Here is a 115,343-nt window from a genome sequence, read left to right on the forward strand (position 1 = left end):
TTCTGGTTTAAAAATATCAAACACCAATTCATCATGCACCTGTAACAACATTTTAGACTTGTAATTGCCTTCTTTTAATTTTTGATGAATATTTATCATGGCAAGTTTTATAATGTCGGCAGCGCTACCTTGTATAGGTGCATTAACCGCATTACGCTCTGCAGCGCCACGAACGACTGCATTACGAGAATTAATATCTTTTAAATAACGACGTCGTCCTAAAACGGTTTGCACATAACCGTTATCCCGAGCAAAATCTACTAGCTCGCTCATATAGGCTTTTAATTTTGGATAGGTTTCGTAATAGGTATCTATTAAATCTTTAGCTTCACCTCGGGATAAGTTGGTTTGGTTACTTAAACCAAAAGCAGAAACGCCATAGACAATTCCAAAATTAACGGTTTTGGCATTACTACGCTGCTCACGAGTCACTTCAGCTAAAGGCACATTAAATACTTTTGCTGCGGTAGAAGCGTGAATGTCTTCACCATTCTTAAACGCTTCAATCATGTTGGTTTCTTTACTTAAAGCAGCAATAATTCGTAATTCAATTTGCGAATAATCGGCAGCCAATAAAATATAGTCTTCATTTCTTGGAATAAAGGCTTTTCGCACTTGTCGGCCAAGCTCTGTACGAATAGGAATATTTTGTAAATTAGGATTGTTACTGCTTAATCGACCTGTAGCGGCTACGGTTTGCATATAATCGGTATGGACGCGTTTGGTAGCTGGTTCTACCTGTGTTGGTAAAGCATCAACATAGGTGCTTTTTAATTTACTTAGTCCACGATAGTCTAAAATGTTTTGTACTATGTTATGGTCTTTAGCCAGATAACTCAATACATCTTCTGCTGTAGAATATTGTCCGGTTTTGGTTTTTTTAGGTTTATCGACCAGTTTTAGTTTTTCAAATAAAATAACTCCTAATTGTTTTGGAGAGGCAATATTAAATTCTTCTCCAGCCACCTCGTAAATTTTCGCTTCTAAAGTGGCAATATCTCTGGTTAAATCTTCAGACAAGCTATTTAAAAAGGCTTCATCTAGATTAATTCCTTCCAATTCCATATCTGCCAAAACACGTAATAATGGTATTTCTATATCATTAAATAGCTTTTGTGTATTGGCATCGGTTAATTCCTTAGAAAAATGCTCTTTTAATTGTAAGGTAATGTCTGCATCTTCCACCGCATATTCGGTTTGTTGCTCCACAGGAACATCACGCATAGATAATTGGTTTTTTCCTTTTTTACCAATTAATTCTGAAATCGCTACTGGAGTATAATTTAAATAGGTTTCTGCCAGAACATCCATATTATGTCGCATATCTGGATTAATTAAATAATGTGCTAACATGGTATCGAAAAGCGGACCTTTAACTTCAATATTATATTTGGCTAAAACCTTTATGTCGTATTTTAAATTCTGACCAATTTTCTCGATATGTTCCGCTTCAAAAAATGGACGTAATACTTCTATAAGGTTTTGAGCTTCATTTTGGTCTTCTGGAAATGGCAAATAAAAGCCTTTACCTGTTTCCCATGAAAAGGCAATTCCAAACAGTTCTGCGGTTAGCGGATTTAAGCCAGTGGTTTCTGTGTCAAAACAAACCGAAGTTTGTTTAAGCACATTGGCCATAAACAATTTTGTCGCCATGCCCGGCGCGACACTTTGGTATAAGTGAGACGTGTTTTTTATAGTTTTACGTTCAAAACCTGTTGTACTTTCTTCTGTTGAAGTTGAGCCGCCAAATAATGAAAATTGTCCTTCTCCTGCAGCAGCAGTTTCTTTTGGTGTGGCTTTATTTTCAGATGAAGCCGAAGTGTTTGATGCTTCACTTACTGCTTCAGCAGAAAAGGTTTTAACAAAATTATCGGTTAAACGTCTAAATTCTAATTCCTGAAAAATTTCTGTCACTTTTGGTATGTCTGGTTCCGACATTTCAAAATCTTCAGCATTAAAAGTTACAGGAACATCTAGCATTATGGTTGCCAGTTTTTTAGATAATAAACCAAGCTCTGCATTTGCTTCAATTTTCTCTTTCATTTTTCCTTTAAGCTGGTCTGTATTGGCTAATAAATTTTCCATACTGCCAAACTGAGCTAAAAACTTTTTAGCCGTTTTTTCTCCAACACCTGGTAGTCCGGGAATATTATCACTAGAATCGCCCATCATTCCAAGAAAGTCTATCACCTGTAAGGGATCTTTAACTTCAAATTTTTTCTGAACTTCTGGAATACCCCAAGTTTCATAACCACCACCAAAAACCGGTCGGTACATAAAAATATTTTCGCTAACCAGTTGAGCAAAATCTTTGTCTGGTGTGACCATATAGGTTTTATAACCTTCTTTTTCCGCTTGCTTGGAAAGCGTTCCAATAACATCATCTGCTTCAAAACCTTCCTTAACCATAATAGGAATATTCATAGCATTAAGGATATCGCATATAAAAGGAATGGCAGTTCTAATGCCTTCTGGAGTTTCATCACGATTGGCTTTATAGTCTTGAAACATTTCTACACGGTCGGTACTTCCGCCTTTATCAAAACAAACGGCTAAATGGTCTGGTCGTTCACGTTTAATGACATCTAGTAAAGAGTTCATAAACCCCATAATAGCTGAGGTGTCCTGACCTTTAGAGTTAATTCTTGGGTTTTTTATGAAGGCATAATAACCTCGAAAAATAAGCGCGTAAGCATCAACTAAAAAAAGACGTTTTTGTTCTGACATTATAAATGGTTTTGAAGATTATAAAACTACAAAAACTTAAGCTTTAAACAGAAGATATTTAGCTTACAATTGAAAGTGTCTTGTAAAGTATACTGTTTTTATTCTTTTATATAGGAAGGCGAAGGAATATTTTCATTTTTACCATTCTCATATTTCATATAAGTAAAACCTTTATGGATACAGTAAGAACCAGTTTCTCCAGCTTTATTCATGGCAATGTATGCAATTTGAAAATTTTTATAATTTTCATTTTTTGAAACAATACGATGTACAGCTTCTTCGCAAGCCTCTTGTGGACTTTTTCCTTGTCGCATTAACTCAACAATTAAAAAACTACCTACGGTTTTCATTACTTCTTCACCCATACCAGTTGCGGTAGCGCCACCTATTTCATTATCTATAAACAAGCCAGAACCAATAATAGGCGAATCGCCCACACGACCTTTCATTTTATAGGATAAACCAGATGTGGTACAAGTTCCAGCAATATTTCCATGAACATCTAAGGTTAACATGCCAATCGTATCGTGATTTTCAATATTAATAATGGGTTTATATTCCGAAGTTTTAAGCCACTCTTTCCAGTTTTTTTTAGCTTCTTCAGTAAGTAACTCTTCTTTTCTAAAACCTTGTGTATAGGCAAATTCTTCAGCACCTTGCCCTGCTAACATCACATGAGGTGTTTCGGTCATTACTTTTTTAGCTAAAGCAGCCACATTGGTAATATTTTCCACACAAACGACCGCACCACAATCTCCAGTGTAATCCATAACGCAAGCATCCAAAGTCACATTACCTTCGCGGTCCGGATCTCCACCTTTTCCAACCGTAGAATTTTTTAAATTTTCCTCTTCAACTGCAACGCCAATAATAGCGGCATCTAATGCATTTGTGTTGTCGTCTAAAGCTTTACCGGCTGCTGCATTAGCATTGGTAAAAGCCCAAGTGCAAATAGCAATAGGTCCAGATTTTTTAGTAGTCATTTTTGAAGCAGTTTTTAAGTTGGTGGTTTTGTTATGCGTCTCACACGCTATTGCAGAAGCCATTCCTGTAATTCCTAAAGTGGATAATGAGGCGTTTTTTATGAAGTTGCGACGTTTCATGTTATAGGTAAATTTAAAACTTGAAGATACTTAATTAAAATGAAAAAAGGCTTAATCAGTTAGATTAAGCCTTTTTTGAACTTTATGAGTTTATGTTATATATTTTTCTTTGAAAACGCAAAGTAAGCAATGTAACCATAGCAAACTGTTAAGAATAGTAATCCTGCGGTAAAGCCTTTCCAGTCTACTAAATTTCCAAAAATTGGTAAGATAACACCACCACCAACAATAGCCATACAAAGTAAACCAGAAATACGAGGTTTTAAATCGCCTTGTCCATCTAAAGTTAAAGTGAAAATGGTTGGGAACATAATAGAATTAAATAACCCTACTGCTAAAATAGACCACATAGCTAGTAATCCTGTTGAGGTAATACTCACAACAATTAATGAAATAGCTATTAAACCAAAAATCATTAATATTCTTGAAGGTTTGAAAATTTTAGTTAAATAAGAACCAATAAAACGTCCAACCATAGCACCTAACCAGTAAAACATCACAAATGCACCAACTAGACCTTTAGCATCTAAATTCTCTGTAGAACCTCCAAATAATTCAATTAAACCAGTTGCAATACTTTTTAAGAACGGACTATTATTAATAATTTCGTTAACGTTTAAATCTAAAAAATAGTTTACTAAAACACTACCAATAGCAACTTCTGCACCTACATAAAAGAAAATACCTAAAGCACCCATCCACACTTGCTTTCTCTTAAGTGCCTGGAAATAGCTACCATTTGCAGCAGAGTCTTTTAATATTTGAGGAAGTTTAATAAATGAAAACGTAACGGCTAATAAGAAAATTACAGCAGCAAAAATTAAAAACGGAGCTTGTACAGCGCCAGCTTCTTGTAAATAATAAGCATCTTTATCGGCTACCGATAAATTTCCAATCTCAACAGAGGTTAAAATTTTATCGCTTAATAAATAAGCTGCGCCAACTATAGGAGCAATGGTTGCACCTAAAGAATTAAATGCCTGAGATAAATTTAAACGTGAACTCGCTTTTTCTTCTGGACCTAAAACGGCTACGTAAGGATTGGCAGCAACCTGTAAAATGGTAATACCACCAGCTAGGGTGAAAAATGCCAGTAAAAATACTGCAAAAATACGTTCAGAAGATGCTGGATAAAATAATAAGCATCCGGCAGACATGGTTAGTAAACCAATAACAATACCTCTTTTATAACCTACTTTTGAAATTAACCAACCTGCTGGTAAAGAAAATACAAAGTATGCCACAAAAAAAGCCGATTGTAAAAAACCAATCATTCCATAACTCAATTCGAAAACTTCCCTTAATCTCGGAACTAAACTATCTACAAGTACAGTAATAAATCCCCAAAGGAAGAATAATGTGGTTAATAAAATAAAGGACGATCGGTAAGATTTTTGTTCTGACATTTTATAAATGATTAATTAAATATTAAGATTTTAAAAATAGTTGAAAAACAGGTGGTGTTAAGTTTATATATCGTAAAAAAAGGTTTGTATTTAGTCAAATCCTTAATTTAATGCACCGTTATTTCGTCTGTGAATATCCAACTTTTTCCTTGATGTTGAAAGCCTAAGTGCCATTTTGGTAGATTTCCCAACGTTTCGGCATAAACTTTAATAAATCTATATTTTTTATTCGTTTTTTTACTTTTCACTGAAGATACTGTAACGTTTTCGTTGTTTACAGGTTTTTCAAATTCATGGAGACTTATTTCTTCAAATGTTTTACCATCGTTAGAACCGTAAAAAACAACTTTTTTGGGTAGAAAAATCCAAGAACGCTGGTCTTCTAAAAAATTTATTTGAATGTTATTAATTGGTTTCTGTATTCCTAAGTCTAAAACCACATCTAAATTAGTGTCTAGATAACCCTGCCAAGTTCCGGATCTAAAATCGGCAGTGCCAAAAACACCATCTATTAAAGCATTAGGTCCACCGCCACTATATCTATTTTCATACTTAGTATTCAATTTTAAACTTAAATTAGGGTCTATTTTATAAAACGACGTTTCTAAAACAGGGCTTTTAATCTTGTCTTTTTGCGCATATACATTTAAAATAGTGTTTTCTGTAATTTTAAATGGTTCTGTATATTCTTTAAAATCTTGATGATTTAAGCTGTAGTAGATAGGATTGTTTTGTTCTGTGGAATTTAAATGAACTTCCGTTTGACCTTTAAATGCAATAGCACCTTTTTCAATAAAAGGCGAAGGAACAAACGGATACTTTTCTTGAGAAATAGAAGTTTCTGGGATCTCGCTATCTTTTGTAGCCCATTTAGAAAGTGTATTGGTCATCTTAAAATGAAGCGTGCCACCTTCAATAATTGATTGGTGCGTGATAAAACTTTGGTGCAGTGGTTTTCCATTTAATGTGGCTGAAGCAATGTATTTATTTTCTTCGGAAACACCTTCAGCAATCATCGAAAATTGTTTGCCGTTTTCAAGATTAATAGTAGCTTTTTCCATAAGTGGCGAGCCAATTATATAGGTATTGCTTCCTGGCGTTACTGGATAAAATCCTATACTTGAAAATACATACCATGCGCTCATTTGTCCGCAATCTTCATTACCAGAAATACCATCCGGTTCATTTTTGTACATGGTTTTTAAAATTTCATGTACTTTTTCTTGTGTTTTGTAAGGTTTGTTTACAAAATTATAAAGATATGCCATATGGTGACTAGGCTCGTTCCCATGTGCATATTGCCCAATTAATCCCGTAATATCCACTTGGTGTGCGCCAGAAGTTTTGTTTTCGGCTGTAAATAAATGATCTAATTGTTGCTCTAGCTGATGTTTTCCGCCTAACAGCTTCATAAATCCAGAAATATCTTGTGGAACATAAAAACTGTATTGCCACGAATTTGCTTCAGTATAATTAAAATTTACCTCATAAGGATCAAAAGGAGTAAACCAGGTATTTCTAAATCGGCCACGCATAAACTGGGTTTCTGGATCAAACACATTCTTATAATATTGTGCACGATTATAAAATGCTTTAGCATCTTCATTTTTACCTAAAGCGTCCGCCATTTTGGCGATTGTCCAATCATCGTAAGCATATTCTAAGGTTTTAGAAACCGATTCACTTTCATTTTCAACAGGAATAAAACCAATATTTTTATAATCCTTTAATCCTAGTTTGTCTTGCATAGCAGAATGTTTCATGGCCTTAAAAGCTTTTTCAGCATCATAATTGTTGATTCCTTTTAAATACGCATCTGCAATAACAGGTACAGCATGATAACCAATCATGCAACCGGTATAATTTCCAGATAAATCCCAAATGGGCATAATGCCACCTTCATCATACTTCGCTAAAAAGGTGTTTATAAAATCGTTGGTTTTGTCCTGCTCAATAATGGTGTATAAAGGATGCGTGGCGCGATAGGTATCCCAAAGGGAAAATACCGTGTAATATTCAAAACCTTTAGTCTGGTGAATTTTTAAATCCATCCCACGATATCTTCCATCTATATCTTGATAGAGGTTTGGAGCCAACATGGTATGATATAAAGCGGTATAAAAGTTGTTTTTATCGTCTTGGTTTTTAGTTTCAATCACTATTTTATTGAGTTGTTTCTCCCAGACCTCTTGGGCTTCTTTTTTTACAAGCTCAAAAGATTTAGTGCCAATTTCCTGTTTTAAATTTTGCTTGGCACCTTCAATATCTACTGCACTTATACCAATTTTAATATAAACAGGTTCGTTGTTTGGGTTCTTAAAAGTTAAGGCAGACCTCATTCCGTTTTCCGAGCCATCTTCTTTTGGCGATTGTAAAATAGCATCAAAGGGATGGGAAGTTTCCATTGCAAAAAATAATCGCTGGTCTTTAGCCCAAGCTTTAGAAAAGCGGTAGCCCACAATTTCGGTATTTGAAACCTTTTCAATATTAGCCTCTAAGACCTCGTCTCGATGCGCTAAATCTAAAATAACAACTTGATGTTCTTTTGACGGAAATAGGTATTTATGTATGCCGCTTCGTTTAGACACGGTAAGTTCCACGTCAATATTTGTGCTGTCTAAATGGACTTTGTAAAATCCAGGTTGTGCAATTTCATTCTCGTGAGAGAAATGAGCTTTGTATCCTTTTTTGCCATCTGCTCCATTATTGAAACTAATCTGGTTGGTTGGCATTAAAAGTATATCGCCATAATCTGAAACTCCTGTTCCGCTTAAATGTGTATGAGAAAAACCATAAATATACTCATCCGAATAATGATAACCCGAGCATCCATCCCAACCATCTAAACGGGTGTCTGGGCTTAACTGCATCATACCAAATGGCATCGTAGCTCCGGGATAGGTGTGACCATGTCCGCCAGTACCTATAAAGGGATTTACAAATTCAATTAATGGCGGTTGTTCATCATTAGACTGTTTATTGGCAATTTTTTCTTTTTTGCAACTAAAAAGTGCGAGTAAAATAAAGAAGGCATAAAGAGTTCTCATAAATTTTTTTTTACTAGGCTCTAATGTACAAAAAGTATGAGTTTTTAACGTTTAACAATTTGATAAGACAAAAACTAAATCTAAAGCAGTATTTTCGTTTTTCAAAAAGCATTATGGCGCGTTTATTTATTCCTTTTCTTCTTTTTTTTATAGTAGAACTCTATACTTTTTTTGCACTTAGAACACTTACTAAAAATAAAATGGTTTTAGTGGCCTATTGGCTGCTTTTTGTGGTGGTTTGCTTGATTATTGTTTACAATATGTACATTGTTTATAATGAAAACCGCTTTAGCTTAAATACGGGTTACGCTATTGCATTAATGCTTACGTATTTTGTACCTAAAGTCATTGTGTTTTTCTTTCTCTTTGCTGAAGATATTTTTAGATTTTTTGCTGGAATAGCCAATTACTTTAGTTTAGATAGTCGTTCAGTTTCTGAGGCAATCCCGTCTCGTAGAAAATTTATTAGCCAAGTCGCATTAGGTATAGCAGCCATTCCTTTTGCTGGTTTTTTATATGGGGTTTTTAAGGGGAAATATGATTTTAGAGTTATTACACAAACCATAGAATTTGATGATTTACCCGATGCTTTTGATGGTTACAGAATCACTCAGATAAGCGATATTCATTCTGGAAGTTTCGATAATATTGAAAAAATAGAATACGCCGTTAATCTTATTAACGAACAGGAGAGTGATGCCATTTTATTTACCGGAGACATCGTAAATGCTAAAGCAGAAGAAATGGATCCTTATATTTCCATATTTGAAAAGCTGAAAGCAAAAGATGGGAAGTTTTCTGTGTTAGGAAATCATGATTATGGTTATTATGCTTATGAATCGGTAACCGATTTTAATGAAAATCATAAAAAAATTGAAGCGGTGCATAAAGCTATAGGTTTTGATTTGTTGCAAAACGAAAACCGACAAATTAAGCGTGGAACAGACACCTTAAATATTTTAGGGGTTGAAAACTGGGGAGCGTCAAGACACTTTCCAAAGCGCGGAAGTTTAGTAAAGGCAACTCAACAAATTTCTGATGGAGCTTTTAATGTATTAATGTCTCATGACCCTTCGCATTTTGACTATAAAAAGAAAGAATTTAATACCCATGATAGGTTTAACTTAGATACCGTAAAAGAGGAAACTAATATTATAAACTTCAATAAGAAAATTCAACTAACGCTTGCCGGACATACCCACGGAATGCAGTTTGGTATAGAGATCCCTTTTTTAAACTTTAAATGGAGTCCTGTAAAATACCGTTATCCAAAATGGGCTGGATTATATGCTGAAAAAGGAAAATATCTTTATGTTAATAGAGGTTTCGGATTTTTAGCATTTCCTGGTCGTGTAGGGATATGGCCTGAAATTACAGTTATTGAACTTAAAAAGAAAAAACTAACTACTTAATTGTTAATTTTTTACCAAGATTCTTTAAAGTTTTTATTGAAATTCAAAAAAAAGTGTAGGTTTGTAAGGTAATATGATCTTAAAAGTTTTGTAACATGTCAAAATTTGGAGAATTAATAGACGTTGAAGTTCCTGTGTTATTGGACTTTTATACAGAATGGAACGAACAATCTACTGCCATGCATCCAGTACTTCGTGATGTTGCAGCAGCTTTAGGTGATAAAGCGAAAGTGATTAAAATTGACGTTGATAAAAACCAAGAGTTATCTGAAGCTCTAAGGGTTAAAGGTTTGCCTACCTTAATTATTTATAAGAATGGCGAGATGCAATGGAGACAAAGCGGCGAGTTAGATGCTAATGCATTAATTACAAAACTTCAGCAATACGCTTAGTTATAAGCCTTTTATAGTATAACCTTTCTCAGTATAATATTTTAAAAATAGCGGTAACACATACGTTAAGTTTTTTGAAGCTTTTACGCTGTCGTGAAATACCACAATATCACCCGATTTTGCTTTTAAACTCTTTTTAAGGCACTTTTCTTTTGATAATTTTTGCTCCCAATCAAAAGTTAGAATACTCCACATCACTATACTAAAACCTTTATCGATTAACCATTTACCTTGAGGAGAGGTTATTCTACCATATGGTGGTCTAAATAATTTCTTAGCTGAATTCGATGAATTTATTAAATGAGCTTCTATATTTTTTTGAGCTATTTGAGTTTCTTTCTGATAAGTTTCCAACGAGCTTTTCCAACCATTTACATGGGTTTGAGTATGATTACCTATAACGTGACCTTCCTGTTGAATCCGTTTGAATAGATCTGGATGTTTTTCAATATTTGCACCTATACAAAAAAAAGTAGCTTTGGCGTTGTATTTTTTAAGATCATCTAAAATCCATGGAGTAATTTCGGGTGTCGGTCCGTCATCAAAAGTCAGGTAGATACTATTTTTATCAGTTGGCTTTTTCCATATATATTTGGGAAAAAACCAACCGATAAAAAAAGGTGTTTTTACAGGAATGAAGCGCAAAAGATTAATCTAGTTTTAACCCTGAAAAGGTGTCTACAGCAGTTTCTAAATCACGTTCATTTGGTTTCATTTCTTCTTCAGGCTCATCACCTTGATAGAAGTGTTCAAATAAACGCAAGTAGTTATTAAAGGTCATAGATTCTTTTTTACCAAATTCCTTATCATAATCTATTACCACATCAATTAATGCCTTATAACGCTCAATATCTGTAATAATCTCTGTAAAGTTTTCTTCTTGGTCTTCAACAGGTAACTCACTGTAATACTTTAAGCTTTCTTGATACTTAACTGCAACGTCTTTAAATAGTTTTCGGGCTTTATCTTTAGCCTTCACTTCGTAATAAGCATTAATATATGGTTCCAATAACGTATAATACCCGAATTGATCTACTGGCATATTCTTCATGGCTATATCGGCTACTTCTTCAGCTTTGTCTAATTCATCTTCATTAATTAAAGCTTCTATAAGACGCGCTAAATTTCCTCTATAAGTAATAGAATTTCTTCTAGTTTCTGTATCATGGTAAATGGTTTTACTACCACTATTACCCCAATCCCAAGATTTTACCTGTTTGTACATTAAGTCTGCATCTACACGACCCATATCAAAAGGGTTGGCTTTATCAACCTTAGTTTTTATAGGAACTAATTTGTAAACCATACCATCTAATTGCAGGTAGTCTTTCATCCAAATATAATCCTCATCGCTAAAAGCGCCACCTGTAAAATAAATAGGGCGTTTCCAATCGTTATTAGCTACTATATCTAACATTAATAGTCTGTTCTTATAAATAGCATTGTCTTTAATTTTAACGATAAGCTCATCTTCAATTTTATCGGCATCTTTTTGTTTTACAATACCATTTTTTAAAACCGCTTCTTTATTTACAGGAATTCTAATATGGTCTACAGGGAAATAATTAGAGTTTAAATAAAAGTCTGGATATCCGGAAGGATCTTCATTATTAGCGATAACAGAATATTTAAATTTCGTTTTAGGGTCATCACTAGTTATGAACGTCATAAATGTTTTGATGTCCAAAGTATCTGGACTAACCACATTTTTCATAATATAGTCACGTGTGCCATGCTTATATTTGTCATGTGTTAAAGCAGAAGGAATTGGATCACTTTCATAAGCCTTTCGTTTCATCTGGTCAATATACCAGTCTGTTTGAAATAAACTGGTGTTTACCACACGCACATCGGTACGGTAACCTTCAATTTCTTGCGCATACCATAAAGCGAACGTATCGTTATCTCCAATCGAAAATAAAATAGCATTTTCTTGGCATGAGCCTAAATATTTTTTAGCCATAGCTAATGCGGTATATTTATCGGACCTGTCGTGATCATCCCAGTTATTAGCTATTAAAACTAAAGGAACAATCATACAAACGGCAGGAATTACAGGAGCTAAAATTCGTTTTGAAGCATAGGTCTTTAATAAATCAAAAATGGCATAAACACCAATTCCTATCCATAGCGCAAACACGTAAAATGAACCTACTACTGAATAATCACGCTCTCTAGGTTCAAAAGGTCTTACGTTAGTATAAACTTGAATGGCTAAACCGGTAAATAAGAAAAACACCAATAAAACCCAGAATAATTTCTTGTCTTTATTAAACATGAAGAAAAAACCAATAAGCCCAAGAATAAAAGGTAAAAAGTAATAAGTATTTCTTGCTTTGTTGTTTTTTACATCACTAGGAAGGTTATCTTGAGAAAGGCCTAAGTGCATACTATCAATAAAATCAATACCACTTATCCAATTTCCATGGTTGTCTAAACGACCCTGAATATCATCTTGTCTCCCAGTAAAATTCCACATAAAATAACGCCAATACATATAACCTAACTGATATTCAAACATAAAAGCGATATTGGTAAATAGAGAAGGTTTTTCTACATCAATATATTGTGAAAACTGTTTTAAAAAGGTGTTATAATCTTCATAGTCTACACGACCTTTTGCCACTTCTGCTTTAAACGAACTTACGGTTTGTCTTAGTTCATTTTCCATTTGGTATTCAGCTTTTAATTTAAAATCTAAATACCCGGTAAAAATCATATAATTCTCAGCATTCTCAGCACTCCACATTCTAGGTAATACTTGTGCGTGTTTACTATTGTAATTTTGCTTAGAATTTTTGTAATCGTTTACAATAATATATTCACCCTTAACTTCGTCTTTTTCATATTTCGGTTTATCGTCCACATATGGGTTGTTTTCATCTAAACCAGAATATTGATCGGTAAATAAAGGACCATAAAATAAATGCGTTTCAGGATATTGCTCCAAGTTATAGTAAGCCAAAAGCTCTCTTGCACTCGATGGATTATTTTCATTAATAACCACGTTGGCATTAGCTCTAATAGGTAACATTAACCAGGTAGAAGAACCTATTATTACAAATAAAAGACATAAAATACCTGTATTATATTGTGTATAGCCTTTTTCGCGGGTGTATTTTAAACCATAATAAAAACCGGCAATAAGCAAAATTCCGGCAATGATACTACCAGAATTAAAAGGTAGTCCAATTTGATTAACAAAAAACAACTCCAAAACACTAAAGTATCTCAAGATGTTAGGAAACATAAGTTTAAAAATGAAAAGTAAAACCGCAACCGATACTACATTGGCAACAATAAAACTTTTAACAGTAACTTTATCGTAATTTTTAAAAAAGTAAATTAATCCAATTGCAGGAATAGTAAGTAAACCCATAAAGTGTATACCAAAGGAAAGTCCAATAACAAAAGCAATTAAAATTAACCATCGATTACCACGTGGTTTAAACATATCTTTTTCCCAACGTAAAGCTAGGTAAAACATTAAGGTCATTATAAAGGTTGCCATAGCATAAACCTCGGTTTCTGCAGCATTAAACCAAAAAGTGTCTGTAAATGCGAATGATAATGAACCAACAAAAGCACTTCCTAAAATAACAATAGTTTGAGACTTTGTAATGTCTCTAAGCTTTACTGCAGAAATCTTTTGTAATAAAAGCACTATAGACCAGAACATAAATAAAATAGCAAATGCACTAGAAAAAGCACTCATTAAATTCATGACTAAACCAATATAAGAATTGTCTATAGCAAATATTGAAAACACAGCTCCAAGCATTTGAAATAATGGAGCTCCAGGTGGATGTCCAACTTGTAGTTTTGAAGAAGTTAAAATATATTCTCCTGCGTCCCAGAAACTTACGGTTGGTTCTACCGTTAAGGTGTAGACTATTAATGCAATTAAAAACGTCAACCAACCTAATATTTGGTTGTATTTTTTAAAGGATTTTACAGACATAAATGTATATTTTTAAAGAGCGAATTTAGTAATAATTATGGGATTACATTTGGTTTTTATTCAAACGTTTAAATTTATTTAATATTTTGTTTAAAAAATATTTGCAAGTGTAAAACTTTGTTTTAAATTTGCACTCTCAATGTCAGAATGGCCTATGGTGTAACTGGCAACACGTCGGTTTTTGGTACCGAAGAGTCTAGGTTCGAGCCCTAGTGGGCCAACATTTTAAAAGGATTGTCTAACTGGCAATCCTTTTTTTATGCCTTAAAGTAATTTGTAAAACATACATTTTTAAAACATTATGAATTTTCATAAATTAAATGTATATTTGCATCGTTGTAAGAAATCTATAGCGAGGGGACATTAAAAAAGTCCCCTCTTTTTATACTAAAAAATGTTTTTAGACACAGTAAAACAATTGCTCCAAGAAGCTTTAGAAGAAAGAAAAGATCTATTTTTAATAGACTTTTCAGTAGGGTCAGATCATGCCATTAAAATAATTATTGACGGTGATTCTGGTGTGAAGGTGGAAGATTGTATGTTTATAAGCAGGGCTATAGAACACAATATAGATAGGGAAGAACATGATTTTTCTTTAGAAGTTATGTCTGCTGGTGCTACTGCACCTTTAACCTTACCAAGACAGTACGATAAACATATTGGTAGAGTTTTGGAGGTTAAAACTACAGATGGTTTAAAGCTGGAAGCAGAATTAAAGAAAGTATCAAATGATGGGATCGACCTTGAGTGGAAATCTCGAGAGCCTAAACCTGTCGGAAAAGGTAAAGTAACAGTTCATAATAAAAAAACTATAGCGTTTGGAGATATTTCTAGCGCTAGTGTAGTAATAAAATTTTAATTATTAATGTAATATGGAGAATCTTGCGCTAATAGACTCTTTTTCAGAATTTAAAGACGATAAATTAATAGATAGAGTCACTTTAATGTCTATTCTAGAAGACGTTTTTAGAAATGCATTAAAGAAAAAGTTTGGAGATGATGATAATTTTGATATTATTATTAATCCAGATAAAGGAGATTTAGAAATCTGGAGAAACAGAGTTGTAGTTGCCGATGGTGAGGTTGAAGAACCAAACCAAGAAATCTCTTTATCTGAAGCTCGTAAAATTGAGCCAGATTTTGAGGTAGGGGAAGATGTATCGGAAGAAGTGAAATTAATCGATTTAGGACGTCGTGCTATTTTAGCGCTTCGTCAAAATTTAATTTCAAAAATTCATGAGCATGACAATACTAATCTTTATAAGCAATTTAAAGATTTAGAAGGCGACTTGTATACTGCAGAGGTACATCATATTCGTCATAAAGCAGTAATTTTGTTGGATGATGAAGGAAATGAAATTATCTTGCCAAAGGAAAAGCAAATCCCGTCGGATTTCTTTAGAAAAGGAGATAACGTAAGAGGAATTATAGAAAGTGTTGACTTAAAAGGAAATAAGCCAGCCATTATTATGTCTCGTACATCGCCTAAGTTCTTAGAAAAATTATTTGAATCTGAAATTCCAGAAGTGTTTGATGGTTTAATTACTATTAAAAACGTAGTTAGAATTCCAGGGGAAAAAGCTAAAGTGGCGGTAGATTCTTACGATGATAGAATTGACCCAGTAGGTGCTTGTGTAGGGATGAAAGGATCTCGTATTCATGGTATTGTTAGAGAATTAGGTAATGAAAACATAGATGTTATTAATTATACTAATAACTTAAACCTTTACATCACCAGAGCGCTTAGTCCTGCACGTGTGACATCTATTAAAATTGATGAGGAAAACAAACGTGCTGAAGCTATTCTGAAACCAGAAGAAGTAAGTAAAGCTATTGGTCGTGGAGGTCACAATATTAGATTGGCTGGTCAATTAACTGGTTATGAAATAGATGTATTTAGAGAAGGAGCGGAAGAAGATGTGGAATTAAGAGAATTCTCTGATGAAATTGAAGGTTGGATTATTGCAGAATTCAGCAAAGCAGGTTTAGATACTGCGAAAAGTGTACTTGAGCAAGATGTAGAAGACCTTGTTAAACGTACCGATTTAGAAGAAGAAACAATTATGGATGTCATTCGTATTCTTAAAGAAGAATTTGAAGATTAAACCTATATTTGAAGTTATTAAAGAGTAAAGCAATTTATGGCTGAAACAATTAGATTAAATAAAGTATTACGTGAGCTTAACATCTCTCTAGATCGTGCTGTGGAATATTTAGATTCCAAAGGTGTCGAAATAGAGAAGCGTCCTACTACGAAAATTTCTGAAGAAACTTACAAGTTGTTATCAGATCAATTCGAGACAGACGCTAATAAAAAGATGAAATCTCAGGCAGTAAGTGAAGCTAAGCTTAAAGAAAAGGAGGATTTACGTTTAAAACGTGAAAAGGAGCTAGAGGAAAAAGCGAAAAGAGAAGAAGCTGCAGCTAAAGCTAAAGAGCAAGAAGTGGTAAAAGCTTCAAAAACACTTTCTGGACCTAAAACAGTTGGTAAGATTGATTTAGATCAGAAAACAACTGCCAATACTCAGTCAGAAAAAGCGGAAGCTAAAACAGAGCCTAAAAAAGAAGAAGCTCCAGTAGCTAAGAAAGAAGATCAACCTGTAGCAGCTAAGCCGGCTCCGGAAAAATCAGAATCTAAGCCAGAAGCTCCTAAAGAGAAAGCTCCGGAAAAGTCAAAGACAGAGCCTAAAACAGAAACTCCTAAAGAAAAATCTAAAGACGCAACTGAAAAGGAAGAAGTTGCTAAAGAGGTTGGTCCTGGAGATGAAATGGTAGAGACTAAATATCAAAAACTATCAGGTCCCAAAATTGCTGGAGATAAAATAGACTTATCACAATTTAATAAGCCTAAAAAGAAGAAAGAAGATTCTAAACCAGGCGCAAATTCGGCAAACAACAAGCGTAAGCGTCGCCGTATTTCTAAACCTGGTGATGCAGGAACTAATACGTCGCGCGGTAACGATCGTTTTAAAGGTAAAAAAGGTGGTAATCAAAAAAGAGGTCCAATCGTTAAGGCTGAACCTACAGAAGAAGAAGTACAAAGACAAGTTCGTGAAACTTTAGAAAAACTTCAAGGAAAATCATCTAAAGGAAAAGGAGCTAAATATAGAAGAGATAAAAGAGATCAGCACAGAGAGAAATCTGAGATTGATCAGCAAATAGAAGCTGCAGAAAGCAAGACACTAAAAGTAACAGAATTTGTTACAGCTAGTGAAATGGCAACGATGATGGATGTGAGTGTTACTCAAATTATTTCAGCATGTATGTCACTTGGAATGATGGTTACTATGAATCAGCGTTTAGATGCTGAAACTTTATCTATTGTTGCAGATGAATTTGGTTATAAAGTAGAATTTATTACAGCAGATATAGAAGAATCTATAACTGAAGTAGAAGATAAACCAGAAGATTTAGTAGATCGTGCACCAATCGTTACCGTGATGGGTCACGTAGATCACGGTAAAACATCTTTACTGGATTATATTAGAAAAGAGAATGTTATTGCAGGTGAGTCTGGAGGAATTACACAGCACATTGGTGCGTATGGTGTAAAACTCGATAACGGACAAAAAATTGCCTTTTTAGATACACCTGGTCACGAGGCCTTTACGGCAATGCGTGCACGTGGTGCTCAGGTAACAGATATTGCTATTATTGTGGCAGCAGCAGATGATGATATCATGCCTCAAACAAAAGAAGCAATTGCTCACGCTCAAGCAGCAGGAGTTCCTATTGTTTTTGCAATTAATAAAATTGATAAACCTACTGCAAATCCAGAAAAGATTAAGGAAGGTTTAGCGCAAATGAATTTACTTGTTGAAGATTGGGGTGGAAAAATTCAATCTCATGATATTTCAGCAAAAGTAGGTACAGGTGTTAAAGAACTTTTAGAAAAAGTACTTTTAGAAGCGGAGCTTTTGGAGCTTAAAGCTAATCCAAATAAACCAGCTGTAGGAACCGTAGTTGAGGCCTTTTTAGATAAAGGTAGAGGTTATGTTTCAACGGTATTGGTTCAGGCAGGAACATTACGTGTTGGAGATTATGTCTTGGCAGGTAAGAGTAGTGGTAAAGTAAAAGCAATGCAGGATGAGCGTGGTAACGATGTTGCTGCTGCAGGTCCTTCAACACCAGTTTCTATATTAGGATTAGATGGAGCGCCTCAAGCAGGTGATAAGTTTAATGTGTTTGAAGACGAAAGAGAAGCGAAACAAATTGCCTCTAAACGTACGCAATTACAACGTGAGCAAGATGTTAGAACAACTAAATCATTAACTTTAGATGAAATTGGTAGACGTATTGCTTTAGGAACTTTTAAAGAATTAAATATTATTCTTAAAGGTGACGTGGATGGTTCGGTTGAAGCATTAACAGATTCATTCCAAAAATTATCTACAGAAGAAATACAGGTTAATATAATTCATAAAGGTGTAGGAGCTATTACAGAAAGTGATGTGTTACTAGCAACTGCTTCAGATGCCATTATTATCGGATTTAATGTAAGACCAGTAGGTAATGCAAGATCTATAGCAGATCAAGAAGAAGTAGATATCAGAACATATTCTATTATTTATGATGCTATAAACGATCTTAAAGATGCAATGGAAGGTATGTTATCTCCAGAGCTTAAAGAAGAGATTACTGGTACTGCAGAAATTAGAGAAATCTTTAAAGTATCTAAAATTGGTACCATTGCAGGTTGTATGGTAACCAATGGTAAGATTTTTAGAAATTCACAAATCCGAATTATTCGTGATGGTGTTGTAGTTTACACAGGTGAACTGGCATCACTTAAACGATTTAAAGACGACGTTAAAGAAGTTTCTAAAGGTTACGATTGTGGTATGCAAATTAAAAACTACAATGATATTAAAGAACAAGATGTTATTGAAGCATTCCATGAAGTGGAAGTTAAGAAAAAGCTTAAGTAACTATAAATATGTTAAACAAAAAAGGCGACCATTTGGTCGCCTTTTTGTATTTAAAATATGTTATTTTCGTTCTTGTTTTGGTTTAAAAATAAAAGCACCATTAAATTCTTTACGTATTGTTTTTAAAGCTCTGTCGGCTTCTAAACTCGTTCTAAAGCTACCAACCCATATTTTATAGTTCGGAGTCTCATATTCCATAGAAGACTTCCAATCTTTAAAATTTAGTTTATACTTAGATTCTGCATTTTTAGCACCTGCCATATCTCCAGAAAAAATTTGAATTTTGTAGTTCTTAGACGAAGAATTGTCGGCATTTAGTTCTTTTTTCAGCTTTAATAAAGCATCAATTTTTGGATCTTTATCTATTTTTACAGTCGAATTCTGTGCTTGTATGTTTATAGTAAATACAAGGAATGATACTGTAAATAATGCAAATCTTATGGATTTATTCATGGGTCTACTAATTTAATTTAAAACAAAAGTAGTTCTTAAAACGGGAAATATTAAAAAATCTTATTTAGAATTTTTCTAAATTATAAATTAAGAGTTCTCTAACATTTCTAAAATCGACTTTAAGTATTACTTTTGCGTAACATGTAAAAAACCGATTTTATCATTTTATATAGTGAAAAAATCATACCAAAGTTTAGAAGTAAATTCAATTAATAATATGAAACAGGTGATTCACCGTAACTTAAGCTTTCTTTTTCTACGTTTAAGCTTAGTCGTATTGCTCGCTTTCTCTTCGTCATTATCCGCACAAGAAGGAGATGCTGCGGCGGGAAAATCTTTATTTAATGCCAACTGTGCATCTTGTCATAAACTAAATAAGAAAATGACAGGTCCTGCTTTAGCTAATGTGGAAACACGTTTAGCTGAAGAAGAAGGATTGGATCGTGAGTGGTTGTATAAGTGGATTAAGAATAGTGCCGGAATGATAAAAGCTGGCGACGCTTATGCAAATAAGATTTACAAGGAGTATAACGGAACCGCTATGACGGCTTTTCCTCAATTATCTAATGCAGATATTGATAATATTCTTGCTTACACAGCTCAAGCTGAAACTCCTACTGATGGACTTCCTGGACCAACAATTATAAATACTCCACCAGTAGATTCTGGTGATTCAAATATTTTAATCCTTGGTGCTTTAGCAGTATTGTTTGCTTTACTAGCAATTGCTTTAGTTATTGTAAATAAAACCTTAAGACGTTTTGCAACTGAAAAAGGTGTTGAACTTCCTGCTAAAACAGAGCGTACACCACTTTGGAAGGCTTTTGTTCAAAACCAATTTTTAGTAATTGTAACAGTTATTATTTTATTGTTATCAAGTGCTTATTTTGTTTATGGGTATTTATCTCAGGTAGGAGTAAATCAAGGATACGAGCCAGTGCAGCCTATTCATTACTCACACAGAATACATGCAGGTGAAAATGGAATCGATTGTAAATATTGTCACTCTTCAGCAAGAGTTTCTAAACATTCGGGTATTCCATCATTAAATATTTGTATGAACTGTCACAAGTCTATTTATGAAGTGGCAGAATCTACAGCAACAGAAGAGTATAGTAAAGAGTTTTACGATGGTGAAATTAAAAAGCTTTACGAAGCAGTAGGTTGGGATGATGCAAACCAGAAATATACAGGTAAAACAAAGCCGGTTAAATGGGTTAGAATTCATAATTTACCAGACTTTGCTTATTTTAATCACTCTCAACACGTTATGGTTGGTCAGATTGAATGCCAGACCTGTCACGGACCAGTTGAAGAAATGGAAGTGATGTATCAGCACGCACCATTAACAATGGGCTGGTGTATTAACTGTCACAGAGAGACAAATGTTAAGGTAGAAGGAAATGATTACTATACTAAAATTCATGAAGAGTTATCTAAAAAGTATGGTGTAGATCAGTTAACTGCTGCGCAGATGGGCGGATTAGAATGTGGTAAGTGTCACTACTAATTGTCGCAATAGTATAGAAGTATCAAAAAATTAATAAGAAGTAATTCAATTATATAATATGTCATCAAACAAGAAATACTGGACAAGTGTTGAGGAGCTAAAAGATAGCTCTATTGTTGAGACGCTAAAACAAAACGAGTTTGTTAATGAAATTCCTACCGATGAATTCTTAGGTGATAAGAATACTCTGGAGGAGTCGTCTACAACTCGACGCGATTTCTTAAAGTATGTTGGTTTTAGTACAGCAGCTGCTTCATTAGCGGCGTGTGAAGGACCAGTCATTAAATCGATACCTTATGTAGTTCAGTCAGAGACTATTGTGCCTGGTGTAGCAAATTATTATGCCACTACAATAGCTAACGGTTTTGATTTTGCGAGTGTTTTAGTTAAAACCAGAGAAGGTCGTCCCATTAAAATTGAAAATAACACTTTAGCACAAACCAATGGAAATGCTAATGCAAGAGTTAATGCTTCTGTTTTAGATTTGTATGACAGTCTTAGAGCTAAACATCCTAAGAAAAACGGAAATAAAATTACTTGGAGTGAGTTTGATGCAGAAGTGAATCAGACCCTAACCAATTTAATGAATGAAGGTAAGCAAATTGTATTATTAACACAGACCTTTGCAAGTCCTTCAACCTATAAATTAATTGAAGAATTTAAAGCAAAATACGGAAACGTAAAACATGTTCAGTACGATGCGGTTTCAGAATCTAAGGCATTAGATGCGTTTGAAGCTAAATACGGAGAACGTGCTCTTGCAAATTACGATTTTTCAAAAGCTCAAACTATTGTATCTGTCGGTGCCGATTTCTTAGGTGACTGGCAAGGTGGTGGTTTTGACTCTGGATATGCTCAAGGACGTGTTCCTCAAAACGGAAAAATGTCTCGCCATATTCAGTTTGAGACAAATATGTCCTTGTCTGGTGCCAATGCAGATATGCGTGTGCCGTTAAAGCCAAGCGAGCAAAAATTAGTTTTAGCAAAATTACATAGTTATATTGTTGGTGGTTCTGTTTCAGGAAATTTACCAAAGAACTTGGAAGCTGTAGTAAATAAAGTTGCTTCAGAAATAAATAAAGCAGGTAGTAATGCAGTTGTTGTAACAGGTTTACAAGATGTAAATGCGCAAACTGTTGCTTTAGAAATTAATGCCAAATTAAGCAGTAAAGCTTTTGATACTAAAAACGTAATTAAAACGCGTCAAGGTAAAGACGAAGCTGTGATGCAATTGGTAAATGATATGAAATCTGGTAGTGTTGGTGCTGTTATTATGAATGGCGTAAATCCATTATACACCTTACCAAATTCTGAAGATTTTAAGGCAGGTTTAAAAAAGACAAAACTTACAATTGCATTTTCTATTAAAGAAGATGAAACTGCTTTAGAAACTCAATTTATTGCTCCAGCTCCACATTACTTAGAAAGTTGGGGAGATGTAGAGTTTAAAAAAGGACATTATGGGTTAATGCAACCTACAATTCGTCCGTTATTTAAAACAAGACAATTTCAAGACGCTTTATTAAAGTGGATTGCAAACGATACGCCATTAAACGATTATATTAAAGATACTTGGAAGACGTCTATTCTTAAAGGACAATCTTTTAACCAAGCTTTACACGATGGTGTTTTTGTTGGAAGCGGATTTACAGTAGAAAATATTGTTTCAGATACAGCAACACAAGAAAATACAGATAAAACGTTTGTTGGAGGTGTTATAGACGATGTTGCTACAGGTTTAGGTCTTAAAAAAGAAGATGCAGTCGTAGAGGAGCCTCAAATGTTAAACATTTCTGTGTCTAACGCAGCTAGCGAGTTGGCAAATTCTGCAAAAGCAGGAAAAGGTTTTGAATTAGCCCTATATACTAAAGTTGGTATGGGTGATGGACAACAAGCTAACAACCCTTGGTTACAAGAGTTTCCAGATCCAATTTCAAGAATATCTTGGGATAACTACGCTACAATATCTAATGCAGATGCTGAAGCTAAAGAAATTACAAATACTTACGATGCTACTGGTGCTTTAGATGGTAGTTATATCGATATTAAATTAGGTAATACCACATTAAAAAATGTTCCTGTAGTTATCCAACCAGGACAAGCTAAAGGAACTATCGGATTATCTTTAGGGTACGGTAGAGTAGCTGGTCTTAAGGACGAAATGAAAACAGGGGTTAATGCTTATAAGTTATACACTAACTTTAATAGTACACAGTCTGTAGATATTGCTAAAGTAGCAGGGAAACATGAATTTGCGAGTATCCAAGTACAACGTACATTAATGGGTCGTGGAGATATTGTTAAAGAAACAACTTTAGAGGTGTTTAACACTAAAGATAAGCACTACTGGAATGCAATTCCAGTAGTATCTTTAAATCACCAAGAGACTCCAGTAACGTCTCCAGAAGTAGATTTATGGGATGAATTTGATCGTTCTATTGGACATCACTTCAACTTATCAATCGATTTAAATGCATGTACCGGTTGTGGTGCTTGTGTTATTGCTTGTCATGCAGAGAATAATGTACCTGTAGTTGGTAAAGAAGAAATACGTCGTAGCCGTGATATGCATTGGTTACGTATAGATAGATATTATTCTTCAGAAGAAACTTTTGCTGAAGATGATGCTAAAAAAGAGGGATTCTCTGGTTTATTTGGAGATAATGGTTCTTTAGGAGGTTTTGGAGAATTAGAAGATCCTGCAGATAATCCACAAGTAGCTTTCCAACCAGTTATGTGTCAGCACTGTAACCATGCTCCATGTGAAACTGTTTGTCCAGTAGCGGCAACAGCTCATGGTCGTCAAGGTCAAAACCACATGGCTTATAACAGATGTGTTGGTACAAGATATTGTGCAAACAACTGCCCTTATAAAGTACGTCGTTTTAACTGGTTCTTATATAACGGTAACGATGAGTTCGATTACCACATGAATGACGATTTAGGTCGTATGGTTATCAATCCAGATGTTACAGTACGTTCTCGTGGAGTTATGGAGAAATGTTCTATGTGTATTCAAAAAACACAAAAAACTATTCTTGATGCTAAACGTGACGGACGTGAAATTAAAGATGGAGAATTCCAAACCGCTTGTTCTGCAGCTTGTAGCAATGGAGCAATGACTTTTGGAGACATAAACGATAAGGATAGTAAAGTTGCGGCTTTAACAAAAGATGATCGTATGTATCACTTACTAGAAAGTGTTGGGACAAAACCAAATGTGATGTACCAAACTAAAGTAAGAAACATATAATAAGTAGATAATTAACAAAGTAATAATTTAAAAAGGATTATGGCGTCTCATTACGAAGCACCTATTAGAAGACCTTTAGTTACCGGTAACAAATCTTACCACGATGTAACTGTAGACATTGCCGCACCTGTAGAAGGTAAAGCAAATAAGCAATGGTGGATTGTTTTTTCAATCGCTCTTATTGCATTTCTTTGGGGAATAGGATGTATTATTTATACAGTATCTACAGGTATCGGTACTTGGGGATTAAACAGAACAGTAAACTGGGCTTGGGATATTACTAACTTCGTTTGGTGGGTTGGTATTGGTCACGCAGGAACATTAATTTCTGCAGTACTTTTATTATTCCGTCAAAAATGGAGAATGGCAATTAACCGTTCTGCGGAAGCAATGACAATCTTCTCGGTAGTTCAAGCAGGTTTATTCCCAATAATTCACATGGGTCGTCCATGGTTAGCATACTGGGTTTTACCTATACCAAACCAATTTGGATCGTTATGGGTAAACTTTAATTCACCTTTACTTTGGGATGTATTTGCAATTTCAACGTATTTATCGGTATCATTAGTATTCTGGTGGACTGGTTTATTACCTGACTTTGCAATGCTTAGAGATAGAGCTATCAAACCATTCCAGAAAAAAATATACAGTTTACTAAGTTTTGGTTGGACAGGTAGAGCAAAAGACTGGCAACGTTTTGAAGAAGTTTCTTTAGTACTTGCAGGTTTAGCAACACCATTAGTACTTTCGGTACACACAATTGTATCGTTTGACTTCGCAACATCTGTTATACCAGGATGGCATACCACAATTTTCCCACCATACTTCGTTGCTGGTGCGATTTTCTCTGGATTTGCTATGGTAAACACACTTCTTATTATTATGCGTAAAGTATGTAATATGGAAGATTATATTACAGTACAACACATTGAGTTAATGAATATTGTCATTATGCTTACAGGTTCTATTGTTGGTGTAGCTTATATTACAGAGTTATTCGTAGCATGGTATTCTGGTGTAGAGTTTGAGCAATATGCTTTCTTAAACAGAGCAACCGGACCTTACGCATGGGCATATTGGGCAATGATGTCATGTAACGTATTTTCTCCTCAATTTATGTGGTTTAAGAAATTACGTACAAGTATTATGTTTTCTTTTGCTATTTCAATTGTAGTAAACATTGGGATGTGGTTTGAGCGTTTTGTAATTATTGTAACATCATTACACAGAGATTACTTACCATCATCTTGGACAATGTTCTCTCCAACATTTGTAGATATTGGGATCTTTATAGGAACCATAGGATTCTTCTTTGTATTATTTTTATTATACTCTAGAACATTCCCAGTTATCGCACAGGCCGAAGTAAAAACGATTTTAAAATCATCTGGAGACAAGTACAAAACTCTTAGAGATTCAGGACAATCTTTAGTTGGTACAGGAGCAGATGCAAGAACTTCTAATTTAAAATTAGAAGAAGATAATAACACAAACAATTAAAAGTAGCATATGGAAGCTTCAAAAGTAATTCACGCTATTTACAATGATGACGACATTTTAATGTCTGCAGTGAAACAAACACGTGCTGCTAAACATCATATCGAAGAAATTTATACACCATTTCCAGTTCACGGACTAGATAAGGCAATGGGATTAGCACCTACACGTTTAGCCATATGTGCCTTTATGTACGGTTGTGTCGGTTTAGCTGTTGCCACATTAATGATGAATTTTATCATGATTGAGGATTGGCCTCAGGATATTGGTGGTAAGCCAAGTTTCAGTTATTTAGAGAACATGCCGGCTTTTGTTCCAATTATGTTTGAGCTTACTGTATTTTTTGCAGCTCACTTAATGGTTATTACATTTTACTTAAGAAGTAGAATGTGGCCTTTTAAAGAAGCAGAAAACCCAGATAAAAGAACAACAGACGATCATTTCCTTATGGAAGTACCTGTACATGGTGATGAAAAAGCACTACATGATTTTTTCTTATCAACTGGTGCTGTAGAAGTTAATATTGTAGATAAAGCGCATTAATTAGAACTCATGAAGATTTTAAATAATTTAATACTAGTTTCAGTCCTTCTAATCTCTTTAGCATCTTGTAAAAAAGATTCTAGACCAAATTACGAATACATGCCAAACATGTATGAGTCTGTTGGTTATGAAGCTTACCAAGAAGCTGAAATTTTTGCAGGTGATGTTGAAGCTCAGATTCCTGTAAAAGGAACTATTCCAAGAGGTTATTCGTTATTCGAAATTCCAAATACAACGGAAGGTTACGAATTAGCTAAAAACACATTACGTTCCCCATTAGATTCAACACAAGTGGACGAAATTAAAACTGGTCAACTGTATCAAATTTACTGTGCTATTTGTCACGGTAATAATGGTAAAGGTCAAGGTAATCTAGTTAAAAGAGAAAAGATTCTTGGTGTTCCTAGTTATGCAGACAGAGATATTACCATTGGTAGTGTTTATCATACAATTTATTATGGTAAAAATGCAATGGGTTCTTATGCTAACCAGTTGAATGAAAAAGAACGTTGGGAAGTAGCTCAGTATGTAATGAAATTACGTTCTGAAATAAAATAATAGGAGATAAAAGGTTATATATAAAGATATGTACACATTTTCAAGTAGACTTAAAATATTCGCTGTTATCCTAATCATACTAGGTATAATTGGTATCACTTTTGGTTTTATAGATTCAGATAAATCATTAGGTGATGTAAAAGAATTATTAGCAAGTGAAAGTTCACATGGTGGACATGGCGAAGCGCATGAAGCTAAAACAGTAGCTCATGTTGTAAAAGGTGGTAATGATCATTCAGATAATACACATGCAGACGATACGCACGGTGCTTTATCAAGTGACAATCATCACGCTGAGGCATCACATGATGACGAGCATGCAGAACACGTTATGCATCAAATTCATAATAGACCATGGTCTGCATTATACGTGGCAGCTTTTTTCTTTATGATGATTTCTTTAGGTGTTCTTGCTTTTTACGCTATACAATTTGCAGCTCAAGCGGGTTGGTCGCCATTACTATTTAGAGTTATGGAAGCTATTACTTATTACTTATTACCTGGAGCTATTATTGTTTTAGGTGTAGCATACTTTGCTGGTGATCATATTTTTATTTGGATGGATCCAGAAATGGTGAATCCTCAAAGTGAGCATTACGATAAATTAGTTGCAGGAAAACAAGGCTGGTTAAATAAAACAGGTTTTTTAATTAGAGGAATCATTTTTATTGCTGGTTGGTGTTTATACCGTTTCTTCGCTCGTAAATTCTCTTTAGCTCAAGATGATGCAGAAAAAGGTGATATTAGAAATTACAAGAAGACATTTAGAATTTCAGCAGCATTTTTAGTATTCTTTATTTATACAGAATCTATGATGTCTTGGGATTGGATTATGTCTGTAGATCCTCACTGGTTTTCTACCTTATTTGGATGGTATGTGTTTGCAAGTATGTTTGTAAGTGGTATTACCGTTATTGCATTAATTACAATGTATTTAAAGTCTAAGGGTTTATTACCACAGGTTAACGATAGCCATATTCATGATTTAGCTAAATTCATGTTTGGTATTTCTATTTTCTGGACTTACTTATGGTTTTCACAATTTATGTTAATCTGGTACTCAAACATTCCAGAAGAAGTAACTTACTTCATAACTAGAATTGAAGATTATAAATTACCATTCTTTGGTATGGTAGCCATGAATTTTGTTTTCCCATTATTACTGTTAATGAATAGTGATTACAAACGTTTACCTTGGTTTGTAGTAATGGCTGGGATAGTAATCTTATGTGGACACTATATTGATATCTTTAATATGATTATGCCTGCAACGGTTGGAGACAGATGGTTTATTGGTGTTCCAGAAATTGGATCAATATTACTATTTGCTGGTTTATTCATACTTATCGTATTTACTGCTTTATCAAAAGCACCGCTATTACCAAAAGGTAACCCTTTAATTAAGGAAAGTGAACATTTTCATTATTAATATATAAAGAAGAAGGACAACAATGACTGCTTTATTATCAATTTTAGTTTTAGTTTTTATACTTGTTGCCATTTGGCAAATGGTTAAAATATTCGATTTAACACAAGTCGGAAATAAGGAGGCCAATAATCAAGTTGCAAACGATACAGACAACCGTATTAATGGGTATTTAATGATAGGTTTCTTAATCTTCATTTATGTTATTACCATTATCTGTTTTGTAAAGTTTGGAGATTTACCTTTAATGTCTAATTCTGCTTCAGAACACGGACCTGGTATAGATAACTTGATGATCATTTCTATGATTGTGATCTTTTTTGTACAAACGGTAACTCAGTTTTTATTACACTACTTTGCCTATAAATACAAAGGAGAAAAAGGTCGTAAAGCATTATTCTTTGCCGATAACAATAAATTAGAAGCTATTTGGACTATCATTCCAGTTATAGTTCTAGCTGGATTAATTATCCAAGGATTATTTACTTGGACTAATATCATGAATATCGATACGTCTAAAGATCCTTTAGTTGTAGAGCTTTATGCTCAGCAATTTAACTGGAAAGCTCGTTATGCAGGACAAGATAATACCTTAGGAAAAGCTAACGTAAGATTAATTGATATTGATAGAGCTAATATTTTAGGGGTAGATGAATCGGACCCTAATGCTCAAGACGATATTATAACTACAGAGTTACACTTACCAGTAGGTAAACCAGTACTATTTAAAATGCGTTCTCAAGATGTATTACACTCAGCTTATATGCCTCACTTTAGAGCTCAAATGAACTGTGTACCTGGTATGATTACTCAATTTAGTTTTACACCTACTAAAACCACTGCAGAAATGCGTGAGACACCAGAAATGATTGATAAGGTTGCAAATATCAACAGAATTAGAGTTGAAAAAAGTAAAGAACTTGTTGCTAAAGGTGAAGAAGGTTTAGAACGTTACGAATTTGATTATCTATTATTATGTAATAAAATTTGTGGTAAATCTCATTACAATATGCAAATGAAGATTATTGTGGAAACACAAGAAGAGTATGAGGCTTGGTTAAAAACACAAAAAGAGTTTAAATACTCTTTAGTTACTGTAGAATAAAAAAGAAAAAGAAAATATAAGATTATGTCAGCACACGTAGAAGATGCACATGCACACGACGATCATGGTCATCACCCTAAAGAAACGTTTATAACAAAATATATTTTTAGCCAGGATCACAAAATGATTGCTAAGCAGTATTTAATTACTGGTACAATTATGGGTGTTATCGGCGTAATGATGTCTTTAATGATGCGTATGCAAATTGCATGGCCAGAAGAGCCTAATGTAATTTTCAAAGCTTTATTAGGAAAATGGGCGCCAGAAGGTGTTATGGATGCCGATATTTATTTAGCATTAGTTACTATTCACGGTACAATTATGGTATTCTTTGTTTTAACAGCAGGTTTATCTGGTACGTTTAGTAACTTATTAATTCCACTCCAAATTGGTGCACGAGATATGGCTTCTGGATTCCTTAACATGGTTTCTTATTGGTTATTCTTTATTTCTAGTGTAATTATGGTTTGCTCATTTTTTGTTGAAGCAGGACCAGCAGCAGCGGGATGGACTATCTATCCACCATTAAGTGCATTACCTTTAGCGCAAGGTGGTTCTGGTATGGGTATGACCTTATGGTTAGTATCTATGGCAATATTTATCGCTTCTTCATTATTAGGATCGCTTAATTATGTTGTTACAGTTATCAATTTAAGAACAAAAGGAATGTCAATGACGCGTTTACCGCTTACAATCTGGGCGTTTTTCGTAACAGCTATTATCGGTATCATTTCATTCCCTGTATTATTATCTGCAGCATTATTATTGATAATGGATAGAAGTTTTGGTACATCATTTTTCTTATCAGATATCTTTATTCAAGGTGAAGTATTACATTACCAAGGTGGTTCTCCGGTTTTATTTGAGCACTTATTTTGGTTCTTAGGTCACCCGGAAGTATATATTGTATTATTACCAGCATTAGGGATTACCTCAGAAATTATTGCAACAAACTCTCGTAAACCAATTTTCGGTTATAGAGCCATGGTAGCATCTATTTTAGCAATTGCCTTTTTATCGACAATTGTTTGGGGTCACCACATGTTTATCTCAGGAATGAATCCATTCTTAGGATCTGTATTTACATTTACGACTTTATTAATTGCAATTCCTTCAGCGGTAAAAGCATTTAACTATATTACTACACTCTGGAAAGGTAACCTTCAGATGAACCCCGCAATGTTATTTTCTATTGGTTTAGTATCAACATTTATTACAGGAGGTTTAACTGGTATTATCTTAGGAGATTCAGCTTTAGATATTAACGTTCACGATACGTACTTTGTAGTGGCTCACTTCCACTTAGTAATGGGTATCTCTGCACTTTACGGGATGTTTGCTGGTATTTACCACTGGTTCCCGAAAATGTTCGGTAGAATGCTTAATAAGAAATTAGGTTACATTCACTTTTGGGTAACCGCAGTGTGTGCTTATGGTGTATTTTTCCCAATGCACTTTATTGGAATGGCAGGTTTACCAAGACGTTATTATACCAACTCAAACTTCCCATTATTTGACGATTTAGCTAATGTAAATGTGGTAATAACATTATTTGCATTAATTGGAGGAGTTTTCCAATTGGTATTTTTATATAACTTTTTCGCTAGTATATTTTATGGTAAGAAAGCAGTTCAAAATCCATGGAGATCAAATACTATGGAGTGGACAACACCTGTAGAGCACATCCACGGAAACTGGCCTGGTGCTATACCAGAAGTTCACCGTTGGGCATACGACTATTCTAAGCCTGGTCATGAGGACGATTTTGTGCCTCAAACAGTACCAATGTATGAAGGTGAAGAAGAACTACAACACTAATTCTAAACGTATATAATTAAAGCCTTTCTTAACCGAAAGGCTTTTTTTTGGTTATATTTGATTTAGTTTAAAGCACCTGTTACTTAATCTTATGAATGAAAATTTAGATCCTACCAACGAACACTTTACTCCAGAAGAATTTGATGTTGAAAAACAATTAAGACCGTTGTCTTTTTCAGATTTTACTGGTCAGGATCAGGTTTTAGAAAATCTTCAAATATTTGTTCAGGCAGCCAACCAGCGTGATGAAGCTCTGGATCATACTCTATTCCATGGTCCTCCAGGTTTAGGTAAAACCACACTAGCCAATATTTTGGCAAATGAGCTTCAGGTAGGGATAAAAATTACGTCAGGTCCTGTTTTAGACAAACCAGGCGATTTAGCAGGTTTGTTAACGAATTTAGATGACCGGGATGTATTATTTATAGACGAAATTCATCGTTTAAGTCCTATTGTAGAAGAGTATTTATATTCTGCAATGGAAGACTTTAAAATAGATATCATGATAGAGTCTGGTCCTAATGCCAGAACTGTTCAAATTAACCTTAACCCATTTACTTTAGTAGGTGCTACCACACGTTCAGGATTACTAACTGCTCCCATGCGTGCACGTTTTGGAATTCAGAGTCGTTTACAATACTATAATACAGAGTTACTAACAACCATCGTACAGCGTAGTTCCGACATTTTAAATATGCCCATTACTATGGAAGCAGCCATAGAAATTGCGGGACGTAGTCGTGGTACCCCAAGAATTGCCAACGCCTTATTGCGTCGTGTTAGAGATTTTGCACAAATTAAAGGTAATGGAACTATTGATATTGCTATAGCAAAATTTGCGCTTAAAGCATTAAATGTAGATGCTTATGGCTTAGACGAAATGGATAATAAAATATTAACTACTATAATCGATAAATTTAAAGGTGGACCTGTTGGGGTTTCAACCATTGCCACAGCAGTAAGTGAAAGTCCCGAAACTATCGAGGAAGTTTACGAACCTTTTTTAATACAGCAAGGTTTCATTGTAAGGACACCAAGAGGTCGTGAGGTTACCGAATTGGCCTATAAGCATCTGGGTAAAGTAAAAGGACCAATTCAAGGTGGTTTATTTTAGGGCATTCCTTTCAGGTCACGTTTTACGCTATATCTTTTTTTGCCATTTATGGCAGCAAAAAAAGGATGCCGCTTCAACCGTTAATGCAACATGAGCAACGCATCAACATATACTAAACTAATAAAAGCCGAAGCTAAACGCTTAGGCTTCTTATCTTGTGGTATAAGTAAAGCAGGCTTTTTGGAAGAAGAAGCGCCAAGACTTGAACGATGGTTAAAATCCAATGCACATGGCGAGATGCAGTATATGGAAAACCATTTTGATAAGCGCTTAGATCCTACAAAGCTCGTAGAAGATTCAAAAAGTGTGGTGTCACTTTTATTAAACTACTATCCATCAGAAGAACAAAACGAAAACTCCTATAAAATTTCTAAGTACGCTTATGGTCAGGATTACCATCATATCATCAAATCAAAATTAAAAGAACTACATCAATTTATAGAAACTGAAATAGGAGAAGTTTCTGGTCGTGCTTTTGTAGATTCTGCTCCGATTTTAGATAAAGCATGGGCAGCAAAATCGGGTTTAGGGTGGATAGGAAAACACAGTAATTTGCTTACCCAAAAGGTAGGGTCATTTTATTTCATAGCAGAATTAATTATTGACTTGGAATTAGAATATGACCATATAACAACAGACCATTGTGGTTCTTGTACCGCTTGTATAGATGCTTGCCCCACGCAAGCCATTACAGAACCTTATGTGGTAGATGGCAGCAAATGCATTTCTTACTTAACTATTGAACTTAAGAATCAAATACCAACCGAGTTTAAATCAAAAATGGACGACTGGATGTTTGGTTGCGATGTGTGCCAAGATGTTTGTCCTTGGAATCGCTTTTCAAAACCACACCAGGAACCTTTATTTCATCCAAAACCAGAATTACTTAGTATGTCTAAAAAAGACTGGGAAGAGATTACGGAGGACGTTTTTAAAAAAGTCTTTCAAAAATCAGCTGTAAAACGCACCAAATTTAGTGGACTTCGTAGAAATATTAATTTTTTAAAATAGGTTTCGTCGTATTTCTTTCTACTAAGTTTGTTTCAAGCTCGATAATTTTAGGAATTATATGTTTTTCCTTTTTAAGCGTTTTTAATTCTTTGTAAAGTTGTTTAAAAGCCTTTTTTCCCATCTCATAACCAGGTTGATTTATTGTAGTTAAAGTTGGGGTAATTGCAGATGACATAAACCAATTACTAAATCCAACTATAGAAATGTCTTCAGGAATTTTCACCCCTAAATCCTTAAAAGCTGTAATAGCACCTATAGCGACCATATCTGTATTTATGAATATACCATCTACATCGCTATGATCTTCTAAAACTTTTTTAGCATTAAGTTTTCCTTCTTCAAAACTTTTATCACCACATTCACATATGTACACCAAACTAGAATCATATTCTATATTATTATCTAAAAGTGCTTTTTTATATCCCAAAAATCTATCAATTGAGTTTTGTGGTAGCAAAGGACCTCTGAAATGGGCAATACGTTTACAACCTGTATCTATTAAATGTTGGGTAGCATTATAAGCTGCTTTTCTATCATCTATAATAACTTTAGAACAGTTAACCACTTTTGCTATTTTGTCAAACATCACCAATGGTTTACCATCCCTTAATACTTCCTCTAAATGATTAAAATCTGCCGTCCCATTTGCTATAGAAATTAAAATACCATCTACACGCTTATTTAATAATAATTTTAATTGTTTTTTTTCTAAATCGTATGACTCATTAGACTGCAGTATAATAACTAAATACCCCTTTTTTTCAGCTTGATTTATTATGCCTTTTATCACAGAAGAAAAAAAATGATGAACAATTTCAGGTATGATTAAACCGATTGTTTTAGACTCTTTTGTCCTTAGGTTTACCGCAAATTCATTTGGTTTATAATTTAAAGTTTGAGCAAGATCTCTAACTAATCCTTTTGTTTTCTTACTTACATCAGGATAATCTTTTAAGGCTTTAGATACTGTTGTGACAGAAATATCTAAAATTTCTGCTATTTGTTTTAAAGTTACAGGCTTCAAGAGATTCAATTTTATCAAAAATAAACAAAAAATCAACACCGAAAACGTTTTCGGTAGTTTCGAAAACGTTTTCGGTGTTGATTTTTATTTTTTTAGTACTTATAATTTTAATTTTATCGTGTATTAACTAAATTTTTTATTAATTATATAAATTATAGACAAATGAAATCAATTAAAACAACATGGTTTGTATTAACATTTACTCTATTAACTTTTTCTTTTTCAGTTGCACAAACAACAATTTCAGGAACTGTTAAAGATAATAAAGGAGAGCCACTTACTGGCGTAAACGTTATTCTTGAAGGTTTAAGTCAAGGTGCTGTATCAGATTTTGATGGAAATTATAGTATAAAAAATGTAGAAAACGGAACTTACAATGTAGTGGCTTCCTACATAGGTTATAAATCGCAAACAAATACGGTTACTGCTCAAAATGAGAACATTACAATAAATTTTGTTTTGGAAGAAGATGCGGCAGCTTTAGACGAAGTGATTATAACAGGAGTAGTCAATCCAAGAAGTAAAATCGAGTCTAGTGTTTCTGTAACATCTATTAAACCAGCTGTTATAACCCAATCAGCTCCTAGATCTACAGCCGAAATATTTAGAACAATACCTGGAATACGTTCTGAGTCTTCTGGAGGAGAAGGGAATTCAAATATTGCTGTTCGTGGTGTGCCAATTTCTTCAGGTGGTTCAAAATATGTTCAATTACAAGAAGACGGATTACCAGTGCTTTTATATGGTGATATTTCATTTGGAACAGCAGATATTTTTACAAGATTCGATTATAATGTTTCTAGAATTGAAGCTATCCGTGGAGGTTCTGCTTCAACATTAACATCAAATGGACCTGGTGGAATTATAAACATTATTAGTAAAACTGGTAAAACTGAAGGAGGAGCAATAGGAACTACCATTGGAGCGAATTATAATTCATTCAGAACAGATTTTGATTATGGATCTAAAATTGGTGATGATTTATATCTTCATACAGGAGGTTTTTATAGAGTTGGAGAAGGTATAAGAGAAACTGGCTTTACAGGTAATAATGGAGGTCAATTGAAACTAAGCTTAACTAAAGAGTTTGAAAAAGGAGAAGTAAGAGTTTATGCTAAATACTTAAATGATAGGTCTGTAGCTTATTTACCTGCTCCAATGAAGGTTTCAGGTACTAATAGTGATCCTAATTGGGGAGATGTGCAAAATTTTGATGCAACGACTGGCTCATTACATTCTGTTAATTTATTAAATACTGTTGGATTAGGAGCAGACGGCTCATTGAGAAGAGGAAATGTTACTGACGGTATGCATCCAGTTTCTACATCTGTTGGAATGTCGGCTTCTTTCGATTTAGAAAATGATTGGAAAATTAGTAATAATGGACGTTTTTCTTCTAATAGCGGTGTATTTATATCTCCATTTCCAGCAGAAGTTGCTTCAGCATCTACAATAGCAGACTCTTTTGGACCGGGATCTTCTCTTCAATATGTAGATGGAACTCCAGTAGCTAATAATAGTTTAGTAGCAAGAATACATATGTTCGACGTGGAATTAAATAACTTTAATAATTTCATGAATGATTTTAAATTATCAAAATCTTTTGATAAAGTAGATTTCACATTGGGTTACTTTAAATCTTTCCAAAACGTATCAATGTCTTGGTTATGGAGTTCATATCTACAAGAAGTTAACGATGATAATGCCAGATTAATTAATGTGTTTGATGCGTCTAATACACCTTTAAGTGAAAATGGTTTATATGCTTATGGAACACCATTTTGGGGTAACTTACATAGAAATTACGACACACAATATAATGTCTCTGCACCATATGCAAACATAACCTTTAATCCAATAGAAGCGTTTACCATAGATGCCAGCATGAGATACGATAATGGTAAAGTGTCAGGCTCTTTTGCTGATGGTACGCTTACAACTTACGACGTTAACAATGATGGAGTTATCTCTGTCCCAGAACAATCAGTTGAAGCAATTGATAATGCAAATGTAACTGCAGTTAATTATAACTATGATTATATTTCTTATTCATTAGGGTTAAATTACAAACTACAAGACAACCAATCTTTTTTTGCTAGATATAGTAAAGGTGCATCTGCAAAAGCAGATAGAATTTTATTTGCTGGTTTAGATTATCAGTCTGATGATAGAATTAATGCTTTAGACTTTATAACTCAAGGTGAAGTTGGTTATAAGAGACAGTTAAATAACGGTGCAATTTACGCAACTGCATTTTTTGCACAAACATCAGAAGAAGGTGGTTTTGAAGCAAGTTCTAATAGCATTATTGAAAACGACTACAAGTCTTTAGGTTTAGAATTAGAAGGATTTTATACTTTTCAAAAATTTAATGTAAGAGGTGCTTTTACTTATACAAACGCAGAAATTGTTTCTGGAGATAATGATGGTAATACACCAAGAAGACAACCAGATTTTATTTATAACATTATTCCATCATTTAACTTTGGTACCAACAACCAAAATTCATTCGGATTAAGTTTTATAGGTCAAACAAAAGCATATACGCAAGACACTAATGAACTTATTATGCCAGGATTTGTAATAATTAACGGGTTTGTTAACTATGATATTGCTAAAAACCTTACAGCTAATGTTTCTGCAAATAACATATTCGATTCTATAGGAATTACAGAAGCAGAAGAAGCAAACATTACCGAAGGACAAGATAATATCGTTAGAGCAAGAACATTACCAGGAAGATCTGTTTCTTTAGGGTTACAATATAAGTTTTAAGTATGTTGATTGGTAAAGGGTTGGCATGAATAATTTCTGTCAGCCCTTTATTTAAAAATAGTATTAAAGAGAAAATTAAAAAAACAAAGCGATCATGTTTAAAAAGGTAAAATTAAGTTTTTGGCAAATATTAAATATGAATGTTGGGTTTTTTGGAATTCAATATAGTTTCGGTTTACAACAAAGTGCAGTAACGCCTATTTATGATTTTTTAGGGGCAAGCGCAGACCAAATACCTTTACTACATTTGGCTGGACCTGTAACTGGATTATTAGTTCAACCTGTTGTAGGAGCATTAAGTGATAAAACTTGGAGTCCCAAATTTGGTAGAAGAAAACCTTACTTTTTAATTGGTGCTATTTTATGTAGTTTAACATTATTAGCATTTCCTTTTAGCAGTTCTTTATGGATGGCAGCAGGATTACTTTGGATTTTAGATGCGGGAAATAATACTGCAATGGAGCCTTATAGAGCTTTTATTGCAGATAAGTTAGATGAAGAACAGCAACCTTTAGGGTTTCAAATGCAAAGCTTCTTTACGGGTTTTGGACAAGTACTTTCTAATTTATCACTGTTTATTTTTCCTTTAATATTTATTGGTACAGTTGGCGCATTGCCTAAATGGGTTTACGCTTCTTTTTTTCTTGGCGCTGTAGTTTCTATTGGTAGTATTTTATGGAGTATTTATACCACTAACGAAATACCACCAACAGAGGAAGAACTTCAAAAATTGAAAAATGAAAAAGGTCATTTTTTTCAGCCCTTACTAGAAATTTTTTCTGCTATAGGCGACATGCCTAAAGTCATGTGGCAATTAGCTTTAGTTTATCTTTTTCAATGGTATGCCTTGTTTTGTTACTGGCAAAACTCTTCTAAAAGTGTTGCGCTTTCCGTTTGGGATGCAACTCCTAAGAGTAATCCGGTAGCTTACGAACAAGCTGTAAGTTGGACAGGTCTAGTTAACGGCTGGTATAATGTAGTAACTTTTTTGGTAGCCTTTCTACTAGTAGGATTTGCAAAAAAGTATAGTGCAAAATATGTACATGCGGTTTGCGTTTTTATTGCAGCAATTGGTTTTTTAGCATTTCCACATATTGAAAATAAAAATATGCTTTTAGTCGCCATATCTGGTTTTGGGATTGGATGGGCAAGCATGATGGGAATTCCTTATTTAATGGTAGTTTCAGAAATACCTAAAGAGCGTTATGGTGTTTATATGGGGATTATTAATATGATGATTGTAATACCAATGATTTTTCAAAACATTTCATTTGGCTATATTTTAAAGAATTTTTTAAATAACGACCCTAGACAAGCCATAACTTTTGCAGGGGTACTATTAGTAATAAGTGCTTTATGTACTTTATTAATAAAAACCAAAAAATAATAATAAGTGGAATCAGTTAATTACACAAAAGCTTTAGCTTTATTAAAGCAGTGCTCTACAAAAGATGGTTTTGTAGCAAGTGCTGAAAATATATCGAACTATAAAAGGGTTTGGGCTAGAGATGGCGTTATTTGTGGTTTAGCCGCTTTGGCTTCGAGAGACAAAGATTTAATAAGCACTTTTAAAAATACAATTCATTCGTTAGCTAATAATCAACATTATATAGGAACAATTCCTTCAAACATCTTGTTTAAAGAGAAAGAAACGGATGTAAGTTACGGTGGATTAGCCGGCAGAGTAGATGCTGTTACATGGTTTATTATTGGCGTTTGTCAATTAGCATATTATGAAAAGGACGCATCAATAGTAAACAAATACCAAAATCATATAAACAAAGGTTTAGAATTATTAGAAGCATGGGAATTTAATAATAAACATCTAATGTATGTTCCATTATCAGGCAATTGGGCAGACGAGTATATTACAGATGGTTATGTTTTATATGATCAATTATTAAGATTGTGGGCTTTAAAAAGCTATCATTATTTTAATAAAACTAAAAGAGTTGCAAATAAAATTGAATGTATTCAATTTCAAATTGAAGCTAATTTTTTTCCAAATTCGACTTCAGAGAAATTTCATGAAAAAGCATTTAAAAACATAAAGCTTAAAGATTATTTACCTTGCTCTTTTTCTCCTTCAGGTTATAAAACTCAATTTGATGCATTTGCAAACTCATTACTATTGCTATTAAATGTAGGGTCAAAGTCTTTTCAAGATAACCTTATTCAATATGCTTTTAATTTATCAAAATCTACAAAACTAGGGTTAATTCCTGCATTTTGGCCTCCAATACTTCCAAAAGATGAACATTGGAATTTATTAAAGGATAATTGTAAATACGAATTTAGAAATTATCCTAACGAGTTTCATAACGGTGGAAGTTGGCCAATGGTAAATGGTTTTTTTGGAATGGCTCTATCTTATAAATCTGAAAATTCTAAAGCTTCTAGTATTTTAAAACAAATAGAACAAGTAAATGCGGTAGATAATTATTCTTTTTTCGAAAATTTTAATACCGACACAACCCAACCAAATGGCGTTCCTTATTGTGCATGGAGTGGAGCAGCAGCAATACTTCTTAATAAAACCATAAATTCAAATTTTAAATTACTCGTGTAAAGTGAAAACTATAGATATAATAAGTGTAGGAGAGGTTTTAATAGATTTTATAGGACATGAATTTAATGCTTCTATTGAGGATACAAATAACTATCATCGTTTTTTGGGAGGCTCTCCAACAAATGTTGCTGTAAATGCATCTAAGTTAGGCTTAAATTCATTACTTGTTGCGACTTGTGGCAAAGATGGATTGGGAGATTTTATATATAATCAATTAAAAAAAAGTCATGTAAATGTCTCTTCTTTAACACAAGTAGAAAGCTTACCAACCTCTATTATAATGGTTTCAAAATCTAAAACAACCCCAGATTTTATTCCCTATAGGTCGGCAGATTATCATATAACAGAAAGCCAATTGTCAGATGCAGTAATATCATCTGCAAAAATTTTTCACACCACTTGTTTTGCTTTAAGCAAAGAACCTGCAAGAACAACCATTCTAGAAAAAGCAAAAAAGGCTAAGCAATTAGGTTTAAAACTTAGCATAGATATAAATTTTTCTGAACGAATTTGGAATAATAGAGAGGAAGCTAAGCAAATATTGGCAAACTATTTAAACAATAATCCATTGGTAAAACTAAGTGACGATGATTGTTTAAGGTTGTTTAATGAAAATAAATCCGAAGAATTTATATTCGATTATTTCCACAATTTAGGCGCTTCAACAATTTGTCTAACCAAAGGAGCTAGTGGGGTTGTTGTGTCAGATGTTAATGAAGGTATTATAAGAAAAAAAGGACTTGAAATTTCTGAAATTAAAGATGCAACTGGAGCAGGAGATGCTTTTTGGACCGGTTTTTTGTATGGAAATATTCACCAAATGTTTATAGATGAAAGTTTAGATATTGCACAAAAACTGGCAAAAGTAAAATTACAACACTTAGGAGGATTACCAAAAAACTTAAATATAAAAGAATTGATTTTGGATTAGTGTAGATAATATTCTTTTAAATATAAAGCAGTGATTTCTATCACTGCTTTTTTGTTTAGAATAAGCTTAATAAGGCATAGTTTATAAAAATTAATTTTTTGTGTTATGTGTATATTATCACTTACATTTGTTAGTCCAATTCATTTTATTATTATTAATGAATGAAAATCTAATTCCATGAGTAAACAAAACAGACGTCGTGAAGCCTTAGTATATCACGCTAAACCTACACCAGGTAAAATAAAAGTTGTTCCTACAAAAAAATATGCTTCTCAGCGAGATTTGGCTTTGGCTTATTCTCCCGGCGTTGCAGAACCTTGTTTGGAAATTGCTAAAGACGTCAATAATGTTTATAAATACACTACAAAAGGTAATTTAGTAGCTGTAATTACAAATGGTACTGCTGTGTTAGGTCTTGGGAATATTGGACCCGAAGCCTCTAAACCCGTTATGGAAGGGAAAGGTTTGTTATTTAAAATCTTCGCAGACATAGATGTTTTTGATATTGAAATAAATACAGAAGACCCAGAAGAATTTATTAAAACGGTTAAAAACATTGCGCCAACATTTGGAGGAATTAATTTAGAAGACATTAAGGCTCCAGAAGCTTTTGAAATTGAAAGACGTCTTAAGGATGAACTGGATATTCCAGTTATGCATGATGATCAGCATGGTACTGCAATCATTTCATCAGCAGCATTACTGAATGCTTTAGAATTAGCAGATAAAGATATTGCAACAATAAAGCTAGTAGTTTCAGGAGCAGGTTCTGCAGCTATGGCATGTATAAAACTTTATGAAGCTTTAGGAGTACAACCTGAAAACGTTATTATGTTTGACGTTAATGGAGTGCTTCATAAAAACAGAACCGATTTAACGGAAACACAAATGCATTTTGCGACAGACAAAGTGTATGCTAACCTAGCCGAAGCTATGGTGGACTCAGATGTGTTTTTAGGATTATCGGTTGGAGACATTGTAAGTCCTGAGATGTTACAATCCATGTCTGCAAATCCAATTGTTTTTGCTTTAGCCAATCCTACACCAGAAGTTAATTACGAGATTGCATTAGCTTCTCGTCCCGATATAATTGTCGCAACTGGTCGAAGTGATAACCCTAATCAAGTTAACAATGTTTTAGGATTCCCATTTATTTTCCGTGGTGCTCTAGATGTTAGAGCGACTAAAATTAATGAGGAAATGAAAATGGCTGCGGTCATGGCATTGGCACAATTAGCTAAAGAGCCCGTACCAGAACAGGTAAATATTGCCTATGGTGAAACCAGACTTACCTTTGGTAGAGACTACATAATTCCAAAACCTTTTGACCCAAGATTAATTGCAGAGTTGCCTCCTGCAGTAGCTAGAGCGGCTCAAGAAAGTGGTGTGGCTAAGGAGCCAATTGAAGATTTTGATAAATATAGAGAAGAACTTTTAAAACGATTAGGATCGGACAATAAACTGGTTCGTTTATTAATGAATCGTGCACGAATAAATCCTAAGCGCGTTGTTTATACCGAAGCCGATCAGTTAGATGTTTTAAAAGCGGCACAAATAGCTTATGAAGAAGGTATTGCAATCCCAATTCTATTAGGTAGACGTGAAGCTATTGAAAAGCTAAAAGAAGAAATTGAGTTTGATGCTGAAGTTTTAATTATCGATCCAAAATCGGATGAAGAATTAGAGCGTTTGGAAAAATATGCTCAAGCCTATTGGACTTCAAGACAGCGTAAAGGTATAAGTTTATACTCTGCGCAAAAACGTATGAGGGAACGTAACTACTTTGCTGCAATGATGGTAAATGAAGGTGATGCTGATGCTTTAATATCTGGATTTACACAAAGTTATCCTATGGTAGTAAAACCAATGCTAGAGCTTATTGGTATGGCTCCTGGGGCTTCACGAGTAGCAACAACAAACGTGATGATGACAGAAAGAGGACCATTATTTTTAAGTGATACCTCAATAAATATAGATCCAAACGACAGGGATTTATCTCGTATAGCCTTAATGACAGCCCAAGTAGTTAGAATGTTTGGTATAGAACCTGTAATGGCTATGATTTCTTACTCTAACTTTGGGTCTTCCACTCATGAAAAAGCACATAAGGTTTCGGAAGCAGTAAATTATTTACATAAAAATTATCCCGATCTTATTGTTGATGGAGAATTACAAACGGATTTTGCTTTAAATTCTGAAATGCTTCAGGAGAAATTCCCATTTTCTAAATTAAATGGACGTAAGGTCAATAGTTTAATTTTTCCAAATTTAGATTCTGCCAACATTACCTATAAATTATTGAAAGAATTAAATAAAGCAGAATCAATTGGACCTATTATGATGGGTATGCGTAAACCAGTACATATTTTGCAATTGGGAGCAAGTGTAGACGAAATGGTAAATATGACGGCAATAGCTGTAATAGATGCCCAGCAAAAAGAAAAAGCTTCCAACGAAAAAGCTTTAAAAATAAGCATGATTTAATAAATTCTTTAAGCTAAAATCTGTTTGTTTAAAATAAATTCAAAGTAAAAAAAAATGTGTAGTTTTATAATCTTAAAAAAAAGTTAAATGATTACGCATTTAAAAGGGAAATTAGCTGAGAAAAATCCAACCCATGTGGTTATTGATTGCAATGGTATAGGCTACTTTGTTAATATTTCACTTCATACATATTCTAAACTATCAGATAACGAAACTATCAAACTATATACGCATCTTCAGGTCAAAGAAGATGCCCATACGTTATATGGTTTTTCTTCATTAGCAGAAAGAGAAATCTTTAGACTCTTAATTTCCGTAAGTGGGATTGGTACTAATACAGCCAGAACTATGTTATCTTCTTTGTCTCCAAAGCAGGTAAGAGAAGGTATTGCTACGGAAGATGTTGCTCTAATCCAATCTATAAAAGGAATAGGTTTAAAAACAGCACAACGTGTTATTATAGATTTAAAAGATAAAATTCTTAAAATTTACGATATCGATGAAGTTTCTGTTAAAGAAAGCAATACGAATAAAGAAGAAGCGTTATCTGCATTAGAAGTCCTTGGATTTAATAAAAAACAAGCCGAAAAAGCTTTAGATAAAATAGTTGCAACACAACCGGAATCTAGCGTAGAACAATTAATAAAATTAGCCTTAAAAAATTTATAATATATCTTGAAAACAATTTTAAGCTTTTTTCAAAAATCTTTTCAGTCTGCGTTAACACTATTATTAGTAGTTGGTTCTGTTTTTTTAGTAACGGCACAAGAGGATAATGAAATCGTTCAGGATTCTACAAAAACAACTTACAGTTTTAGCGAGTTATCTTTACCAAATCCTAATAGTATTCAGGCTAAATACACTTACGATCCTATTACAGACCGCTATATTTATTCTGAAACTTTAGGAAATTTCAACATAAATTATCCTGTTATTTTAACGCCGCGACAATATCAGGAATTAGTAGATAGAGAAAATCTTCAAAGTTATTATAAAGACAAAATTAGCACTCTAGATGGTAATGATGAAGAAGCTGAAGAAAAGCGAAAAAATTTGCTTCCAGAATTTTATATTAAATCAGGTTTATTTGAAAGTATATTTGGAGGCAATACCATAGAGTTTATTCCACAAGGATCTGTAGAAATTGACTTGGGTGTTTTGTTTACAAAACAAGATAATCCAACCTTTTCGCCACAAAATAGAAGTAACTTTACATTTGATTTTGATCAAAGAATAAGTCTAAGTTTACTAGGTAAAGTAGGAACCAGATTACAAGTAAATGCAAATTACGACACACAGTCTACCTTCGATTTTCAGAATTTATTAAAATTAGAATACGCACCAACCGAAGATGATATCATTCAAAAAATTGAAGTTGGTAATGTTAGCATGCCTCTTAATTCATCATTAATTACGGGTGCACAAAGCTTATTTGGAGTAAAGACAGAACTTCAGTTTGGAAAAACCAGAGTTACTGGGGTTTTTTCTGAACAACGTTCCGATTCTAGAACTGTGGTTGCTCAAGGAGGAGGAACTGTAGAAGAGTTTGATTTTTTTATTAGAGATTATGACGAAAACAGACACTATTTCTTGGCACAGTACTTTAGAGAGAATTATGATCAAGCTTTAGAGAATTTCCCATTTATAAACTCTAATATTCAAATTACAAGAGCAGAAGTTTGGGTAACCAATAGAACTAACAGAACAGAGAATGTAAGAAATCTTGTTGCTTTAGAAGATTTAGGGGAATCTGAAAATTTAGGAAACCCTAATGTTTCTGTAACTGCGGGACCAAATGCTTTTCCAAATAATGCCAATAACCGTTTGGATCCTACTAATATAGGTGGCGGTGGTTCCCAGTTAAATCAAAATATTCGTGAAATAGCAACTGCACAAAACGGATTTAATTATAGTGGTGTCAATGAAGGTTTTGATTATTCAAAACTTGAAAATGCAAGACAATTACAGCAAGGACAGGACTACATATTAAATACTCAGTTAGGTTATATTTCTTTAAATCAACGATTAAATAATGATGAAGTTTTAGCGGTAGCATATCAGTTTACCGCAGGTGGACGTGTGTATCAGGTTGGAGAATTTGCTAATGATGGAGTTAATGCAACAGATGTACAGACCAATACTCAGGGTCAAACCACTCAAGTGACAAACAATGCTTTAGTAGTAAAACAATTAAAAAGTAGTATTACAAGTGTAGAGCGACCAACTTGGGATTTAATGATGAAAAACATCTATGATACAGGTGCATTTCAATTATCTCAAGACGACTTTAGACTTAACATTTTCTATAACGAATCTGCGCCATTAAACTACATTACGCCAGTGGCAGGCACACCTTTTGGAACCACATTTAATGGCAAACCAATTCAAGAAACTACACTTTTAAAACTTTTTGGATTAGATCGTTTAAATTTTAATAACGACCCTCAATCTGGTGGAGATGGTTTTTTTGACTTCGTTCCTGGAGTGACGGTTTTAACTCAAAATGGTAAAATTATCTTCACTAAAGCAGAACCTTTTGGGCGTTACTTATTTGATGTATTAGATGACGATGGTAACCCAACAGATAATGAAACAGATTACGAAAACAATACGTTTAACCCTAACCAGGCCAAGTATGTATATGATTTGTTATACGAGTCGACAAAAACAGGTGCTTTAGATGAAGTTGAAAAAAATAAGTTTCAAATAAAAGGTCGCTATAAGTCTGAAGCTGGAGACGGAATTCCAATTGGAGGTTTTAATGTTCCAAGAGGATCTGTTAAGGTTACTGCGGGAGGACGTGTTTTAGTAGAAGGTGTCGATTATACCGTAAATTACCAATTAGGTCGTGTAAATATTATCGATCCAGCTTTAAAAGCGTCAAACATTCCTATTGAAGTTTCAACAGAAAATAATTCTATTTTTGGACAACAGACCAAGCGTTTTTCTGGGATTAATGTAGAACATCAGTTTAACGAAAATTTTGTTTTAGGAGGAACTTTTATCAATTTAAGTGAACGACCTATTACTCAAAAAGCCAATTACAATTCAGAACCTATTAATAACACTATTTTTGGTTTAAACGGTAACTATTCAACTGAAGTGCCATTTTTTAGTCGACTGGCTAACATGTTACCAAACGTGGATACCGATGCACCATCTAATTTATCAGTTAGAGGTGAATTTGCTTATTTACTGCCTGGAGCTCCAAAAGGAACCGATTTTAATGGAGAGGCTACATCATATATAGACGATTTTGAAGGTTCACAGACCGGAATAGACTTAAAATCACCACAATCTTGGAGTATTTCAAGTCGACCATTAAATTTAAATGGAACTACAGCTTTTGATGATAATGGCATTGAAAACGGTTATGGTAGGGCTTTATTAAACTGGTATACAATAGACCAAATATTTTATTCTAGTAATCGACCAGGAGGAATAACCGATGATGATGTTTCTGGTTTTTATAATAGTAGAGTTTTTATAAACGAATTATTCCCACAGCAGGATGTAGCTCAAGGTCAAACAACCGTATTAAATACGTTAGATTTAAGTTATTATCCAACAGAAAGAGGTCCATATAATTTTCAGCCAGGATCGGAAAATAATGTCTTAACCAACCCTAATAATAGCTGGGCAGGTATTACTAGACAAATCACTTCATCAGATTTTGAACAGGCCAATGTAGAGTATATCGAATTCTGGTTACAAGACCCATTTCAGGAAAATCCATCAAACACTGGTGGTCAATTAGTTATTAATTTGGGTAACATTTCTGAAGATATTTTAAAAGATGGTCGTAAACAATATGAAAACGGTCTACCTCAGGATGGTAATATCTCATTATTGCAACCAACGGATTATCAATCTGTAGTGCCATTAAATCAATCTTTAATATACGCATTCGACACTACAGGGGAACAAAGAGATAATCAAGACGTTGGTTATGATGGTTATGATGATGCTGAAGAGGCAAGTTTATTCCCAAGTAGTTTCTCTGGGTTATTAGATCCGGCAAACGATAACTACCAATATTACCTTGGTGCAGAAGGAAATGTTTTAGAACGTTATAAAAGGTACAATGGTTTACAAGGTAATTCACCAGATAATTTAAGTGATACCGATAGAGGTTCTACAACATTCCCAGATGTAGAAGATGTTAACCGAGATAACACAATGAATACCATTGATAGTTATTTTGAATATAAAATGAACATCTCACCTGCATCTTTAAATTTAAATACAAATGAGTTTATTGTAGACTCTAAAACGGTAACTCGTTTTTTACCAGATGGTTCAGATATAGCCGTAAACTGGTATCAATTTAGAATTCCGGTAACAGTACCATTATCTACTTATGATGATCCTGCAATTCCAGAATATAGCAGAGTTGGTGGAATTACAGATTTTAGATCTATTCGTTTTGCACGTGTTTATCTTAATCAGTTTACAACACAAACCACCATGCGTTTTGGAACTTTTGATTTGGTAAGAAGTGATTGGAGACGTTACACTAGAGATTTAGCCGATTCTAGTCAGCCTCAATCGGATGCCGATTTTAACATAGGTGTAGTTAGTGCGCAAGTAAACGACGGAAATTATATTTCTCCACCTGGTGTAGTACCAGAACAGGTTAATAATAATAACACCATTGTAGATCAAAATGAACAATCTTTAGTGGTTGGTGTTTGTGATTTACCTGTTGCAGACTCTAGAGCTGTTTTTAAAAATATTGATGTTGATATGCGTCAGTATAAAAAACTTAGAATGTTTATTCATGCTGAAGCTAATTTAGACTCTGGCGTATCACTGTCTGATAATGAAATGGTTGGATTTATAAGAATGGGTAACGATTTAACTCAAAACTATTATCAGATTGAAGTTCCTTTATCAGTATCTTCAATTAATCCTTCTTCAGCAGAAGGTTACTGGCCCGAAGTTAATGAGATTAATTTACCTTTAGAGTTATTACAACGTATAAAAGCTTTAGGGATTAGTACGGGAACCCTTACAAATCCAGACGCAACGTTTTATGATGTAATAAACAACGAAGCCGTACCAATAACGGGAACAGAATTTCAAAATTATGTTACAGGACAGCAACGTATTGCCATAAAAGGTAATCCAAACTTTGGGGCTATTCGTACACTTATGGTTGGTGTTAAAAATGCTTCAAACGGGACTATTTGTGGAGATGCTTGGTTTAATGAATTACGACTTTCAGAATTAGATAACGAAGGTGGCTGGGCAGCAGTTTTAAGTGTAGATACCAATTTTGCAGATTTTGCCAATGTAAGCGCAAGTGGACGAATGAGTACTGCAGGTTTTGGAGCCATAGATCAAGGTCCAAACCAAAGAAGCCGTGAAGATGTTAAGCAGTACGATATGGTAACCAACGTAAATCTAGGACAACTTTTGCCTAAAAAATGGGGTATTCAGGTGCCATTTAATTATGGTCAAGGTGTGGAAGTTATTACACCAGAATTTGATGAGCAATACAAAGATATACCGCTTCAAACAAGAATTGATAACGCCACAAGCGAAGCTGAAAGAACTGCAATTAGAGAACAGTCGGAAGATTATACAAAAAGACAAAGTATAAATTTTATAGGTGTTAAGAAAAATAGAACCGGAGACGCAAAACCACAACCGTACGATATAGAAAATTTCACCTTTAATTATTCATATAACAAAGAGTTTCATAGAGATTTTGAAATTGAAAGTTCTCAAAATAAACAATTAAGAACTGGAGTTAACTATGCATATAGTTTTCAACCAAAAAGTATTGAGCCATTTAAGAAAAACGACTCTTTATTTACTGGAAAGTACTGGAAGCTTTTAAAAGAATTCAACTTCAATCCTTTACCGTCTTCTGTAGCTGTAAATACAGATATTTTAAGACAATTTAATCGTCAGAAATTTAGAGATTTAGATTTAGGCGGAGATAATATAGCAATTGAAGAGCTTTTTAGAAGAAATTATACTTTTGACTTTCAATATAATGTGAACTGGAATCTAACAAAAGCTTTAAGTTTAAACTTTTCAGCAGCAAACAATAATATTGTTAGAAATTATTTTAAAAACGATTTAATAATTAATGGAGAACAAGATCCAACTTTAGGGATTTATGATGGACTGTTCGATTTTGGGGATCCAAACCGACAATTCCAGTCTTTAGGAGTGAACTATGAAATTCCAATTAATAAAATACCAACCTTTGAATTTATTAATGCAACCTATTCTTATATGGGAGAATTCCAATGGGAAAAAGGGTCAGACTTATTTGGAGAAATTGAGTTAGATGGATTAACTTATGATTTAGGTAATGCCATATCAAATGGTAGTACGCATACCCTAAACTCCACTTTAGATATGAAAAAGCTTTACAAGTATCTTAACATTAAAAAATCTAAACTTGTAAATCGTGGAGCTAACCAAAACATACAGCCAAAAGCTAAAGCAGCGCCAGGACTTCCTGAAGCATCTTCTACAACAGAACAAAAAATTGCAGCACCAAAAAATAAGCAAAAAGGCTCTAAATTAGGTAATTTCGGAATTGGTTTATTAACAAGTATAAAACAAATTCAAATTAATTATTCTGAAAATAGCGGAACTTTTTTACCAGGTTATTTAAATACTCCAGGTTTTATTGGGACATTTAAACCAACGGTAGGCTATACTTTTGGTAGCCAAAGTGATATTAGAAATTTTGCAGCAAGAAATGGGTACTTAACTCAGTTCCCAGAATTTAATCAACAATACACAGTAAACAAAACAAAAGATTTGCAGTTAGCTGCAAGCTTAGAGCCTTTTGACGACTTTAAAGTTGACATTATTGGTAGCAGAACTTTAGCTAATAATTATGCAGAAAACTATATCGTTCAGGATATTGAAAATAACGGAGATTTAGAGTACCAATCTTTAACTCCAAATGAATTTGGTAATTTCGCTATATCTACTTTAACCATTGCAACTGCATTTAGTGCTAGCGACGAAGTAGAGTCTGAAGCTTTTACCGAGTTTAGAAAAAACAGATTAATAATTGCCCGACGTTTAGCGGCAGAAAAAGGGATAGATGTAAATAACCCAAATAATTTGGATGCTGAAGGTTATCCTAAAGGTTTTGGAAAAAATAATCAGGCAGTATTATTACCTGCATTTGCGAGTGCTTACTCTGGACAAGATGCAGGCAAAGTAAAATTGGGTGCTTTTAAAAGTACACCTTTACCTAACTGGGATGTTAAGTATACAGGTTTTATGAAGATGAAATGGTTTAAAAAGAATTTTAAAAGATTCTCGTTAACTCATGGGTACCGATCTAATTATACCATAAACCAGTTTAGAAATAACCTAAATTATGAAGACATAGATTTTTCTGTAGATTATGATTCGCAACCAAGAGATGTATTAGATCAGGCTGGAAATTATAAAAATGAAGAATTGTATAGTAATATTACCATTACCGAAATGTTCTCGCCATTAGTGAGATTAGATTTTGAAATGAAAAATTCTATAAAAATATTAGCAGAAATTCAGAAAGACCGCTTGTTAACACTAAGTTTTGATAATAATTTAATGACTGAGATTCAAGGTCAGGAATATAAATTAGGGTTAGGTTACCGAATAAAAGACGTAACCATTCGATCTAAAATCGCAGGACCTAAAAAGAAAATAGTAAGCGATTTAAATATGAAAGCAGATGTCTCTGTAAGGAATAATAAAACCATTGTGAGATATCTAGATTTAGATAATAATCAAATTACTAATGGTCAGACACTTTATGGTGCAAAATTTAATGCCGATTACGCATTTAGTAGAAATTTAACCGCCATATTTTATTTTGATTATACGTTTTCAGAATATGCAATCTCTACTGCTTTCCCACAAACGACGATACGTTCTGGGTTAACACTTAGATATAATTTTGGAAATTAATAGCACAACAATTAAAAATCAATAAACTTTAAATACATTTGCAAAAACAAATACAAAAAGCATGAATATACCAGCAGAACTAAAATACACTAAAGACCACGAATGGATTAAAGTAGACGGTGATATCATTACTGTAGGAATTACAGATTTCGCACAAAGTGAATTAGGTGATATTGTTTATGTAGAAGTAGAAACCGTTGATGAGACTTTAGAAGCTGAAGAAGTTTTTGGAACCGTAGAAGCTGTTAAAACAGTATCTGATTTATTTTTACCAGTTTCTGGGGAAATTATTGAGTTTAATGAGGCTTTAGAAGATGATCCAGAACTAGTAAATTCTGATCCTTATGGTGCAGGATGGATGGTTAAAGTAAAAGTATCTGACGTATCAGAATTAGACAACCTTATATCGGCAGATGATTATAAAGCTATTATTGGCGCGTAAAAATAAAATTGCACTAATTAGTATTATTTACACTGCTTTGTTAATGTATCTTTCTTTAGATACTTTAAAAACGAGCATGAAATTACCAAGCCAAAGCGACAAACTTTTTCACGCTTTGGCTTATTTTATATTTACTTTTTTCTGGTGGGTTACGATTTATTCATTTTTAAAAGTTTCTTTTAAAAAAACAATAATTATTGCTTCCTTTTGGTCTCTTTTGTTTGGGATTTTAATTGAATTTCTTCAACATTTTTTAACCGCTAATCGTCAAGGAGATATTTTAGATATTTTAGCTAATGCTTTAGGCACATTATTTGCTATATTAATAATAAATATTTTCATTTTAAAGACCGTTAAAAGTTAAAGGAACTTTGTTTTTTTCATAAATAAATAGTTATTTTAGCATTCGGTATAAAACTTAATTAAAATTATGGAGTCTAAAAAAAATCCAAAAGCTAATGTAGGACGTAACAGTTCTTTATACTTTGCTGTAGGTTTAGCTTTAATGTTAGCCATTACATATATAAGTATTAATCATAAAACCTACGACAAGGAATTGATTGATATTGGGCAATTAAATCTAGATGATATTGATGATGAAGAAATTCCAATTACTGAAATTTTAAATACACCACCGCCACCACCGCCACCACCAGCAGCTCCAGAAGTTATTGAAGTGGTAGAAGATGAAGAGGAAATTGAAGAGACAGTTATAGAGTCTACAGAAACCGACCAACAAGAGGAGATTGTTGAGGTTGAAGAAGTAGTCGTAGAAGAAATTGAAGAAGATATTGAGGTGCCTTTCTCTGTTATTGAGAATGTACCAGTTTTTCCTGGATGTGAGTCTGGAAACAACGATGCTAAAAAAGCATGTATGTCTGAAAAAATCGCACAATTTATCAATAAAAAATTCAATACTGAATTAGCTCAAGACCTAGGTCTTGACGGTATACAACGTATTATAGTAGTATTTAAAATTGATAAGACTGGAAATATTACTGATGTAAGAGCAAGAGCTCCACACCCGAAATTAGAAGCAGAAGCTGCACGTGTTGTAAATTTATTACCTAAGATGAAGCCAGGTAAGCAACGTGGTAAAGCAGTAACTGTACCTTACTCACTACCAATTAAGTTTCAAATACAGTAATTTTAATACATTACTAAAATCTATAAAAAAACCCGTTACTATTTGTAACGGGTTTTTTGTTGTTATTTATGTTCTTCTTGAAATAGTTTGGTAAAGTTTTTATAAAAGTATGGAATTGTTTCTATGCCTTTTAGATAGTTCCAAACACCAAAATGTTCATTTGGAGAGTGTATGGCATCACTATCTAATCCAAAGCCCATTAAAATGGTTTTACTTTTTAATTCTCTTTCAAACAAAGCAACTATAGGTATACTTCCTCCACTACGTTGCGGGATAGGCTTTTTACCAAAAGTCGTTTCGTAGGCTTGACTAGCAGCTAAATAACCTATGTTATCTATAGGCGTCACATAACCTTCGCCACCATGGTGTGGTTTTACTTTAACGGTTACGCTTGCTGGAGCAATATTTTCAAAGTGGGTTTTAAATAATTGAGTGATATTTTCCCATTTTTGGTGTGGTACTAATCGCATAGAAATTTTAGCATAAGCTTTACTTGCTATAACTGTTTTCGCCCCTTCACCAGTGTAGCCACCCCAAATACCATTAACATCAAGTGTAGGTCTTATAGAGTTTCTTTCATTAGTGCTATAACCTTTTTCTCCATGCACATCTTTAATATCTAAAGCGTCTTTATAGTTGTCTAAGTTAAATGGTGCTTTAGCCATTTCTGCGCGTTCTTCATTTGATAAATCTTCAACCGCATCATAAAAACCAGGAATTGTAATATGATTATTTTCATCATGCAATGAAGCTATCATTTTTGCTAGAATATTTATAGGATTTGCAACTGCACCACCATATAATCCCGAATGTAAATCTCTATTAGGTCCTGTAACTTCAACTTCAACATAACTTAAACCTCTCAATCCAGTAGTAATAGATGGGACATCTTTAGCAATCATACCTGTATCACTAATTAAAATGACATCATTTTTTAATTTTTCCTGATTGTTTTTTACAAATGTCGCTAAGTTAACGCTTCCAACTTCTTCCTCGCCTTCTATCATAAACTTGACATTACATGGTAAGTTATCGGTATTTGTCATAAACTCTAAAGCCTTAACATGCATATACATTTGTCCTTTATCGTCACAAGCACCTCTTGCGAAAATAGCACCTTCTGGGTGAGTTTTTGTAGCTTTAATAACAGGCTCAAATGGTGGAGAAGTCCATAAATCTATGGGATCTGGTGGTTGCACATCATAATGACCGTAAACTAAAACAGTTGGTAGATCATTATTTATAATTTTTTCGCCATAAATTATTGGATAGCCATCCGTTTCACAAATTTCGACAACATCACACCCCGCATTTTCAAGATGTTTTTTAACTTCTTCAGCAGTTAAGATAACGTCTTTTTTATAAGCAGAATCTGCACTTATTGAAGGGATTTTCAAGAGTTGAATTAATTCGTCTATAAATCGCTCTTTATGAGTTTCTAAATAAGAATTTATTTGGTCCATAAGTATTGTTTGATTTTAGTAAAAATACAAAAAGCTTATATTTTTATAGGTATGAGTTGTTTGTAAATTAGAAACTTTGTTTATATTTGCAATCTGAAATTGCGGGCGTGGTGGAATTGGTAGACACGCTAGACTTAGGATCTAGTGCCGCGAGGTGTGGGAGTTCGAGTCTCCCCGCCCGTACAAATAAAAAGACTTAATTTCTGTTAATCAGTTAATTAGGTCTTTTTTGTTTTTAGAGTTTTTATCAAACTTTCCTCTAGGATGATTTTTTTTTATTAGTATGTGTTCCGAATGTAACGCCTGAGCTGCTTCTGCAGAATCCTTAACTTTTACAGCACTTCTTTTGAGCATATTGGTTTCAAACTTAGTTAAAAGAGGTCTTAATCCTGTGTCTTTCCAATTAGAATAGGTGTTAATTGTTTTAGTTAACGTTGCGCTAAGTTCTAAAGCATCTAATAAAGCTTGATTAGCTCCTTGACCTTTAAATGGACTCATGGGATGTGCTGCGTCACCAATTAAAGTTATATTCCCTGTTTGTTTAAAGTCATCACTTTGTAATGGCTTCCGGTCATAAACCGGGTAGCCTGAAATAAGTTTTTCTGTTGTAGCTTTAATTATTTCAGGAATAGGTGTGTGCCAGTTTGCTCTTTTAACGGCTTCATCTTTTAGGTATTTTATCTCACTCTTGCTTAAATTTAAAGCTTTTGTTTCTGAAATAGGAAAACTCAATTGCCACATAACAGCTTCTGAATTAAATGGCATTACATATATGCGCTCTTTTCCATTTGCGGTTTGAAATACAGTCTCCAAATCTAGAAGTGGACTATTTACATGTTTTAATTCGTTTAAATTACAAATCCCTAGAATAACCATACAGTCTAGATAACGCAATGGAGTTTTTGTATTTGAAATAACTAATGGTCTCACTTTACTTCTAATACCATCTGCACCAACAACAAGGTTAGTCTTTATTTTTTTTAGCTCATTTTGAGATTTAAAAGTCACTTCAATAAGCTCAGGACTTAGAGTTGTGCAGTTTAAAAATTCATGATCCCATTGTACCATATGTGGACCTCCAAGTTGTTGTAAAAGTTCTAATCTTAAACTTTGCCTCGCAATGTGGATATTTGACTTTTTTGAATTAGACTTTTTGTCTTCTGTAATCCATTTTCTTTTACCCCATTCTCCAATAACTTCTCCAATGCTATTGTGTACTATATGTTTAGTTGAATTTATTCCGTTAGGCAAAGAAGTAATTCCAAAACGTTTTAAAGCTTTACTAGCTTGTTGAAGTGTTAAACCATAACCTTGAGACCGAGAATTAAAACTTTGATCTTTTTCGAATAATGTAAAAGGGATACCTCGTTGAAATAGAGTTAAGGCTAAAGCAACACCTCCAATTCCTGCACCAATGATACAGACATGAGGAAAGTTTGGGTTTATTGTAGGGGCTAGAGTGGATGTTATGATACCATTGCCTTTACATATAGGACAATCATAAATTGATCCTTTTGGTTTAATTGGCTTGTTTTTATTTACATCAGACATTATAAAGTCCTGGTATTCCTTTTGAAATCTTTGACGGTCTTTTTTACGGGGTTTCCGTCGTTTTTTACCCAATCCACCACAATTTTTGCAACTAACCCAATATGTTTTTTGTTGTGGATTTAAAGTCATTTTTATGAAGAAGTCTAATTTTGTTTGGATGGTTTAACACTAACAAGTAGTCTTAAAGCTAAAACAATTAATATATTTTTAAGAGTATAATGTAAAAATATATTTAATTTTAGTAAAACACTAATAACTATGAGCTTACTAACCATTATACTAAATATTTTAATACCACCTGTTTCTGTATTATTAAAACATGGATTAGGTGCTAAATTTTTAGTCAATTTAATTTTAACTCTTATTTTCTGGTTACCTGGTTGTATCCACGCATTTTACGTAACTCAAGAATAAAATAAAAAGCTTCGGGAAACCGAAGCTTTTTAAATAATTGACTAACCATTTTCTTAGAATTAAATTTTATTTCAGACTAAAACAAATTCAACTTTTTATCAATTTAAGGCTAATTGTGGTGTCATTATTTGAAACTCTTACCAAGTACATTCCTTGAGAAAGCTCATCTATATTATATATATAATCTGCGTTTATTGGGTTTTTGAATTGCTTAACTAATTTCCCTGCTAAACTGTAAATTTCAACAGACTCGACTTTAGTATTTAATGTAAATGATGATTTAGCAGGATTTGGAGTTAAAAAGAATTTAGGCTCTAATACAATAGAGTTAACTCCTAGAGATTGTTGTTGATTCCCGTAAATTCTAAATTCTCCCGGAGCTAAAGTAATTGCATCCGAAGTATTGGTTACATTTAAAACGGTATTACCTGTAGCATCCATTAAGTCATACCAGTTTCCAGTATATGGAAAAAATGGTTGAACGTTTTCGCTTACAACATTAAAATTGGCAATAATTACTACATCTTTGAGAGAGCTGCTGCTTAAATTCGGATTATTAATATAAATTTTTGGGGTTAGACTACCTGAGTTTATAGTGTAATTACCTTCAAACACGTCCTCATTAGTCTTTAAGGCATTAATTCTTGCCCAATCATTATATATTTTTAGACGTTCTGTATTTCCTAACCAGTTATTTGTCCATTGAGGTTGAGGCTTGGTATCTAATTTACAATCACCATTAGAACCAGATGGATCATTTACTGTTCCATTGGAACAAGTAAAAATAGAATTTTCCATACCTAAAGCTCCAAAGTGCCAAATCATCTTTGGACCTGGAATAGTAAGTGTTACAGCACCTAAAGCAGACATCCTGCTTAAAGCTACATTTAAATTAGTGACATTATGTGATGAGTTTGTAGCATTTCCAAACTGTACGTTTTTGTACATTAATCTTTCCTCATCATGGCTTTCAGCATAACCTATTAACCTCTTATTTGAAAAACCTCGTGAGACATGCCCCATTCTGTTAAAGTCTGTATTACTAGCATAACCCATAGTTAATTGATTATACTGGTCTGTCATTTTACCCCACATCATAACTCCTTTAGGGATGCCATCACTTTCACCACTTACTCTAAAGTTTGCCCAAGCTTGCTCTTCAGCATCTATACCTAAATGTTCAAAAATAACATAGTGTGTTGGGTCAATATTCCATGAATAACTTGCATATTCTTGTAAAACAGCAACTCGGTCTGCTTGATATGCATTTGTACAAGCTTCGTTTGAAGCCGAGCAGTTTTGTGTAAATCCTTTTGTTAAATCCCAACGAAAACCATCAATTTTAAATTCATTAATCCAATAATCTATAACTCGTTTTGTATATATTTTTGTAAATGAGTTAGAATGATCAAAATCACTTCCAACACTATAAGAGTGTTTTGCGACCTGATTAAAATAAGGGTTTTCGCTACTTGGTTCTCCCCAACCATCATTATCGGGGTCATCCATCCACATTCTTACCATTGGATTTCTACCAAATGCGTGGTTTAAAGCAACGTCTAGAATAACTGCAATACCATTTTGGTGACATACATCTATAAACTCTTTTAATTTATTTTGCGTCCCATAAAACTTATCGGTAGCAAGATGAAAAGAAGTATTATAGCCCCAACTTTCATTACCTTCATATTCCATTACAGGCATTAACTGTATGGCGTTAATATTTAAATTTTTAAAATATTGAATTCTATCAATTAAATCTTGATAGTTTCTGTCACCATCAAAATCTCTAACTAAAACTTCATAAATAATTAAATCTTCTTTTTTGGGCTTCACAAAATTCGTAACCTGCCAATTATAAGGTGTTTGATTCGTTTGTAAGACCGTAACTTCTCTTTGTTGTCCTGCGGGATAAGCAGGTAGGTTTGGATAGGTCGATGCAGGAATAAATGGATCGTCAAAAGGAGATAATACTAATTTAGAATACGGGTCTGCTGTTTTAACTAATTTTGGAGAATTAGTCACTGGAGTTTTATCTACAACCCAATATTGATAAGTTTCAATTTGACCAGGTGTTAGTCCAGTTAGAGTAATCCAAAATCTGTTGTTTCTAGATGGATCCCTTTTCATTGCATAAGTGCTATTTGGCTGATAATTGTTAAAGCTACCAGCTACATATACAAAATCTTTTCCTTCGGCATATAATAGTAAGGTGGCTTTAGTAGGATCTGCTGGGTCATAATTTATACCATCTACGTAATTACCACTAAGCACTTGAAATGAACTTCCAGGATCTACTAAAGCGCTAAACGTTTTTATTTTAGTAACACCTAAATAAGTCACCTCCAAACTATATTCTTTATTTTGAGTAATATTCGTGTCTGTATATGAATAGTTTGTAATATTTGTTTGTGTATTTATAGTAGTTCCATTAGCTTTTAACACATATGTTGCATTTCCACCAGTATTGTTAGCTGTAATTGGTAAGCTCCCACCAGAGTTTAATATGGTTGTTGAGTTTTGAGCAGGAGCGGTTAAAGCAACCTGAAAGGCTCCAACATTTACTAAGATGTCTTGAGATTTTTTGTCTCCAGTTCCGTTTTTGGCTTTAACCAGAAAACCAATTCTACCAATTCCATTTCTAGCGTAAAATGCATTAGGAATAAATGAAATGGTATAGGTATCTGTCCCTGCGTTATAGCTAAACCTGTTTGCGCTAGGGTTAGATGAATTTGAAGAGTCTGTCCAGTCTCCGTTTGTAGGACAACCTTGAATATTATCGAGATTTAAATCGTAAGACCATGACCAGATATATAATTCATTATTGGTTACGTTCCATAAAGATTCGTTTATACTATTTCCATTAACCGTAATAGTAATTGACTGATTTTCTTCAAATACTGTTGGACTAACAGAGTAAGTGATATTTTGTTGTTGCGCCAATGCAAAAAGCGGTAATGCAAAAACAAAAAAGAGTATTTTTTTTATCATTTTAATATGTTTTTAAAAAAAAGGGGTTTGATTAATTGTTTAATCAAACCCTTTTAATTCTTTATTTTGTAATAATTGTGTATGTTGGTGCCCCAGGGTCTGTAAAATCTAATTTGATATCATACGTTCCCATAGTTACTGGAATATTGTTATTACTATCTTGATCTAATATACCATCTCCAGTAGCATCTCCATAATTAGGTAAATTCCAGTCTTCATTTTGTCTTATTTTAATTTCTCCATTAATTAACATAACATTCTGTGCTAGCCAATTAGTGTCTGTTAAAGGAGTAAACATAAAGTCTGAAGTTGCGCCCCAATCATTATAACCAGAACCTACAATACCCCAAAGATCTGACTGAACTAAAGTATATTCTAACGTAGTGAAGTTTGCAGAAAGCACATAAAATCCAGGAGTTGTAATTTCAATATTATTATTGGCATCTTGATCTAAAATACCATCTCCAGTAGCATCTCCATAATTTGGTAAACTCCAATCTTGGTTAAAACGAATTTTGAATTCCCCAGCTTGTAATTTAACACCTACTTTAAATGAATCTGATGTATAATCATAAAACATTTTTGCATCTGGTCCCGCATTACCCCAATCATTCCAAGCAGAACCAACAATACCATAAGAAAATGGTACAATAGAATAGGCTAATGTTGCAGTGTTAAATTCAATTTTGTAATCTCCCGCTGTAACCGCAATATTATTATTTGCGTCTTGATCTAAAATTCCATCTCCAGTAGCATCTCCGTAGTTTGGTAAATTCCAATCCATACTTTGTCTTAGTTTAATTTCACCATCTTTTAAATTAACATAAGCCACTAAAACATCTGGATCTGTGGTGGTGTAAAAAGGTAAATCTGGTCCAGCATTACCCCAATCGTTTGCTGCAGAGCCAATAACGCCCCATTCAGAAATCATAATTCCAGAACCACTTCCTCCACCATTACTATTTGGTGCTAAAAATACATTAAGGGCTTGAGGAAATGAGTATTTTTCTGTTGTGCTTACAGCATCTCCTACATAAGCTCGAACTCTAAACGTAAAAGTTCCTGAATTTAATTCTGGAGTAGCTGGGTCATTATTTAAACCAGCATCGTTAGCAAGAGTTAACATTTCTCCTATAGTTACTGCCAATTCGTTGCCGGTAGTTTCTCCAATAATTTCCATGTCACTAAAGTCTCCCACAGTAGACACTTGTAACTCATAAGTTGTATTAACTTGAACTCCAAAATTAGCATCTTGCCAAGTAAATCTTTCAGCAAGGTTGGAAGAAGCTTGTGAGGTTAAAATGTATTGATCTAAAAATGTATTTGAGAATGAAAATTCACCTTGTGGTTGAGCGGTAAATACTAAATCATCATTCTCTTCGCATGAATAAAAGCTTAAAAAAGCTATTACAGCAAGACTTAAAAATATTTTAAAATTTTTCATAATAATTTTATTTAAATTAAAAACCTGGGTTTTGTTGTAAATTAGGATTTGAGTTTAATGCAGATACTGGGATTGGAAATAATTTGTAAGCTTCTGGAATTGCTGTCCCATTAAATGTACCGCCTTTCCAAGACCAGATGTAACTTCCGCCAGTAAACCTATTAAAACGAATAAGATCTGTACGTCTGTGACCTTCTAGATTTAACTCTCTTGCTCTTTCATCTATAATAAAGTCTAAAGTTAATTCTCCACTCGTTATTGGTGTTGCTACAGACCTGTTTCGAACTAAATTTACATAGTTTAAAGCATCTCCGATAGATGCGTTTGTAGCGCCTCTTAGAGCGCACTCTGCATACATTAAATAAGCATCTGCAAGTCTATATAAAGGAAAGTCTGTTCCAGAAAATTCTGAAGGAGAAATAGTTGTGTTTGCACCCGTATTTCTAAATTTAGTTGAAGGAAAACCATCTGTCCACTCTCTATAATCATTCATTTCGAAATTGTGACCGTCCGTCCAAAATAATCCAGCACGTCTATCTGTAGCATTAGCAAGATCCGCAGCGCTATTTCCAAATAAACCATACCAAGATTTTGTTGCTCTATGACCAGCCCATGCAAATACACCACCTAAATTTCCAAAATCCAAAGTGGGCATTGTAGCACTATTCATATTCCCGTTTACAATGTAAGTCGTGTTACCATAACTTTGGTTGCTTACTGGGTCTGCTAGGATTGGAAATATAATTTCAGGAGAGCTATCATTATCTCCAGAAAAAAGGTGTACAAAATTAGGGTCTAAAGTATATCCGCCTTCACCAATTACTTTATTAAGTTGGGTGACAGCATCATTATATCTTGGCACTCCTATATAAACTTCAGCATTAATATAAAGTTTTGCAAGTAACATATTGGCAACAAATCTGTTAACTCGGCCATAGCCAATTCTGTCAGGTAAAATGGTTTCAATTTCTAAAAGTTCAGCTTCAACATAATTAAATAATTCCGAACGTGAAGATTCTGGTAATGGCGTAGATTGTCCTAGATTTTCTTCAGTTGCTAAAACACCTTTTCCGAAAGTATCTATAAGATAGAAATAAGACAAGGCTCTTAAAAGGCGAGCTTCAGATTTGATAACCTCACTATTTTCAAAATCGTTATTATTTAAAATACTAATTAAGTTGTTACATTGCGGTATAGTAAAATATGCTCTATCATAAAATAAGCGAAAAAACTTATTATTATCTGTCCAGTTAGTAGTTGTTGTTAGAGGATCCAATCCTCCATCTCCCCATCTGTTTTTCATACCATCGGCTGTGAAATCTTGTAGGTTAATAATAGCTCTTAAAAATCCAGACTCTCCTGCGTCTTGAGCTGTAATATCTGCACTTCCAGGTCCATCTGTTCCTGTTAAAGCATAAGACGCATAAAGCTTGGCTAAAATTCCTTCTACTGCATTAGGGTCTGAGTCTAATAAATCTTCTAGAGAAAGATTAACTTTCGGTTTTGTTTCTAAATCATTAACGCAAGAGCTACCCGAAATAAGTATAATACTTGCAATGATTAAAGTTATTTTTTTCATAGTTAATTATTTTTAAAAATCAAGATTTAATCCAAAAGTGAAAGATCGAGGTCTTGGGTAAAAAGCACCATCAATACCTCCAAAATTTTCGGGATCTTGTCCTGTGTAATCTGTTATTATAAAAGCATTACTAACGGCTGCATAAAAACGAACACTTCCATTTTTTATCATATTATCAAAACGTTTTCCTAAAGTGATATTATCGCATCTTAAAAAAGTTGCATCTTCTAGGAAAAAGTCTGAGTAAACCACATTTTGATTAGAATAATCTGTAAATGCTGGGTTTGCTGCTCCGGTATAAAAATTAAGTACGTTGGTTAAACTACTTGCGTTTTGAGGAATTGCACTTTCTGTGAATCCGTAATTTAATTTGGTTTGATTGTATACATGTCCACCCACTTGACCTCTAAAACTTGAAGATAAATCCCATGTTTTATAAGTGAAATTCATACCAAAACCATAGGTCCAGTTAGGAGCTATTTGTTCAAAATAACGATCGTCATTATCGATAACATTATCTCCGTTTAAATCTGCAAATGCACCTGGTATTGGGTTTCCTGCAACATCATAAACTTGTTTTAAGACCCATGCAGAACCTGCTTGTAAACCAACTTTATGATACAGAAGCGTGGTTCCAGTACCTCTCACATTTCCTCCTGCCTCTAATAAATCGGCACCTTCTAAATCTGTAATTTCGGTTTTATTATAACCTATATTTCCATTAAAACTTAATTCCACATGTTCTGTTACAACAGGTCTTAAGTTTAAATTTAACTCAAAACCTTTACTCTCACTACTTCCAATATTATCAATAAATTCATTAGTTAGACCTTGACCAGCTGGAACCGGAGCTTTAGCTAATAAATCGGTTGTTTCTCTTTGGTAGATATCAAAAGCACCATTTATAAATCCGTTTTTAAAGAAACTAAAATCTAAACCAGCATTATAAGTTGTTGTTTTTTCCCAAGTCAGATCTGGGTTAAATGGTAATGCAGCATAAAGTGACGAATTTGGAAAATATTGACTATTGGCGTTTCCTGCTTGAAAAAATGGAGTAGAAGGATAAAAACCTACTGCACCAGTTATATCGTTTTGTCCTGTTTGTCCAATTCCAAGTCTAAGCTTTAAGTCATTAACAGTACTGCTGTTTTTTAAAAAGGGTTCTTCATTAACTTTCCAAGCTAATGCAGCTGCTGGGAAAAAGCCCCAAACATCGCTATCCCAAATATCATCACTTACAAATAAAGAAGAGGCATCGGCTCTTAAAGAGAACGTTAATAAGTATTTGTTATTTAAATTAACATTAGAACGTGCAAAAAATGATTGTAGATTGTACTCGTTAAAATATCTGTTATTTGGATTATCGGGATTTATAGTCTCTTCACGTATCCCGGTATCTACATTGTAATTAAAAATTTGGCGATTACCATCATTCTTAAAATTCTGGTAGGAGTAGCCTATCTGTACATCAAAATTGTTTAAAAAGCCAGTCTCAAATTCTTTTCTATATTGTGTATATAAGTCAAACGTTGTATTTGTTATGGTTTGAAACTCTCTGTAATTTGTACCAGGATTAAACACAAAGTTTGTGTCTATATCACTGTTATTTTGGTCAAATCTGTAAGTCTGCACAGCATTGTCGCTGTAGCGTTCTTCAATTCTAGATTTAGAGGCATCTAAACCTATGTTTGTAACAATTTTTAAGTCTGGAAAAAATGGTAGAGTATAATCTAATTCGATATTTCCTAAAAATCGTTTAACTGTTTCGGGACGTTCTCTTTGTTCTGCTAGAGAAAGCGGATTAATTTGTCCATCGGTAATTAAATTATTTCCCTCTACAATTGTATTTTGAAAATAACCACCAAATCTATTGTCTGGTGCATTATTGTAAATAGGCTGTGTTGGGTTAAACCCTATGGCATTACCTAAAATTCCACCTGCATCAATAGCATTTTTTTCAGCATATACAACTTTAGAATTTAAGTTAACTTTAAGGTTATTATCTAAAAACTTAGGAGACATATTTAAAGATCCTGTAAATCTTTCGTAATCATCCTCTATAACAATACCTTTAGCATTAGTATATCCTACAGACATTCTTGTAGGTAATTTGTCAAAAAGAAAAGCGTTTACACCAAAATTAGTATTCGAAGTAATAGCGGTTCTAAGAATGTTTTCTCTCCAATCTGTATCATAAATAGCTCTTTCTCCAGATGGTGTTGAGATGATTTGAGCAATTTCTTCAGAAGTTTGAACACTTCCAACAGGGACACCTAAAAGTTCTGCTTTAGTTGGAAAGTATTGGTTAATAAACTGCACATAAGTAGCACTATCCATTATATCTAAATCATTTCCCCCAGTATTTACTGTAGTATCTGTTGAGAAATTATATTTTGGAGCTCCACTAGTTCCTCTTTTAGTGGTAATAATAATAACACCATTTGATGCTCTAGCCCCATATATTGCTGTAGCAGAAGCATCTTTAAGTATAGTAAAGCTTTCAACATCGTTAGGGTTAACTAAACTTAAAGGGTTTGAGTTTCCTGCAGGATTTTGGTTTCCAAGAGGGACACCATCAATAACAATTAATGGACTATTACTTGCATTAAGAGAAGCACTACCTCTTATTCTAATATTTGGATTGGAGTCAGGAGAACCTCCATCATTTGTAATTCTAACACCAGCTGCTTTACCTTGTAAAAGCTGATCTGTAGAAACAATATTACCTTTATTAAAGTCTTTAGAGGTCACTAAGTCTACAGAACCTGTTAAGTCTTCTTTTTTTACAGAGCCGTAACCAATGATAACGACTTCGTCCAACTGAGCACTATCTTCTGCTAAGGCTACATTGATAGTTTTTTGATTGGTATATGGTATTTCTTGAGTAACAAAACCTACATAAGAAAAAACAATGACATCCCCGGGATTAACTTGAAGGCTATAATTACCATCAAAATCTGCAGAAGTTCCCGTAGATGAATTTTTAATTATAATATTTACCCCTGGAAGTGGTAATCCGGAGGCCTTTTCGGAAACATTTCCGGTAACTATGCTTTGTGCCATAAAAATGGTTGGTACAAGACACAGTATTAAGTACAATTTTTGAATAAAAACTTTCATGTAAATGCTTTTGATTTTTAAATAGATTGACCTTATTTTTACTTCTCAATGTTAAATCTATGTAAAATTTTTGTCTGGAAATTTTTTTGAAACTAACGAAAACGTTTTCGTGTTGACAACTTTATGTTAATTATTGATTTTTAGCCTGTTTTGATATATTCTATGTTATTTTTAGCCTAATATTTTATTAAATATTGTTTTTTAACCCCTTTTAATTATGAAAAAGAAAATTACACTAAAGTTAATAGCAAAAGAACTTAATGTTTCTATCTCTACGGTTTCAAAATCATTAAAAAACAGTAAAGAAATTAGTGAAGAAACGAGAGAGAAAGTTCAAGCTTTTGCTAAATTTTATAATTATAAACCAAACAATATTGCGTTAAGCCTTAAAAATAAAAAGACTAAAACAATAGGTGTAATTATTCCCGAGATAGTGCACTATTTTTTTTCCAAAGTCATTTTTGGAATAGAGCATATTGCTAATCAAAGAGGTTACAATGTAATTATTGGATTGTCTAATGAGTCGTTTTCTAAAGAGGTTTTAAATATGGAAATGCTAGCAAATGGAAGTATTGATGGGTTTATATTATCTATTTCCAAAGAAACTTTAGAAAAACGTGATTTTCATCATTTTAACGAAACGATTGCGCAAGGTATGCCTATTGTTATGTTTGATCGCGTTGAAGACTCAATTAAATGTGATAAAGTTATTGTAGACGATTTGTTAGGTTCAAAAAAGGCAGTAGAAAAATTAATTAATTCTGGTTGTAATCACATTGCGATTGTAACAACAAAAGACTTTGTAAATGTTGGAGCGCTAAGAACTAAGGGCTATATTTTAGCATTAGAAGAAAACAAAAAAGCCTTAAATGATTCCTTAATTTTAAAAGTCGAAGACTCAGAGCTTATAGATGATAATTTGACTCAATTAGAACAAGATATTGAGCACATGCTTATCTCTAACCCAGAAATAGATGGTGTTTTTGCAGTAAATGAAATTTATGCACTAACCGTTATGAAAGTCGCAAGAAAACTTAAAAAGCGAATTCCAGAAGACTTACAAGTTATAGGATTCTCGGATGGAGTTCTCTCTCAAAATGCTGTGCCTACCTTAACCTCTGTATCTCAACATGCCCAGAAAATTGGGGAGCGAGCGGCTGAGTTGCTTATAAATCGTTTAGAACTAGAGGATTATGAAGAGGAAGAAATGGAGCTGGAACGTTACGAAACAGAGGTTATTGAAACAGAACTTATTGAACGAGAATCAACAAAATAAAAAAAAAGCAATGCAGATTTAAAATCTTTTATATCTTTACGCACTAGTCAAAACTTATTTTTACTTCTCAATTAATTTAAGTTTTGATAAGATTATAGCTTATCAAAATAGTATTCATTTAAAATATACTATTTATGAAAAAGCGTGTATTGGGGTTTTGGGAAATTTGGAACATGAGTTTCGGCTTTCTTGGAATTCAATTCGGATTTGCTTTACAAGGAGGCTTTATGTCTCGAATATTTCAAACACTTGGAGCAGGCAAAGACGATATTCCGTTTTTATGGATTGCAGCGCCACTTACCGGATTACTTGTACAGCCAATTATTGGTTATTTAAGTGATAAAACTTGGAGTGATAAATGGGGCAGACGACGCCCGTATTTTCTTATTGGAGCTATTTTAAGTTCTATTGCTCTATTTTTTGTGCCATATTCTCCAACTTTATGGATGGCAGCAGGATTTTTATGGATTTTAGATGCCTCAATTAATTTGTCCATGGAGCCTTTCCGGGCATTGGTAGCAGATAAACTTCCCGAGTCACAACGGTCCTACGGGTTCGTAGTTCAAACCTTAATTATTGGAATTGGTACTTGGGTAGCTAGTAACTTACCGTGGTTAGTTTCAAAATTGGGTGTTAGTGATGCTGCAGAGTTAGGCGTTATTCCAGCTTCAGTAAAAATTGCATTTGCAATTGGTGCTTTTGTATTTCTAATTAGCATTTTATACACCGTTTTTACAACAACTGAATATCCACCTGAAGATATGGAAGCTTTTCGAGAAGAAAAGAAACAAAAAAACAACTTTATACCAGATATTCTTAACAACATTGGTTCTATGCCCAAAACCATGAAAAAGCTTGGTGTTATTCAATTTTTTTCTTGGTTTGCTTTTTTTACCATGTGGAGTCTTGCAAATCCTGCATTAACAGAGCATGTATATAAAACACCCGCACCAGCAAAAGCAGAATTTGATTTAACTATAACTGCTCAAGCCGAAAAGTTTGATGTTCAAAATACAGCTTTTCAAAAATCATCAAATGAGGTTGGTTCTGCTATGGGTGTTTATGGACTCTCTTCTATGGCATTTGCATTACTATTAGTTGTTTATACTTCAAAAAGACGTATTAATAGAAAATACGTTCATATGGTGTCACTTATACTTGGAGGTGTAGGTTTTCTTGCTATGTATTTTTGTAATCCTTCACAACTTAAATATTGTTTTATACTAATTGGTATTTCATGGGGAAGTATTCTCTCTATGCCTTATGCCATGTTATCTAGTGCTGTAGACCCTAAAAAAATGGGAGTCATTATGGGCATATTTAACATGTTTATTGTAATTCCTCAAATTATAGCGGCTCTCGGTGGGATTAATGCTTTAATGAGTTTATTTGGAGAAGAATCTATATATGCTATGACTATTGCTGGCATAAGCTTAATTATTGCGGGACTGTGTAATTTTTTGATTACAGATAAAAACGCAATTAGTTATCAACCCGCACAAGAAATTATTTAATATGAATGGATTTATTTTTGATTTAGATGGAGTAATTGTAGATACTGCAAAATACCACTATTTAGCTTGGAAAAATTTGGCAAATAGTATTGATATAGAGTTTACAGAACTTCAAAATGAAGAACTAAAAGGGGTAAGCCGTGTAAAATCCTTAGAGAAAATTTTAGCTTGGGGAAACAAAACGATTTCTGAAACCGAATTTGAAGCACTCATGAAAAAGAAAAATGAGGAATATTTAAATTATATCTCAACAATGACGAGCAGTGAAATTCTACCAGGAGTACAAGCATTTCTAGAGACTATCAAAGAGGCAAATAAACCAATCGCACTCGGATCTGCAAGTAAAAATGCACGTTATATTCTGGATCGTGTAGAGCTTAGACCATATTTTGATGCTATTGTAGATGGAAACGATGTGTCTACAGCAAAACCAAACCCAGAAGTATTTATAAAGGCAGCCCAAACTATTAATTGCCAGGCAAAAGAATGTGTTGTTTTTGAAGACTCTGTTTCTGGAATACAAGCTGCAAATACTGCACAAATGTATGCTGTAGGTATTGGAGAACAACATATACTATTTGAAGCACAAATTGTATTTAATGATTTTAAGAGTATGCCTTCAAATTTTATAACCGAATTAATTAAAAAGTAAAGTGTCATGAAAAACGCATAAACCGTTTTTCAACAAAATAATATATTATGAATCAAGATTATATCATACCTAACGAGTGGTCCATTATAGAAGAAGGATTTCATAAAGATCGTGTAAAATCTTCTGAAAGTTTATTTAGTATAGGTAATGGAGCAATGGGGCAAAGAGCCAATTTTGAAGAAGATTATTCTGGACCATCTTTTCAAGGAAGTTATATTGCAGGAGTTTACTATCCAGACAAAACTCGTGTGGGTTGGTGGAAAAATGGATATCCTAATTATTTTGCTAAAGTATTAAATGCTCCAAATTGGATAGGACTTTCTGTTTCTTTAAATGGAGAAGTTTTAGATTTAAATTCCTGTAAAAAAGTTGTGGATTTTAAAAGGGAATTAAATATGAAAGAAGGCTGGCTTTCACGTTCATTCATTGCTTTTTTAAATAATGGATTAGAAGTAAAAGTGGAGTCTAAACGTTTTTTAAGTTTAACACATGATGAAATTGGTGCCATTCAATATCAAATTACGCCATTAAATCAAACCGCTCAACTGGAATTGTCTTCCTACATTGATGCAGGTATTACCAACGAAGATACTAACTGGGAAGATAAATTTTGGGAAACATTGTCTGTAGAACATTTTGAAAACCAAGCGTTTATAGTTTCTAAAACAAATAAAACTGAATTTCATACCTGTACTTATAATAGTACTCAATTTCAAGTTAACGGACAAAAAACAAATCTTCCAGCCTCAGTAAACAAAGAAGCACATAAAATTTCCTTAAATTATTCTTACACTATTGCTCAAAACTCCACTTTAAGTATAATTAAATTTGGTGGTTACGTTTCAGACCGAGCACATCATAGAAATGATTTAAAACATATTGCAAAACAAAATATTGAAATTGCTAATACATTGCAATTCACTGGACTTTTAGAAAAACAAGTACAAGCTTGGTCTAAAATTTGGGAAATGGCAGATATTACCATATCTGGAGATGTTAAGGCTCAACAAGGTATCCGTTTTAATATATTCCAATTAAATCAAACGTATTTAGGAAAAGATGCCTCTCTAAACATAGGTCCTAAAGGATTTACAGGAGAAAAATATGGAGGAAGTACTTATTGGGATACTGAAGCTTATTGTATACCATTTTATATGGCGACCAAAAATGATGAGGTCGCAAAAAATTTATTGTACTACCGCTACAAACATTTGGAAAAAGCTATAGAAAATGCTCAAAAACTAGGGTTTAAAAATGGTGCAGCGCTTTACCCTATGGTAACCATGAATGGTGAAGAATGCCATAATGAATGGGAAATTACTTTTGAAGAAATTCATCGTAACGGAGCAATAGCATTCGCAATATATAATTATACGCGATATACAAACGATTATTCTTATTTAGCTCAAGCTGGAATTGAAGTTTTAATTGGTATAGCTCGTTTTTGGGAGCAGCGAGTTAATTTTTCAACTGAAAAAAATAAGTTTGTCATGTTAGGAGTCACGGGACCTAATGAATATGAAAATAATATCAATAATAATTGGTACACAAACTACCTAGCAAAATGGTGTTTAGAATATACTTTAGAGCAATTAGATAAAATCGAATTAGAATATCCTAACAATTATAAAAATGTTGTTGCAAAAACACATCTTTTAGAAAATGAATTAAAACAATGGAAAACAGTTGCTGAGAATATGTATTTTCCATTTAGTGAAGAAAAAGGTGTTTACTTACAACAAGATGGTTTTTTAGACAAAGAATTGGTTACAGTAGATCAATTGCCAACATCTGAAAGACCTATTAACCAAAAATGGTCATGGGACAAAATTTTAAGATCGCCTTATATTAAACAAGCCGATGTGTTACAAGGATTTTACTTTTTTGAAGATCACTTTACTACCGAAGAATTAGAAAAACATTACAACTTTTACGAGCCCTTTACAGTCCATGAAAGTTCTTTATCGCCTTGTGTACATAGTATTTTAGCTGCTAAGTTAGATAAAATGGAACAGGCTTACACCTTTTATTTAAGAACATCTCGATTAGATTTAGACGATTATAACCATGAAGTTCATGAAGGGCTTCATATTACTAGTATGGCAGGAACTTGGATGAGTATTGTAGAAGGTTTTGGTGGAATGAGAGTTAAAAACAATCAGTTACATTTTGACCCAAAAATACCAAAAGAATGGGAAGCCTATTCTTTTAAAGTTAATTTTAGAAATGCTATTGTTAAGGTGGAAGTTAATCACTATGAACCTAAAATTAGTATAGAAGGCAATCAAAACATTGATGTTGTTGTAAATGGAAAAAAACAAAATAGTTTTACCGAACTTGTTTCAGCGTCTAAAAAATAATCAAATGAATAAAATTAAAGCTTTAATTATAATTCTATTAGTTTCAGTTTTTGGAAACGCTCAAGAATTTAAATCACCAAACGGAAATTTTTTAATGAAGTTTTCTTTATTAAGTGATGGAACTCCAACATACCAACTTTCTTACTTAAATAAAGAAGTTGTTAAAAGCAGCAAGTTAGGGTTAGAATTAAAAAATGATAAAAAATCACTTTTAAACGATTTTAAAGTGGTTAGTGCTACACCTTCAACATTCAATGAAACTTGGAATACAGTTTGGGGTGAAGAATCACAAATTCAAAACCACTACAATGAATTAGCTGTTCAATTAAAACAAAACGAAACAGAAAGAGAAATGATTATTCGTTTCCGTTTATTCAATGATGGTTTGGGGTTTCGATATGAATTTCCTCAACAAAAAAATCTGGCTTATTTTGTGATTAAAGAGGAAAGAACTGAGTTTGCCATGACTGGAGATCATACAGCATTTTGGATTCCTGGAGATTATGATACTCAAGAATACGATTATACCGAAAGTAAACTGTCAGAAATAAGAGGTCTATTTAAAAAAGCAGTAACAGGTAATGCTTCTCAAAAACAGTTTTCTAATACCGGGGTTCAAACCTCATTAATGATGAAAACTGCAGATGGAATTTACATTAATATTCACGAAGCAGCTCTAATAAATTATTCTTGCATGAGTTTAGATTTGAATGATAAAACTATGGTTTTTCAATCGCATTTAACTCCAGATGCAAAAGGAGATAAAGGTTATATGCAAGCCCCATGTACTTCTCCATGGAGAACACTAGTCATTAGTAACGATGCTAGAGATATTTTAGCTTCAAGAATGACGTTAAACTTAAACGAACCTTGTAAAATTGAAGACACTTCTTGGATAAAACCTATAAAATATGTTGGAGTTTGGTGGGAAATGATTACTGGAAAAAGTTCATGGTCTTACACTAATGATTTTCCATCTATTCAGTTAGGAATTACAGATTACTCAAAAGCAACACCAAATGGTACACACGGTGCAACGACTAAACACGTTAAAGAGCTTATAGATTTTGCAGCACTTCACGGATTTGATGCAGTTTTAGTAGAAGGTTGGAATGAAGGTTGGGAAGATTGGTTTGGTCAATCTAAAGATTATGTGTTTGATTTTGTAACACCTTATCCAGATTTTGATGTAAAAGAAATTCATGCTTATGCAAAATCAAAAGGTGTAAAAATGATGATGCATCATGAAACTTCAGGCTCAGCTAGAAATTATGAGCGTCATTTAGATAAAGCATTCCAATTTATGAATGAAAACGGCTATGATACTGTAAAAACAGGTTATGTAGGAAATATGTTGCCAAGAGGTGAACATCATTACAGCCAATGGATTTTAAATCATTATCAGTATGTAATTGAAAAAGCAGTTGATTATAAAATAATGATTAATGCTCACGAAGCTGTTCGTCCAACAGGAATTTGCAGAACTTATCCAAACATGATTGGAAACGAATCAGCTCGTGGAACAGAGTTCCAGGCATTTGGTGGTTCAAAACCAAATCATACTACAGTTTTACCTTTCACAAGATTAATGGGTGGACCAATGGATTATACACCAGGAATTTTTGAAATGGATATTTCTAAACTAAACCCAAACAACAATTCGCATGTAAATACAACTTTGTCAAACCAATTAGGTTTGTATGTTGTGATGTATTCTCCATTGCAAATGGCTGCCGATTTACCAGAAAACTATAACCGTTTTTTAGATGCATTTCAATTTATAAAAGATGTTCCCGTAGAATGGACTGAATCGAAATATTTAGAAGCAGAGCCAGGTTATTACATCACTATTGCAAGGAAAGATAAAAATTCAAACAATTGGTTTGTAGGAAATAACAATGGAGTTAACCCAAGAACATCAACAATTAGTTTAGATTTCCTAGATAAGGGTAAAAAATATGAAGCAACTATCTATGCTGATGCAAAAGATGCCGATTATAAAACAAACCCACAAGCTTATAAAATCACCAAACAGAAAGTAACCAATAAATCAAAATTAAAAATGACTTCTGCTTCAGCTGGTGGTTATGCAATAAGTATTGTTGAAGTAGAATAAATTTTTTGTCATGCCGAACTTATTTCAGCATCTAAATAATAAAACATGAAAAAACAAATAACAGTTTTATTCCTTTTAATAACAACTTTCACTTTTGCTCAAATCGACAAAATGGAACCACCATTTTGGTACGAAGGGATGAGCAAAAGTGAAGTCCAAGTATTATTTTACGGAAAAAATATAGCCAAAAATACAGTTTCCGTTTCAAATAATGTTGTAATTACAAACGTAGCAAAAACCGAAAATCCAAATTATATTTTCGTTACAATTGAAACTAAAAATGTTTCGGCTCAAAGTTTAAAATTCACTTTTAAAAATGGTAAAAAATCATTTGTAAAAGATTTTGAAATTAAAAAAAGAAGAGAAAATTCTGCCAACAGAAAAAGTTTTGATACTTCAGATGTGATGTATTTATTAATGCCAGATCGTTTTGCTAATGGAAATGACTCCAACGATTCTTCTCCAAATCTTCAAGAAAAAGCCAACAGAAGTTTGCCAGGTGGAAGACACGGTGGTGATATAGAAGGAATTATTAAAAATTTAGATTATATACAAGAATTAGGCGCAACAGCAATTTGGTCAACACCGCTTTGTGAAGATAATGACAAAGATTATTCATATCATACTTATGGTCAATCGGATGTATATCAAATAGATGCTCGTTATGGAACCAATGAAGATTACAAACGTTTAGCTGCTGAAATGCATAAACGGGATATGAAGTTAATTATGGATTATGTTACCAATCATTGGGGCGCAGAGCATTGGATGTTTAAAGATATGCCAACATACGATTGGTTTCATCAATTTCCTGGTTATGCTCAAAGTAATTATCGAATGTCTACTCAATTCGATTCAAATGCTTCAAAACGAGATGCTAAGTATTGTATGGATGGTTGGTTTGTGCCAAGTATGCCCGATTTAAATCAATCCAACCCTTTAGTTTTAAACTATCTTATTCAAAATGCAATTTGGTGGATTGAATATGCCGATTTAGATGGTTTTCGTGTAGATACTTACTCTTATAATGATAAAGATAGCATTGCAAAGTGGACAAAAGCCATTATAGATGAATATCCCTTTTTTAACATAGTTGCAGAAGTTTGGATGCACGATCAAGCTCAAATTTCATATTGGCAAAAAAATAGTCCAATTGGCAAAATTCAAAGTTACAACTCATTTTGTCCTTCGGTAATGGATTTTACTTTACACGATGCATTTGGAAATGTCTTTAATGAAAACAATGCTGGTTGGAATGAAGGAGTCATAAAATTCTATGATAATTTTACCAACGATTTTTTGTATGCAAACCCAAGTAATCTATTAGTTTTTTTAGAAAATCATGATACTGGTAGATTTAATGAAATTTATAAAAACGATTTCAAAACGTACCAATTAGGAATGACTTTGTTGGCTACAACACGTGGTATACCTCAAATTTATTACGGTTCTGAAATAGGAATGGCAGGCGATAAAGGAAAAGGTGATGCAGACATTCGTCAAGATTTTCCAGGTGGTTGGAAAGGCGATTCTAATAATGCTTTTTCAAGTTTAGGAAGGACTTCAGTTCAAAAACAATATTTCGATTTTTCAAAAAAACTATTGAATTGGAGAAAAAACAAAGAAGTGATTCATACTGGAAAACTAACGCATTATATTCCTGAAAATAATGTCTATGTGTATTTCCGTCATAACGACACAGAGAGTGTGATGATCATTTTAAATAATTCTTTAGGTCATCAAAAAGTAAATTTAAATCGATTTCAAGAAAATATTAAAAATTATACTTCAGGAAGTGATATTCTTTCAAGTAAAACAATCGATTTAAAAGAAGAATTGTCAATAGAAGGAAAAACGAGTTTAATTTTAGAATTGAAATAATATCATGAGAAAAATACTTTTAGCTACTTTACTAATTACAATTTTATTTAGTTGTAAAAAAGAAGCGGTTTCACCAAAGGACACTTCAGAAAAAATAATTCAGGTTAACGATTCACTTTTAGAAACAGCTGTAATTTATGAAGCCAATATTAGACAATATTCTAATGAGGGTACTTTTAATGCGTTTACAAAAGATATTCCGCAGCTTAAAGAACTTGGCGTTAAAATAATTTGGTTAATGCCTGTTTTTCCTATTAGCCAGACCAAGCGTAAAGCAACTGGAGGTGATTTTGCCAGTTTAATAGAAGATGAAGCGAAACTTGATAAAATGTTGGGAAGTTACTATGCGGTCTCAGATTTCAAAAAAATTAATCCAGAATTTGGTACTATAGAAGACTTTAGAAATTTAGTTAACGTAGCGCATCAAAATGATATGTTGGTCATTCTAGACTGGGTACCTAATCATACAGGCTGGGATCATACCTGGATAAAAAACCATCCAGAGTATTATACCAAAAATATTAAGGGTGAAATTACAGATCCCTTAAATGAAGATGGAACTCCTGTGGGCTGGGCAGATGTAGCCGATTTAAACTATGATAATGAAGGTTTAAGAAAAGAAATGATAAATGATATGTCCTATTGGATAAAAAATGAAGGTATTGATGGTTTTAGATGTGATGTTGCAGGTTCTGTGCCTACTAGTTTTTGGGAGCAAGCAATACCACAACTTAGAAAAGAAAAACCCATTTTTATGTTAGCAGAAGCATGGGAGCCGGAACTGTTAAAAGATAATTTGTTTGATATGGCTTATGCTTGGGATGGACATCATTTATTAAATAAATTGGCTAAAGGTGAAGCTAATGCAGCATCCTGGAAAACCTATATGGATAGCCTTAATGTTAAGTACGAAAAAGATGATATTTTAATGAATTTTGTAACTAATCATGATGAAAATTCTTGGAACGGAACAATAAAAGAACGTATGGGAGAAAATGGTATGGCTATGACGGCACTAAGTTATGCCGCTCCGGGAATGCCACTAATTTATTCTGGTCAGGAATATGGTTTAGATAAGCGTTTATTGTTTTTTGAAAAAGATAGTTTTCCGCACACAAAAGGTGACATGTGGAAACTATTACAAACTCTTGCAGAAATTAAACAGAATAATACAGCAATGTACGGTGGAAAAAACGCAAGTGCTTATGAAAACTTACTAGCAGATAACAAATCTATTTTAGCCTTTAAGCGTTATAACGGTTCAGATGAGGTTATTTATATTGCAAACTTAGGAAATAAAGAAGAAATTGTGAATTTAAATACTAAGCATCCATATAAAGATGTTATTTCTAAAAAAACTTTTACAGATTTAAATGAGATTAAGCTTGATAAAAACGAATTTATGCTGTTAGAAAAACTCTAACATTTAATTAAGTACTTTTATTAAATGTAAACTAGCGTTTCAATTTATTTGAAACGCTTTTTTATTTGCTTATTTTTATACTTATGAAAGATATTAATGATGGCTTTTATTTGCCTTTCAAAATTAAAATTGGATTTCAGGTTCTGTTAGATGTTTATAATCAGCTAACGCTTAATGACCACCAATTGCACAGAAAAAAGCAATTAGAGCATTTGGTAGAAACACATCCTGAGCTTATTGATGGGTTTTCTAATATTAATGATTTGGAACGGTTAAATGAGCCAATACAATATATCTTGGAAGATGTATTTAGTGATGTCCTTACTTTAAATGAAATTAAAACCGCTTCGGTTATTTTTCATAATAAAATATTTAAATCATCCCAGCGTTTCAAAAATATTATAAAAAATGCGGGAGATACATTTCAACTAAACATTGTTAATTTACCAGAAAATGATCAGTATATTCTTTCTTGTGCGATTATTTTAAACGAATATTATGGGTATCAAGTAAATTTTAAACGTCCGTTTTATTATGAAATTCCCGATAAAAATGGACTTAAAAGAACCTACAAAATTTTGTATAATGCCGATTTTGTAAACATTATTAAAACAGATGCGGCTCCAGAAATTTCAAGATTAGACTACGAGTATTTAATTGATAATTTTAATGATTTAGAAATCTGGCAAGAAAAATTCCCACCAAATAGTTATCTATTTTATGGGTTTGTCATTGGTAATATGGTAGATGTTACAGAAGATCAAGCCATATCCAACATTAAGGCTTCTTTAATAGCTAATAATAAACAGGAAAAAGATTTATTTATAAATAATTTTCAAGAGGTTTTTAAGAGTCTTTTAAATGTTAGCGATTTACAGGTTGGCTTTTCAATATTTAACAAAGAAGACACATCATTAATTAAAGTTTATGATGCGAAAATAAATAGCTTTTTGCTTCAAAAAGATGATTCTCAATGTTGCACTAGTCTCTTTTGTAGCCATTCATTTCACAGCCTAATAAAGGATAAAAACTATTATTCTATTTCAAATGTCTCAGATGCCTTTAGACTATCTTATGGAGACTCACCACAATTAAGTATTTTACATAGCCAAGGTATAGAAAGCGCTATATTTGCACCAATATCGCATGAAGGGCAATTGTTAGGTATATTAGAGCTAGTGTCTAAAAAACCATTTGAATTAAATAGTTTTAAAGCCTATAAGCTGGAAGATGTAATGCCATACATACGTTTAGCAGTAAAAAGATCACAAGAAGAAGAGCAAAATCAAATTCAAGCTATAATTCAAAAAGAATGTACTTCAATACACCCAAGTGTACAATGGAAATTTGAAAGCGCAGCTAGGCATTACATGTATGAGACTCAACATCACAATGTAAAAGCTCGTTTCAAAAAAATAAATTTTAAAAATGTATTTCCGCTTTTTGGACAATCAGATATTGTAGGATCTTCTAAAGAAAGAAATGAAGCAACAAAAAAAGATTTATTACTACAATTAAAACTCATTAAGCAAACTATAATTTTAATAGTAGAGATTGTAGAAAATTCAGCTTTAAAAAACACACTAAGTCAATTAAATCATTTTGAAAAAGAACTCAATGAAGATATTCAGGTAAATACAGAGCGGGATTTTCAATTATTTTTTAAAAATGAGATAGAACCGTTATTTGATAGTCAAAAAAATAATCATAAAAACACCACATCATATGTCGATAGATATTACGAAAAATTAGATCCAGAATTAAAAACAATTTATTATTACCGAAAGAATTTTGATGAGAGCGTTTCTGCAATAAACGAAGATATTACCAAGGTAATAGACATAAGGCAATTAGGCGCACAAAAAGATTATCCTCATTATTTTGACCGCTATAAAACCGATGGTGTAGAACATAATATGTATATAGGTGAAGCTATAACGAAAGAGGACTCTTTTAAAACAGAACATTTGTACAATCTTAGGTTATGGCAACTTCAAACCATGTGTGAGATTGAAACCACTATAGAAAAAAATAATGATGCGTACCCTATGGCACTACAAATAGCATCGATGATTTTAGTATTTAATCAACCCATATCTATAAATTTTAGATTTGATGAAAAACAATTTGATGTAGATGGTGCTTATAACGCCAGTTACGAAGTTGTAAAAAAACGAATTGATAAAGCTTGTATAAAAGGAACAGAAGAACGTGTCACTCAGGCAGGTAAAATATCAATAATGTATGCTCAAGATGATGACGCAGAAGAATATAAAAAATACATCAATTTCTTGCAGAGCAAATCATTTTTAAATAACGACCTTGAGTTTTTAGAGCTTGAAAACCTACAAGGGATAACTGGTCTAAAAGCACTTAGAGTAGGTGTAAATTACAAACTAAAAGTGCCTAAAAAATATTTTTCATATAACGACTTTCAAGAGCTCCATTAAATTGAAATTATTTTACAGGAGCAACCTGTTCAGTAGCATCTGGTTTTAAAACATCTTCAATATCTGCTGTAGGATGTGTTTTAACGGCATAAGCAAAAGCAAATAACGATGTGATTATTCCAACCATGAAAACCGTGTAGGTTACTCTTAAAATTCTGTACTTTCTGTCTAAAACCTTTCCTAGAAAATATAAATCTTTAGTTAATGAAGAGTAGATGTAATCCCTATCTTGTATCAATTCTGAAATGGCCCACTCATAATCCTCTAACTTCATTCTATGAAAATTACCGAAAAAGGTTAAGTTAACATCTTTATTTCTTACATCTTCTTTAGTAAATTCCCCACGCGTAACATTAGGCCTGGTTGCAATTATAGATAAAACCATAGATACAACGCAGAATAAAGTAAAAATAACAGTGGGTAAGGTTAAATATGGATTAGTATCTAGTTTAGATATTAAATTGGCTAAAACTACTGAAATGATTATGGCATTTACTGAAAGTAAAATATTTGCTTTTGTATCTGCAATATCACTTAGTTTAATGTGGTTTTTTAAAGTTATCCTATAAAAAGACTGAATACCTCTATCAGGACTTTCATCCTTATACTTTGTTTTTAATTTAGCTTTTATTTTTTCGGTTTCAATTTTAGATTTACGCTTTTTCTTAGTTTTAATGAGAGAGCCAAGATTTTTTTCTTTACGTTTTTCCCAATTTTTTAAGGCATAATCTGTATAAAATTGATGCTTGTTGGCAAGTACATCTATATTTTCTGTAAGCCATTCTGTAGGCGAATATTTTTTTATGTTTTGTATTTCTAGTTCTTTTCTTAAAAATTCGCTAGCCTCTTCAAAATATTTCTTCCCAAAATGAGAAGCATCTGCATCTCTTATTATCTTTTCTAATTCAGAATTTGGAGAATCTTTAAATTTTGTAGCCATAATACATTTGTTTATGGCTTCAATTTTATCTTCAGCAACATTTTGTGATTTTAAAAACTGAGTAGCAATTTTTACACTTTCCTCCTCGTGACCTTCTCGGCATTTTGTGTAACCCGTATCATGCAACCAAGACGCAAGAATAACGATTTCTGCATCATTAACATTAATTTTAGAATTTTCAATTATTTCTTTGGTACTTTTAACCACACGTTTAGTATGGGTGTAATTATGATAGATAAAAGAATTGTCAAGTTCATTCTTAAATAACTCAAAAACGAAATCTTCAGTTTTTTTTATTAGGTCAGTTTTCATAAGATAAATTTAAAGGATTGAAGTTAATAAATAAACTAACAGTAACCACGACTATGAGAAAAAATAACATAATTCTAACACTTCTAGCAGTGTTTTTATTTTCAGCATGTGCAACGTATAAGGAGCAATATAAAGATGAGGATAATAAAATAGAAAATCTACCAACAGATAAACCAATACAAACTTTTTATTTAATTGGAGATGCAGGAAAGTCTCCAGTAAATGGTATGTCTAAAGGCTTGACTATTTTAGACGAGCATATTAAAGATAAATCTACCAAAAAAGATTACATGATTTTTTTAGGAGACAACATCTATCCAGCTGGTTTGCCTAAGAAAGACGAAGCTGGCAGAGATAATGCAGTTAATGCATTAGAAGGTCAAATTAAGGCGACCAAAAACTTTAAAGGAGAAGTTGTTTTTATACCTGGTAATCACGATTGGTATTCTAACGGTTTGCAAGGTTTGGATCGAGAAGAAGATTATATAGACGATGCTCTTGGTAAAAACACGTTTCAACCTGAGAAAGGATGTCCTTTAGTTAGTTTGGACGTTAGTAAAGATGTACAGTTAATTATAATCGATTCTCAATGGTATCTAGAAGACTGGAATGAACATCCAACCATAAATGATGAATGCGAAATTAAAACGAGAGATCGTTTTTTTGAGGAGTTGGAAGGCGAATTGAAAAAAGCTCAAAATAAGACAGTCTTATTTGCAATGCATCATCCTATGAAGACTAATGGAGTTCATGGAGGTTTTTATGCAGCAAAAAAACATTTATATCCCTTACAGAAAAAAATTCCGATGCCAATATTAGCATCTTTAGTTACACAAATAAGAACGCAAGGAGGAGTTTCAATTCAAGACAGGTATAACGAACGTTATAATGAATTGATGAACCGTATTGAAACTATGGCGTTGGAATATAATAACGTCGTTTTTGCTTCAGGTCATGAACATACATTACAATACATTGAAGAAGAAGGTATAAAACAAATTGTTTCAGGATCTGGTGCTAAAGAGTCTTTTGCGGCATTGTCTAACAATGGTTTATTTAGTTCTGGTAAACAAGGGTTTGTAGAATTTAATATTTATAAAAACGGTGAGGCTTTTGTAAGTTATTATGCAGAAGTTGCGGGAAAAAAAGAGTTGCTTTTTCAAAAGAAAGTATTAGAAAGTAGAAAGACATTCGACTTGTCTACCCTAAACGATACTTTTCCTCAAAAAATAGAAGCCTCAGTTTATACTAAAAGTGAAACTGATAAGTCGAGTGTTTATGAATCTTTATTGGGTGATCGTTACAGAGAAATGTATAGTAAAAAAATTACAGTACCTGTAGCGACTTTAGATACACTTTATGGTGGATTAGAAATTGTTAGAAAAGGAGGCGGACATCAAACTAGATCATTACGACTAAAAACTAAAGATGGAAGAGAGTTAAATATGAGAGCACTGCGTAAAAGTGCAACACAATATTTACAGACCGTAGTCTTTAAAGAAAATTATATTGAAGATCAGTTTACACAAACAAAAGTAGAAGATTTGGTCTTAGATTTTTACACAGCAGCTCATCCTTATGCGTTTTTAGCAATACCAGATTTGTCTGATGCCGCTAAGGTTTACCACACCAACCCGAAGCTTTATTACATTCCAAAGCATAAATATTTAGGAGAATACAATGCTGAATATGGCGGCGAGCTTTATATGATAGAAGAGCGTCCAGAAGAAAACTATACTAACGAACGTAACTTTGGCTATGCAGACGATATCGAAAGTACTCATGATATTATAGAAAAAATACGTGAAGACGAAAAGTATAAAATTGATGAAAATTCTTATATAAGAGCGCGATTATTTGATATGCTAATTGGAGATTGGGACAGACATCAAGATCAATGGAGATGGGCTCAGTTTGACCAAAAGAATGGAGACAAACTTTTTAAACCCATCCCAAGAGATAGAGACCAAGTGTTTGCAAATTTTGATGGAGCATTGTTAGATATTTTAAGAGTAATTTCTGGTTCTACTAAGCAATTGCAAGTTTATGACGGCGAATTAAAAGACATTAAATGGATGAATTCTGCTGGTATTAAATTGGATAAAGTTTTAATTCAGCAGTCTGAAAAAGACGCATGGTTAAAACAAGCTAAATTTTTACAAGAAAATGTTACCGATGAAGTTATAGAAACCGCATTTTCAAAATTACCTGAAGGAGCACAAGATAAAAATATTGATGAAATTAAAGGATATTTAAAGGAACGTCGTTCTAATATGATAGATATTGCATCTAGATATTATAATTATTTAAATGAACTGGTTATTGTTACAGGTACAGATAAAGACGATTATTTTGAAATTACAAGATCAGGAAATAAAGAAACTAATATTAAAATATTTAGGATTAAAGATGGTAAAAAGGCAGACACGCTTTTAAACAGAACATTTAATAAAGAAATTACGAAAGAAATATGGGTCTATGGTTTAGATGATGATGATGTTTTTGAAGTAAAAGGTAATGCTAAAAATCCAATTTTCACTAGAATTATTGGAGGTCAGAATAATGATATCTATAAAATTAAAAACGGTAAGAGAACTCGAGTTTATGACCATAAATCTAAACCAAATACTATAGAAGAAAGTAAAGGAGGACAAATTGTTTTAACCGATATTTATAATAATAACTTGTTCGATTTTAATAAAGGGATTGTTAAAACAAATGTGATTGCACCAAGTGTCGGGTTTAATCCAGATGATGGAGTTAAATTAGGAATTTTTAATACGTATACGGTAAAAGGTTTTAAACGAAACCCATATTCTCAACAGCATAAGTTTAATGCAGGGTACTTTTTTGCCACACAAGGATTTAGTATTAATTACGATGGAGAATTTGCTAATATTATAAAAGACTGGAACTTTCATATTGGAGGTAAAATAACCAGTGCAAATTTTACAAATAACTTTTTCGGATTTGGTAATGAAACTGAAAATCCTTTAAATTTTGATGATGATTTAGATTTTGATTTTAACCGAGTTAAAATGAGTATTTATCACTTATCATTAGGTTTTGTTAGAAAAGGAGATTTTGGTAGTGATTTTGGTTTAAAAGTATTTGGAGAAGGTATTCAAATTGAAGATACCAACGATAGATTTATTAATCTTGTAGAACCAGATAATGATTCTGAGCTTTACGAAAGACGTTATTTCGCAGGAGCAGAAGCTAACTTTTTGTATGCAGGTTACGATAGTAAAATTAACCCTACAAGAGGTATGTTTTTTGAGCTTGAAATAGGTGGTAAAACAGAGCCAGAACGTACGGAAGGTACTTATGGTTATTTAAACTCAGATCTTACATTTTATAATGCTTTAGTAACCAATAGAAAATTAGTTTTAAAAACAAAATTAAACACTCAAATTAGAGTAGGAAATGAATATTTGTTTTACCAAGCGGCAAACATTGGAGGTAATAATGGTTTAAGAGGTTTTAGAACAGAGCGTTTTACAGGTCAGTACGGTTTAGTAGGTAATGCAGATGTACGATACAGTTTTGAACCTTTAAAAACAAAAACACTGCCATTACAGTTTGGGGTTTTTGCGGGAGGAGACGTTGGTCGTGTTTGGGTTAGAAGTGAAGAATCAGATAAATGGCACAACTCTTATGGTGGAGGTTTCTGGGTAACAGCAGCGGAGTCTCTAAGTGGAACGTTTAATTTATTCAACAGTGTCGATGGTTTAAGATTCTCCTTTGGTTTTGGAGTAAATTTTTAAGCATGTTAAAAATTGGACATAGAGGTGCAAAAGCTTACATAGCCGAAAACACTTTGGAATCTATAACGAAAGCATTTAGCTTAGGTGTTAATGCAATTGAAATAGATGTTCATAAATGTGCAACTGGAGAAATTGTGGTTTTTCATGATTTTACATTAAATAGAATGACAAATGGAAATGGAGAATTAGCTTCATTTCCATTTTCGTATTTAAAAACCCTTCGTGTAGATAATCAATTTTTAATACCAACATTGCAAGATGTGTTAGATGTAATCCCCGATAAAGGGTTAATTAATATAGAATTAAAAGGTAGAAGCACAGCAGCTGGAGTCGCTAAAATTATTGGAGATTATATCAAATCTGGTAGGTTAGATAATGAACAAATTATAGTTTCTAGTTTTCAAAAAACAGAACTTCAAGACATAGCTAAATTAAATCCAGAACTTCAACTAGCTGTTTTAACTCAAGCAAGTGTTACAGAAGCATTATCTTTCGCCAAAGAAATAAACGCTTTTGCCATACATCCAAATTACACTTTACTAACCAGAGCAAATGTTTTAAAAGCTAAAAACTTAGGTTTAAAAGTTATCACATGGACGGTAAATGATCCTAATGATATAGAAAACATCAAAGATTTAGAAGTTGACGGTATAATAAGCGACTATCCAGATAGATTATGAAAACTTATGATATTATAATTATTGGTGGAGGAGCTTCAGGCTTTTTTACTGCTATAAATACCGCACAAAATTTTCCACAATTAAAAATAGCTATTTTAGAACGCGGTAAAGACGTATTAGGAAAAGTAAAAATCTCTGGTGGTGGTAGGTGTAATGTAACCCATGCAGAGTTTATTCCTAAAGACTTAACCTATAATTATCCAAGAGGAGAAAAAGAACTTCTAGGACCATTTCATACATTTATGACAGGAGATACGATGTCTTGGTTTGAAGAGCGAGGAGTTGCACTTAAGATTGAAGAAGACGGAAGAATTTTCCCAGAATCAAATACTTCGCAAACCATTATAGATTGTTTTATTTCTGAAGCTGAAAAGTTTAATGTAGATATTTTAACCAACCAGTCGGTAACACTGTTTTCTCAGGTAGCTGATGGCTGGCAAGTTTCAACAAAAACGGATGAATTTTCATGTAATAAATTAGTTATGGCTACAGGAAGTAATCCTAAAATCTGGAATTTACTTAAAACTCAAGGTTACCAAATAGTACCACCAGTACCATCGCTATTTACCTTTAATTGTGATGATGTACGTATAAAAAATATACCAGGAGTGGTTGCTCAAGACGTTCAAGTAGAGGTATTGGGAACTAATTTATCATCTTCAGGGCCATTATTATTTACTCACTGGGGATTTAGTGCGCCTTCCATTTTAAAATTATCAGCCTATGGCGCTTTAGAACTTGCGGCAGTTAAGTATAAGTTTAACATAAAAATCAATTTTATAAACCAGACTTACCTGCAGACCTTAAATCAACTTATGAGCTTTAAACACGAGTTGGGAAAAAAAACCATTTTAAAATTTGCACAATTTGAGCTGCCAAAACGCTTATGGAAAACATTGGTCTTGCATGCTGAAATTGGAGAACTAGTAACTTGGGCAGATGTTAATAAAGCAGCTTTAGAAGCATTAGCACAACAGCTTACATCAGCTGTATTTCAAATAAATGGTAAAAGTACTTTTAAAGAAGAATTTGTTACAGCTGGTGGTATCGATTTAAAAGAGGTTAATTTTAAAACGTTTGAATCCAAGCAACATAAGAATCTTTATTTTGCAGGGGAAATATTAAACATAGATGGTGTAACCGGCGGATTTAATTTCCAGAATGCCTGGACCAGCGGTTTCATAATTGCAAAACAATTAGGTGAATAGTTAATTATTCAATATATCGGATACAATCCCAAGACATTTCAAAAGCATCATTAATTTGCTGCTCATCCATAACTAGTTCCTCTCGAAGTCTAATTTTAGAAATAGCAATTAAGTTTCCAAAACCCATTTGCATTAAAAGTTTAAGTTCAACATTTTTTAAATGCTTCTCGTTAATACCTTGCATCATGAATTCTTTTAACCCACGGTAATGCACTACATTTTTATCCACTTCCTCATTATCTATTACCGGAGGTATAGCGACATTGTCCATAAAGAAAAAAGCAGAAGGATTAGCAATAAAATAATTATAAAAATTTAACCATAATTGGTGATACTGCTCTTTGTAGGGTTTTGAAATGTCACGATTTAAAACAAGCATTTTAGCCAAATCTTGTACTATTATGGAGTACAGCTCTTTTACAATATCTTCTTTTGTGTCGTAATAGTGATATATAGTTCCTACGGCAACATTGGCTTCTTTTGCAACTTTTGAAATTGGTGTTGCATTTAATCCATTTTTCGCAGAAAGTTCAAGCATTGTTAATAATATTCGCTGCTTTTTGTCCATTTTTATTATGTAATTCTTATTGTTGGTGTGAATCTTATTGCAAAATTAATACTTTAAAATTAATTAAGCTGTAGTGTGATGTTAAAAGTTATGCGAAATACCATTATATTTGAGTTTTAAATAAAAAAGCATGAACTCTGATCAATTTAAAGCAACTTACAATGCTGATCAAATTCCAAATGGAGAAGTAACTTATCAATCACCAAGTAATATTGCTTTGGTTAAATATTGGGGTAAAAAAAAGCATCAAATTCCAGAAAATCCGTCCATAAGCTTTACCCTTAATCATTGTAAAACCATAACAAAATTAAGCTATTCAAAACGAGAAACACAAGACGAAAAATTCTCATTTGATGTCTTGCTTGATGGTAAAGAAAACGTCGATTTTAAACCCAAAATAGAAACGTTTTTTAATAGAATAGAGGCATATATTCCTTTTTTAAAAGAGTTTCATTTTAATATTATAACAGAAAACACATTTCCCCACAGTTCTGGAATTGCTTCTTCAGCATCAGGATTAAGTGCTTTAGCTTCTTGTTTAATGGATATAGAGTCTCAAGTTTTAAATTTAAGCGAAGCAGAGCGCATAAAAAAAACATCATTTTTAGCACGTTTAGGTTCGGGAAGTGCTTGTCGTAGTCTTGAAGGTGAATTAGTGGTTTGGGGAAAAACAGAAAGCATTAAAGATAGTAATGATTTATTTGGTGTTAAATTTCCCTTTAAGGTACATGACCATTTTAAAAATTATCAGGATACTATTTTATTAGTAGATAAGGGAGAAAAGCAAGTTAGTAGTACAGTTGGGCATAACTTAATGCACGGTCATGACTATGCCGAGACTCGATTTAAACAAGCGCATAAAAATTTAACCGATATAACCGCTATATTACAAAATGGTAACTTAGAAGCTTTTGTAGAACTTGTAGAAAGCGAAGCGCTAACCTTACATGCTATGATGATGACAAGTAGACCATATTATATATTAATGAAGCCAAATACCTTGGAAATTATAAATAAAATATGGGCTTATAGAGCGGCTACAAATTCTCATGTGTGTTTCACTTTGGATGCTGGAGCAAATGTACATGTGCTCTATCCTGAAAATGAGAAGGCAGCTGTCCTAGAATTCATTAAGACTGAGTTAGTTGCATATTGCCAAAATGGACATTATATTTGCGACCAAATTGGCTTGGGTGCAGATATAGTATAAAATAAAGTCGTATCTTAGTTAATAATTTGAGTATTTAATTTATATCGTCATGAAAGGACCATTATTTTATTCTAAAATTTTATTATTTGGAGAGTATGGAATTATAAAAGATTCTAAAGGGCTTTCTATACCTTATAATTTTTATAATGGGGCGCTAAAAAGTGATGATAATTTAACACCACAAGCAAAATCTTCTAACGAAAGTTTATTAAGATTTGCAACCTATTTAGAGCAAATCGATGCTGATATCGTATCATTTAATATTGAAGAATTAAAAAGTGATGTAGCTGCAGGTATGTATTTTGACTCATCTATTCCTCAAGGTTACGGTGTGGGTAGTTCAGGAGCTTTAGTAGCTGCTATTTACGATAAATACGCGTATGATAAAATTACCGTTTTAGAGAATTTAACTAGAGAAAAACTATTAAAACTTAAAGCCATTTTTTCCGAAATGGAATCTTTTTTCCATGGAAAATCTTCAGGATTAGACCCATTAAATAGTTATTTAAGTTTACCAATTTTAATTAATTCCAGAGATCATATAGAAGCTACAGGAATTCCAGCACAACTGGCAACCGGAAAAGGTGGTGTATTTTTATTGGATAGTGGTATGGTTGGAGAAACTGCACCAATGGTAAGTATTTTTATGGAGAACATGAAACAAGTTGGTTTTCGTAAAATGCTTAAAAATAAGTTTATTAAATATACGGATGCTTGTGTAGATGATTTTTTAAAAGGAGATATCAAATCTTTATTTAAAAACACAAAACAGTTATCTACTGTAGCGCTAAGTCATTTTAAGCCAATGATTCCTCAGCAATTTCATGAATTATGGCAAAAAGGGATTGAAACTAACGACTACTATTTAAAACTATGTGGTTCTGGTGGCGGTGGTTACATTCTAGGTTTTACAGAAGATCTTGAAAAAGCAAAGCAATCTCTTAAGGATCATAAATTAGAAGTAGTATATAACTTCTAAACGAAACCTAACATATCCTATTTTTCTTATGTTTAGTAGAAAACAGAAACATGTTGTACTAAAATTTTTTAGTATGTTTTCTGTTATTCGAGGCTATAATATCCTTTTAATTCTTCTAGCCCAATATTTGGCAGCACTCTTTATTTTTGCTCCAGAGCTTAGTCTTAAAGACGTGGTGTTAGATCCCAAACTTTTTATGCTCATTCTAGCATGTGCAGCAAGTATTGCTGGAGGTTATATTATTAATAATTTTTACGATAGTGAGAAGGATTTAATTAATCGTCCAAATAAAAGTATGCTGGATAAGTTGGTAAGTCAAAACACGAAATTATCATTTTACTTTGTGTTAAATTTCTCTGCCATAATTATGGCAAGTTATGTTTCATTCCGTGCGGTTTGTTTTTTTTCAATATATATATTCTTTATCTGGTTTTATTCACATAAACTAAAACGCTACACGTTTATAGGTAATATTATTTCTGCATTACTTACAATTACGCCATTTTTTATACTATTTATCTATTATAAGAACTTTACCAGCGTTATTTTTTTACATGCGGTTTATTTGTTTCTTTTAATCTTAATACGGGAACTTGTAAAAGATTTAGAAAACATAAAAGGCGATTTAACTTTAAATTACAAAACTATTCCTATTGTGTATGGCGTAACACATTCTAAGCTACTAATTAGTTTTCTAGTTTTTTTTACAGGAGTAACAATTTATTTTATTCTCAAATATCATGATTTGGGATATATGCTATACTATTTCTATTTAAGCTTTTTCTTGCTTAGTATTTTTATACTTCTTTTATGGTTAGTACAATCAAAAAAATACATGCTAGGATTACATAACCTCATAAAATTTATTATTTTTTGTGGTGTAGTAAGTATTGTTTTAATAGATGTTTCTAGGATACAATCTTACCTAACATAGTTATTTTTTCAATAAAAGATATTAAAACCTAGCTTTCAGATTAAGAATTAGGATTTAAGTCTATCTTTGTACAAAATTTATTAAAATGGCAAAAAACAGAAATGATAATAGAAAATCGACAGGTGCCAATAAACCGAAGCCTAAAAGTCGTTATTCCAATGCAAAAGCACCTGTAAAACCTGCTGTTAAATCAGAACAAAAACCAGTTAAAAAAGCAACGTCTGGAAACAAGGACGAAATGCGCTTAAATAAATATATAGCCAATTCTGGTATTTGTTCACGTAGGGATGCAGACCAGTATATTGCTATGGGACTTGTAACCGTTAATGGTAAAATTATTAACGAAATGGGTTACAAAGTAAAGCTAAGTGATGAGGTGCGTTACGATGGTGCAAGAATTAACCCAGAAAAGAAGGCCTATGTGCTTTTAAATAAACCTAAAGGTTTTGCAACTACTACTAGTGAAGGTAAAGGTAAAACTATAATGGATTTAGTTGCAAATGCAACAAGCTCTAGAATAAAACCTATTGGTCGTTTAGGTAGAGGCTCTACAGGTTTAATTTTATTGACTAATGATGAAACAGTTCATAACCGATTTACAAATTCTAATAAAGGTGTACCGCGTTTATTTCAAATTGAATTAGACAGAAGTTTAAAATTTGAAGATTTTAAAGCGATACAAGAAGGCTTTAGAGATGAAGGAAAGTTAATTACAGTTGAAGAAATTAGCTATATCGACAACTCTTCAAAAAACATGATTGGCCTAAAAATTAAAAACACAGGAAATTCTATTTTACACACCATTTTTGGTCATTTCAAATATGAAATTGCTAAGGTAGATTGTGTGGCTATAGGACACCTTACTAAAAAGGATTTACCTAGAGGACACTGGAAACACTTAACAGCGCAAGAGCTTAATCTTTTAATGATGATATAATTAAAAGCCGAAACGTCTATGTTTCGGCTTTTTTTATGGCACTACTTTATAAGTGTAAGTTGCAAGATACGTGTCATTATACAGTAAATGCACATCGTAAAACCCTGTGTGTTCAAAACGATAACTTAAAACAGTTGTTTCATTTCTAATATCTATTTCTGGATAAATTTTCGTCACTTGAACGCCATCATCTAACTGAAAAACTAGAGATTTGGAGTCTATAGGTATTTTAAATTTGTAACTAAACTTACCGGTTTCGCTAATATTAATATTGGTATGGAACTTATGTAGTCGTGCTGGTTCTTCAATAAAAATAAACCCATCTCTATAAAATAATGGCGCTGCTAAAAATGACTGAAATGTAAAAGTTTCATTACCAATTAATTGCCATTTTAAATCTATTGGAAAATGGTTTGTTTTAAATAATTGAGGATGCGCTAAAAAATACCCATCACTATAATCAAACTCAAATTCAAAAGTGATTGGGTTTTGCTTACCGCTAGCCCATGTGGCGTCTACTAGATACCATTTTTCATTTAAGTAAACACTATTCCAGCTGTGATTTGGTTTAGAGTTTTTATTTAAGTTGGTGTAAGCTGTTCTTCCAAAACCATGTATCACTTCTACACGTAAACCTGCTAATTCACAAAGGTCTTTTAATAAAAATGCATAACCACTGCAGATAGTTTGTTTTCGTTTTAGTAAGTTCTGGTAGAGCTTCTTTTTAATCTTGGCATTCCATTGCTCTAATTTCTCAGTTTTATTTTTAAATCTACTTCTTTTACTTTCATTTAAATCCCACAAATTATAATCGTTGGAAACTGAAATGCAAACCCATTTATAAATAGCCCTGAATTTTTCAACATCGGTCGCTAAGCCTTTTGTTAGCTTATAAGTTAATTCTGGTAAATTCTTTAAAGACTCATCTTTATGGGTCAATGCTATGCGATCTGCCTTATCAAATGAGATGTGTTTAAAGTCAGATTGTTGAGCTTGCAACCGACCCAAGCCTATTAAGAGAATTATAGTAAAGATGAGTTTCATAGTAATATTTTATTTGCGTTTAGACTTAAAGGGTAAGCCTCTATCCAGTGCAGTTAATACAATTTCGGTAGATTCAAGCTCCATTTTTGGATTAATAACCAAGGTGTCACTTGTCACTTTAACTTCTTTTTTTTCGTACCCTAGGTAGCTGAAAACTAAGATGTCACCCACCGCTAGTGGTTTAGGAAATGTATAATTACCAGAATCATCACTTACAACACCAATACTACTACCTTTTAAATAAATACTGGTTCCGGGAAGGAAGCCTTCACTGTCTGTTACTTGTCCCTTAATTACTAAAGAGTTTTTTGTAGATGGCTCCGGACTCTCTTGCGCATTAGAGAATTGAATAGCCATACCGAATACTAAAAGCATAAGGGTTTTTTTAAATTGAATTAAGCGTGTTTGAGTTTTCATAATGTTTAATTTATTAGTTAATAGGATTTAAAACTAACTCTAAGCAGAAGGATTTAAAAGTGATAATGAGTGTGTAAGCCCTTTTAAATAGTGTGTTGCACTTTTAAAGGAGTAAAGTAAAATAGTAGAATGTTAAATTTTTGTTAAATAGAATTTTGCATCATTTTTTAGTTTTCATTTGTACTGCATTTAGCTGAACATTTTTGAACACTGTTTCTATGTTCGGGCAATTGGAAATGTGGAAGTCATTTTCAAAAGCAGCTTACCGTTTAAGCAACCGAATTTTAAAGCTAACTTCCGCTTTTACGACCATATATGCTAGCCAGCATGTATATGCGTTTGCACCTACAAGTGAACGCATCATTCAAATCTGATTTTTTTATTATTTAATGGTTATTTAACAGAGAATATACCTGTTTTTTAAATTAAGATTAATAATTTTATCAGAATGAACACGAAATATATCGACTTAATCAGTCAAACCTATGATTTTCCCCAAGAGGAATTTACACTTGAGAATAACAAACTAAACTTTCATGATATTGATTTAATGGAATTAGTAGAAGAATATGGTGCACCCTTAAAGTTTACCTATTTACCTCAAATTTCTAAAAACATTAATCGTGCAAAAACATGGTTTAGCGATGCTATAAAAAAACATGATTATAAAGGAACTTACAATTATTGCTATTGTACAAAAAGTTCTCATTTTAAACATGTTTTAAATGAAGCTTTAAAAAATGATATCCATATTGAAACCTCTTCGGCATTTGATATCGATATTGTAGAAAACTTAAAGAAAGAAGGAAAGATAACCAATGAGACTTACGTTATTAGTAACGGTTTTAAGCGTGCACAATATGTTACAAACATTGCGCGACTAATTAATAACGGTCAGAAAAACTGTATTCCTATTATAGATAATTATGAAGAAATTGATTTGCTTTCCGAGCAGATTGATGATACATTTAAAATTGGAATTCGTATTGCATCGGAAGAAGAACCAAAATTTGAGTTTTATACATCTCGTTTAGGGATAGGTTATAAAAACATTGTTCCTTTTTTTAATAAGCAAATTAAAGACAATCCTAAAGTAGAGCTTAAAATGCTTCACTTTTTTATAAATACTGGTATTCGTGATACAGCATATTACTGGAATGAGCTTTTAAAATGTTTAAAAGTATACACCAGTCTTAAAAAGATTTGTCCAAGTTTGGATAGTTTAAATATTGGTGGTGGATTTCCTATTAAAAACTCGTTGTTATTCGATTTTGAATACGATTATTTAGTAGATGAAATCGTTAATCAAATAAAAATTACCTGCGAAAATGAAGAGGTAGATGTTCCAAACATTTTTACAGAGTTTGGAAGTTTTACTGTAGGTGAGAGTGGCGGCGCTATTTATGAAATTTTATATCAGAAACAACAAAACGATCGTGAGAAGTGGAATATGATTAATTCCTCTTTTATCACAACTTTACCAGATACATGGGCTATTAATAAACGCTTTATTATGCTAGCCTTAAACCGCTGGAACGAATCTTATGAGCGTGTATTATTAGGTGGTTTAACTTGCGATAGTGACGATTATTACAATAGTGAACAAAACATGAACGCTATTTATTTACCTAAATATAATAAAGATAAACCTTTATATATAGGCTTTTTTAATACAGGAGCTTATCAGGAAACCATTGGTGGATATGGCGGGTTACAGCACTGCTTAATCCCAACACCAAAGCACATTTTAATCGATAAAGATGAAAATGGAAATTTAGTAAAAACAGTATTTAACGAACAACAAAAAAGTGAAGACTTACTTAAAATTTTAGGTTATGCAAACTAACAACTATGCAGGAATTCCAGATGAATTCGCAAAATTAGAGCAGGCAAAAATTGTATTAATTCCTGTGCCTTATGACGGGACAAGCACGTGGCAAAAAGGTGCCGATAAAGGTCCAGAAGCATTTTTAAATGCTTCAGAAAACATGGAACTTTACGATATTGAGACTGAGACTGAAGTTTACAAGCAAGGGGTTTATCTGGCAGATGCTGTTACTGAAGATGCTTCACCAGAAGCTATGGTAGAAGCTGTTCATGCTGCAACTAAAAAATATATTAAGAAAAATAAGTTTGTAACCATTTTTGGTGGAGAGCATTCAATTTCTATAGGCACTATTCGTGCTTTTAACGAAATGTATCCTAGCTTAACGGTTTTGCAATTAGATGCTCATGCCGATTTACGTAAAGAATATGATGGTTCTAAATGCAATCATGCGTGTGCTTTATATGAAGCAAGTCAGAATACAAATTTAATTCAAGTAGGAATCCGTTCTATGGACGTTATTGAAACCACGGTAATGGATAAAGATAAAACGTATTTCGCTCACGAAATGGCTTTAGACGATACTTGGATGGACTCTGCAATAGACCAGATGACAGAAAATGTATTTATTACCATAGATTTAGATGCTTTCGATCCTTCAATTTGTCCAGGAACAGGAACTCCTGAGCCAGGCGGAATGTTGTGGTACGAAACATTAGATTTCCTTAAGCAGGTTTTTGAAGAGAAAAATGTAGTAGGTTTTGATATAGTAGAATTATGCCCTAATAAAGTTGAAAAATCTTCAGACTTTTTAGCTGCTAAACTATACTACAAAATGTTAAGCTACAAGTTTCAAAATGATGCTGCAGGAGACGAATATGATAACGCATACGATAATACAAAACAAAAAAATAATAGCGCAAAATATAACGAAGACGATGAGTACTAAAGGACCAATTTCACAATTTATAGAACACCATTATTTACACTTTAATGCAGCTGCTTTGGTAGATGCGGCTAAAGGATACGAAGCACAATTAGCTAATGGCGCTAAAATGTTAGTATCTCTGGCTGGAGCAATGAGTACTGCAGAATTAGGTAAAAGTTTTGCTGAAATGATTCGTCAGGACAAAGTGCAAATTATTTCTTGTACCGGAGCCAATTTGGAAGAAGACATTATGAATTTAGTTGCACATTCGCACTACAAGCGTGTGCCAAACTATAGAGATTTAACAGCACAAGACGAATGGGATTTATTAGAAAAAGGTTTAAATAGAGTAACAGACACGTGTATACCTGAAGAAGAAGCGTTTCGTCGTTTGCAAAAACACATTGTAAAAATTTGGAAAGATGCCGAAGCTAAAGGCGAACGTTATTTGCCACATGAATACATGTATAAAATGCTATTATCTGGCGTTTTAGAAGAGTATTACGAGATTGATTTAAAAGATTCTTGGATGTATGCTGCTGCAGAAAAAAACTTACCAATTATCTGCCCAGGTTGGGAAGATAGTACAATGGGTAATATTTTTGCAAGTTATGTCCTTAAAGGAGAGCTTAAAGCAAGTACCATGAAGTCAGGTATTGAATACATGACATTTTTAGCAGACTGGTACACCAATAATTCTCAAAAAGGGATTGGTTTCTTCCAGATTGGAGGAGGAATTGCGGGAGATTTTCCAATCTGTGTGGTGCCAATGTTATATCAAGATATGGAACGTGAAGACACGCCATTCTGGAGTTACTTCTGTCAAATTTCGGACTCTACAACCAGTTATGGGTCGTATTCTGGAGCTGTACCAAACGAAAAAATTACATGGGGTAAATTAGATATTGATACACCTAAATTTATAGTGGAAAGCGATGCTACTATTGTAGCGCCGTTAATTTTTGCTTATATTTTAAATCAATAATGGACGAGCATAAAATTGAAAATATCGAATTAAAATACCTTACGGTAGAAGATTTTGAAGAGCTTAAATCGGCAACTTTAGAGTCTTATGGTGGTGTATTGGATTCGTATTGGAAAAAACATCATATAGAGCGCTTAACTACTATTTTTCCTAAAGGTCAAGTTGTTATAAAAATTGATGGTGTTATTGCTGGTTGTGCCCTTTCTCTTATTGTAGATTATGATAAAGTAGAGGACAACCATACTTATGCAGATATTATTAAAGGTGATAAGTTTGTAAACCACGACCCAAACGGAGATATCATGTACGGTATTGATGTTTTTATAAAACCAGAATTTAGAGGCTTACGTTTAGGAAGACGTTTATACGATTACCGTAAAGAGGTTTGTGAAGAATTAAATTTAAAAGGTATCGTATTTGGTGGTCGAATGCCTAATTACCATCAACATCAAAATGAATTAACGCCAAAGCAATATATTGAAAAAGTAAAACGTAAAGAGATTCACGATCCTGTTTTAAATTTTCAAATGTCTAACGACTTTCATCCGCTTAGAATTATAAAAGGCTATTTGCCCGGAGATTCAGCATCGAGTGAATACGCAGTGTTAATGGAATGGGATAATATTTACTACGCAAAAGTCAATAAAAAAGCGAGTACCGTTAAAACGGTGGTTCGTTTAGGACTTATACAGTGGCAAATGCGTACCTATAATAGTCTTGAGGAGTTAATGCAGCAGGTGGAATATTTTGTAGACAGTGTCGCAGCTTACCGCTCGGACTTTGCATTATTTCCAGAGTTTTTTAATGCGCCTTTAATGGCTAAATACAATCACTTACACGAGCCGGATGCTATTAGGCAACTTGCTAAATACACCAAAGAGATTGTAGATAAAATGCAACAACTGTCTATTTCCTATAACATCAATATTATTACTGGTAGTATGCCAGAATTAATAGATGATAAGTTGTATAATGTAGGTTATTTATGCCGAAGAGATGGTAGTTTGGAGCGTTATGAGAAAATTCATGTAACACCAGATGAAGCAAAAGTTTGGGGTATGCAACGTGGACATAAATTACAAACCTTTGAAACCGATGCAGGTAAAATAGGGATACTAATTTGTTACGATTCGGAGTTTCCGGAACTATCAAGGTTATTGTCCGATGAAGGTATGGATATTTTATTTGTACCGTTTTTAACAGACACTCAAAATGGATATTCTCGTGTGCGTTTATGTGCGCAAGCAAGAGCTGTAGAGAATGAATGTTACGTGGCAATTGCCGGAAGCGTTGGGAATTTACCAAATGTAAATAATATGGATATTCAATACGCGCAATCTGCCGTATTTACACCATGCGATTTTTCATTTCCAAGTAACGGTATTAAAGCAGAAGCAACAACAAATACAGAAATGATTTTAGTAGCCGATGTAGATATTAGTTTACTAAGAGAATTACATTCATTTGGAGCAGTAAAAAATTTAAAAGACAGACGTAAAGATGTTTACGATGTTATTAGAGTAAAAAAATAAAAAAGAATAGAAAAAGAATTATGGCATTAAGAAAAGGACCAGACAATTTAAAACGCGTTATCGTAGATTTTAAAAAATTGACGCCGGAAATACTAAAACTATTAGTAGATAAATACCCAGATGGTTATGATGAAGATCATATTATTGAGTTTAAAAATGCTCAAAACGAATGGGTAGAATGTGTTGAAGTGACTACGGAAGATACCAAGTATCTTGTAAAAGTAAGTACTAAATTAGTACAGACTATGGAGAATTACGACGAGGACGATTATGAAGACTTCGAAGAGGACGATCCAACTGCAGTGGTAGATCCAGAATTGACAGACGAAGACGATAATACGGGCGATTTTTAGTCATGCATCACGTTGTTGCTTATCAGGTAGCAAGCACTATTAATATTAAAGAAATAAAAAAGCAATTGTCTTGGCAATTGCTTTTTCAGGATAGTGACGAAGCGTTTTATACCATTTCAGAAAATGCATACGTGTATGTATTTCAATATGGAGTAGTTAGCTTTTTTAATGTTGAAGACAGCCAGATTCAAAGCATTATTAAAACTATACAACCAAGTTGTAACAATGTATTTAAAAACCCGCTGTTTGATGATATAGAGGTTTTTGTAGAAGAAAAGCAGCTTAAAGTAGGATTTGAAAAAATTATTATACCAAGTTTAGATCAGGACATGATTCGTTTAGTGATGCTAAACACGTCACAATCGGTTGCGCTAGATCGTTATGATGAAATTACAGAATCATTAATAATTGAAATTAATCAACACACCCGTTTTTTAGAAGAAAAAGGTAAGTTGGACATTTCAGGACATAAACTGAAAAAGTTTATTGGTAAGATTTTAAACATTAAAAATAGAATTTCAGAAAACCTGTACATTTTTGACTCACCAGACAGTACTTGGGATAATGAAATTTTAAACACGGTAAGTATAGAACTTAAAAAAACTTTCGACCTACAAAACCGTTACCGTTCTATACATGAGCGTATAGACATTATTAAAGAGAATTTAGAGCTTTTTAAGGATATTATGGACCATAAGGAGAGTAGTCGTCTCGAGTGGATTATAATCATCTTAATTGTAATTGAAGTATTTGACATGTTTGTGGAAAAAATAATAAAATTTATAGGGATTTAAAGACGTACATATCACGACCACGTGTTTACTATGTTTATATAGTTAACTAAAAGCATCTCGGACTTGTAGTGGTAAAACTCCGACCCGTAAAACATAAATTTTAGTATTTAAACACATAGCAACATGAAAACAATTTTAAAAGTAGTAATAATGACTTTAGTTATTGGTAGTCTGTTTTCTTTTACAGCACCAACTAGTTTACAAGATAAAGTAACCGTTACAGCGGTTTATGATGGTTTAGAAGATTATGGTTATAATTTTATTGTGACTAAAAATGGCGTTGAAAACACGATAACCTTCCAAGAAATTGACGAAACCATTTTAAAAACTTACGATTTAACGTCTCAGGAATTTGTAGGTAAAAGCTTTAAAGTAACCTATAACGTACTTACTGAAACGATGGAAGATGAATTTGGAAACGAAGAAGAAACCGAATTTTTAACGATTGTTTCTTTAGTAAAATTGTAACTTAGTTTAAGAATAGATAAGAAAAAACCACCTCAATAAAGGTGGTTTTTTGTTTAATGACCTGAAATGAAGTCATTTTTAATGTTTTGCATCCTTACTTTTTTGACGAAGTTAGTTTATAAAAATTTTTAAAAATAGAAGTGTATTATAAACCAAATGTAACTCCAATGTTTACACTTAAAATCTGATTTCTTATGATAACTGCAGAACCTTCTCCGTCTTCTATGTCGATTGCCCCAGTTTGTCCTCCAATTTCAAAAATTAAATTCATGTTTTCTTTTAACTTATACATCATTCCAATTGCGTAAGCACCACCAAAATCGGTTGATTTTACAGCGTCTTCGATGTTTAACTCTTCACCATTTTCAAATTCTGTTGTAGCAGAAGTTAGAAATCCTACGTAAAGTCCAAAATTTAAGTAACCTTTTAAATTTCCATTACCAAAATTCCATTCAGCCATAACAGGTAGAGTGATGTAATTAAGTTTTTCTTCAAACGACCCATCTTTCGCTTTAGAGCCTTTTCCGTCATATCTTAATTTTCCTTTTAGCGACCAATGTTCTGAAAAATTAATCTTAGCAATTGCTCCAACAGAAATTCGAGTTAGAGACTCGTTCTCATAATCGTCATCGCTAAAAGCATAGTTACTAAAGTTAACTCCAATTTCTGGACCTATTTCAAATTTTGAATCTTGAGCATTTGTAATAATAAAACATAAAATAAATAGAGGTAATAATAGTTTTTTCATTTTTTATAATTTGGTTATATGGTTAGTAAGCTAAATTTAATTTAACTTAAATATCGGGTAAAATATCTTCGGGCGAAATTAATTTAAATAAATTAAAATCTAAAACATAAAGTTTCAAGTTCTCACTTTTAGCATAGTGAAAGGTATTGGTCGCTTTAATATTACTTCCCAAATAAAAAGTAAATATACGGGCACATACTGTAAACATAGTACTATATAACTTTCTTTAAAATCTGGTTGAGAATAGGTATAATAACTAAGAAACACGGTAAAACTCCAAACAACAATATAACTGTAATTGGTAAATACACTTAACATAAGTAAAGTGGCTATGTACCATGGATGTATGGTTGTGCTGGTAAATAGGTAAAAACTTAGTACAAATAGTAAAGAGTGTATTAATGCTTTGGGCTCTGGGTTTTTTCTTAAAAAGCTAATCAATAAAGTCATCATGATTACTACTAAGGGTGTAATTTTACCAATAATTTGGATTTCGTTATAACCTCGAAACCAATAGCCTATTTCTCGAAACACATAATAAAAGCTGGCATTAAACTCAAAATTACCAAACCATAATCTAATGGTTGTCGCGTAATTAGTTATAAGTTCCTGAGATAAAAAAGGTAAAAAACTTAATAGGACAACACCTAAAACTAAGGTGTAAAAAGTGCACAATTGAACGAAGTTTTTTAAAGTAGACTGCTGCTTATTTTTTATAAACCACCAGAAAAATACTGGTAACAATAATAAAGGAATTAGTTTTATAGAAATTGAACAGCCTAACAAAAAAGCGCTTAACAGCCATTTTTGCTTAACTAAGGCATAAAGACTACTTATTAAAAAGAAAATCATTACGCCTTCAAAATGTAAATTTCCTGTGAGTTCTATAATAATAAACGGATTTAAAATATACCAGAATATTAGTTTGGGGTTTAAGTTAAGCGTTGTTAATAGTTTTTTACCATAATACAACACGCCGAAGTCGGCAGCAATAATTAGTAACCTTAAAACAATGACACTGCCTAAAATACTCTTAGAACTCCATACTGCAGCCAATAGAAAGCATAACTGATTAAGTGGTGGGTAATTACTATAATGCATGGCACTAAGTGCTCCCATACCTTGATATAACGTGTCTATCTCTGCTATGGGTAAATTTCCTAAATCCAATAGCTGGTTTGGCGTAAATAAATAAGGGTTTAAACCTTCCCAGATTAAACGTCCATCCCATATAAATCGGTAAAAATCCTGAGACAGGTTTGGAATGGCTAAAATAAACAAGGCTCTAAACACAAAAGCCATATAGCTTAATTGTTTAAAACTTAATGTGGCGTATTTTAATAGATACACAAAGCTTAAACATAAAATACTATAAAGCGTTAAAAGTAAGCTGAATTGTTCCCGTACTAAGTTGTAAGCAAACCAGTTATAAAGCGTAAAGCAAAGTATAAACGCAATAAGCGGAGTAGATCTAGATTTTAAAAAACTTAAAAGATTCATTTAATTAAAATAGCACAGGGCAATTTAAGACATTGAATTTATATAGTCGGTAAATCTATACTGAATTACAAGTGTTCTATTTTTTTCTTAGTTTAATGGAAGTCCTGTATTTGCGTTAGTGATGGAACGGTTTGTTTGAGCTCTTTTACAAAACCGTCAGTTCGAATGACTGAGCGATAGCAAAGTTGTATCGAGAACAGGTTTTGTAAAAAGCGAGTAGTGACAGCACGACCTGAAAGGGGACGCCTTAAACAAAAACATCTCCAATGCATTGTTTTGCTTGGAGATGCTTTTTATATTTTGATATAAATTAGTAAGCTTAGGCTTTAGAGGTTAAAGATTTAAAAAATACAAATCCGAAACCGATAGTTAACATTAGGTGAAAAGGGAAAAGTCCAAAATCGCCACCTTGATCTCCAACTACAAATGCACTATACATACCAAAAGCAAAGTATAGCATAAACAAACCTTCTACAATGACATTTTTAGAGATATTTTGTCTAAGGTATTTATTGCCTTGCCACTTGTCGGTTAATTTATTGATGTTGAATTTTGGTGTTCTTACAAATTCACTTCGTTTTCCACCATGACCTTCTAAAACAGCTATAGAATTATGCAATGAAAAGCCCATAGCAATAGAGAAAAAAGTGAAAAACATTACAACATATTGTATAAAATCTTTAAACGTACTGCCATGTGTTTTTTTGTACATAACCCAGTAACACACAAAGAAAATAACTGTACTTGCCACAAAAGAACTCATAATTAAAAAGTAGTCTTTTAAATGTGCGTATTCGTTTTTAATGTAAAGCATCGGGATACTTAATAAACCAACAATTAAGACATTTAAAAACATTGTACTGTTTAAAAGGTGTAATAAACTATGCACTTTAGTTTTTGCAGAGATGTTATCACTTTTTAAAACGCGGGTAGCCATTTTTCTGAAGTTTTCTGCGCCACCTTTATTCCAACGAAATTGTTGAGAACGTGCAGCACTTATGACTACAGGTAGTTCGGCAGGAGTAGTAACATCTTCCAGATATTTAAACTTCCAGTTTTTAAGTTGGGCACGGTAACTTAAATCTAAATCCTCGGTTAAAGTATCGCCTTCCCAGTTACCAGCATCAATAATACAGGTTTTTCGCCAAATACCAGCGGTACCATTAAAATTGATAAAGTGACCTTTAGAATTTCGTCCCACTTGTTCTAAACTAAAGTGTGCATCTAATGCAAATGCCTGTATTTTAGTTAATACAGAATAATCTCTGTTAATATGAGACCAACGGGTTTGTACCACACCAACTTTGTTGTCTTTAAAATAAGGAATAGTAAGTTTTAACCAGTCTGCTTTTGGTAGAAAATCGGCATCAAAAATGGCAATATATTCCCCTTTTGCAACCTCTAGACCTTCTTTTAAAGCTCCAGCTTTGTAACCTTGACGGTTGGTTCTGGTAATATGTTTAATATCTATACCTTCTTGTGCTAACTGCTCTACATGTTTTGCAGTAGCGATTACCGTATCGTCTGTAGAGTCGTCTAAAACCTGAATTTCGTATTTGTCTTTCGGGTAATCGATAAGCTTAATATTATCCAATAAACGCTCCATAACATAAGCTTCGTTAAATACAGGTAACTGGATAGTAACAAAAGGCACTTCATCTGGATTATTCAAATCAAATTTAGGATCGTTATCTACTTTACGTTGCGCGGATAGGTAATTAAACAAAAGGTTTAACTGCGCTAAAGCATACATAAAGATTAATATTAATGCAATAGAATAAATGATAATAATTACAAAAGCGTAATTATAAATAACGTTGTTAGGGTCTGCTAAAATCACTTTTTAAAACTGTATTTGAAAATCCATCCCAGGATTTTTATTCCTGCAAATATAGTACCTTTTACCGTACCTGAAACTTTTGAGACTCCAATTCTGTTTTTATAACGTAATTTAACTTCTGTGTAGCTAAGTTTCTGTTTTAAAGCCTTTAACTGCATCTCTACAGTCCAACCATAGGTTTGGTCCTGCATATTTAATTGAAGCAATTTCTGATACTTTATGGCACGAAAAGGACCTAAATCTGTAAATCTAGATTTAAAAAACAATTTCATTAAAAACGTGGCAAGCCAGTTTCCAAAAACTTGTTGAGGTGTCATAGCTCCTGGTTCTCTAAGTGCTTTAACTCTTGCGCCCACCACAAAATCTATATCCTGGTCAATAATAGGATTCACAACTTTAATTAATTCCTCTGGGTAATCGCTATAATCACCATCCAGAAAAACTATAATGTCTGGTTTGCTAGTTTGTTTGGAAACATAATCCAAGCCTTTTAAGCAGGCATTTCCATAGCCTCTTTCGGGTTGATGTAATACAGTCGCCCCAGCTTGTTCGGCATTTTTAGCAGTAAGATCTGAAGAATTGTTGTTGACCACAATAACCTCAGAAACTATAGAAGGAATTTCAGAAATGACTTTGGCTATAGAATCCTGTTCGTTAAAAGCAGGGATGATAACTGTTATATGGGTCATTTGAGGTCGTTAAGGTTATTCTCTTTTTTAAAGGACGCTAAATCGGTCCATTCTTTAATTTTTTTTCCATTTGAAAATTTAACGGCTGAGGTTAACTTTTCGTTGGTATACATTAAACAAAAGCCATTTTTCTGGTTGTTTTTTAATTGGCATCTATGATTCACTTTTTCGTTAGAATCATAAAACAACCACCAATTAGATTTTTTGCCATTTACATAAGAACCTTCCATTTGTTTGGTTCCATTAGTATTGTAATAATGCCAATAACCTGTTGGATTATGGTTTTTATAAGCGCCAAATTTAAGCTTTTTACCATTAGCATGATAATAATTCCAAAGTCCTTCCTTTTTACCGTTTTGGAAGTTGCCTTCTTGAGAGATACGACCGTTATGCTGATAGTACTTCCAATAGCCTTGCTCTAGTCCATTAAAATATGTTCCTTCGGAAATTAAATTTTGGTTGGTATTGTGCGTTTTAAAATAGCCATGTTTTTTATTGTTTTTAAACCAGCCACTTTCTTTAACAGTACCATCTGGATGATAAAAATACCAATAACCCGATTTTTTATTTTGCTTATAATGTCCTTTTTCAACTACAATATCCTGGTTATTATAGGTATACCAGAATCCATTTTTTAAATTTGAATGGTAATTGCCACGATACGAAATTTTGCCATTTGGATGAAAGCCTGTCCACGGTCCATGCTTTAAATTGCTTTTAAAAACACCTTTTTCCTTAACAATACTATCTTTTGCATAAAATGTCCAATGATCGGTTTTTTGACCATCCAAAACCCAGCCATGAGATTTAATAGCTAAATCTTCATAGCGATTAATTTCATAGGTTTTTTGAGCATAACCCAAAAATACTGAGCAGCAGAATATTAAACAAAGGACGTGTTTCACTTTAGATTATTTTTTGTTTAATAAATCCATTAAATTCACGTCATTACCTAGTAATATTTCGGTAGGATTTATACGTCCATCTTCCGGACCATTTTCTAATTTTAAAACACCACGTGGGCATACCGCACTACAAACCCCACAACCTACGCAACTGGCGCGAATAATATTTTCGCCTTTTTGTGCATAGGCACGTACATCTATGCCTTGTTCGCAATAGGTAGAGCAATTTCCACAGGAAATACATTGTCCACCATTTGTAGTAATTCTAAAACGGGATTTAAAACGTTGTACAACACCTAAATAAGCAGCCAATGGGCAACCAAAACGACACCAAACACGGTTACCAAAAATAGGGTAGAAGCCTGTACCAATAACGCCCGCAAAAATGGATCCTATTATAACACTATATATATTTTGAACAGTGGATACCTTTAAGCCTAAAACAGTACCAGATTCCGTAAAGAAACTATATAAAGTCATCCCGGTCATAACCAATACAAAAACTAAAACGCCATGTACCAAATATCTTTCTACACGCCAAGCAAATAAAGATTTATCACTATGTTGGCGATAAGGATCGCCTAAAGTTTCGGCTAAACCACCACAGCCACAAACCCAAGAGCAATACCAACGTTTACCAAAGAAATACACCATTACCGGCACCACAATAAGGGTTAACATCGTTCCCCAGAATAATATAAACAAGCCAATACCGCCGCTATTAATTAAATCTTTTAAGTTCCACTGAAAGAAAAAATCGTAGTCCAAAGGAAAAGCATTTTTAAAGTCGTAGTACGGCATTTGCAGACGTACCATAATTTCAGGAATTAAAAAAGCAAACACAATTTGAAAAAACAACACAGAAGTTGTTCTAAACATTTGATAAATATTGTGACGGTATTTAATATACATTCTTACTGCCATGACCGTCATAACGGTACAATACATAAAGCCATAAACAAACCAGTGTCCCGCAGGATTACCACTTAACGCATTACTTAAGGGATCCAATAAAAAGGTCCAGTTGGTAGCATATTCCGATGCAAAATATAGTAGTAAATAAAACCCAATTAGATATACAAAAACAATCCAAGCAATCCAACCTCTATTAGTAGCACTTTTATGGTAAATTCCATCATTTTTTATGCCTTTTTGACCCAATAGTATAATATTTGGAAGTATAAACATTAAGGCTCCTATAATACCTAGACCGAAAGTTAAAAACCACATAAGGCCTTTATGGTTTACTATAAAACCTGTTGCCGACTTTTTCCCTATTAGGGCTGCCATATCACTTGGGCTGGTATAAATTTTCTTATCCCATTCTTTGTTTTTTTCATGGGACGCATTCGCATTATTTAAAGCTTTAGTCACAGCAGGCGATACCTCTTGCATGCCATTATATGTTTTGCCTACCAGATTAGAATTTAAATCTTCTATAAATACCTCGCTTTTAATTTTTTTCTCTTTTACAATAGTATTTAAAGTGTCACTTTCTAATTTAAAAGTACCTAATAAAGGTAGTGCAGTGAAAATGGAAAGACCAATTAAGAAAATAACAAGTCCTATATATTTGATAGCTTTCATGTAGCGTGTTTTTTGGTTGATAGTTTTTAAGCTTTAGAGAATATGCGTTTCCAGCTTTTTTTCTTCGGATGGATTTGCGTTCCAAATTCAATATTGTATGCATTCACAATATCGGACTCGAAGGTTTTATAAAACTCGGGATCAAAATTGGCATCCTTAAGATAAGTCATTACATGAGTCATATCCTGTTTTTTGGTTAACCAGCGATCAAAAATCTCATGACGCAAACGAATACCGAAAGTGTTTATTCCTAAAAATAGTTTTGTGTCTTTTTGAAAAGCAATGGTTAAGCAGATGTTTTCTGATGGATGGCGCCAATGGAAATGTTGCTCGTTTTCAGATTTATCTCGTTCACTAAAAACCCAGCCGTAAGTTTGATATTCGATATCTAAAAACTTAGCCGAATTAAACCAGTGTCCAGGATTGTAAGGCATTTTGTTACCACAAATGGTTTGGGCTAAAACTTCGCCCATCATACGTCCTGTATACCAAACCGCTTCTACAGGTCGACGGTTTCCTATGGCTTCGTGCTGTTGTGCACAATCGCCAATAGCATATACGTCTTTAATATTAGTTTCTAAAAAACGATTGACTAAAACACCTTTATCGGTTTCAATAGAGCTAGATTTTAAAAAATCGATATTTGGAGTTACACCGGCGGTTAAACCTACAACATCGCAAGGAATTTCTTCGCCAGTTTCTTCAATTATAATAGATTTTACTCTGCCATTTTCATCTGAAATAATTTCCTTTAAATTGGTGTTTAAGCGTAAATCGATATGATGAGATAAAATATGTTCGTTAATCATACTACTTTCGCCTTTAGGTAAAACCCCATTCCAAAAACTGGTTTCACGTACTAAAAAAGTGACTGGAATATCACGGGTGCGTAACATTTCAGCCAATTCAATACCAATTAAACCTCCACCAACAATTACAGCTCTTTTACACACCTTGTTATTAGGTGCTAAGATTTCTAGTTGTTCTAAATCCTGCTTGTGGTACATCCCTAAAACACCGTCTAAATCCTGTCCAGGCCAACCAAACTTATTAGGCTTACTACCTGTTGCTATTACTAGTTTATCGTAAACTAGCGTCTCGTTAGTTTTAAAATGAAGGGTTTTAGTTTCGGTATCTATATGCGTTACAAATGCTTTTTTAAGCTCAATACGATTTTTTTTCCAAAACCAATTCTCGTAAGGTTGTGTGTGTTCAAACTTCATATGTCCCATATACACATACATAAGTGCAGTACGTGAAAAGAAATAGTCGGTCTCCGCAGAGATAATGGTTATTTTTTTATCGGAGTTTTTTCTAATGTGTCTGGCGGCGGTTACACCAGATATGCCATTTCCAATTATTACAATACGTTCCATAGGGTTTGGTTGTTACTCTTTAGGTTGTCGACATTAAAGATAGAAACTTAACAGTGACATCTTATTTAAATTAATTCTAAATTAATCTTGGTTTTGAAAGGTTCATAAATTTTATTGGACAGAAGTTGCAATAAAACAAGAATTCTATCCCTATGAAAACATTTTTTTTATCAGTTGTATTTTTATGTGCAAGCTTTTCGGTTTCAGCACAACAATTAGATGCTTTTTTTAATTCTACTAATACTTTTTTAAGTACTTACGTAAAAAATGGGCGCGTAGATTACAAAGCCATTTCAAAAGATCCTTCTGCGTTAAATACACTTTTAGACCAAGCGGCAAGATTAAGCGTATCGATTTCAGAACCTGAAAATTACAAAGCGTTTTGGATAAATGCCTATAATTTAGCCGTCATTAAAGGTTTGGTAAAAAATTATCCTACAAAATCTCCTTTAGATGATAAAGGGTTTTTTGATAAAACCACCTACAAATTAGCCGGACAAGAGGTAAGCTTAAATGGCATAGAAAACGACTTGTTGCGCGCAAAATTTAATGATGCCCGTTTTCATTTTGTTTTAGTATGCGGGGCTTTAGGTTGTCCGCCATTAATTAGTGAAGCTTATATTCCAGAAACCTTAGATGCTCAACTAACCCAACAGACTCAGAAAGCTATAAATGGAAATTTTATAAAAGTATCTAAAAACAAAGTAGAAGTTTCCGAAATTATGAAGTGGTATAAAAGTGATTTCACTCAAAATGGACAAACGGAAATAGATTTTATTAACGCCTATCGTAATACTAAAATATCCAAACAACTAAAACTTAGTTATTTTCCTTACAACTGGAACATTAACGCTTTGTAAATCTATTAGTTAATCTAACAAGACACCTAAAACAAAAACCAAAATGAAATATCTAATCACAACACTAGCGTTTGCTTTAAGCTTTACTGCAATTGCACAACAAGACTCTACAGGGGTTGCAAAAAGTAACATACAAGAATTTACACCTTCTAAACTTTTAAGAAAAGGACAGTGGGATATTAAGTTTTTTAATAGTTTGTACACGCAAACCCGACAAACGGGTGAGCGCAGTGAGGCAAACACTATTGCTCGCCAAAACTTTTTTACTAATACCACAGAGATTTATACTGGTGTTAGTACTAATTCTAGAATTAATGTAGGGGTTATTTTACAAGCCAGAGCAAACACCTACAATGGACAAGACGCGTTTAGTGTTTTTGCTTTTGAAAATGATTTACAAGACTCCCGAAGCGGATTAACCACTATTGCTCCATCAATTAGAATACAACCTTTTGCAAAGGTGTCTAACTTCTCTTTAACAAGTTCTGTATATCTACCTGTTTTTAAAGATGAGCCAAATGCCAGTTACTTAGATAAACAAAGTGTGTTCTGGGAAACTAAATTCTTTTATGACAACACTTTTGCACAAGATAAATGGCAAATTTTTACAGAAGCCGATTTCGGGTTTAATTTTGGACAGTCTGCCGAAGATGCACTTGCAAATAACGATAATGTAAATATTGGTGAGCGTTTTGCTAATAACAGTCTATTCTTACCCTTAAGTGCCTTTTTAAGTTATTTTCCATCGAGTAAATCCACTGTTTTTGTAAATGCACAACAGGCGTTTTTAATAGACTTAGGTAATAATTTTGAACAAAATTACACGCAATTAGGTTTTGGTGGTAAGTACCAGATTACAGAAGTATTAAACCTAGAAACTTCGTACGGTAAAATTGTAAGAGGTGTAAATTTTCAAGGTTTAGGACATACATTTAGTTTAGGATTGAGAGCTTTATTTTAATACGTAGAAACTAATTTCCTTTTTAAAGATATTTAATCTTGAAGGGATTGAATATCTTTAGTGCTTAATAGCTTTTTATGAAATATGTTTTAATTCTTGTTACTGTTATTTTAATGCAATCCTGTAACAGTCAGGTAGAAAAAATTAATGGGGTTAGTTTTGTGGCGTCGCGAGATTCTATTACTCAAAAACATGTCTTACCTGTTAAAAACATACACGCTAATTACGCGTCCTTAATGCCTTTTGCATTGTTAAAAGCCATAGACTCTTCCACCATTTACTATAATCCTAACCGACAATGGTTTGGAGAAACCGAAGCTGGTTTAAAACAATATGCCAAACATTTAAGAGCTCAAGACATTAAAATCATGGTGAAGCCACAAATTTGGGTTTGGAATGGCGAGTTCACTGGAACTATTAAAATGACAAATGAAGCCGACTGGCAGGAGCTAGAAAACACTTATTCTAAATTTATTTTAGAGTTTGCAAGAGTTTCACAAGATCTTAATGCAGAACTTTTTTGTATTGGTACAGAGCTGGAGCTTTTTGTAAAGCACAGACCAGAGTATTGGAAACAACTTATTATAGAAATAAAAAAAGTATATAATGGAAAACTTACTTATGCTGCAAACTGGGACGAGTTTAAACGCACACCTTTTTGGAGCGATTTAGACTATATTGGTATTGACGCGTATTTTCCTCTAACCGAAGAAAAGACACCTAGTGTTGAAGCTTCTGTAAAAGCATGGGAAAGTCATAAAACCATGATTAAATCCCATTCTGAAACTTTTGGAAAACCAATATTATTTACAGAATATGGGTATAGAAGTATAGATTACGCCGCAAAAAAACCTTGGGAAGTTAGCCGAGTAGAAAAAGCCATTAATATGGAGGCTCAAGCTAATTTAACTAAAGCTTTATTTGAAGCGTTTTGGAATGAATCCTGGTTTGCTGGCGGATTTGTATGGAAATGGTTTCATGAATATGAAACGTCTGGAGGATTAGACGACAATAGGTTTACTCCTCAAAATAAACCCGCAGAAACGGTTTTAAAAACCTATTATCATGCACATAGGTAGAATAATACTGATCTTAGGTTTGTTTTGTTATTCTATGGTTCAAGCTCAAGAATCAATGATTGCAGATGTGAAAATTCAAGGCAATAAAAAACTAAAAACGGGTTTTATTCTAAAAATTGCAAAAGTCAAACCAGGAGCCGTATTAGACTCTGCTTTAATTGAAGAGGATATCAAGCGTTTAAAACGCTTACCATCTGTGTCTCACGCTTATTATCAAGTGTTTTATTCACAAAATAATGCCTATAATGTATTTTATAATATAGAAGAAAACTTTACTATTATACCATCTGTAAACGTTTACACCTCTAATAATGATGAATTTGCTTACCGATTAGGACTTTACGAATTTAATTTTTTAGGTCGAAATATCACCTTAGGTGGTTACTACCAAAAAGATAACTTTAGTAGTTATGGACTAAATTTTAGAGCACCCTATTTATTTTCTAGAAAAGCAGGAATAGCAATTAATGTTCAGGATTTAAATACACGAGAGCCTGTATTTTTTGATGAAACTACTGCAGACTATAGGTATCAAAATAAATCATTAGAGGTTTTAGGACTATACGAGTTTAATTTTAAGCATAGTATTGCTTTTGGAGGTTCTTTATTTAATGAGAATTATAGTTATATCACGGGTGCTACAAATACCGCTATACCGCAGCAGTTGGATATAGATAAACATGCTCTTAAATTTATTTACGAATACAATAATTTAGATTACAATTACCAATGCGTAACAGGATTTAAAAGTATTTTTAATGGGCAATATGTTGGCGTAAATGGAAATTCTCAATTGCCAGAGTTTTTTATTGGCTGGAACGATTTTTTATATTTTAAAAAACTTGGAGTTAGAGGTAATTGGGCAAACCGGTTACGTGTGGGGTTGTCTTCTAATGCAGACTCACCGTTTTCGCCATTTGCGGTAGATAATAATTTAAATATTAGAGGTGTAGGAAACACAATAGATAGAGGCACGGGTGCCATAGTTTTAAATACCGAATACCGATATACGCTTTTAGAAAAAGACTGGTTTGTTATGCAAAGCAACACATTTATAGACGCTGGAAGCTGGCGTAATCCTGGTGGTGAGTTTGGCGATTTTGGCGATGCCGATAATATTAGAATTAATCCAGGTCTTGGGTTACGTTTCATACATAAATCTATTTTCAATGCTATTTTTAGAATAGATTATGGTTTTGGTATTACTAAAAATGATGCTAGTGGTTTTGTGTTTGGAATTGGGCAGTATTTTTAGACGTATTTAAAACTAATTTATATTTTTTTATTTGTTATGTTCCGGTGTTGTGAATAGTGTTTTTATTCTGCTCGTTTATAATTCAGTCCTGTTTTTATTCCGCTTAATGTTAGTAGAATTATTAAAATCAATTGTATTCCAAATAAAACATAATAAACATCATTCCATCTGTTTCCTGCGTTTTCAATAATTCCTCCACTCAAAGGAGGATATTTTGTCGTTCCAGGGATTTCTCTCATTCCATTTGCAAGGATAATGAGAAATGTGAAAATTAAAATCAAAGTTATGTTTGAAATCATAAAAATCAGATTTGCCGTCAGGTTTTTAAAATTCCGTCGTACCATTCGGATTAGGTAAACCATAAAAAAAATCAGAGTAGCTGTTAAGATAAAAACATGAATTGAAGGAACAACGTAATATGTTTCATGAAAATTTATATCAACACTTCCAGTTAAATCAAAACTCTTAAATCCTGATGATCTAAAGAAAAAAACAATCACAAAGAGGATTGTTCCAATTAGCCAAAAAGTTTCTTTATTCTTCAAATTTTTATTCTAATTTCTGTTTTTATACATTGTTGTGTGTAGTTTTTATTAATTCATTTTGGTAATTTAATAATTTCTGCTTTATCAAAAAATATCCTCTGGATAGGAGAAAGGCATAATTATTCATTGCCGAAAAAAGCATTTCTAAATTATTGTCGAAGTATTTTTCATTCCCAAAATACTGCCATTTCTTAGTTAGGTATAATTCAAAATTTTCTTTTATTTCTTTAGTTATTTCAGCCTGATAATCTTGATTTTCTAACATTTCGGTAATTCCATTTTTCAGCCTTTCTTCAAGTGTTTCGACTTTAATAAAATTAGCTCTAATTTGTTCAATAGGCGTTGTGAAATTAATGAATTGTAACTCATTTGATAGTTGAATATAAACATCATATTTAGTTTCAAAATCTTTGTCGTAGCTAAAAAAATCGTTGTATAATTTTTCTAAAGAAGGAGTCAAATCAGTTTTTTGCTCTAGACTTTTAAAAAATCTAAAAATTTCAATATCATTTGATTTAATTTTCTCATTTAATAATTCAAGCTCTTTTTCTAGTTTGGAGATTAAACCTATGCAACCTTTCTTATAGTATTTAAACCCATCATAATCAAAGGTTTTTATGTCAACTGTTTTGTCGTTAATTTGTTTGATAGATTCAATATCACTTTGCAATGATATGGCGGTATATACCTCTTCTATTTTACTTTCTGAAAACAAATCTTCAAGTTGGATATTCTTCGTGGCAAGTTCAATACTTGGAATATCAAAGAACAATGGGTTTTTATTGTCGTAATAACCATTGTACACCTTTGAAAAAGAGTTGTTGAAAAATTCTTCTTTAAAGTTTGATTCAAAAATATCAAAAGGTAAAATCGAACATTCAGCAGAATACACTACTTCTTTAAAAATATTTTGCGTAATTTTTATTTGGGTTTTCTCAATGTTAGCAAATAATAAATTTGCAGGCTCATTATTGAGATTTGTATTAGATAGGCCTGTTTTCTCTAACATTACTATTCTATCTTCTGTGCTTGGATGCGATGCCCATTGATCTTTTACAATCAGTTTTGATTTATTGAACTTATCTAAATCATTTACTGAAATTTGGGGCAAATTATTTTGTATTTCAATTTCACTTTCTTTTGCAAGAAAATTTGTAACGAATAAGTGGTCTTTAAAAATATTTTCAGATTTTTGATTATCAGTAATTTTTCTGTCATAAAAAGATAATACATTATTATAAGAATGATCTGCTAAAGATAATCTGAGTAAAGAATTTTTTAACGGTTCGTAGCCCGTGACATTTGCTGCTATTTCGTCTGCGTGAAATTCCATTTCTCTAGACAATGCCATATAACTTTTATTTACTACACTATAAATTTGTTTAAGTACCCATTTAATACCGTCAATAATTTTTATAGCAATAATAACAAAAATTGAAAAGTATCCACTTGCATTTGCCCATTTATGCATAAGATTGTCGTAAGATTCATTGTCGAATAATAGGTTGAAAATTACTTGATTCACATTGTAAACATAACTTCCAACTTTCATTGTCTTTTGAGAGAAATGTCCAAATTCGTGGCTTAAAATTGCTTTTAATTCTGATTGTGTAACAGTATTGACAAGACCTAAACCAATTTGTAAATTCTTTTTGATAGGGAAAAACATACTCCAAAAGCTTGAGTCATAAAACACAGAAGCATTTACATCAGATGAAAGATATACTTTTTTGGGAAAGTTTGTTCCAACTTCTTTTACAATATCATCAATCATTTCAAAAAGTTTTGATTCGTCTGATTTCTTAATTTCAGTAAGATGTGATCGGTCAACCTTATGCGACTTGAATATAAATTTTAATAGAAAAAACAATACTAGAACACCTAAACTAGCTAATCCTACGCCTAAGGCTAAAGTGATGAATCTAGGAAATGAAACTATTAACATAATCCCTCCATAGACACAGAGTACGGTTAATCCAATAGCCAGGACTAACATAAGTAAATAGGTTATAACAAATAATATTATTGATAAAACTGCTTTGGTCGTTTGAGTTTTAAATTCAGTAGATATTTTAATTTCTTTCATTTGTATTATACAGTTCTTCTTAAATCACACACAACGTGTTTGTATATGGTTTGTTGCGTGGTTAAGCACGTAATTTAGCAAATAAAAACCGAATAGAAAATCCGCGAGGATTTTCGTAAGTTGGCGAATCCGCCGTAATTGCGGTTATACATTGTTGTAAAACGTTATTTCCGCGTTAATGTTCCGAATATTTTTCCTACTAACAACGAGTCAGTTTCGTTTAATTTCTCTTTCCATCTTGTAATCGATAAGAAAATAGTTCCGTCTTTATCTTTTTGATTTAAATATCTGTTGTCAACTACAAAATCAAAATTACCCAAACTATCTTTTCCAACAACATCAAAATAATACCCATCAAATCCGTTTACTTTCCGAAAAGATTGGTGCTTTGGTGTTCCAACTTTTGCAATCGCAATCGAATCCATTAAAACTTTAAATTCGGGTGTAAATTCAGTTTTGTCAGATTCCCACGAAATGTCAAATAACAGTCTTTCTTTGTAATTTACAGTTGTATCGGTAAAGCGCATTATTGAGATAATTTCCTGTCCCGTATTTTGTAAAGCCCAATCTTTTGGAATGTCAATTGTGAATTTATTGTTCACATCAGTTTGAGTTTCAAACTCTGAACAGCTCCATATCAAATTGGCTAATATTAAGGTTAGCAGGATTTTTTTCATAATGTTTTACAACGGATTTGTGTATGGCTCGTTGCGGGAAATTCGGTAGAATTTTCCGCCGTGAACTAAAGATAGTAAATTGCAATGAATTCCGATTAGGAATTCAGCCGCAATGAGCTATACACGTTGTTGTAACCAGTTTTTTTATTCAATTTCCAATTCACAAATTTTTCCGTTTTCAGTTGAGAAATGGACTTTGATTTTTCTTTTTTTGTAATGATGAACTTTTGCATAAACAACATTGTCCCAAACCCAAGTTATAGAATCATTATTTATTCTATTCGGTTTTCCGATGAGCTTTTCAATATCGTTTTTGTCAAATCCGTTCAAATTTTTAATTCCATTTTCTTTAATCCGAATCATTTTCACGATTCCTTTTTTCAGCACGTACATAATGCCGTTGTTGGTCAAAATCCAACCGTTTTTAATATTAGTTTTATCGTTCTTATAATCTTTATCGTAGAATTCGGAAATCAGTTCACTTGGTAATTCAGTCAAGGCTTGTCCAATTCCGATTCCGTTAAATTCTACCAATTTTGAATTAAA

At 33.0% G+C, this 115,343-nt stretch carries 81 protein-coding genes and 2 tRNA genes (2 of these 83 cut by a window edge); 54 read left to right on the forward strand and 29 right to left on the reverse strand.

Annotated features, from left to right (window positions below):
- The 4 genes from polA to C7H52_RS04870 all read right to left on the reverse strand — a co-directional run.
- A protein-coding gene (gene polA / locus C7H52_RS04855; protein WP_106462757.1) for a DNA polymerase I crosses the window boundary here: on the reverse strand, window positions 1–2,727 show its 5' portion. The gene continues 111 nt to the left of window position 1, outside the view; the window shows 2,727 of its 2,838 coding nt (coding positions 1–2,727); the start codon lies at window positions 2,725–2,727; its stop codon lies beyond the left edge, outside the window.
- A 98-nt stretch (window positions 2,728–2,825) separates the two neighbouring features.
- On the reverse strand, window positions 2,826–3,830 hold the full coding sequence (locus C7H52_RS04860) for an isoaspartyl peptidase/L-asparaginase family protein (protein WP_106462758.1): 1,005 nt from the start codon (window positions 3,828–3,830) through the stop codon (window positions 2,826–2,828).
- A 95-nt stretch (window positions 3,831–3,925) separates the two neighbouring features.
- A complete protein-coding gene (locus C7H52_RS04865; protein ID WP_106462759.1) occupies window positions 3,926–5,236 on the reverse strand; it encodes a sugar MFS transporter in 1,311 nt (436 codons plus the stop codon).
- 107 nt (window positions 5,237–5,343) lie between these two features.
- Window positions 5,344–8,283, reverse strand: a complete 2,940-nt coding sequence (locus tag C7H52_RS04870; RefSeq protein WP_106462760.1) for a GH92 family glycosyl hydrolase — start codon at window positions 8,281–8,283, stop codon at window positions 5,344–5,346.
- A gap of 113 nt (window positions 8,284–8,396) precedes the next feature.
- Here C7H52_RS04870 and C7H52_RS04875 point away from each other — a divergent pair, with 113 nt between their 5' ends.
- Together C7H52_RS04875 and C7H52_RS04880 are read left to right on the forward strand one after the other, a co-directional pair.
- Complete coding sequence (locus C7H52_RS04875; RefSeq protein WP_106462761.1) at window positions 8,397–9,695, forward strand: metallophosphoesterase; 1,299 nt, start codon at window positions 8,397–8,399, stop codon at window positions 9,693–9,695.
- A gap of 95 nt (window positions 9,696–9,790) precedes the next feature.
- Window positions 9,791–10,087 (forward strand): thioredoxin family protein, encoded by a 297-nt coding sequence (locus C7H52_RS04880; protein ID WP_106462762.1) that lies wholly within the window; start codon window positions 9,791–9,793, stop codon window positions 10,085–10,087.
- Here C7H52_RS04880 and C7H52_RS04885 read toward each other — a convergent pair whose 3' ends face one another.
- Together C7H52_RS04885 and C7H52_RS04890 are read right to left on the reverse strand one after the other, a co-directional pair.
- Window positions 10,088–10,732 (reverse strand): polysaccharide deacetylase family protein, encoded by a 645-nt coding sequence (locus tag C7H52_RS04885; RefSeq protein WP_106462763.1) that lies wholly within the window; start codon window positions 10,730–10,732, stop codon window positions 10,088–10,090.
- 4 nt (window positions 10,733–10,736) lie between these two features.
- Window positions 10,737–14,048, reverse strand: a complete 3,312-nt coding sequence (locus C7H52_RS04890; protein ID WP_106462764.1) for a glycosyltransferase family 117 protein — start codon at window positions 14,046–14,048, stop codon at window positions 10,737–10,739.
- Between the two features lie 148 nt (window positions 14,049–14,196).
- On the opposite strand from C7H52_RS04890, the gene C7H52_RS04895 reads away from it, so the two are divergent.
- The 4 genes from C7H52_RS04895 to infB all read left to right on the forward strand — a co-directional run bounded on the left by C7H52_RS04895 (window position 14,197) and on the right by infB (window position 18,976).
- Window positions 14,197–14,269: transfer RNA gene (locus C7H52_RS04895), tRNA-Gln, on the forward strand.
- 173 nt (window positions 14,270–14,442) lie between these two features.
- Complete coding sequence (gene rimP, locus C7H52_RS04900) at window positions 14,443–14,907, forward strand: ribosome assembly cofactor RimP (protein WP_106462765.1); 465 nt, start codon at window positions 14,443–14,445, stop codon at window positions 14,905–14,907.
- Between the two features lie 13 nt (window positions 14,908–14,920).
- Window positions 14,921–16,153: a transcription termination factor NusA gene (gene nusA, locus C7H52_RS04905; protein ID WP_106462766.1), complete on the forward strand. Its 1,233-nt coding sequence runs from the start codon at window positions 14,921–14,923 to the stop codon at window positions 16,151–16,153.
- 36 nt (window positions 16,154–16,189) lie between these two features.
- Window positions 16,190–18,976 carry a translation initiation factor IF-2 gene (gene infB, locus C7H52_RS04910; RefSeq protein ID WP_106462767.1) on the forward strand — a complete coding sequence of 929 codons (2,787 nt, stop codon included), beginning with the start codon at window positions 16,190–16,192 and terminating at the stop codon, window positions 18,974–18,976.
- Window positions 18,977–19,036: 60 nt separating this feature from the next.
- Here infB and C7H52_RS04915 read toward each other — a convergent pair whose 3' ends face one another.
- Window positions 19,037–19,429 (reverse strand): SPOR domain-containing protein, encoded by a 393-nt coding sequence (locus C7H52_RS04915; protein WP_106462768.1) that lies wholly within the window; start codon window positions 19,427–19,429, stop codon window positions 19,037–19,039.
- 217 nt (window positions 19,430–19,646) lie between these two features.
- Here C7H52_RS04915 and C7H52_RS04920 point away from each other — a divergent pair, with 217 nt between their 5' ends.
- The 10 genes from C7H52_RS04920 to queG all read left to right on the forward strand — a co-directional run bounded on the left by C7H52_RS04920 (window position 19,647) and on the right by queG (window position 33,264).
- Window positions 19,647–20,939, forward strand: coding sequence for a c-type cytochrome (locus C7H52_RS04920; RefSeq protein WP_106463076.1), 1,293 nt, complete (start codon window positions 19,647–19,649; stop codon window positions 20,937–20,939).
- A gap of 58 nt (window positions 20,940–20,997) precedes the next feature.
- Complete coding sequence (locus C7H52_RS04925) at window positions 20,998–24,192, forward strand: TAT-variant-translocated molybdopterin oxidoreductase (RefSeq protein WP_106462769.1); 3,195 nt, start codon at window positions 20,998–21,000, stop codon at window positions 24,190–24,192.
- 39 nt (window positions 24,193–24,231) lie between these two features.
- Window positions 24,232–25,692 carry an NrfD/PsrC family molybdoenzyme membrane anchor subunit gene (gene nrfD / locus C7H52_RS04930; RefSeq protein ID WP_106462770.1) on the forward strand — a complete coding sequence of 487 codons (1,461 nt, stop codon included), beginning with the start codon at window positions 24,232–24,234 and terminating at the stop codon, window positions 25,690–25,692.
- A gap of 9 nt (window positions 25,693–25,701) precedes the next feature.
- A complete protein-coding gene (locus C7H52_RS04935) occupies window positions 25,702–26,232 on the forward strand; it encodes a DUF3341 domain-containing protein (protein WP_106462771.1) in 531 nt (176 codons plus the stop codon).
- Window positions 26,233–26,241: 9 nt separating this feature from the next.
- Window positions 26,242–26,790, forward strand: a complete 549-nt coding sequence (locus tag C7H52_RS04940; protein WP_106462772.1) for a c-type cytochrome — start codon at window positions 26,242–26,244, stop codon at window positions 26,788–26,790.
- 28 nt (window positions 26,791–26,818) lie between these two features.
- Window positions 26,819–28,219 carry a quinol:cytochrome C oxidoreductase gene (locus C7H52_RS04945; RefSeq protein WP_106462773.1) on the forward strand — a complete coding sequence of 467 codons (1,401 nt, stop codon included), beginning with the start codon at window positions 26,819–26,821 and terminating at the stop codon, window positions 28,217–28,219.
- A 22-nt stretch (window positions 28,220–28,241) separates the two neighbouring features.
- Window positions 28,242–29,321 carry a cytochrome c oxidase subunit II gene (locus tag C7H52_RS04950; RefSeq protein ID WP_106462774.1) on the forward strand — a complete coding sequence of 360 codons (1,080 nt, stop codon included), beginning with the start codon at window positions 28,242–28,244 and terminating at the stop codon, window positions 29,319–29,321.
- Window positions 29,322–29,345: 24 nt separating this feature from the next.
- Window positions 29,346–31,139 carry a cytochrome c oxidase subunit I gene (locus C7H52_RS04955; protein ID WP_106462775.1) on the forward strand — a complete coding sequence of 598 codons (1,794 nt, stop codon included), beginning with the start codon at window positions 29,346–29,348 and terminating at the stop codon, window positions 31,137–31,139.
- Window positions 31,140–31,230: 91 nt separating this feature from the next.
- Window positions 31,231–32,253, forward strand: coding sequence for a Holliday junction branch migration DNA helicase RuvB (gene ruvB, locus C7H52_RS04960; RefSeq protein WP_106462776.1), 1,023 nt, complete (start codon window positions 31,231–31,233; stop codon window positions 32,251–32,253).
- Between the two features lie 90 nt (window positions 32,254–32,343).
- A complete protein-coding gene (gene queG, locus C7H52_RS04965) occupies window positions 32,344–33,264 on the forward strand; it encodes a tRNA epoxyqueuosine(34) reductase QueG (RefSeq protein WP_106462777.1) in 921 nt (306 codons plus the stop codon).
- On the opposite strand, the gene C7H52_RS04970 is transcribed toward queG, so the two are convergent.
- Entirely contained in the window at window positions 33,248–34,288 is a 1,041-nt protein-coding gene (locus C7H52_RS04970) for a LacI family DNA-binding transcriptional regulator (RefSeq protein WP_106462778.1), read from the reverse strand. The genes queG and C7H52_RS04970 overlap by 17 nt on opposite strands.
- A 162-nt stretch (window positions 34,289–34,450) precedes the next feature.
- Between C7H52_RS04970 and C7H52_RS04975 the strand changes: the two genes are divergently transcribed.
- From C7H52_RS04975 to C7H52_RS05020, 10 genes are all read left to right on the forward strand, one after another.
- Window positions 34,451–37,063, forward strand: a complete 2,613-nt coding sequence (locus tag C7H52_RS04975) for a TonB-dependent receptor (protein ID WP_106462779.1) — start codon at window positions 34,451–34,453, stop codon at window positions 37,061–37,063.
- Between the two features lie 94 nt (window positions 37,064–37,157).
- Complete coding sequence (locus C7H52_RS04980) at window positions 37,158–38,450, forward strand: MFS transporter (RefSeq protein ID WP_106462780.1); 1,293 nt, start codon at window positions 37,158–37,160, stop codon at window positions 38,448–38,450.
- 6 nt (window positions 38,451–38,456) lie between these two features.
- The gene (locus C7H52_RS04985) at window positions 38,457–39,632 is read left to right on the forward strand and encodes a glucosidase family protein (protein WP_106462781.1); all 1,176 of its coding nucleotides are present in this window, start codon (window positions 38,457–38,459) and stop codon (window positions 39,630–39,632) included.
- A 1-nt stretch (window position 39,633) separates the two neighbouring features.
- Window positions 39,634–40,563, forward strand: a complete 930-nt coding sequence (locus C7H52_RS04990; RefSeq protein ID WP_106462782.1) for a carbohydrate kinase family protein — start codon at window positions 39,634–39,636, stop codon at window positions 40,561–40,563.
- 177 nt (window positions 40,564–40,740) lie between these two features.
- Window positions 40,741–43,047: an NADP-dependent malic enzyme gene (locus C7H52_RS04995; protein WP_106462783.1), complete on the forward strand. Its 2,307-nt coding sequence runs from the start codon at window positions 40,741–40,743 to the stop codon at window positions 43,045–43,047.
- Between the two features lie 87 nt (window positions 43,048–43,134).
- Window positions 43,135–43,716 (forward strand): Holliday junction branch migration protein RuvA, encoded by a 582-nt coding sequence (gene ruvA / locus C7H52_RS05000; protein WP_106462784.1) that lies wholly within the window; start codon window positions 43,135–43,137, stop codon window positions 43,714–43,716.
- Window positions 43,717–43,722: 6 nt separating this feature from the next.
- Entirely contained in the window at window positions 43,723–50,985 is a 7,263-nt protein-coding gene (gene sov, locus C7H52_RS05005; protein WP_245918538.1) for a T9SS outer membrane translocon Sov/SprA, read from the forward strand.
- A 61-nt stretch (window positions 50,986–51,046) separates the two neighbouring features.
- Entirely contained in the window at window positions 51,047–51,427 is a 381-nt protein-coding gene (gene gcvH, locus C7H52_RS05010) for a glycine cleavage system protein GcvH (protein WP_106462785.1), read from the forward strand.
- 76 nt (window positions 51,428–51,503) lie between these two features.
- Window positions 51,504–51,791, forward strand: coding sequence for a VanZ family protein (locus tag C7H52_RS05015; RefSeq protein WP_262494496.1), 288 nt, complete (start codon window positions 51,504–51,506; stop codon window positions 51,789–51,791).
- 66 nt (window positions 51,792–51,857) lie between these two features.
- Complete coding sequence (locus C7H52_RS05020) at window positions 51,858–52,574, forward strand: energy transducer TonB (RefSeq protein WP_106462786.1); 717 nt, start codon at window positions 51,858–51,860, stop codon at window positions 52,572–52,574.
- 62 nt (window positions 52,575–52,636) lie between these two features.
- Here the strand turns inward: C7H52_RS05020 and C7H52_RS05025 are convergent, their stop codons facing one another.
- Window positions 52,637–54,037: a dipeptidase gene (locus C7H52_RS05025; protein WP_106462787.1), complete on the reverse strand. Its 1,401-nt coding sequence runs from the start codon at window positions 54,035–54,037 to the stop codon at window positions 52,637–52,639.
- A 101-nt stretch (window positions 54,038–54,138) separates the two neighbouring features.
- On the opposite strand from C7H52_RS05025, the gene C7H52_RS05030 reads away from it, so the two are divergent.
- A tRNA-Leu gene (locus C7H52_RS05030) sits at window positions 54,139–54,220 on the forward strand.
- Window positions 54,221–54,247: 27 nt separating this feature from the next.
- On the opposite strand, the gene C7H52_RS05035 is transcribed toward C7H52_RS05030, so the two are convergent.
- On the reverse strand, window positions 54,248–55,588 hold the full coding sequence (locus tag C7H52_RS05035; protein ID WP_245918542.1) for an FAD-dependent oxidoreductase: 1,341 nt from the start codon (window positions 55,586–55,588) through the stop codon (window positions 54,248–54,250).
- A 258-nt stretch (window positions 55,589–55,846) separates the two neighbouring features.
- On the opposite strand from C7H52_RS05035, the gene C7H52_RS05040 reads away from it, so the two are divergent.
- Window positions 55,847–56,002 carry a YqaE/Pmp3 family membrane protein gene (locus C7H52_RS05040; RefSeq protein ID WP_106462789.1) on the forward strand — a complete coding sequence of 52 codons (156 nt, stop codon included), beginning with the start codon at window positions 55,847–55,849 and terminating at the stop codon, window positions 56,000–56,002.
- An 87-nt stretch (window positions 56,003–56,089) separates the two neighbouring features.
- Here the strand turns inward: C7H52_RS05040 and C7H52_RS05045 are convergent, their stop codons facing one another.
- The 4 genes from C7H52_RS05045 to C7H52_RS05060 form a co-directional block, all read right to left on the reverse strand.
- On the reverse strand, window positions 56,090–58,993 hold the full coding sequence (locus C7H52_RS05045) for an alpha-amylase family glycosyl hydrolase (protein WP_106462790.1): 2,904 nt from the start codon (window positions 58,991–58,993) through the stop codon (window positions 56,090–56,092).
- A 61-nt stretch (window positions 58,994–59,054) separates the two neighbouring features.
- Entirely contained in the window at window positions 59,055–60,437 is a 1,383-nt protein-coding gene (locus C7H52_RS05050; protein ID WP_106462791.1) for a SusE domain-containing protein, read from the reverse strand.
- A 16-nt stretch (window positions 60,438–60,453) separates the two neighbouring features.
- Entirely contained in the window at window positions 60,454–62,016 is a 1,563-nt protein-coding gene (locus C7H52_RS05055; protein WP_106462792.1) for a RagB/SusD family nutrient uptake outer membrane protein, read from the reverse strand.
- Window positions 62,017–62,028: 12 nt separating this feature from the next.
- Entirely contained in the window at window positions 62,029–65,136 is a 3,108-nt protein-coding gene (locus C7H52_RS05060) for a SusC/RagA family TonB-linked outer membrane protein (protein ID WP_106462793.1), read from the reverse strand.
- Between the two features lie 217 nt (window positions 65,137–65,353).
- On the opposite strand from C7H52_RS05060, the gene C7H52_RS05065 reads away from it, so the two are divergent.
- The 8 genes from C7H52_RS05065 to C7H52_RS05100 all read left to right on the forward strand — a co-directional run bounded on the left by C7H52_RS05065 (window position 65,354) and on the right by C7H52_RS05100 (window position 78,808).
- On the forward strand, window positions 65,354–66,412 hold the full coding sequence (locus tag C7H52_RS05065) for a LacI family DNA-binding transcriptional regulator (RefSeq protein ID WP_106462794.1): 1,059 nt from the start codon (window positions 65,354–65,356) through the stop codon (window positions 66,410–66,412).
- Between the two features lie 134 nt (window positions 66,413–66,546).
- Complete coding sequence (locus tag C7H52_RS05070) at window positions 66,547–67,926, forward strand: MFS transporter (protein ID WP_106462795.1); 1,380 nt, start codon at window positions 66,547–66,549, stop codon at window positions 67,924–67,926.
- Between the two features lies 1 nt (window position 67,927).
- Entirely contained in the window at window positions 67,928–68,578 is a 651-nt protein-coding gene (gene pgmB, locus C7H52_RS05075; RefSeq protein ID WP_106462796.1) for a beta-phosphoglucomutase, read from the forward strand.
- 47 nt (window positions 68,579–68,625) lie between these two features.
- On the forward strand, window positions 68,626–70,938 hold the full coding sequence (locus C7H52_RS05080) for a glycoside hydrolase family 65 protein (protein ID WP_106462797.1): 2,313 nt from the start codon (window positions 68,626–68,628) through the stop codon (window positions 70,936–70,938).
- Window positions 70,939–70,942: 4 nt separating this feature from the next.
- The gene (locus C7H52_RS05085; protein ID WP_106463079.1) at window positions 70,943–73,054 is read left to right on the forward strand and encodes a glycoside hydrolase family 97 protein; all 2,112 of its coding nucleotides are present in this window, start codon (window positions 70,943–70,945) and stop codon (window positions 73,052–73,054) included.
- A gap of 45 nt (window positions 73,055–73,099) precedes the next feature.
- Window positions 73,100–74,935, forward strand: coding sequence for a glycoside hydrolase family 13 protein (locus C7H52_RS05090; RefSeq protein WP_106462798.1), 1,836 nt, complete (start codon window positions 73,100–73,102; stop codon window positions 74,933–74,935).
- A 4-nt stretch (window positions 74,936–74,939) separates the two neighbouring features.
- On the forward strand, window positions 74,940–76,358 hold the full coding sequence (locus tag C7H52_RS05095; RefSeq protein ID WP_106462799.1) for an alpha-amylase family glycosyl hydrolase: 1,419 nt from the start codon (window positions 74,940–74,942) through the stop codon (window positions 76,356–76,358).
- An 83-nt stretch (window positions 76,359–76,441) separates the two neighbouring features.
- Entirely contained in the window at window positions 76,442–78,808 is a 2,367-nt protein-coding gene (locus C7H52_RS05100; protein WP_106462800.1) for a GAF domain-containing protein, read from the forward strand.
- A 7-nt stretch (window positions 78,809–78,815) separates the two neighbouring features.
- Here C7H52_RS05100 and C7H52_RS05105 read toward each other — a convergent pair whose 3' ends face one another.
- Window positions 78,816–80,060, reverse strand: a complete 1,245-nt coding sequence (locus C7H52_RS05105) for a Pycsar system effector family protein (RefSeq protein ID WP_106462801.1) — start codon at window positions 80,058–80,060, stop codon at window positions 78,816–78,818.
- Window positions 80,061–80,113: 53 nt separating this feature from the next.
- On the opposite strand from C7H52_RS05105, the gene C7H52_RS05110 reads away from it, so the two are divergent.
- Genes C7H52_RS05110 through C7H52_RS05120 form a run of 3 tightly spaced genes read left to right on the forward strand, consistent with a single transcriptional unit; the run spans window position 80,114 to window position 85,715 of the window.
- Window positions 80,114–83,827 carry a metallophosphoesterase gene (locus tag C7H52_RS05110; RefSeq protein WP_106462802.1) on the forward strand — a complete coding sequence of 1,238 codons (3,714 nt, stop codon included), beginning with the start codon at window positions 80,114–80,116 and terminating at the stop codon, window positions 83,825–83,827.
- Window positions 83,828–83,829: 2 nt separating this feature from the next.
- Window positions 83,830–84,507: a glycerophosphodiester phosphodiesterase gene (locus C7H52_RS05115; protein WP_106462803.1), complete on the forward strand. Its 678-nt coding sequence runs from the start codon at window positions 83,830–83,832 to the stop codon at window positions 84,505–84,507.
- Complete coding sequence (locus C7H52_RS05120) at window positions 84,504–85,715, forward strand: BaiN/RdsA family NAD(P)/FAD-dependent oxidoreductase (RefSeq protein ID WP_106462804.1); 1,212 nt, start codon at window positions 84,504–84,506, stop codon at window positions 85,713–85,715. The genes C7H52_RS05115 and C7H52_RS05120 overlap by 4 nt, the downstream gene beginning before the upstream one ends.
- Before the next feature lie 4 nt (window positions 85,716–85,719).
- Here the strand turns inward: C7H52_RS05120 and C7H52_RS05125 are convergent, their stop codons facing one another.
- A complete protein-coding gene (locus C7H52_RS05125; RefSeq protein WP_181256206.1) occupies window positions 85,720–86,253 on the reverse strand; it encodes a TetR/AcrR family transcriptional regulator in 534 nt (177 codons plus the stop codon).
- Between the two features lie 160 nt (window positions 86,254–86,413).
- Here C7H52_RS05125 and C7H52_RS05130 point away from each other — a divergent pair, with 160 nt between their 5' ends.
- The 4 genes from C7H52_RS05130 to C7H52_RS05145 all read left to right on the forward strand — a co-directional run bounded on the left by C7H52_RS05130 (window position 86,414) and on the right by C7H52_RS05145 (window position 90,343).
- Window positions 86,414–87,493, forward strand: coding sequence for a diphosphomevalonate/mevalonate 3,5-bisphosphate decarboxylase family protein (locus C7H52_RS05130; RefSeq protein ID WP_106462806.1), 1,080 nt, complete (start codon window positions 86,414–86,416; stop codon window positions 87,491–87,493).
- A gap of 49 nt (window positions 87,494–87,542) precedes the next feature.
- Entirely contained in the window at window positions 87,543–88,472 is a 930-nt protein-coding gene (locus C7H52_RS05135; RefSeq protein ID WP_106462807.1) for a mevalonate kinase family protein, read from the forward strand.
- 28 nt (window positions 88,473–88,500) lie between these two features.
- Complete coding sequence (locus C7H52_RS05140; protein WP_106462808.1) at window positions 88,501–89,406, forward strand: geranylgeranylglycerol-phosphate geranylgeranyltransferase; 906 nt, start codon at window positions 88,501–88,503, stop codon at window positions 89,404–89,406.
- A gap of 85 nt (window positions 89,407–89,491) precedes the next feature.
- Entirely contained in the window at window positions 89,492–90,343 is an 852-nt protein-coding gene (locus tag C7H52_RS05145) for a pseudouridine synthase (protein WP_106462809.1), read from the forward strand.
- Window positions 90,344–90,376: 33 nt separating this feature from the next.
- Here C7H52_RS05145 and C7H52_RS05150 read toward each other — a convergent pair whose 3' ends face one another.
- Both C7H52_RS05150 and C7H52_RS05155 read right to left on the reverse strand, forming a co-directional pair.
- Window positions 90,377–91,387 carry a transglutaminase domain-containing protein gene (locus tag C7H52_RS05150; protein WP_106462810.1) on the reverse strand — a complete coding sequence of 337 codons (1,011 nt, stop codon included), beginning with the start codon at window positions 91,385–91,387 and terminating at the stop codon, window positions 90,377–90,379.
- Window positions 91,388–91,396: 9 nt separating this feature from the next.
- Window positions 91,397–91,804, reverse strand: a complete 408-nt coding sequence (locus C7H52_RS05155; protein ID WP_106462811.1) for a carboxypeptidase-like regulatory domain-containing protein — start codon at window positions 91,802–91,804, stop codon at window positions 91,397–91,399.
- 448 nt (window positions 91,805–92,252) lie between these two features.
- On the opposite strand from C7H52_RS05155, the gene C7H52_RS05160 reads away from it, so the two are divergent.
- The 7 genes from C7H52_RS05160 (at window position 92,253) to C7H52_RS05190 (ending at window position 98,689) form a co-directional block, all read left to right on the forward strand.
- Complete coding sequence (locus tag C7H52_RS05160) at window positions 92,253–93,650, forward strand: type III PLP-dependent enzyme domain-containing protein (protein WP_106462812.1); 1,398 nt, start codon at window positions 92,253–92,255, stop codon at window positions 93,648–93,650.
- Entirely contained in the window at window positions 93,640–94,578 is a 939-nt protein-coding gene (speB, locus tag C7H52_RS05165; RefSeq protein ID WP_106462813.1) for an agmatinase, read from the forward strand. Before C7H52_RS05160 ends, speB begins: the two co-directional genes overlap by 11 nt.
- Window positions 94,568–95,542: a deoxyhypusine synthase family protein gene (locus tag C7H52_RS05170; RefSeq protein WP_106462814.1), complete on the forward strand. Its 975-nt coding sequence runs from the start codon at window positions 94,568–94,570 to the stop codon at window positions 95,540–95,542. Before speB ends, C7H52_RS05170 begins: the two co-directional genes overlap by 11 nt.
- Window positions 95,542–97,074: a bifunctional GNAT family N-acetyltransferase/carbon-nitrogen hydrolase family protein gene (locus C7H52_RS05175; RefSeq protein WP_106462815.1), complete on the forward strand. Its 1,533-nt coding sequence runs from the start codon at window positions 95,542–95,544 to the stop codon at window positions 97,072–97,074. Before C7H52_RS05170 ends, C7H52_RS05175 begins: the two co-directional genes overlap by 1 nt.
- A gap of 20 nt (window positions 97,075–97,094) precedes the next feature.
- Window positions 97,095–97,427, forward strand: a complete 333-nt coding sequence (locus C7H52_RS05180; protein ID WP_106462816.1) for a hypothetical protein — start codon at window positions 97,095–97,097, stop codon at window positions 97,425–97,427.
- 2 nt (window positions 97,428–97,429) lie between these two features.
- Entirely contained in the window at window positions 97,430–98,221 is a 792-nt protein-coding gene (locus tag C7H52_RS05185) for an RMD1 family protein (protein ID WP_106462817.1), read from the forward strand.
- 123 nt (window positions 98,222–98,344) lie between these two features.
- Entirely contained in the window at window positions 98,345–98,689 is a 345-nt protein-coding gene (locus C7H52_RS05190) for a hypothetical protein (RefSeq protein ID WP_106462818.1), read from the forward strand.
- Between the two features lie 145 nt (window positions 98,690–98,834).
- Here C7H52_RS05190 and C7H52_RS05195 read toward each other — a convergent pair whose 3' ends face one another.
- The 7 genes from C7H52_RS05195 to C7H52_RS05225 all read right to left on the reverse strand — a co-directional run bounded on the left by C7H52_RS05195 (window position 98,835) and on the right by C7H52_RS05225 (window position 107,334).
- Window positions 98,835–99,437 (reverse strand): porin family protein, encoded by a 603-nt coding sequence (locus tag C7H52_RS05195; RefSeq protein ID WP_106462819.1) that lies wholly within the window; start codon window positions 99,435–99,437, stop codon window positions 98,835–98,837.
- Window positions 99,438–99,551: 114 nt separating this feature from the next.
- Entirely contained in the window at window positions 99,552–100,937 is a 1,386-nt protein-coding gene (locus tag C7H52_RS05200; RefSeq protein WP_181256207.1) for a putative hexosyltransferase, read from the reverse strand.
- 319 nt (window positions 100,938–101,256) lie between these two features.
- Window positions 101,257–102,690, reverse strand: coding sequence for a cellulose synthase family protein (locus C7H52_RS05205; protein ID WP_106463081.1), 1,434 nt, complete (start codon window positions 102,688–102,690; stop codon window positions 101,257–101,259).
- A gap of 83 nt (window positions 102,691–102,773) precedes the next feature.
- Complete coding sequence (locus C7H52_RS05210) at window positions 102,774–103,466, reverse strand: glycosyltransferase family 2 protein (protein WP_106462820.1); 693 nt, start codon at window positions 103,464–103,466, stop codon at window positions 102,774–102,776.
- Entirely contained in the window at window positions 103,463–104,371 is a 909-nt protein-coding gene (locus tag C7H52_RS13535) for a toxin-antitoxin system YwqK family antitoxin (protein WP_245918544.1), read from the reverse strand. Before C7H52_RS13535 ends, C7H52_RS05210 begins: the two co-directional genes overlap by 4 nt.
- 6 nt (window positions 104,372–104,377) lie before the next feature.
- Window positions 104,378–105,958: a 4Fe-4S binding protein gene (locus C7H52_RS05220; protein WP_106462821.1), complete on the reverse strand. Its 1,581-nt coding sequence runs from the start codon at window positions 105,956–105,958 to the stop codon at window positions 104,378–104,380.
- A 26-nt stretch (window positions 105,959–105,984) separates the two neighbouring features.
- Window positions 105,985–107,334, reverse strand: coding sequence for an NAD(P)/FAD-dependent oxidoreductase (locus tag C7H52_RS05225; protein ID WP_106462822.1), 1,350 nt, complete (start codon window positions 107,332–107,334; stop codon window positions 105,985–105,987).
- Between the two features lie 152 nt (window positions 107,335–107,486).
- On the opposite strand from C7H52_RS05225, the gene C7H52_RS05230 reads away from it, so the two are divergent.
- From C7H52_RS05230 to C7H52_RS05245, 4 genes are all read left to right on the forward strand, one after another.
- Window positions 107,487–108,194, forward strand: a complete 708-nt coding sequence (locus C7H52_RS05230) for a DUF547 domain-containing protein (protein WP_106462823.1) — start codon at window positions 107,487–107,489, stop codon at window positions 108,192–108,194.
- Between the two features lie 43 nt (window positions 108,195–108,237).
- Window positions 108,238–109,155 carry a hypothetical protein gene (locus C7H52_RS05235; protein WP_106462824.1) on the forward strand — a complete coding sequence of 306 codons (918 nt, stop codon included), beginning with the start codon at window positions 108,238–108,240 and terminating at the stop codon, window positions 109,153–109,155.
- A 77-nt stretch (window positions 109,156–109,232) separates the two neighbouring features.
- Complete coding sequence (locus C7H52_RS05240) at window positions 109,233–110,234, forward strand: glycoside hydrolase family 113 (protein WP_106462825.1); 1,002 nt, start codon at window positions 109,233–109,235, stop codon at window positions 110,232–110,234.
- Window positions 110,221–111,489 (forward strand): POTRA domain-containing protein, encoded by a 1,269-nt coding sequence (locus C7H52_RS05245; RefSeq protein WP_106462826.1) that lies wholly within the window; start codon window positions 110,221–110,223, stop codon window positions 111,487–111,489. Before C7H52_RS05240 ends, C7H52_RS05245 begins: the two co-directional genes overlap by 14 nt.
- Window positions 111,490–111,551: 62 nt before the next feature.
- Here C7H52_RS05245 and C7H52_RS05250 read toward each other — a convergent pair whose 3' ends face one another.
- From C7H52_RS05250 to C7H52_RS05265, 4 genes are all read right to left on the reverse strand, one after another.
- Entirely contained in the window at window positions 111,552–112,034 is a 483-nt protein-coding gene (locus C7H52_RS05250) for a hypothetical protein (protein ID WP_106462827.1), read from the reverse strand.
- A 22-nt stretch (window positions 112,035–112,056) separates the two neighbouring features.
- Window positions 112,057–114,120 (reverse strand): M48 family metallopeptidase, encoded by a 2,064-nt coding sequence (locus C7H52_RS05255; protein ID WP_106462828.1) that lies wholly within the window; start codon window positions 114,118–114,120, stop codon window positions 112,057–112,059.
- Window positions 114,121–114,284: 164 nt separating this feature from the next.
- A complete protein-coding gene (locus tag C7H52_RS05260) occupies window positions 114,285–114,797 on the reverse strand; it encodes a hypothetical protein (protein WP_106462829.1) in 513 nt (170 codons plus the stop codon).
- Between the two features lie 144 nt (window positions 114,798–114,941).
- On the reverse strand, window positions 114,942–115,343 hold the 3' portion of the coding sequence (locus tag C7H52_RS05265; protein WP_106462830.1) for a hypothetical protein. It continues 51 nt past the right edge of the window; 402 of the gene's 453 nt are visible here — the last part of the coding sequence; its start codon lies off the right edge, out of view — the gene reads right to left on this strand; it ends in the stop codon at window positions 114,942–114,944.

Origin of the sequence: Aurantibacter aestuarii (assembly GCF_003008425.1) — a bacterium.
Taxonomy (GTDB): Bacteria; Bacteroidota; Bacteroidia; order Flavobacteriales; family Flavobacteriaceae; genus Aurantibacter; species Aurantibacter aestuarii.

What these genes read in the sequence shown, in the direction of transcription:
- C7H52_RS04860 (WP_106462758.1), bottom strand. Translation starts at nt 3,830, where the DNA reads ATGAAACGTCGCAACTTCATAAAAAACGCCTCATTATCCACTTTAGGA.
- C7H52_RS04865 (WP_106462759.1), bottom strand. Translation starts at nt 5,236, where the DNA reads ATGTCAGAACAAAAATCTTACCGATCGTCCTTTATTTTATTAACCACA.
- C7H52_RS04870 (WP_106462760.1), bottom strand. Translation starts at nt 8,283, where the DNA reads ATGAGAACTCTTTATGCCTTCTTTATTTTACTCGCACTTTTTAGTTGC.
- C7H52_RS04875 (WP_106462761.1), top strand. Translation starts at nt 8,397, where the DNA reads ATGGCGCGTTTATTTATTCCTTTTCTTCTTTTTTTTATAGTAGAACTC.
- C7H52_RS04880 (WP_106462762.1), top strand. Translation starts at nt 9,791, where the DNA reads ATGTCAAAATTTGGAGAATTAATAGACGTTGAAGTTCCTGTGTTATTG.
- C7H52_RS04890 (WP_106462764.1), bottom strand. Translation starts at nt 14,048, where the DNA reads ATGTCTGTAAAATCCTTTAAAAAATACAACCAAATATTAGGTTGGTTG.
- rimP (WP_106462765.1), top strand. Translation starts at nt 14,443, where the DNA reads ATGTTTTTAGACACAGTAAAACAATTGCTCCAAGAAGCTTTAGAAGAA.
- nusA (WP_106462766.1), top strand. Translation starts at nt 14,921, where the DNA reads ATGGAGAATCTTGCGCTAATAGACTCTTTTTCAGAATTTAAAGACGAT.
- infB (WP_106462767.1), top strand. Translation starts at nt 16,190, where the DNA reads ATGGCTGAAACAATTAGATTAAATAAAGTATTACGTGAGCTTAACATC.
- C7H52_RS04915 (WP_106462768.1), bottom strand. Translation starts at nt 19,429, where the DNA reads ATGAATAAATCCATAAGATTTGCATTATTTACAGTATCATTCCTTGTA.
- C7H52_RS04920 (WP_106463076.1), top strand. Translation starts at nt 19,647, where the DNA reads ATGAAACAGGTGATTCACCGTAACTTAAGCTTTCTTTTTCTACGTTTA.
- C7H52_RS04925 (WP_106462769.1), top strand. Translation starts at nt 20,998, where the DNA reads ATGTCATCAAACAAGAAATACTGGACAAGTGTTGAGGAGCTAAAAGAT.
- nrfD (WP_106462770.1), top strand. Translation starts at nt 24,232, where the DNA reads ATGGCGTCTCATTACGAAGCACCTATTAGAAGACCTTTAGTTACCGGT.
- C7H52_RS04935 (WP_106462771.1), top strand. Translation starts at nt 25,702, where the DNA reads ATGGAAGCTTCAAAAGTAATTCACGCTATTTACAATGATGACGACATT.
- C7H52_RS04940 (WP_106462772.1), top strand. Translation starts at nt 26,242, where the DNA reads ATGAAGATTTTAAATAATTTAATACTAGTTTCAGTCCTTCTAATCTCT.
- C7H52_RS04945 (WP_106462773.1), top strand. Translation starts at nt 26,819, where the DNA reads ATGTACACATTTTCAAGTAGACTTAAAATATTCGCTGTTATCCTAATC.
- C7H52_RS04950 (WP_106462774.1), top strand. Translation starts at nt 28,242, where the DNA reads ATGACTGCTTTATTATCAATTTTAGTTTTAGTTTTTATACTTGTTGCC.
- C7H52_RS04955 (WP_106462775.1), top strand. Translation starts at nt 29,346, where the DNA reads ATGTCAGCACACGTAGAAGATGCACATGCACACGACGATCATGGTCAT.
- ruvB (WP_106462776.1), top strand. Translation starts at nt 31,231, where the DNA reads ATGAATGAAAATTTAGATCCTACCAACGAACACTTTACTCCAGAAGAA.
- queG (WP_106462777.1), top strand. Translation starts at nt 32,344, where the DNA reads ATGAGCAACGCATCAACATATACTAAACTAATAAAAGCCGAAGCTAAA.
- C7H52_RS04975 (WP_106462779.1), top strand. Translation starts at nt 34,451, where the DNA reads ATGAAATCAATTAAAACAACATGGTTTGTATTAACATTTACTCTATTA.
- C7H52_RS04980 (WP_106462780.1), top strand. Translation starts at nt 37,158, where the DNA reads ATGTTTAAAAAGGTAAAATTAAGTTTTTGGCAAATATTAAATATGAAT.
- C7H52_RS04995 (WP_106462783.1), top strand. Translation starts at nt 40,741, where the DNA reads ATGAGTAAACAAAACAGACGTCGTGAAGCCTTAGTATATCACGCTAAA.
- ruvA (WP_106462784.1), top strand. Translation starts at nt 43,135, where the DNA reads ATGATTACGCATTTAAAAGGGAAATTAGCTGAGAAAAATCCAACCCAT.
- gcvH (WP_106462785.1), top strand. Translation starts at nt 51,047, where the DNA reads ATGAATATACCAGCAGAACTAAAATACACTAAAGACCACGAATGGATT.
- C7H52_RS05015 (WP_262494496.1), top strand. Translation starts at nt 51,504, where the DNA reads ATGAAATTACCAAGCCAAAGCGACAAACTTTTTCACGCTTTGGCTTAT.
- C7H52_RS05020 (WP_106462786.1), top strand. Translation starts at nt 51,858, where the DNA reads ATGGAGTCTAAAAAAAATCCAAAAGCTAATGTAGGACGTAACAGTTCT.
- C7H52_RS05025 (WP_106462787.1), bottom strand. Translation starts at nt 54,037, where the DNA reads ATGGACCAAATAAATTCTTATTTAGAAACTCATAAAGAGCGATTTATA.
- C7H52_RS05035 (WP_245918542.1), bottom strand. Translation starts at nt 55,588, where the DNA reads ATGTCTGATGTAAATAAAAACAAGCCAATTAAACCAAAAGGATCAATT.
- C7H52_RS05040 (WP_106462789.1), top strand. Translation starts at nt 55,847, where the DNA reads ATGAGCTTACTAACCATTATACTAAATATTTTAATACCACCTGTTTCT.
- C7H52_RS05045 (WP_106462790.1), bottom strand. Translation starts at nt 58,993, where the DNA reads ATGATAAAAAAAATACTCTTTTTTGTTTTTGCATTACCGCTTTTTGCA.
- C7H52_RS05050 (WP_106462791.1), bottom strand. Translation starts at nt 60,437, where the DNA reads ATGAAAAATTTTAAAATATTTTTAAGTCTTGCTGTAATAGCTTTTTTA.
- C7H52_RS05055 (WP_106462792.1), bottom strand. Translation starts at nt 62,016, where the DNA reads ATGAAAAAAATAACTTTAATCATTGCAAGTATTATACTTATTTCGGGT.
- C7H52_RS05060 (WP_106462793.1), bottom strand. Translation starts at nt 65,136, where the DNA reads ATGAAAGTTTTTATTCAAAAATTGTACTTAATACTGTGTCTTGTACCA.
- C7H52_RS05065 (WP_106462794.1), top strand. Translation starts at nt 65,354, where the DNA reads ATGAAAAAGAAAATTACACTAAAGTTAATAGCAAAAGAACTTAATGTT.
- C7H52_RS05070 (WP_106462795.1), top strand. Translation starts at nt 66,547, where the DNA reads ATGAAAAAGCGTGTATTGGGGTTTTGGGAAATTTGGAACATGAGTTTC.
- pgmB (WP_106462796.1), top strand. Translation starts at nt 67,928, where the DNA reads ATGAATGGATTTATTTTTGATTTAGATGGAGTAATTGTAGATACTGCA.
- C7H52_RS05080 (WP_106462797.1), top strand. Translation starts at nt 68,626, where the DNA reads ATGAATCAAGATTATATCATACCTAACGAGTGGTCCATTATAGAAGAA.
- C7H52_RS05085 (WP_106463079.1), top strand. Translation starts at nt 70,943, where the DNA reads ATGAATAAAATTAAAGCTTTAATTATAATTCTATTAGTTTCAGTTTTT.
- C7H52_RS05090 (WP_106462798.1), top strand. Translation starts at nt 73,100, where the DNA reads ATGAAAAAACAAATAACAGTTTTATTCCTTTTAATAACAACTTTCACT.
- C7H52_RS05095 (WP_106462799.1), top strand. Translation starts at nt 74,940, where the DNA reads ATGAGAAAAATACTTTTAGCTACTTTACTAATTACAATTTTATTTAGT.
- C7H52_RS05100 (WP_106462800.1), top strand. Translation starts at nt 76,442, where the DNA reads ATGAAAGATATTAATGATGGCTTTTATTTGCCTTTCAAAATTAAAATT.
- C7H52_RS05105 (WP_106462801.1), bottom strand. Translation starts at nt 80,060, where the DNA reads ATGAAAACTGACCTAATAAAAAAAACTGAAGATTTCGTTTTTGAGTTA.
- C7H52_RS05110 (WP_106462802.1), top strand. Translation starts at nt 80,114, where the DNA reads ATGAGAAAAAATAACATAATTCTAACACTTCTAGCAGTGTTTTTATTT.
- C7H52_RS05115 (WP_106462803.1), top strand. Translation starts at nt 83,830, where the DNA reads ATGTTAAAAATTGGACATAGAGGTGCAAAAGCTTACATAGCCGAAAAC.
- C7H52_RS05120 (WP_106462804.1), top strand. Translation starts at nt 84,504, where the DNA reads ATGAAAACTTATGATATTATAATTATTGGTGGAGGAGCTTCAGGCTTT.
- C7H52_RS05125 (WP_181256206.1), bottom strand. Translation starts at nt 86,253, where the DNA reads ATGCTTGAACTTTCTGCGAAAAATGGATTAAATGCAACACCAATTTCA.
- C7H52_RS05130 (WP_106462806.1), top strand. Translation starts at nt 86,414, where the DNA reads ATGAACTCTGATCAATTTAAAGCAACTTACAATGCTGATCAAATTCCA.
- C7H52_RS05135 (WP_106462807.1), top strand. Translation starts at nt 87,543, where the DNA reads ATGAAAGGACCATTATTTTATTCTAAAATTTTATTATTTGGAGAGTAT.
- C7H52_RS05140 (WP_106462808.1), top strand. Translation starts at nt 88,501, where the DNA reads ATGTTTAGTAGAAAACAGAAACATGTTGTACTAAAATTTTTTAGTATG.
- C7H52_RS05145 (WP_106462809.1), top strand. Translation starts at nt 89,492, where the DNA reads ATGGCAAAAAACAGAAATGATAATAGAAAATCGACAGGTGCCAATAAA.
- C7H52_RS05150 (WP_106462810.1), bottom strand. Translation starts at nt 91,387, where the DNA reads ATGAAACTCATCTTTACTATAATTCTCTTAATAGGCTTGGGTCGGTTG.
- C7H52_RS05155 (WP_106462811.1), bottom strand. Translation starts at nt 91,804, where the DNA reads ATGAAAACTCAAACACGCTTAATTCAATTTAAAAAAACCCTTATGCTT.
- C7H52_RS05160 (WP_106462812.1), top strand. Translation starts at nt 92,253, where the DNA reads ATGAACACGAAATATATCGACTTAATCAGTCAAACCTATGATTTTCCC.
- speB (WP_106462813.1), top strand. Translation starts at nt 93,640, where the DNA reads ATGCAAACTAACAACTATGCAGGAATTCCAGATGAATTCGCAAAATTA.
- C7H52_RS05170 (WP_106462814.1), top strand. Translation starts at nt 94,568, where the DNA reads ATGAGTACTAAAGGACCAATTTCACAATTTATAGAACACCATTATTTA.
- C7H52_RS05175 (WP_106462815.1), top strand. Translation starts at nt 95,542, where the DNA reads ATGGACGAGCATAAAATTGAAAATATCGAATTAAAATACCTTACGGTA.
- C7H52_RS05180 (WP_106462816.1), top strand. Translation starts at nt 97,095, where the DNA reads ATGGCATTAAGAAAAGGACCAGACAATTTAAAACGCGTTATCGTAGAT.
- C7H52_RS05185 (WP_106462817.1), top strand. Translation starts at nt 97,430, where the DNA reads ATGCATCACGTTGTTGCTTATCAGGTAGCAAGCACTATTAATATTAAA.
- C7H52_RS05190 (WP_106462818.1), top strand. Translation starts at nt 98,345, where the DNA reads ATGAAAACAATTTTAAAAGTAGTAATAATGACTTTAGTTATTGGTAGT.
- C7H52_RS05195 (WP_106462819.1), bottom strand. Translation starts at nt 99,437, where the DNA reads ATGAAAAAACTATTATTACCTCTATTTATTTTATGTTTTATTATTACA.
- C7H52_RS05200 (WP_181256207.1), bottom strand. Translation starts at nt 100,937, where the DNA reads ATGAATCTTTTAAGTTTTTTAAAATCTAGATCTACTCCGCTTATTGCG.
- C7H52_RS05205 (WP_106463081.1), bottom strand. Translation starts at nt 102,690, where the DNA reads ATGTATGCTTTAGCGCAGTTAAACCTTTTGTTTAATTACCTATCCGCG.
- C7H52_RS05210 (WP_106462820.1), bottom strand. Translation starts at nt 103,466, where the DNA reads ATGACCCATATAACAGTTATCATCCCTGCTTTTAACGAACAGGATTCT.
- C7H52_RS05220 (WP_106462821.1), bottom strand. Translation starts at nt 105,958, where the DNA reads ATGAAAGCTATCAAATATATAGGACTTGTTATTTTCTTAATTGGTCTT.
- C7H52_RS05225 (WP_106462822.1), bottom strand. Translation starts at nt 107,334, where the DNA reads ATGGAACGTATTGTAATAATTGGAAATGGCATATCTGGTGTAACCGCC.
- C7H52_RS05230 (WP_106462823.1), top strand. Translation starts at nt 107,487, where the DNA reads ATGAAAACATTTTTTTTATCAGTTGTATTTTTATGTGCAAGCTTTTCG.
- C7H52_RS05235 (WP_106462824.1), top strand. Translation starts at nt 108,238, where the DNA reads ATGAAATATCTAATCACAACACTAGCGTTTGCTTTAAGCTTTACTGCA.
- C7H52_RS05240 (WP_106462825.1), top strand. Translation starts at nt 109,233, where the DNA reads ATGAAATATGTTTTAATTCTTGTTACTGTTATTTTAATGCAATCCTGT.
- C7H52_RS05245 (WP_106462826.1), top strand. Translation starts at nt 110,221, where the DNA reads ATGCACATAGGTAGAATAATACTGATCTTAGGTTTGTTTTGTTATTCT.
- C7H52_RS05255 (WP_106462828.1), bottom strand. Translation starts at nt 114,120, where the DNA reads ATGAAAGAAATTAAAATATCTACTGAATTTAAAACTCAAACGACCAAA.
- C7H52_RS05260 (WP_106462829.1), bottom strand. Translation starts at nt 114,797, where the DNA reads ATGAAAAAAATCCTGCTAACCTTAATATTAGCCAATTTGATATGGAGC.